General features: G+C 75.2%; 97 protein-coding genes and 1 pseudogene. 62 read left to right on the top strand and 36 right to left on the bottom strand.

Annotated elements, in window-relative coordinates:
- The 9 genes from KDL28_RS13305 to KDL28_RS13345 form a co-directional block, all read left to right on the top strand.
- The coding region (locus tag KDL28_RS13305) for a glycosyltransferase family 2 protein (protein ID WP_252438310.1) at positions 1 to 922 on the top strand (922 nt) is incomplete at its 5' end.
- 19 nt (positions 923 to 941) lie between these two features.
- Complete coding sequence (locus tag KDL28_RS13310; protein WP_252438311.1) at positions 942 to 1319, top strand: hypothetical protein; 378 nt, start codon at positions 942 to 944, stop codon at positions 1317 to 1319.
- Between the two features lie 169 nt (positions 1320 to 1488).
- The gene (locus KDL28_RS13315; RefSeq protein ID WP_252438312.1) at positions 1489 to 2625 is read left to right on the top strand and encodes a glycosyltransferase family 2 protein; all 1137 of its coding nucleotides are present in this window, start codon (positions 1489 to 1491) and stop codon (positions 2623 to 2625) included.
- Positions 2622 to 4790: a hypothetical protein gene (locus tag KDL28_RS13320; protein ID WP_252438313.1), complete on the top strand. Its 2169-nt coding sequence runs from the start codon at positions 2622 to 2624 to the stop codon at positions 4788 to 4790. Before KDL28_RS13315 ends, KDL28_RS13320 begins: the two co-directional genes overlap by 4 nt.
- Before the next feature lie 2 nt (positions 4791 to 4792).
- Positions 4793 to 5167 (top strand): hypothetical protein, encoded by a 375-nt coding sequence (locus KDL28_RS13325; protein WP_252438315.1) that lies wholly within the window; start codon positions 4793 to 4795, stop codon positions 5165 to 5167.
- Between the two features lie 120 nt (positions 5168 to 5287).
- Complete coding sequence (locus KDL28_RS13330; RefSeq protein ID WP_252438317.1) at positions 5288 to 6985, top strand: choline dehydrogenase; 1698 nt, start codon at positions 5288 to 5290, stop codon at positions 6983 to 6985.
- 67 nt (positions 6986 to 7052) lie between these two features.
- Complete coding sequence (locus tag KDL28_RS13335; RefSeq protein WP_252438319.1) at positions 7053 to 8312, top strand: glycosyltransferase family 2 protein; 1260 nt, start codon at positions 7053 to 7055, stop codon at positions 8310 to 8312.
- A 76-nt stretch (positions 8313 to 8388) separates the two neighbouring features.
- Positions 8389 to 9342, top strand: coding sequence for a glycoside hydrolase family 16 protein (locus KDL28_RS13340; RefSeq protein ID WP_252438321.1), 954 nt, complete (start codon positions 8389 to 8391; stop codon positions 9340 to 9342).
- A gap of 210 nt (positions 9343 to 9552) precedes the next feature.
- Positions 9553 to 10374, top strand: coding sequence for a glycoside hydrolase family 16 protein (locus KDL28_RS13345; RefSeq protein WP_252438323.1), 822 nt, complete (start codon positions 9553 to 9555; stop codon positions 10372 to 10374).
- An 86-nt stretch (positions 10375 to 10460) separates the two neighbouring features.
- Here the strand turns inward: KDL28_RS13345 and KDL28_RS13350 are convergent, their stop codons facing one another.
- Positions 10461 to 11903 carry a glycosyltransferase gene (locus tag KDL28_RS13350; protein WP_252438324.1) on the bottom strand — a complete coding sequence of 481 codons (1443 nt, stop codon included), beginning with the start codon at positions 11901 to 11903 and terminating at the stop codon, positions 10461 to 10463.
- A complete protein-coding gene (locus tag KDL28_RS13355) occupies positions 11900 to 13333 on the bottom strand; it encodes a lipopolysaccharide biosynthesis protein (protein WP_252438326.1) in 1434 nt (477 codons plus the stop codon). The genes KDL28_RS13350 and KDL28_RS13355 overlap by 4 nt, the downstream gene beginning before the upstream one ends.
- 442 nt (positions 13334 to 13775) lie before the next feature.
- On the opposite strand from KDL28_RS13355, the gene KDL28_RS13360 reads away from it, so the two are divergent.
- From KDL28_RS13360 to KDL28_RS13400, 9 genes are all read left to right on the top strand, one after another.
- The gene (locus tag KDL28_RS13360; RefSeq protein ID WP_252438328.1) at positions 13776 to 14855 is read left to right on the top strand and encodes a Gfo/Idh/MocA family protein; all 1080 of its coding nucleotides are present in this window, start codon (positions 13776 to 13778) and stop codon (positions 14853 to 14855) included.
- Positions 14852 to 16036 carry a DegT/DnrJ/EryC1/StrS family aminotransferase gene (locus tag KDL28_RS13365; protein WP_252438330.1) on the top strand — a complete coding sequence of 395 codons (1185 nt, stop codon included), beginning with the start codon at positions 14852 to 14854 and terminating at the stop codon, positions 16034 to 16036. The genes KDL28_RS13360 and KDL28_RS13365 overlap by 4 nt, the downstream gene beginning before the upstream one ends.
- A gap of 4 nt (positions 16037 to 16040) precedes the next feature.
- Positions 16041 to 17147 carry a DegT/DnrJ/EryC1/StrS family aminotransferase gene (locus KDL28_RS13370; RefSeq protein WP_252438332.1) on the top strand — a complete coding sequence of 369 codons (1107 nt, stop codon included), beginning with the start codon at positions 16041 to 16043 and terminating at the stop codon, positions 17145 to 17147.
- Positions 17144 to 17770 carry an acyltransferase gene (locus tag KDL28_RS13375; protein WP_252438334.1) on the top strand — a complete coding sequence of 209 codons (627 nt, stop codon included), beginning with the start codon at positions 17144 to 17146 and terminating at the stop codon, positions 17768 to 17770. Before KDL28_RS13370 ends, KDL28_RS13375 begins: the two co-directional genes overlap by 4 nt.
- Positions 17767 to 18762 (top strand): GDP-mannose 4,6-dehydratase, encoded by a 996-nt coding sequence (locus KDL28_RS13380; protein WP_252438337.1) that lies wholly within the window; start codon positions 17767 to 17769, stop codon positions 18760 to 18762. Before KDL28_RS13375 ends, KDL28_RS13380 begins: the two co-directional genes overlap by 4 nt.
- A gap of 310 nt (positions 18763 to 19072) precedes the next feature.
- Positions 19073 to 20554, top strand: coding sequence for a lipopolysaccharide biosynthesis protein (locus KDL28_RS13385; protein ID WP_252438339.1), 1482 nt, complete (start codon positions 19073 to 19075; stop codon positions 20552 to 20554).
- A gap of 60 nt (positions 20555 to 20614) precedes the next feature.
- The gene (locus tag KDL28_RS13390; protein WP_308215996.1) at positions 20615 to 21778 is read left to right on the top strand and encodes an acyl-CoA dehydrogenase family protein; all 1164 of its coding nucleotides are present in this window, start codon (positions 20615 to 20617) and stop codon (positions 21776 to 21778) included.
- Complete coding sequence (locus KDL28_RS13395; RefSeq protein ID WP_252438341.1) at positions 21775 to 22815, top strand: acyl-CoA dehydrogenase family protein; 1041 nt, start codon at positions 21775 to 21777, stop codon at positions 22813 to 22815. The genes KDL28_RS13390 and KDL28_RS13395 overlap by 4 nt, the downstream gene beginning before the upstream one ends.
- 44 nt (positions 22816 to 22859) lie before the next feature.
- Positions 22860 to 24419 carry a serine/threonine-protein kinase gene (locus tag KDL28_RS13400; RefSeq protein ID WP_252438343.1) on the top strand — a complete coding sequence of 520 codons (1560 nt, stop codon included), beginning with the start codon at positions 22860 to 22862 and terminating at the stop codon, positions 24417 to 24419.
- An 18-nt stretch (positions 24420 to 24437) separates the two neighbouring features.
- Here the strand turns inward: KDL28_RS13400 and KDL28_RS13405 are convergent, their stop codons facing one another.
- Both KDL28_RS13405 and KDL28_RS13410 read right to left on the bottom strand, forming a co-directional pair.
- Positions 24438 to 24917, bottom strand: a complete 480-nt coding sequence (locus tag KDL28_RS13405; protein WP_252438345.1) for a pyridoxamine 5'-phosphate oxidase family protein — start codon at positions 24915 to 24917, stop codon at positions 24438 to 24440.
- Positions 24918 to 24927: 10 nt separating this feature from the next.
- Complete coding sequence (locus KDL28_RS13410; protein WP_252438347.1) at positions 24928 to 26091, bottom strand: FAD-dependent monooxygenase; 1164 nt, start codon at positions 26089 to 26091, stop codon at positions 24928 to 24930.
- Between the two features lie 61 nt (positions 26092 to 26152).
- On the opposite strand from KDL28_RS13410, the gene KDL28_RS13415 reads away from it, so the two are divergent.
- Positions 26153 to 26728 carry a TetR/AcrR family transcriptional regulator gene (locus KDL28_RS13415; RefSeq protein ID WP_252438349.1) on the top strand — a complete coding sequence of 192 codons (576 nt, stop codon included), beginning with the start codon at positions 26153 to 26155 and terminating at the stop codon, positions 26726 to 26728.
- Positions 26729 to 26732: 4 nt separating this feature from the next.
- Here the strand turns inward: KDL28_RS13415 and KDL28_RS13420 are convergent, their stop codons facing one another.
- From KDL28_RS13420 to KDL28_RS13435, 4 genes are read right to left on the bottom strand one after another with little or no spacing between them, the layout of a single operon-like run.
- Positions 26733 to 27203, bottom strand: coding sequence for an SRPBCC family protein (locus KDL28_RS13420; protein WP_252438351.1), 471 nt, complete (start codon positions 27201 to 27203; stop codon positions 26733 to 26735).
- Positions 27200 to 27550, bottom strand: a complete 351-nt coding sequence (locus KDL28_RS13425; RefSeq protein ID WP_252438353.1) for an ArsR/SmtB family transcription factor — start codon at positions 27548 to 27550, stop codon at positions 27200 to 27202. Before KDL28_RS13425 ends, KDL28_RS13420 begins: the two co-directional genes overlap by 4 nt.
- A 57-nt stretch (positions 27551 to 27607) precedes the next feature.
- Complete coding sequence (locus KDL28_RS13430) at positions 27608 to 29203, bottom strand: bifunctional 3'-5' exonuclease/DNA polymerase (protein ID WP_252438355.1); 1596 nt, start codon at positions 29201 to 29203, stop codon at positions 27608 to 27610.
- A gap of 7 nt (positions 29204 to 29210) precedes the next feature.
- Positions 29211 to 30758, bottom strand: a complete 1548-nt coding sequence (locus KDL28_RS13435) for an FAD-dependent oxidoreductase (RefSeq protein WP_252438357.1) — start codon at positions 30756 to 30758, stop codon at positions 29211 to 29213.
- Positions 30759 to 30875: 117 nt separating this feature from the next.
- Here KDL28_RS13435 and KDL28_RS13440 point away from each other — a divergent pair, with 117 nt between their 5' ends.
- Positions 30876 to 31715 (top strand): LLM class F420-dependent oxidoreductase, encoded by an 840-nt coding sequence (locus KDL28_RS13440; RefSeq protein ID WP_252438359.1) that lies wholly within the window; start codon positions 30876 to 30878, stop codon positions 31713 to 31715.
- A 10-nt stretch (positions 31716 to 31725) separates the two neighbouring features.
- Here the strand turns inward: KDL28_RS13440 and KDL28_RS13445 are convergent, their stop codons facing one another.
- Entirely contained in the window at positions 31726 to 33222 is a 1497-nt protein-coding gene (locus tag KDL28_RS13445) for an MFS transporter (RefSeq protein ID WP_252438488.1), read from the bottom strand.
- Positions 33223 to 33400: 178 nt separating this feature from the next.
- Between KDL28_RS13445 and KDL28_RS13450 the strand changes: the two genes are divergently transcribed.
- From KDL28_RS13450 to KDL28_RS13460, 3 genes are all read left to right on the top strand, one after another.
- On the top strand, positions 33401 to 34126 hold the full coding sequence (locus tag KDL28_RS13450) for an enoyl-CoA hydratase (RefSeq protein WP_252438361.1): 726 nt from the start codon (positions 33401 to 33403) through the stop codon (positions 34124 to 34126).
- Between the two features lie 132 nt (positions 34127 to 34258).
- The gene (locus KDL28_RS13455) at positions 34259 to 34645 is read left to right on the top strand and encodes a BlaI/MecI/CopY family transcriptional regulator (RefSeq protein WP_252438363.1); all 387 of its coding nucleotides are present in this window, start codon (positions 34259 to 34261) and stop codon (positions 34643 to 34645) included.
- A gap of 35 nt (positions 34646 to 34680) precedes the next feature.
- Positions 34681 to 35550: a M56 family metallopeptidase gene (locus KDL28_RS13460; RefSeq protein ID WP_252438365.1), complete on the top strand. Its 870-nt coding sequence runs from the start codon at positions 34681 to 34683 to the stop codon at positions 35548 to 35550.
- Positions 35551 to 35573: 23 nt separating this feature from the next.
- Here the strand turns inward: KDL28_RS13460 and KDL28_RS13465 are convergent, their stop codons facing one another.
- From KDL28_RS13465 to KDL28_RS13480, 4 genes are all read right to left on the bottom strand, one after another.
- Complete coding sequence (locus KDL28_RS13465) at positions 35574 to 36911, bottom strand: MFS transporter (protein WP_252438367.1); 1338 nt, start codon at positions 36909 to 36911, stop codon at positions 35574 to 35576.
- 105 nt (positions 36912 to 37016) lie between these two features.
- Positions 37017 to 37655 (bottom strand): DUF3455 domain-containing protein, encoded by a 639-nt coding sequence (locus KDL28_RS13470; protein WP_252438369.1) that lies wholly within the window; start codon positions 37653 to 37655, stop codon positions 37017 to 37019.
- Positions 37656 to 37852: 197 nt separating this feature from the next.
- Positions 37853 to 38587, bottom strand: a complete 735-nt coding sequence (locus KDL28_RS13475) for an AAA family ATPase (RefSeq protein WP_252438371.1) — start codon at positions 38585 to 38587, stop codon at positions 37853 to 37855.
- 21 nt (positions 38588 to 38608) lie between these two features.
- The gene (locus KDL28_RS13480) at positions 38609 to 39592 is read right to left on the bottom strand and encodes a zinc-binding dehydrogenase (RefSeq protein ID WP_252438373.1); all 984 of its coding nucleotides are present in this window, start codon (positions 39590 to 39592) and stop codon (positions 38609 to 38611) included.
- 180 nt (positions 39593 to 39772) lie between these two features.
- On the opposite strand from KDL28_RS13480, the gene KDL28_RS13485 reads away from it, so the two are divergent.
- Complete coding sequence (locus tag KDL28_RS13485; RefSeq protein ID WP_252438375.1) at positions 39773 to 41146, top strand: ATP-binding protein; 1374 nt, start codon at positions 39773 to 39775, stop codon at positions 41144 to 41146.
- A gap of 31 nt (positions 41147 to 41177) precedes the next feature.
- On the opposite strand, the pseudogene KDL28_RS13490 reads toward KDL28_RS13485, so the two are convergent.
- A pseudogene (locus KDL28_RS13490) lies at positions 41178 to 42083 on the bottom strand (DMT family transporter); the annotation flags it as partial.
- On the opposite strand from KDL28_RS13490, the gene KDL28_RS13495 reads away from it, so the two are divergent.
- The 3 genes from KDL28_RS13495 (at position 42065) to KDL28_RS13505 (ending at position 46063) form a co-directional block, all read left to right on the top strand.
- Complete coding sequence (locus tag KDL28_RS13495) at positions 42065 to 42676, top strand: TetR/AcrR family transcriptional regulator (protein WP_252438377.1); 612 nt, start codon at positions 42065 to 42067, stop codon at positions 42674 to 42676. The pseudogene KDL28_RS13490 and the gene KDL28_RS13495 sit on opposite strands and share 19 nt — an antisense overlap.
- Positions 42677 to 42858: 182 nt before the next feature.
- Entirely contained in the window at positions 42859 to 44058 is a 1200-nt protein-coding gene (locus KDL28_RS13500; protein WP_252438379.1) for an RCC1 domain-containing protein, read from the top strand.
- Positions 44059 to 44107: 49 nt separating this feature from the next.
- Complete coding sequence (locus tag KDL28_RS13505; protein ID WP_372496965.1) at positions 44108 to 46063, top strand: hypothetical protein; 1956 nt, start codon at positions 44108 to 44110, stop codon at positions 46061 to 46063.
- A gap of 12 nt (positions 46064 to 46075) precedes the next feature.
- On the opposite strand, the gene KDL28_RS13510 is transcribed toward KDL28_RS13505, so the two are convergent.
- Positions 46076 to 46528, bottom strand: a complete 453-nt coding sequence (locus KDL28_RS13510; protein ID WP_252438383.1) for a MarR family winged helix-turn-helix transcriptional regulator — start codon at positions 46526 to 46528, stop codon at positions 46076 to 46078.
- 68 nt (positions 46529 to 46596) lie between these two features.
- Between KDL28_RS13510 and KDL28_RS13515 the strand changes: the two genes are divergently transcribed.
- The 3 genes from KDL28_RS13515 to KDL28_RS13525 all read left to right on the top strand — a co-directional run bounded on the left by KDL28_RS13515 (position 46597) and on the right by KDL28_RS13525 (position 48740).
- Positions 46597 to 46935, top strand: coding sequence for a hypothetical protein (locus KDL28_RS13515; protein WP_252438385.1), 339 nt, complete (start codon positions 46597 to 46599; stop codon positions 46933 to 46935).
- A 102-nt stretch (positions 46936 to 47037) separates the two neighbouring features.
- On the top strand, positions 47038 to 48348 hold the full coding sequence (mshC, locus tag KDL28_RS13520) for a cysteine--1-D-myo-inosityl 2-amino-2-deoxy-alpha-D-glucopyranoside ligase (protein WP_252438387.1): 1311 nt from the start codon (positions 47038 to 47040) through the stop codon (positions 48346 to 48348).
- Positions 48345 to 48740 (top strand): hypothetical protein, encoded by a 396-nt coding sequence (locus KDL28_RS13525; protein WP_252438389.1) that lies wholly within the window; start codon positions 48345 to 48347, stop codon positions 48738 to 48740. The genes mshC and KDL28_RS13525 overlap by 4 nt, the downstream gene beginning before the upstream one ends.
- Positions 48741 to 48753: 13 nt before the next feature.
- Here KDL28_RS13525 and KDL28_RS13530 read toward each other — a convergent pair whose 3' ends face one another.
- On the bottom strand, positions 48754 to 49824 hold the full coding sequence (locus tag KDL28_RS13530; RefSeq protein ID WP_252438391.1) for an MFS transporter: 1071 nt from the start codon (positions 49822 to 49824) through the stop codon (positions 48754 to 48756).
- 89 nt (positions 49825 to 49913) lie between these two features.
- Positions 49914 to 50798, bottom strand: a complete 885-nt coding sequence (locus KDL28_RS13535) for a PAC2 family protein (RefSeq protein ID WP_252438393.1) — start codon at positions 50796 to 50798, stop codon at positions 49914 to 49916.
- A gap of 159 nt (positions 50799 to 50957) precedes the next feature.
- Here KDL28_RS13535 and metH point away from each other — a divergent pair, with 159 nt between their 5' ends.
- The 4 genes from metH (at position 50958) to hisG (ending at position 56723) form a co-directional block, all read left to right on the top strand.
- Positions 50958 to 54575, top strand: a complete 3618-nt coding sequence (metH, locus tag KDL28_RS13540; RefSeq protein ID WP_308215997.1) for a methionine synthase — start codon at positions 50958 to 50960, stop codon at positions 54573 to 54575.
- The gene (locus tag KDL28_RS13545) at positions 54565 to 55263 is read left to right on the top strand and encodes an HAD family hydrolase (protein ID WP_252438395.1); all 699 of its coding nucleotides are present in this window, start codon (positions 54565 to 54567) and stop codon (positions 55261 to 55263) included. Before metH ends, KDL28_RS13545 begins: the two co-directional genes overlap by 11 nt.
- A 191-nt stretch (positions 55264 to 55454) precedes the next feature.
- Positions 55455 to 55718 carry a phosphoribosyl-ATP diphosphatase gene (locus tag KDL28_RS13550; protein ID WP_252438397.1) on the top strand — a complete coding sequence of 88 codons (264 nt, stop codon included), beginning with the start codon at positions 55455 to 55457 and terminating at the stop codon, positions 55716 to 55718.
- 102 nt (positions 55719 to 55820) lie between these two features.
- On the top strand, positions 55821 to 56723 hold the full coding sequence (gene hisG, locus KDL28_RS13555) for an ATP phosphoribosyltransferase (RefSeq protein WP_252438399.1): 903 nt from the start codon (positions 55821 to 55823) through the stop codon (positions 56721 to 56723).
- Between the two features lie 39 nt (positions 56724 to 56762).
- Here the strand turns inward: hisG and KDL28_RS13560 are convergent, their stop codons facing one another.
- On the bottom strand, positions 56763 to 57614 hold the full coding sequence (locus tag KDL28_RS13560; RefSeq protein WP_252438401.1) for a helix-turn-helix transcriptional regulator: 852 nt from the start codon (positions 57612 to 57614) through the stop codon (positions 56763 to 56765).
- A gap of 183 nt (positions 57615 to 57797) precedes the next feature.
- On the opposite strand from KDL28_RS13560, the gene KDL28_RS13565 reads away from it, so the two are divergent.
- Positions 57798 to 58802, top strand: coding sequence for an aldo/keto reductase (locus KDL28_RS13565; RefSeq protein WP_252438403.1), 1005 nt, complete (start codon positions 57798 to 57800; stop codon positions 58800 to 58802).
- A gap of 13 nt (positions 58803 to 58815) precedes the next feature.
- Here the strand turns inward: KDL28_RS13565 and KDL28_RS13570 are convergent, their stop codons facing one another.
- A complete protein-coding gene (locus tag KDL28_RS13570; RefSeq protein WP_372496966.1) occupies positions 58816 to 59634 on the bottom strand; it encodes a thioesterase family protein in 819 nt (272 codons plus the stop codon).
- A gap of 1 nt (position 59635) precedes the next feature.
- A complete protein-coding gene (locus tag KDL28_RS13575; RefSeq protein WP_252438407.1) occupies positions 59636 to 60592 on the bottom strand; it encodes a RecB family exonuclease in 957 nt (318 codons plus the stop codon).
- A gap of 81 nt (positions 60593 to 60673) precedes the next feature.
- Between KDL28_RS13575 and KDL28_RS13580 the strand changes: the two genes are divergently transcribed.
- The 4 genes from KDL28_RS13580 to KDL28_RS13595 all read left to right on the top strand — a co-directional run bounded on the left by KDL28_RS13580 (position 60674) and on the right by KDL28_RS13595 (position 64894).
- Positions 60674 to 61099: a hypothetical protein gene (locus KDL28_RS13580; protein ID WP_252438409.1), complete on the top strand. Its 426-nt coding sequence runs from the start codon at positions 60674 to 60676 to the stop codon at positions 61097 to 61099.
- Between the two features lie 249 nt (positions 61100 to 61348).
- Complete coding sequence (locus KDL28_RS13585; protein WP_252438492.1) at positions 61349 to 62227, top strand: tRNA (adenine-N1)-methyltransferase; 879 nt, start codon at positions 61349 to 61351, stop codon at positions 62225 to 62227.
- A 410-nt stretch (positions 62228 to 62637) separates the two neighbouring features.
- Positions 62638 to 64401, top strand: coding sequence for a proteasome ATPase (arc, locus tag KDL28_RS13590; RefSeq protein ID WP_252438411.1), 1764 nt, complete (start codon positions 62638 to 62640; stop codon positions 64399 to 64401).
- Positions 64402 to 64492: 91 nt separating this feature from the next.
- Positions 64493 to 64894 carry a VOC family protein gene (locus tag KDL28_RS13595; protein WP_252438413.1) on the top strand — a complete coding sequence of 134 codons (402 nt, stop codon included), beginning with the start codon at positions 64493 to 64495 and terminating at the stop codon, positions 64892 to 64894.
- 11 nt (positions 64895 to 64905) lie between these two features.
- On the opposite strand, the gene KDL28_RS13600 is transcribed toward KDL28_RS13595, so the two are convergent.
- A complete protein-coding gene (locus KDL28_RS13600; RefSeq protein WP_252438415.1) occupies positions 64906 to 65649 on the bottom strand; it encodes an SGNH/GDSL hydrolase family protein in 744 nt (247 codons plus the stop codon).
- A 123-nt stretch (positions 65650 to 65772) separates the two neighbouring features.
- On the opposite strand from KDL28_RS13600, the gene KDL28_RS13605 reads away from it, so the two are divergent.
- From KDL28_RS13605 to KDL28_RS13615, 3 genes are read left to right on the top strand one after another with little or no spacing between them, the layout of a single operon-like run.
- Positions 65773 to 66447 (top strand): response regulator, encoded by a 675-nt coding sequence (locus tag KDL28_RS13605; protein ID WP_252438417.1) that lies wholly within the window; start codon positions 65773 to 65775, stop codon positions 66445 to 66447.
- On the top strand, positions 66444 to 67865 hold the full coding sequence (locus KDL28_RS13610; protein WP_252438419.1) for an ATP-binding protein: 1422 nt from the start codon (positions 66444 to 66446) through the stop codon (positions 67863 to 67865). The genes KDL28_RS13605 and KDL28_RS13610 overlap by 4 nt, the downstream gene beginning before the upstream one ends.
- The gene (locus KDL28_RS13615) at positions 67862 to 68341 is read left to right on the top strand and encodes a hypothetical protein (protein WP_252438421.1); all 480 of its coding nucleotides are present in this window, start codon (positions 67862 to 67864) and stop codon (positions 68339 to 68341) included. Before KDL28_RS13610 ends, KDL28_RS13615 begins: the two co-directional genes overlap by 4 nt.
- Here KDL28_RS13615 and KDL28_RS13620 read toward each other — a convergent pair whose 3' ends face one another.
- Positions 68342 to 69568, bottom strand: coding sequence for an acyltransferase family protein (locus KDL28_RS13620; RefSeq protein ID WP_252438423.1), 1227 nt, complete (start codon positions 69566 to 69568; stop codon positions 68342 to 68344).
- 72 nt (positions 69569 to 69640) lie between these two features.
- The gene (locus tag KDL28_RS13625; protein ID WP_252438425.1) at positions 69641 to 70030 is read right to left on the bottom strand and encodes a winged helix-turn-helix transcriptional regulator; all 390 of its coding nucleotides are present in this window, start codon (positions 70028 to 70030) and stop codon (positions 69641 to 69643) included.
- A gap of 148 nt (positions 70031 to 70178) precedes the next feature.
- On the opposite strand from KDL28_RS13625, the gene KDL28_RS13630 reads away from it, so the two are divergent.
- On the top strand, positions 70179 to 71015 hold the full coding sequence (locus KDL28_RS13630; RefSeq protein ID WP_252438427.1) for an SDR family oxidoreductase: 837 nt from the start codon (positions 70179 to 70181) through the stop codon (positions 71013 to 71015).
- A gap of 27 nt (positions 71016 to 71042) precedes the next feature.
- Here the strand turns inward: KDL28_RS13630 and KDL28_RS13635 are convergent, their stop codons facing one another.
- Together KDL28_RS13635 and KDL28_RS13640 are read right to left on the bottom strand one after the other, a co-directional pair.
- Positions 71043 to 71789 (bottom strand): helix-turn-helix domain-containing protein, encoded by a 747-nt coding sequence (locus KDL28_RS13635; RefSeq protein WP_252438429.1) that lies wholly within the window; start codon positions 71787 to 71789, stop codon positions 71043 to 71045.
- Positions 71790 to 71895: 106 nt separating this feature from the next.
- Complete coding sequence (locus KDL28_RS13640; RefSeq protein ID WP_252438431.1) at positions 71896 to 72459, bottom strand: YceI family protein; 564 nt, start codon at positions 72457 to 72459, stop codon at positions 71896 to 71898.
- Between the two features lie 90 nt (positions 72460 to 72549).
- On the opposite strand from KDL28_RS13640, the gene KDL28_RS13645 reads away from it, so the two are divergent.
- Both KDL28_RS13645 and lpdA read left to right on the top strand, forming a co-directional pair.
- A complete protein-coding gene (locus KDL28_RS13645; RefSeq protein WP_252438433.1) occupies positions 72550 to 73074 on the top strand; it encodes a MarR family winged helix-turn-helix transcriptional regulator in 525 nt (174 codons plus the stop codon).
- 34 nt (positions 73075 to 73108) lie between these two features.
- Positions 73109 to 74515, top strand: a complete 1407-nt coding sequence (gene lpdA / locus KDL28_RS13650) for a dihydrolipoyl dehydrogenase (RefSeq protein WP_252438435.1) — start codon at positions 73109 to 73111, stop codon at positions 74513 to 74515.
- Here lpdA and KDL28_RS13655 read toward each other — a convergent pair.
- Together KDL28_RS13655 and KDL28_RS13660 are read right to left on the bottom strand one after the other, a co-directional pair.
- Complete coding sequence (locus tag KDL28_RS13655; RefSeq protein ID WP_252438437.1) at positions 74505 to 74903, bottom strand: VOC family protein; 399 nt, start codon at positions 74901 to 74903, stop codon at positions 74505 to 74507. The two genes, lpdA and KDL28_RS13655, sit on opposite strands and share 11 nt — an antisense overlap.
- A 58-nt stretch (positions 74904 to 74961) precedes the next feature.
- Entirely contained in the window at positions 74962 to 75516 is a 555-nt protein-coding gene (locus KDL28_RS13660) for an NUDIX hydrolase (RefSeq protein ID WP_252438439.1), read from the bottom strand.
- 97 nt (positions 75517 to 75613) lie between these two features.
- Between KDL28_RS13660 and dop the strand changes: the two genes are divergently transcribed.
- The 4 genes from dop (at position 75614) to prcA (ending at position 79355) form a co-directional block, all read left to right on the top strand.
- On the top strand, positions 75614 to 77113 hold the full coding sequence (gene dop / locus KDL28_RS13665) for a depupylase/deamidase Dop (RefSeq protein WP_252438494.1): 1500 nt from the start codon (positions 75614 to 75616) through the stop codon (positions 77111 to 77113).
- A 163-nt stretch (positions 77114 to 77276) separates the two neighbouring features.
- Positions 77277 to 77474, top strand: coding sequence for a ubiquitin-like protein Pup (locus tag KDL28_RS13670; protein WP_252438441.1), 198 nt, complete (start codon positions 77277 to 77279; stop codon positions 77472 to 77474).
- A 131-nt stretch (positions 77475 to 77605) separates the two neighbouring features.
- A complete protein-coding gene (prcB, locus tag KDL28_RS13675) occupies positions 77606 to 78490 on the top strand; it encodes a proteasome subunit beta (RefSeq protein ID WP_252438443.1) in 885 nt (294 codons plus the stop codon).
- 61 nt (positions 78491 to 78551) lie between these two features.
- Entirely contained in the window at positions 78552 to 79355 is an 804-nt protein-coding gene (prcA, locus tag KDL28_RS13680) for a proteasome subunit alpha (RefSeq protein WP_252438445.1), read from the top strand.
- Positions 79356 to 79389: 34 nt separating this feature from the next.
- On the opposite strand, the gene KDL28_RS13685 is transcribed toward prcA, so the two are convergent.
- Positions 79390 to 80937, bottom strand: coding sequence for a bifunctional phosphatase PAP2/diacylglycerol kinase family protein (locus tag KDL28_RS13685; protein ID WP_252438447.1), 1548 nt, complete (start codon positions 80935 to 80937; stop codon positions 79390 to 79392).
- Positions 80938 to 81317: 380 nt separating this feature from the next.
- Here KDL28_RS13685 and pafA point away from each other — a divergent pair, with 380 nt between their 5' ends.
- Complete coding sequence (gene pafA, locus KDL28_RS13690; protein ID WP_252438449.1) at positions 81318 to 82679, top strand: Pup--protein ligase; 1362 nt, start codon at positions 81318 to 81320, stop codon at positions 82677 to 82679.
- 13 nt (positions 82680 to 82692) lie between these two features.
- On the opposite strand, the gene KDL28_RS13695 is transcribed toward pafA, so the two are convergent.
- Positions 82693 to 82932, bottom strand: coding sequence for a hypothetical protein (locus tag KDL28_RS13695; protein WP_252438451.1), 240 nt, complete (start codon positions 82930 to 82932; stop codon positions 82693 to 82695).
- Positions 82933 to 83068: 136 nt separating this feature from the next.
- Between KDL28_RS13695 and KDL28_RS13700 the strand changes: the two genes are divergently transcribed.
- From KDL28_RS13700 to KDL28_RS13745, 10 genes are all read left to right on the top strand, one after another.
- Entirely contained in the window at positions 83069 to 84133 is a 1065-nt protein-coding gene (locus KDL28_RS13700) for a helix-turn-helix transcriptional regulator (RefSeq protein ID WP_252438452.1), read from the top strand.
- On the top strand, positions 84130 to 85161 hold the full coding sequence (locus KDL28_RS13705) for a helix-turn-helix transcriptional regulator (protein ID WP_252438454.1): 1032 nt from the start codon (positions 84130 to 84132) through the stop codon (positions 85159 to 85161). Before KDL28_RS13700 ends, KDL28_RS13705 begins: the two co-directional genes overlap by 4 nt.
- Positions 85154 to 85360, top strand: a complete 207-nt coding sequence (locus tag KDL28_RS13710) for a hypothetical protein (RefSeq protein WP_252438456.1) — start codon at positions 85154 to 85156, stop codon at positions 85358 to 85360. Before KDL28_RS13705 ends, KDL28_RS13710 begins: the two co-directional genes overlap by 8 nt.
- Before the next feature lie 68 nt (positions 85361 to 85428).
- Complete coding sequence (gene tatA / locus KDL28_RS13715; protein WP_252438458.1) at positions 85429 to 85755, top strand: Sec-independent protein translocase subunit TatA; 327 nt, start codon at positions 85429 to 85431, stop codon at positions 85753 to 85755.
- Positions 85756 to 85818: 63 nt separating this feature from the next.
- Complete coding sequence (gene tatC, locus KDL28_RS13720) at positions 85819 to 86718, top strand: twin-arginine translocase subunit TatC (protein WP_256501516.1); 900 nt, start codon at positions 85819 to 85821, stop codon at positions 86716 to 86718.
- A 195-nt stretch (positions 86719 to 86913) separates the two neighbouring features.
- Positions 86914 to 89703 carry a DEAD/DEAH box helicase gene (locus tag KDL28_RS13725; RefSeq protein ID WP_252438462.1) on the top strand — a complete coding sequence of 930 codons (2790 nt, stop codon included), beginning with the start codon at positions 86914 to 86916 and terminating at the stop codon, positions 89701 to 89703.
- Between the two features lie 160 nt (positions 89704 to 89863).
- Positions 89864 to 90856, top strand: a complete 993-nt coding sequence (locus KDL28_RS13730) for a DUF4333 domain-containing protein (protein WP_252438464.1) — start codon at positions 89864 to 89866, stop codon at positions 90854 to 90856.
- Positions 90857 to 90928: 72 nt separating this feature from the next.
- Positions 90929 to 92167, top strand: a complete 1239-nt coding sequence (locus KDL28_RS13735) for a GNAT family N-acetyltransferase (protein ID WP_252438466.1) — start codon at positions 90929 to 90931, stop codon at positions 92165 to 92167.
- 223 nt (positions 92168 to 92390) lie between these two features.
- Positions 92391 to 93749 (top strand): amidase family protein, encoded by a 1359-nt coding sequence (locus KDL28_RS13740; RefSeq protein ID WP_252438468.1) that lies wholly within the window; start codon positions 92391 to 92393, stop codon positions 93747 to 93749.
- A 36-nt stretch (positions 93750 to 93785) separates the two neighbouring features.
- Positions 93786 to 94130, top strand: coding sequence for an MmcQ/YjbR family DNA-binding protein (locus KDL28_RS13745; RefSeq protein ID WP_252438470.1), 345 nt, complete (start codon positions 93786 to 93788; stop codon positions 94128 to 94130).
- Positions 94131 to 94160: 30 nt separating this feature from the next.
- On the opposite strand, the gene yczR is transcribed toward KDL28_RS13745, so the two are convergent.
- On the bottom strand, positions 94161 to 95648 hold the full coding sequence (gene yczR / locus KDL28_RS13750; RefSeq protein WP_252438472.1) for a MocR-like transcription factor YczR: 1488 nt from the start codon (positions 95646 to 95648) through the stop codon (positions 94161 to 94163).
- A 60-nt stretch (positions 95649 to 95708) separates the two neighbouring features.
- Between yczR and KDL28_RS13755 the strand changes: the two genes are divergently transcribed.
- The gene (locus tag KDL28_RS13755; protein WP_252438474.1) at positions 95709 to 95936 is read left to right on the top strand and encodes a hypothetical protein; all 228 of its coding nucleotides are present in this window, start codon (positions 95709 to 95711) and stop codon (positions 95934 to 95936) included.
- 2 nt (positions 95937 to 95938) lie between these two features.
- Here the strand turns inward: KDL28_RS13755 and KDL28_RS13760 are convergent, their stop codons facing one another.
- The 3 genes from KDL28_RS13760 to KDL28_RS13770 form a co-directional block, all read right to left on the bottom strand.
- A complete protein-coding gene (locus KDL28_RS13760; protein ID WP_252438476.1) occupies positions 95939 to 97165 on the bottom strand; it encodes a cytochrome P450 in 1227 nt (408 codons plus the stop codon).
- A gap of 26 nt (positions 97166 to 97191) precedes the next feature.
- A complete protein-coding gene (locus KDL28_RS13765; protein ID WP_252438496.1) occupies positions 97192 to 98124 on the bottom strand; it encodes a PDR/VanB family oxidoreductase in 933 nt (310 codons plus the stop codon).
- Between the two features lie 81 nt (positions 98125 to 98205).
- The gene (locus KDL28_RS13770) at positions 98206 to 98964 is read right to left on the bottom strand and encodes an IclR family transcriptional regulator (RefSeq protein WP_252438498.1); all 759 of its coding nucleotides are present in this window, start codon (positions 98962 to 98964) and stop codon (positions 98206 to 98208) included.
- 267 nt (positions 98965 to 99231) lie between these two features.
- On the opposite strand from KDL28_RS13770, the gene KDL28_RS13775 reads away from it, so the two are divergent.
- The gene (locus KDL28_RS13775) at positions 99232 to 101280 is read left to right on the top strand and encodes a serine/threonine-protein kinase (protein ID WP_252438478.1); all 2049 of its coding nucleotides are present in this window, start codon (positions 99232 to 99234) and stop codon (positions 101278 to 101280) included.
- A gap of 23 nt (positions 101281 to 101303) precedes the next feature.
- Here the strand turns inward: KDL28_RS13775 and KDL28_RS13780 are convergent, their stop codons facing one another.
- Genes KDL28_RS13780 through KDL28_RS13790 form a run of 3 tightly spaced genes read right to left on the bottom strand, consistent with a single transcriptional unit; the run spans position 101304 to position 103422 of the window.
- A complete protein-coding gene (locus KDL28_RS13780) occupies positions 101304 to 102143 on the bottom strand; it encodes a MetQ/NlpA family ABC transporter substrate-binding protein (protein WP_252438480.1) in 840 nt (279 codons plus the stop codon).
- Between the two features lie 44 nt (positions 102144 to 102187).
- A complete protein-coding gene (locus KDL28_RS13785; protein ID WP_252438482.1) occupies positions 102188 to 102904 on the bottom strand; it encodes a methionine ABC transporter permease in 717 nt (238 codons plus the stop codon).
- Positions 102901 to 103422 carry an NIL domain-containing protein gene (locus tag KDL28_RS13790; RefSeq protein ID WP_252438484.1) on the bottom strand — a complete coding sequence of 174 codons (522 nt, stop codon included), beginning with the start codon at positions 103420 to 103422 and terminating at the stop codon, positions 102901 to 102903. Before KDL28_RS13790 ends, KDL28_RS13785 begins: the two co-directional genes overlap by 4 nt.
- Positions 103423 to 103510: the final 88 nt, after the last annotated feature.

Consider the following 103510-nt stretch of genomic DNA (forward strand, 5'->3'; position numbering starts at 1 on the left):
CGGCAACCCGCGGGTGTCCGTAGTGGTGCCCACCCGCAACGAGGCGCGGAACCTTGAGGTCGTGCTCCCGGCGATCGCTGCGGTGCGTCCTGCTGTGCACGAGGTGATCGTGGTCGACGGGAACTCCGTGGACGGCACGATCGATGTCGCTCGGCGTGTGTTGCCGTGGGTGCGGGTGATCACGCAGACCCGCAAGGGCAAGGGCAACGCGATGGCGTGCGGGTTCGCGGCGGTGACCGGGGACATCGTGGTGATGTTCGATGCGGACGGGTCGGCGGATCCGGCGGAGATCCCGGCGTTCGTGCGGGCGTTGATCGCGGGTGCGGACTTCGCGAAGGGTTCGCGGTTCGTGCGCGGTGGTGGTTCGGACGACATCACGTTGCTGCGCAAGTCGGGCAACGCGGGGCTCAACGGTGTGGCGAACGCGCTGTTCGGGACGTCGTACACGGACCTGTGCTACGGCTACAACGCGTTCTGGATCGACATCCTGCCGACGTTGGACCTGCCCGACATCCACCTGCCGGCTCCGGCCGAGGGGATGTTGTGGGGTGACGGGTTCGAGATCGAGACGGTGTTGAACTGCCGGGTGGCGGCGTCGGGGTTGAAGATCACCGAGGTGCCGTCGATGGAGCGGGAGCGGATCTTCGGGCAGTCGAACCTGCGGACGTTCGCGGATGGCACGCGGGTGTTGCGGACGTTGGCGGCCGAGCGGCGTCGTGCGCAGCACCACCGTTCGGAGCGGGTGAAGTTGGAGGAGTCCTCGCGGGCTCTGACCCCGCCCGGTGGTTTCCCGGTGATCACCCCCGACATGCTCGCCGTGAACGGCTCGTCCGCACCGGACGGCGCCGGCCAGCGCCACCCGCTGGGCCCGGCCGACGGTTCGCGCCGCGGGCTGGCGTTCATGGAGGAGGAAGCGTCCTGAACCGGAAGGGAGCGCAACGGTGACCGTCAACTCGACGGCCGTCGACACCCGGGCGCGGGTCGCCCGGCGGCTGGTGGCCGTGCTGCTGGTGCTGGCCGGCATCGTCGCCTGCGTGCTGAGCCTGCTCGGCGCGCGCGCCGAGGCGCTCGGCGACTTCCGCTTCCTGGTGACCATGACGTTCCTCATCCTCGGTCCCGGCTGGGCGGCGGCGGGCTTCCTGCGCCGCGCCCCCGCCGCGCACGTCTGGCTGCTGGCCGCGGGGGTCGGCATCGCCGTCTCCCTGCTGGTCGCCCAGATCATGGTCAGCTTCGGCCTCTGGAACCCGGCCGGCGCGCTCTACATCGTCACCCTGCTCAGCGTGCCGTTCCTGCTGCGGCACGCCGTGGTCGCCCAGTAGTCGCGGCAGGTGGACCCCGCACCATGACCATCCGCTCCGGGCGCGTCCGCGCCGTCAAGACCCGTGCCGCGGCCCCCCGCGCCGGGGGAGCCCGGCCAGTGAAGGTGGCAGTGAACAAGGCGAACAGCGTGCACGGCGCAGGGCGGGAGACGGCCCTGTGATCCGGCGGATGCAGCGCAGCGGCAACCCGCGGGTGTCCGTAGTGGTGCCCACCCGCAACGAGGCGCGGAACCTTGAGGTCGTGCTCCCGGCGATCGCTGCGGTGCGTCCTGCTGTGCACGAGGTGATCGTGGTCGACGGGAACTCCGTGGACGGCACGATCGATGTCGCTCGGCGTGTGTTGCCGTGGGTGCGGGTGATCACGCAGACCCGCAAGGGCAAGGGCAACGCGATGGCGTGCGGGTTCGCGGCGGTGACCGGGGACATCGTGGTGATGTTCGATGCGGACGGGTCGGCGGATCCGGCGGAGATCCCGGCGTTCGTGCGGGCGTTGATCGCGGGTGCGGACTTCGCGAAGGGTTCGCGGTTCGTGCGCGGTGGTGGTTCGGACGACATCACGTTGCTGCGCAAGTCGGGCAACGCGGGGCTCAACGGTGTGGCGAACGCGCTGTTCGGGACGTCGTACACGGACCTGTGCTACGGCTACAACGCGTTCTGGATCGACATCCTGCCGACGTTGGACCTGCCCGACATCCACCTGCCGGCTCCGGCCGAGGGGATGTTGTGGGGTGACGGGTTCGAGATCGAGACGGTGTTGAACTGCCGGGTGGCGGCGTCGGGGTTGAAGATCACCGAGGTGCCGTCGATGGAGCGGGAGCGGATCTTCGGGCAGTCGAACCTGCGGACGTTCGCGGATGGCACGCGGGTGTTGCGGACGTTGGCGGCCGAGCGGCGTCGTGCGCAGCACCACCGTTCGGAGCGGGTGAAGTTGGAGGAGTCCTCGCGGGCTCTGACCCCGCCCGGTGGTTTCCCGGTGATCACCCCCGACATGCTCGCCGCCGACGGCACCGACGTCGCCACCGTGCTGCGCCCCGGCCTGCGCACCGCGTCCGCCCAGTTCGGCGCCGGCGCGAACGGCTCGGCGTCCAACGGCTCGGCCGCCAACGGGTCGGGCAACGGCCACCTCGGCACCGGCTCCGCCGCGGGCGCCCTCGCCGGGGGCCCGGCGGGCTCGGCGGGCACGGCCACCGACAGCTCCCCGAACGGCACCCAGCACGGGACCGGTCACGGCACCAACGGCGCCGCCGCCATCGACCAGCACGACGTGCCGCGCATCCCGGTCCGCCGCCCCGGAGGCGAGGTGTGAAGGAGCCCCGAGTTGAGCAGCAGCCCGCGCTCGCACCCGGGCCCGGGGCCGCGCGGGCCCGGCCCCCGGCGGCCGGGCAGCCCGCCTCCCGCCACGGCGGGGGTGCCGGCAGGCGCTCGGCCGACGGCGCCCGCGACGTGAGCCGCCCCGGCGGCGAGCAGGTCCCCCCGGGCCAGGCCACCACGGCCATGCAGGGCCGCGGCGCGGACGCGGTGTCGGCCACCACGATGCTGCCGGCCCAGAAGCTGCCCGCCGAGCCGACCGACGACCGCCCGGCCGGGATCACCCGGTTCCTCTCGCCGGTCTTCGCGCTGGTCGCGGTGGCGCTGCTGCCGGTGGCCGCGGCCACCACCGACCTGTACGCCCTGGACGGCTGGGGCCTGGCCCGGGTACTGGGCCCGGCCGCGTGGGGCGCCATCCTGTGCGCCGTCGCGGCGTGCGTGTCCGAGCTGTGGGCGCGCCGGCCGCGGATCCCGATGCTGGCCACGGCGACCGGCGTGCTCATCCTGTGCACCAACGGCCTGCCCTCGGTCATCGAGCCCGCCGCCCGGTTCGGCACGGCGTGGACCACCGTGGGCTTCGTCGACGCCATCGCCCAGGAGAACGGCGTGTCCCCGGTCGGGCTCGACGCGCGGTTCTACTGGCCGGCGTTCTTCGCCCAGTGGGCCTGGTTCCGCGAGGCAGGCGGCGCCGACCAGCTCGACACGGTGCTGCGCTGGTTCCCGCCGGTGGTCGTGACGATCACCGCGATCGGCATCTACGCGATGGGCCGCTCGATGCTCGGCGGCACCCGCGCCCCGTGGGTCGCGGCCTGGCTGTTCGTCGGGCTGAACTGGATCGAGCAGGACTACTTCTCCCCGCAGGCGCAGGCGGTCGTGCTGCTGCTGACCGTGCTGACGTTCGCGCTCGGTCCGCTGGCCACCCGCCGCATCGACGCCGCGGGGGTGCCCGGTTGGCCCGCCCCGCACCCCGGGGCGCCACGGCTGCCGCTGATGCGCCGATGGCTGGTGGCCGCGATGACGCCGCCGAACCGGCCCGCGCTGCCGCCGCGGCAGCTGCTGTTCATCTACTTCAGCATGATCCTCTGCGTGGTCGCGGTGGTGGTCGAGCACCAGCTCACCCCGATCGCGCTGATCGGGCAGCTGACGCTGCTGGCGGTGGTCGGCCGGTTCCGCGGCCGCGCGGTGCTGGTCGTCGGGATCATGGCGGTGGCGCTGTGGATCTTCGTCAACAACCGCGACTTCTGGACCGCGCAGCTGGGCATCCTGATCGGCAGCGGGGACACCGGCGCGGCGCTGCAGGCCGGGGTGGCCGACCGGCTCGCCGGCGACGCCGGGCAGGTCTTCGTCAAGCAGCTGCGGATCATCCTGGCCGGGTTCACCTACCTGCTCGGTGCCGTCGGCATGCTCGTGTACTGGCGCCGCCGCCGCGACCTGGTGCCCTTCGGGCTGGCCGTGGTGCCGATGGCGCTGGCCGCGCAGGGCTACGGCAGCGAGGGCTTCCTGCGGATCGTGCTCTACGGGCTGCCCATCCTGGTCATCCTCGGCACCGACGCGCTGCGCTGGCTGGCTCGCAGGTGGCGGCCCAGCGAGTACCTGCTGGCCGCGGCGATGCTGGTCATGTTCGGCACGCTCGTGCTGGTCCGCGGGGGCAACGAGGCCTACCAGGCCACGTTCCCCGAGGAGGTGGCGATGTACCGGCAGGTGGTCGCCGAGACCCCACCGGAGCTGGAGATCGTGGCGTTCAACCAGGCCGGCCCCACCGGCCTGGAGGGCATCACGGTCTTCGGCCGCGGCGACAACATCGAGGGCTGCGGGCAGCTGGCCGACGACCCGCTCGTCTGCGCCGACAAGCAGGCCGCCGACGTGATCGTGAACTACACGTCGGGCGAGAAGTACGGCGTGTACCTGGAGAACCGCCCGCCGGGGTGGTCGCTCGACATCGTCCAGCAGCTGGTGTCGTCGGGCCGCTACGTGCTGACCTACCAGGACGGCTTCAACATCGTGCTGAAGAAGGCGATCCCCGCCGACGACCAGGACGGCCAGCAGGGCGGCGGCCAGCAGGACGGCCAGCAGGGCGGCGGTGACCAGCAGGGCGCCGACCAGCCGCAGGGCGCCGACCAGCCCGCCGGTGCCGCTCCCGCCGGCCAGCAGGCGGGGGGCTGAGCATGCGCATCGACCCGTCGCTGGACAAGTGGGTGTGGATCAGCGCCGCGCTCTTCCTGGCGCTGCTGGGCATCCGCGCCTACCTCGTGGAGACCGGCCGCCGCCAGCTCGGCGGCACCCCGACCAAGGTCAAGGCGGTCACCATCGCCTCGGGCGTGGTGCTCTCCGCGCTCGTCGTGCTGTTCATGATGCAGGCCGGGACGCTGCTGGTGCAGTCGCTGATCACCGGCAGCGACCCGATCGCGCTGCTGGGCGGCACCGACAACCAGCCCGGGCCCAACGGCCAGGGCCAGCCGGTGACGCCCGACCAGGCACCCGCCGGCGGGCAGCCCGCCGCCCCCGAGGGAGCCGCTCCGCCAGCTCCGGGTGGAGGCTGATACCCACCACCTGAGCCCGCCGGCCGGCCGACAGCGGTGTCGGGTCGCAGGCCGCACGACGTCACAACCCGCTCCCCGACGTGCGCCCCCGCGGTGCGCGTGCTTTAGGAGGTACCTCCCGTGTCGAACTCGACGTACGACTTCGTCATCGTCGGCGGCGGTGCTGCGGGGTGCGCGCTGGCCAACCGGCTCAGCGCGGACCCCGGCAACAACGTGCTGCTGCTCGAGGCCGGAATGCCCGACTACCCGTGGGACGTGCTGACGCACATGCCCGCCGCGATGGGCATCGCGATCTCCACGGACTCGCACAACTGGAAGTACGTCTCCGAGCCCGAGCCCTACATGAAGAACCGGCAGATGCCGCACCCGCGCGGCAAGCTGCTCGGCGGCTCCGGCTCGATCAACGCGATGAACTTCATGCGCGGCCACCCCTCCAACTTCGAGAAGTGGGCCGAGCACACCGGCACCAAGGACTGGGACAACGCCCACGTCCTGCCCTACTTCAAGCGGGTGGAGACCTCGCTGTCCTTCGGCGACAGCGAGTTCCGCGGCAACCACGGCCCGCACGTGCTCACCCGCGCGGCGCTGGACAACCCGCTGTTCGACATCTTCTTCAGCGCGGCCCAGCAGGGCGGCTACAAGCTGACCACCGACTTCAACGGTGCCCGCCAGGAGGGCTTCTCGGCCTTCGAGCGGTTCATCGTCAACGGCAAGCGCCGCTCGTCCTCGCAGGCCTACCTGCGCCCGGTGCAGGGCCGCAAGAACCTCACCGTGCGCACCCACGCCTACGCGACGAAGATCGTGTTCGCCGGCAAGCGCGCGACCGGCGTCGTCTACCGGGGCCGCAACGGCACCGAGTACCACGTCTCCGGCGGCGAGATCGTGCTGTGCGGCGGCTCGTTCAACAGCCCGCAGCTGCTGCAGCTGTCCGGCGTGGGCAACGCCGCCGAGCTCGAGCAGGTGGGCATCGCCCCGGTGCACGACCTGCCCGGCGTGGGGGAGAACCTCGAGGACCACCTCGCGGTGCAGGTGCAGCACGCCAGCACCCAGCCGATCTCGATGATCGCCATGAAGAACAAGCTGAACTGGCCCGGCATGGGCCTGAAGTGGCTGGCCGGCAAGGGCGAGGCCACCAGCAACATGTTCGAGGCGGCCGGGTTCGTGCGCAGCAGCGAGGACCGCGAGTGGCCCGACGTCATCCTGGTGTTCGCGGCGATGGCGATGGCCTTCGACCCGGACAAGCAGGTCGAGGGGCACGGCTACCAGCTGCACGTCGGCACCATGTCCGCCACGTCCCGTGGCTCGGTCAAGATCGCCTCGGCCGACCCGATGGTGCACCCGCGCATCCAGATGAACTACCTCTCGACCGAGCGCGACCGCGAGGACTGGATCAAGGCGCTGCGGCTGGGCCGCGAGCTGCTCGAGCAGCCCGCGTTCAAGGAGATCGACGGCGGCGAGGTGGTCCCCGGACCGCACGTGCAGACCGACGAGGAGCTGCTGGACTGGGTGGCGAGCAAGGCCCAGACCGGCCTGCACCCGAGCGGCACCTGCCGCATGGGCCACGGCGAGGCGGAGGTCGTCGACCCCGGCACCATGCGCGTGCACGGCCTGGACGGGCTGCGCGTAGTGGACGCCTCGGTGTTCCCGACGACCACCAACGCCCAGATCTACGCGCCGGTGATGATGGTGGCCGAGAAGGGCGCCGACATCATCCTGGGCAACACGCCCCTCGCGCCCGAGTACCCGGAGTACGACACCACCACGGCGGTGCGCAGGCCCCGCCCGCGGCCGACGGCCCGCAGCGCCAACCCGGCGTAGCACTCCGCCGTGCCGACCCGGGGGAAGGCGGCGCGGCGGGGGCGCAGCAGAACGAGAGGGGGCAGTAATGGCGATCGCACGGAACGGACCGACCTGGGTCGGCCAGGTCGAGCGGCGCGACGAGTTCGCGGATGTGGTCGTGGACGACCACTTCGTGGCGGCGCGGCTGCTGGTCACCGCGGGCGGTACCCCGGTCGGGCTGGCCACGGTCGAGCTCGCCGACGGCAAGGCCACCGCCGACGAGGTGCGGGCGGCCGTCGAGGCGCAGGTGGGTCGCGACCGGGAGGTCCTGGTCCCGCCGACGTCCGACGAGCCGATCACGGTGGTCATCGCCACCCGCAACCGGGCCGAGAGCGTGCGCCGCTGCGTGCGCGCCGTGCTCGCCGGCGACCACCCCGACATCACCGTCATCGTGGTCGACAACGACCCCGACGACGACAGCACCGAGCGCGTCGTCGCCGAGTTCGGCGAGGGCGGCATCGGCGAGTTCAACCGCGAGTACGGGCGGGCCGAGGTCCGTTACGTCCGCGAGAACCGCCGTGGCGCCTCGGTGGGCCGCAACCGGGGCCTGCAGGAGGCCCGCACCCGGATCGTCGCCTTCACCGACGACGACACCGAGGCCGACCGGCACTGGGCGAGCCGGATCGCCGGCGCCTTCGCCACGGACTCCGACCTGGCCTGCCTGTCCGGCCCGGTGGTGGCCGCCCGGCTCGACACCGAGCAGGAGCGGGCATCGGAGTTCGGCCTGGTCTGGAACAAGGGCTTCCAGGGCAGGCGGTTCCGGCTGTCCGAGCCCCCACCGGGGTCGGCGATCTTCCCGTTCTCCCCGGGCCTGTACGGCATCGGCGCCAACTTCGCGGTGCGGGCCGAAGCAGCGCGCCGCGTCGGCGGCATGGACGAGGCACTCGGCCCGGGCTCGCCCGCGCTGGGCGGCGAGGACGGCGAGTTCATGGTCCGCCTGGTGCTGGCCCGCTACGCCGTGGCGTACGTGCCCGGCGTGCTGGTCTGGCACCACCACCGGTCCTCGCCCGACGAGCTGCGCAAGCAGGTCCGCGGCTACGCGATGGGCCTGGGCGCGTTCCTCACCAAGATCGCGCTGGACCGCCGCGCCGGCCTGATGGCGCTGCAGCGCCTGCCCGCCGCGGTCAACCAGCTGCGCCACATCAACGAGCGCGAGGCCGAGGCCGGCGTCGGTGCGTCGGTCGGGGCCGCGAGCACCGGCGCGGAGCGGTTGCGCTGGATGCTCAACGGCGGCTCGGCCTACGTCCGGGGCCGCCGGGCGGCCCGCCGGGCGGGCGGGCGCGTGCCGCCGCTGGTGCGACGGTGAGCGACCCGATGGCACGTCGACCGATGACGCACAGCCCGCGCGCAGCCGCGCCGGCCGACCCCTGCGAGGCCCCACGATGAACGGCGATCCCACCGTCCCGATCCGCAGCGAGCCGTCCCGGAACGAGCAGACCGGCACCCTGCCGGCCTACGTCCAGGAGACCGGCACCCTGCCCGCCTACACCGAGAGCGGCGGCGAGCACGGCGACTCGACGGTGCCGATCCCGGCCAACGACCCGGTCAACCGCCGCCGCACCGTCGTACTGGTCGCGATCGTGCTGGTGGTCGCCCTCGTGGCGGCGCTGGTCTACGTGCTCGTGCGCCCGGGCGGCCCGCTGGGCGGCCCGGCTCCGCTGGAGGGCGAGGACACCAGCGCCGGCGAGCTGCTGAACTGGGGCGAGCCCGCCCACGTCGAGCTGTTCGACGGCCCGCTGGGCGACCAGTGGCAGCTCTACGACGGGGAGGGCCACGTCGGCAACGGCATCCGCACCCCCGACGCCATCACCACCGAGGACGGGATCCTGCGGATCACCGGCGACTCCGAGGGCACGACCGGCGGCATGGCCTGGGACGTCGGCCAGATGTACGGCCGCTGGGAGGGCCGGGTGCGGGCACCGGTCAGCGACGAGACCTACAACGCGCTGCTGCTGCTGTGGCCCGACGCCGAGAACTGGCCCGAGGGCGGCGAGTACGACTTCATGGAGATGACCGACCCGTCGCGGCAGCGCACGAAGATCTTCCTGCACTACACCGAGGACGATCTGAAGAAGGAGGGCGAGGTCGCGATCGACGGCACCGAGTGGCACAACTGGGCGTTCGAGTGGACCCCCGACAGCCTCATCGCCTACGTGGACGGCAAGGAGTGGTTCCGCAGCGAGGACCCCGAGGTGCAGGCCCCGGGCCCGATGCACCTGGCCATCCAGCTCGACTGGTTCCCCGACCAGGAGGACCCGTTCGACACCGAGGACGGCGTCCAGGAGTCGTCCATGGAGGTCGACTGGGTCAAGCAGTACTCCTACGACGGTCCGTGACCTCGGCCGCCGCGTCGGAGACCGGCCCGTCGCAGCACGCGGTGTGACTGCGGCGGGCCGGTTTCACTCCGGAGCGTGACTGCACTAGGGTCGATCCGGTTGTCGCCTTGATCCTTATTGAGAAGGAGAGCCCTTTTGTCTGATTTGAGGCATCTCCCCCCCACGGCACCACCACCTCCCCCTACGGGCGGCCGCACCCCGAACCGGGCCGTGATCCTGATCGCCGGCCTGGTGGCGCTGGCGCTGGTGGCGACGCTGGTCTTCGTTCTGGTCCGCCCGACCGGTGGCGACGGCGGCGGCAGCAGCGACGCCGGCGGCGGCGCCGCGCCCGCGAGCCCCGCGCCGGCTGAGCCCGAGGTCCTCGAGGGCGACGACACCAGCGCGGCGAAGCTGCTGGGCTGGGGCGAACCCGTCTACACCGAGACCTTCGACGGCGAGCTGGGCGACGAGTGGCAGCTCTACGACGGCGTCGGCCACGGCGACAACGGCCGCCGCTCGCCGGAGGCCATCTCGGTCGACGACGGCCTGTTGACCATCACCGGCGACACCGAGGGCACCACCGGTGGCATGGCGCTGGACATCGGCCAGATGTACGGGCGCTGGGAGGGTCGGGTCCAGGCACCGCCCACCGACGAGACCTACAACGCGCTGCTGCTGCTGTGGCCCGACGCCGAGGACTGGCCCGAGGGCGGCGAGGTCGACTTCATGGAGATGACCGACCCGACCCGCCAGAAGACCAAGTTCTTCCTGCACTACAGCGAGGACGACCTGAAGATCGAGGGCGAGGTCGTGGCGGACGCCACCCAGTGGCGCAACTGGGCCGTCGAGTGGACCCCGGAGCACATCGTGGCCTACCTCGACGGCAAGGAGTGGTTCCGCACCGAGCAGACCGACGCGCTGCCGCCCCGGCCGATGCACCTGACGATCCAGCTCGACTGGTTCCCCGAGCAGGGCGACGAGGACCCCACCAACGACGTGGAGAACTCCCAGATGCACGTCGACTGGATCCGGCAGTACGAGTACACCCCGTAGCGGATCCCGGCACGGAGAGGGCCCCCGGACCATCGGTCCGGGGGCCCTCTCCGCTGTGCGGAACCGTTCGGGTCGCGCGGGGCCGCTCAGGCCGTCGTGCTGGCGCCGGTCGGCGTGCCGTGCGGGACGGCGGGGTTGCTGGGCGTCACGACGCGGTGCGCGCCGGTGGCCCCGGTGCGCGCCGTGGACAGCTCACCCAGGTCGGGGTCGAACCAGTGCGGGACCGGGGCGCGCATGCCCGGCTCGGTGCGCTCCGGGCTGTTGAAGTAGTCGACCTTCTCCCGGCCCGTCGGGCGCTTGATGGCCCGGCCGCCGAACCAGGCGCTGATCGCGGCCATCGTCTTGGCGGCCTCCAGCCTGGTCGGGGTGACGGTGCGCTCCAGCGTCTTGCGGTACCAGCTGATCTGCTGGTCGACGGCCGAGTCCAGGCTGTAGTGGCGCCGGACCAGGCCGAGGGCGAAGTCACCGTTGCGCTTGCGCATCGGGGAGTCGTCGAGCAGCTGGCCCAGCTGGGCCACCAGGCGCTCCTCGCCGCTGCCCCCGCCGCCGATGCCGAAGAAGCCGTGCCAGCGGAACTCGCGGGCCGAGTCCATGTCCAGGATCTTGAAGAAGCCGCGCTCACCCTGCACGATGCAGGGCTTGCCGAAGGCCATGGAGCGCAGCAGCGAACCGCCCATGCCCACGATGACGTCGGCCGCCGCGTAGGCGGGCCGCGGGTCGAGGATCTCACCGGTCAGCAGCACGGCCTCACGGCCGATGGCGGCGTTGGTGCGGGTGGCCAGGGCCCGCAGGTCGGGCATCGCGGGCCCGTCGCCGACCAGGACCAGGCGCATCCGGTGGTGCGGGGCGAGCCGGCCGGTGGCGCGGATGGCCGTTTCGAGGCCCTCCTGCTTCAGGGCCCGGGCGAACCGGCTGACGATGACGACGGCCAGCTCGTCGGGAGCGATGCCCAGCCGGGCGCGGAACTCCGCGGCCCCGGGGAAGCCGGGGTACTGGTTGACCGTGTCGGTGGGGATCTCCAGCACGCCGACCGGGCCCTGCCGGCTGGGGAGGCGCTCGCGCACCTCGGAGGCGATCAGCGGGCTGCACACCTGCAGCGGCACCGACGCCGGCATGAAGTCCGGCACGGACATGCTGTTGATCGTCATCGTCATCGGCACGCAGTCGCGCAGGTGGGCCCCGGCGTAGGTGAGGATCGACGGGGTCAGCTCGTAGCTGTGCACCAGCTCGGGGCGCAGCTCGCGGGTCAGGTCGAGCAGCCGCTTGTAGCCCGGCAGCGCCTGGCCGACGGCCTGGCCCGGCCGGTCGTTCTCCAGCGGCACGAACGGCACGCCGTCGTCGACCAGCAGATCGGCCAGCGGGCCGGGTGGACCGGCCACCGTGACGTCGTGGCCGCGCTTGTGCACACCGATCGCCAGGTCCACCGCGCAGCGCTGGCTCCCGCCCACGCTCAGGTGGTGGATCACGACGAGCACCCGCAGTCGACGGCCGTTGTCGATCCTGCTGACCTGCCCCCGGTTTGAGGTCACGTCCTGGCCCTTCCTGCTCGAGACGGTTGTGCGGTGATGCGGACGGTAGCCTCCGGGTCGATCTCGGAGCCCTCCTCCGCACCGGCCCGCACCGGGGCGACCGGTTTCGGGGCGCGCAGCAACGTGACGCCGTTGGCCCGCATGAAGCGCCACAGGGGGATCACGACGGCCAGCGCGACGACCGCCTCGGCGATCAGGTAGCCCCAACCCGCGCCGACGATCCCCATGGTGGGGAGCAGGGCCGCGGTCAGGCCGATGATCAGCACGGCGAGCAGCAGCTGCAGCGCCACGACCCGGCCCATCCGGTTGCGCACGCGCGAGGTGTTGATGTACATCGTGGAGACGATGCTGAACGGGATGGCCAGCAGCAGCAGCCGCATCACGTCGGTGCCCTCGGCGACGTAGCTCTCGCCCAGGAACGACAGCAGCCACGGCGCCATCAGGTAGAGCACCGGGACGCCCAGCCCGCCGACCAGGAAGCTGAGCCGCCACGTGCGGCTCATCAGCGGCCCGATCTGTCGGGAGTCGTGCGAGGCCTCCACCATGTAGGAGGAGCTGATGTTCCAGATCAGCACGCCCAGCCCGGACTCGGCGATCAGCAGCGGCAGCGCGTAGTAGGCGTTGGCCTCCGGCCCGAGCTGGGTCAGGATCAGCAGCGGGACGACCAGCGGGATGACGAAGGTCACCGCGCCGGTGGCGTACTCGCCGACGAAGATCTTGCCCATCTCGCGCCGGTCGGGCATCGGCGCGGCACCCTCTGGCGCCGGTCCGCGCCGGGGCAGCACCCGGGCCAGCAGCAGCGGGTTGATGATCAGGACGGTGGCCACGCAGGGCAGCGTCCAGGCCAGCACGATGGCGTCGTCGATCATGGCGAATGCGAACCACGCCAGCAGGCCGAGCTTGGCCACGGCGAACAGCAGCTGCTCGACCGGGATCCAGGTGGTGGCCCGGATGCCGGTGAGCACCCAGTCCTGCAGGGCGAACAGGCAGAACGTGATCACCAGCAGCGGGAACAGCACGCGCTCCGCGGCCGAGTCGAACAGCTCCTCGGTCGGGAACAGCAGCAGGAACCCCCCGGTCAGCACCAGGGAGATCGCGATGGCGACGCCGTAGCCGGCCAGCACGACCGCGCGCGAGCGCTCGCCCGCGCCCGGCAGCACCCGGCTGAACAGCAGCCCGATGTTGGAGCCGGACAGCTGGCTGATCATGGTGGCGGTGGTGATGACCGCCGAGGCCCGGCCGACGTCGGCGACGGGCAGCGCGTTGCCGGCGATGGCCCAGAAACCGAGCCCCACGACGGCGGTGATGGCGGTCGACGCCATCAGCGCGATGGCGTTGATCTCCAGTCCGGGGCCCAGCCGCCTGCGCTTCTGCTGGGGCGGTTGCTCCGGCTCGGCGGGCGTGTCGCCTGCGGGGTCCCGCTCGTCCATCAACAAAGTGTCTGCTCGCTCCCGTTTCGCGAACTATGTCCGGGTTCGCGCCGTTGCCCGAATCGCCCGTCAGCCGTTGGGCCTCGGTCGCGGATGCTACTGAGCAGGGCGTCGAACCTTTCATGCCGCCCGCCCGGACGCGCGGTCCGGGGGGCACACGTCTGCGCATCAGCAGGGGAGACGCGCGTGCCCGGTGTCGCGTTGCGCCGTGTTGCGAACTCGTGACGGAGGTTACCGAGAGGAACGCCGGAATCGCTCAGGAATGAGCGAATCACCCGAACCGGGCTGTGCGTGTGACGGGCCGGTGAAGGGTCAGGTGACCCGCCGGTTATGGTCGGTCGGCCGGTGGGATGTTTCCGTCTCGTGAGCAACGGCGCTCATTGAGCGACGCCCCTGAGTGACGCTGAGGAGTGACGCTGTAGTGAGTCCAGAACGTCCGCGCGTGGGGCTGGCGGTGGTCGGTGCCGGCTACTGGGGCCCGAACCTCGCCCGCAACGCGCAGAAGACGCCGGCGATGCGGCTCGAGTACCTCTGCGACCTCGACGTCGACCGCGCCCGCTCGGTGATGGGCGACTACTCGACCGTCCGGGTCGTCGGGTCGTTCGAGGACGTCCTCGCCGACCCCGCCGTCGACGCCGTCGCGATCGCGACCCCCGCCGCCACCCACTACAAGGTGGCGATGGCGGCCCTGGAGGCCGGCAAGCACGTGCTGGTGGAGAAGCCGCTCGCGCCCTCCTTCGCCGAGGGCCGCGAGCTGGTCGAGGCGGCCGACCGCTACGGCCGGGTCCTGATGCTCGACCACACCTACTGCTACACCCAGGCGGTCGGCTACCTGCGCAACCTGATCCGCGACGGCGAGCTGGGCGACCTGCAGTACCTCGACTCGGTGCGGATCAACCTGGGCCTGGTGCAGCGCGACGTCGACGTGCTGTGGGACCTCGCCCCGCACGACCTGTCGATCTTCCAGTCGATCCTGCCCGACGGCGTGCACCCGGTCTCGGTGGCCGCGCACGGCTCCGACCCGGTCCGCGCGGGGCGCGCCTGCATCGTCTACCTGACGGTGCGGCTGTCCAACGGCGTGATCGCGCACGTGCACGTCAACTGGCTGTCCCCGACCAAGATCCGCAAGATGGTCATCGGCGGGTCCGCGCGCACGGTCGTCTGGGACGACCTGGAGCCGCTGCAGCGCCTGTCGATCTACGACCGGGGCGTGGAGTGCCGCGACCCCGAGGAGCTCGGCGTCGACGGCCGCGCCGCGACGATGGTGTCCTACCGCACCGGCGACATGGTCGCCCCGGCCATCCAGGACAAGGAGGCCCTCGGCGCGGTGATGGCCGAGTTCGCCGACTCCATCCTGCAGCGCCGCCAGCCGCTCACCGACGGCCGCTCCGGCCTGCAGGTGCTGGCGATGCTGGAGGCGGCCTCGGCCAGCCTGGCCGGCGGCGGCGAGTTCGTCCCGGTGCGCGAGGTCCCCGCCCCCACCTCGGACGCGGTGCTGCCGCGGATCGAGGTCCCTGCGTGACGGCGGCCCCGCCGGTCCCGCCGACCCGCCCGGGCCGCACGAGCATCCCGGTCATGGTGCCGATGCTCGGTCCGGAGGAGGCCGACGCCGTCGCCGAGACCGTGCGCTCCGGCTGGGTCGCCGACGGCCCCCGCGTCGTCGCCTTCGAGAAGGCGTTCGCCGAGGAGGTCGGGGCGGCGCACGCGGTGGCGGTGTCGAACTGCACCACCGCCCTGCACCTGAGCCTGTACCTGCTGGGCGTCGGGCCCGGCGCCGAGGTCGTGGTGCCGTCGCTGTCGTTCATCGCCAGCGCCAACGCGATCCGGCACACCGGAGCCACCCCCGTCTTCGCCGACGTCGACCCGGTGACCGGCAACATGGACCCGGCCAGGGTCGCCGAGGCGATCACGCCCCGGACGAAGGCGATCCTGCTGGTCCACCAGGGCGGCCAGCCCGCCGACGTCGAGGCGATGCGCGCCGTGGCCGGCGACGTCCCGGTCGTGGAGGACGCCGCCTGCGCGGCCGGCTCGCGGCTGCGCGGGCGCCCGGTCGGGGCGGGCGCGCTGCTGGCCGCCTGGTCGTTCCACCCGCGCAAGGTGCTCACCACCGGCGAGGGCGGCATGATCACCACCGACGACGCCGAGTGGGCCGCCCGGCTGCGCCGCCTGCGCAGCCACGGGATGAGCGTCTCGGCCGCCGACCGGCACGCCGCCGAGCAGGGCGCCTCGAAGATCGTCCTGGAGGGCTACGAGGAGACCGGCTTCAACTACCGGATGACCGACGTGCAGGCCGCGATGGGCCTGGTCCAGGTCAGCCGGCTGGCCGGGATCGTGCGGGGGCGCCGCGAGATGGCCGCCCGCTACCACGAGCTGCTCGCCCCGCTCGGGCTGCGGGCGGTGCGCGACCCCTCCTACGGCGAGTCGAACTTCCAGTCGTTCTGGGTCGAGCTGCCCGACTCCGCACCGTCGCTGATCGACGTGCTGACCGACCTGGCCGGGGCCGGGGTCTCCGCGCGGCGCGGCATCATGGCCTCGCACCTGGAGGGCGCCTACGCCGGGCACCCCCACCCCCCGCTTCCCCACACCGAGCGGCTGACCAGCCGCTCGATCATCCTGCCGCTGCACCACGAGCTCACCGACGACGACCAGCGCACGGTCGTCGACGCGCTCGCCAAGGCACTGCGGCTCGACCCCGGGATCTGAACACGTGACTTCCATCCCCCTGGTCGACCTCGGCTGGCAGCACGCCCAGGTCGCCGACGACGTCGCCACCGGCTGGGCCGAGGTGCTGGCCAGGACCGCGTTCGTCGGCGGGCCCGCGGTGTCCCGCTTCGAGGCCGAGTACGCCGCCTACCTCGGCGTCGAGCACTGCGTCGGCGTCGCCAACGGCACCGACGCCATCGAGCTCGCGCTGCGGGCCGTCGGGGTCGGTCCCGGCGACGAGTGCGTCGTGCCGGCCAACACCTTCATCGCCACCGCCGAGGCGGTGGCCCGCACCGGCGCCACCACGGTGCTGGTCGACTGCCGCCCCGACGACGCGCTGATCGACGTCGACGCCGCCGCGGCGGCGCTCACCCCCCGCACGAAGGCGGTCCTGCCGGTCCACCTCTACGGCCAGATGGTCGACGTGGCCGGGCTGGCCGCGCGCCTGCCAGAGGGCGTCGCGATCGTCGAGGACGCCGCCCAGTCCCAGGGCGCCCGCCGCGACGGCATCACCGCCGGTGCCGCCGGCACCATCGCGGCGACCAGCTTCTACCCGGGCAAGAACCTGGGCGCCTACGGCGACGCCGGTGCGGTCATGACCGACGACGCCGAGCTCGCCGCGGCGGTGCGGCTGCTGGGCGCGCACGGCTCCGAGCGCAAGTACGTGCACGACACCCTCGGCTTCAACAGCCGCCTCGACGCGCTGCAGGCCGTCGTGCTGTCGGTGAAGCTGCGCCGCCTCGACGCCTGGAACGAGGAGCGCCGGGCCGCGGCCAAGCGCTACGAGGCGCTGCTCTCGGGCGTCGAGCAGGTCACCCTGCCGGTCGTGGCCGACGGCAGCGAGCCGGTCTGGCACCTCTACGTCGTGCAGGTCGACCGGCGCGACGAGGTGCTCGCCGAGCTCAACGCCGGTGGCATCGGCGCGGGCATCCACTACCCGACCCCGGTCCACCTCACCGGCGCCTTCGCCGGGCTGGGGCAGGGCAAGGGCGCGTTCCCGGTCTCCGAGGCGATGGGCGAGCGCATCCTGTCGCTGCCGCTCTACCCGGGCATCACCGCCGAGCAGCAGGAGCGGGTGGCCGAGGCGCTGACCGCGGCCGTCACCCGATGACCGGGCAGGCCGCCGCGCCGCCCGGGGTGCGGGTGCACCCGAAGGGGCTGTGCGAGAGCGACACCGTCGGCGAGGGCACCCGGGTGTGGGCCTTCGCGCACGTCATGCCCGGGGCACGGGTCGGGCGCGACTGCAATATCTGCGACTGCGCCTACGTCGAGGACGGCGCCGTGCTCGGCGACCGGGTCACGGTGAAGAACGCCACGCTCGTGTTCAGCGGCGTGACCTGCGAGGACGAGGTGTTCCTCGGCCCCAACGTGCTGTTCACCAACGACCTGCGCCCGCGCGCGGCGATCCGCCGCCCGGCCGAGGAGCTGCTGGCCACGACCGTGCGCCGGGGGGCGACGCTCGGCGCGGGCGCGGTCGTGGTGTGCGGCACCGAGATCGGCGAGAGCGCGTTCGTCGCCGCGGGCGCGGTCGTCACCCGCGACGTCCCGGCGCACGCCCTCATGGTCGGCAACCCCGCGCGGCAGAAGGGCTGGGTCTGCGCCTGCGGGGAGCGCCTGGCCGACACCGGGGACGGCGCCTTCCGCTGCCCCGACTGCGACAGCCGCTACACCCTGGCCGAGACCGGCCTCACCGCGAGCCCCGCCCCCGTCGGCACCGAGAGGACCACCTCATGAGCACGACCGGAACCCCCCTCGTCGTCGGCGGCGCGGGCTTCATCGGCTCGGCGCTCGTGCGCCACCTCGCCGCCCAGGGCCCCGTGCGGGTGCTCGACGACCTGTCGACCGGCCGCGCCGAGAACATCGACGGCGTGGACGGCGTCGAGTTCGTGCGCGGCTCGCTGCTCGACGACGACGTCGCCCGTGCCGCCATGCGCGGCGCCTCGACCGTGTTCCACCTGGCCACGCTCGGCGTGCGGCACTCGATCCACGACCCGGTGGCCAACCACGAGGTCAACGCGACCGGCACGCTGCGGCTGCTGGAGATCGCCCGTGAGCTGGGCACCGAGCGGTTCGTCTACGTCAGCACGAGCGAGGTCTACGGCACCGCCGAGACCGTCCCGATGGACGAGGACCACCCGACCCGCCCGCACACCGTCTACGGCGGGGCGAAGCTCGCCGGCGAGGCCTACACCCGGGCCTACCACACCACCTACGGCCTGCCGACCGTGGTGATCCGCCCGTTCAACGCCTACGGCCCGCGCTCGCACCACGAGGGCGACAGCGGCGAGGTCATCCCCAAGTTCATCGTGCGGGCCAGGAACGGCCTCGCCCCGCTGATCTTCGGGGACGGCAGGCAGACCCGCGACTTCACCTACGTCGACGACAGTGCGCGGGGCATCGCCGCGGCCGGCTCGGCGCCGGAGGCCGTGGGACGCACGATCAACGTGGGCAGCGGGCGCGAGATCACGGTGCGGGAGCTGGCCGAGCTGGTGACCGCGGCGGCCGGGCGCCCCGACCTGGCGCCGGAGTACCACCCCGACCGCCCCGGCGACGTGCGCAGGCTGTTCAGCGACTCCGCCCTCGCCGCCGACGTGCTCGGCTGGAAGCCGGAGGTGTCGCTGCGCGAGGGCATCGCCCGGCTGCTGGAGTGGCACGACTCACAGGGCACCGACTGGGCGGCCGCGCTGTCCGAGGACGTCTCCTACAACTGGAAGCCGCGCGGCTGAGGCCATCGCTCCCGCGGCCCGCCGGGTCGCTCCCGCGGGCCGATCGCGGTGGCCCGGACCGGGTTCACCGGTCCGGGACACCGCTCGTCACGATCGGATGACCGCTCGGTGGCGATCACCCCAACTCCGCTACGGGCGGTCGAGGGGCGCTGTCAGCCGTCGATAGACTGCGCCGCGTGTTGACCCGAGCCTGGCCTTCCGACCCGGGCGCCCCGACGACCCGCACCCCCGGCACGCGGGAGCGGGTGCTCGGCCGGTGAGTCGCCCCGGTTCGCCGGGTCACTCCCCGGCCACACCGGTTCCGCAGCGGATGGGCGATGGCCTCGACGACGAGAGCCAGTTCCTGACCCAGCGCCTGCCCAGGGTGCTCGCCACGGAACCGACCATGCCCCCGAAACCCACCCGGCCCGCGACGCCGGCCGGGTCCACGGAGCCGTCCGCGCCGCCGGAGCCCGATCGCCCCGCGGCGCCCGACGCGTCCGGCAAGGCCGCGCTCTCCGACGGCCTGGCCCTGTCGGTCAGCGGGGCCGTCGGCTCGGTGGCCGGCCTGGTCAGCTGGCTGATCGCGGCGCGGATGATGCCCCAGGAGTCGGTGGGCTACGCCACGGCGTTCGTCTCGGCGTTCCTGCTCGTGGCCGGCACGGCCCAGCTCAACCTCGACGCCGGCAACATGATCTGGCTGCCGAAGTCGGGGCGGCGGGCGACGACGCTGTTCTGGCGCAGCCACGCGGTGATCGTGCCCGCGTGCGTGGTGGTCGGCCTGATCTACGTGTGGTTCGTGCCGTCGCTGGCCGAGACCGGGTCCGGCCCCGACTGGCCGGTGTGGGTCGGCGTCGCGCTGTTCGTGCTGGCCGCGGCGGGGTGGGGGCTGTGGGGCCTGCACGACTACACCCTCGTCGTGGTGGGCAAGCCGTGGTGGGCGCCGGGGCGCAGCATCGCCTTCGCGGTGGTGCGCATCGGGTTGCTGCTGGCGCTGGGCGTCAGCCTGGGCCCGCTGGGCGTGGTGCTGTCGTGGGTGATCCCGATCGTGATCTGGGCCGTGGGCAGCGCGGTGGTGGCCGGCTACCTCACCCGCCGGTTCTCCCGGATCACCGACGAGGGCTGGCTGCCCACGCGCCCGGAGGTCATCGGGTTCCTGGCGCCGACCACGATCGCGCACTGGGGAACGGTCCTGCTGTTCAACCAGGTCACCGTGATCGTGATCCAGCGGTTCGGGCCGGCCGCCGGGGCGGCGTTCTTCATGGCGTGGCAGGCGGTCATGGTGATCGACATCGCCGCGCAGCGGTTCATGCAGTCGCTGTCCGCGCAACTCGCGCGCGACCCGGACAACGCCCGCGAGCACATCGCGGCGTCCCGCAAGCGGCTGTTCGTGATCTTCCTGCCGATGGTCGTGGTGGGCATCCTGCTCGCCGACCTCGGGCTGCAGATCTTCGGCCCGGGCTACGCCGAGGCCGGCGACGTGCTGCGCCTGCTGCTGATCGGGATGATCCCGCGGCTGCTGATCGCCCACGAGCTGGGCGTGCTGCAGGCCCTGAACGAGGGCATGGCGTTCGCCCGGCTGCAGTTGGCCAGCACGCTGCTGGTCATCGCGGTCGTGGTGTTCGTGCCGATCACCGCGGCCGACCCGGCCGCGGGCTTCCAGGTCACCGAGCTGTGGCCGCTGGCCATCGGCTACACCGCCGCCCAGCTGGCCTGCGCGGCGGTGGTGCTGGTCGTGGCGCGGCGCAGGCGCCGCCACGACGGGGCGCGGACCGCGCCCGGGGCGGCGGCGCAGCGCTCGGCCGTCGGATGAGACCGGCCGCACACCGCGGCGCAGGGCGCGTCGCGAGGTCGGCTGCCGCATGATGTCGGGGTGCCGCCAACGCTGGAGCTGATGCCACCGCCGGTCGACCTGCCGCCGCGGGCCGCGGAGCTGCGCGCCCAGGTGCGCGCGTTCCTCGCCGAGGAGCGCGCCGCGGGCTCGTGGGTACCGCGTTCGGACGTCTGGCTCTCGGGCTGGGACGAGCGGTTCACCCGGGAGCTGGGCCAGCGCGGCTGGCTGGGCATGACCCTGCCGCCCGAGTACGGCGGCGCCGGGGCCTCCCCGCTGGACCGCTACGTCGTCACCGAGGAGCTGCTGGCCGCCGGGGCGCCGGTCGCCGCGCACTGGGTCGCCGACCGCCAGATCGGGCCGACGCTGCTGCGCTTCGGCACCGAGGCCCAGCGCCGCAAGTTCCTGCCCGGGATCGCGGCGGGCGAGGTCTACTTCGGGATCGGGATGAGCGAGCCCGACGCCGGCTCCGACCTGGCGGCCGTGCGGACCAGGGCGGAGCGGGTCGACGGCGGCTGGGAGCTGACCGGCACCAAGGTCTGGACCTCCGGGGCGCACCGCGCCCACGCGTTCTTCGCGCTGGCCCGCTCCGCGCCCCGCGACGAGTCCGACCGCCACGCCGGGCTGTCCCAGTTCATCGTCGAGCTCGACTCGCCCGGCGTGCAGATCCGCCCCATCCCGCTGCTCACCGGCGCCCACCACTTCAACGAGGTCGTGTTCGACCGGGTCTTCGTGCCCGACGAGATGGTGCTCGGCGAGGTCGGCGCGGGCTGGCGGCAGGTCACCAGCGAGCTGGCGTTCGAGCGCAGCGGCCCGGAGCGGTTCCTGTCGACCTTCCCGTTGCTGGCCGCCCTGGTCGGCGAGCTGGTCGCGGCCGGCGCCACCGGCACCGAGCGCGAGATCGGTTCGCTGGTCTCGCGGCTGTGGACGCTGCGCCGGATGTCGTTGGCCATCGCCGGCTCGCTGGCCTCGGGCAACGCCCCCGAGCTGGCCGCCGCGATCGTCAAGGACCTCGGCACCCGCTTCGAGAACGAGATCATCGACGCGGCCCGGCTGCTGGTGTCGATCCCGCCCGACCCGGGCGCGGAGGGCGGCTACCCGCGGCTGCTGGCCGACGCCGTGCTGCACGCCCCGGGGTTCACCCTGCGCGGCGGGACCAACGAGGTGCTGCGCGGCATCGTCGCGCGGGGACTGGGGTTGCGATGACCGACACCACCGACACCACCGCCACGGGCGAGCTCGCCGAGCTGGCCGAGTCGATCTTCGCTGAGGCGTCGGGCACCGGCACGGCGTTCGACGCCGCGCTGTGGAAGACCCTGGAGGGCAGCGGCCTGGCCCGGCTGACCCTGCCCGAGGCGGCGGGCGGCAGCGAGGGCTCCTTCACCGACGCCGCCGCCGTGCTGACCGCGGCCGGCGCGCACGCCGCGCGCGTGCCGCTCGCCGAGACCGACCTGCTGGCCGGCTGGCTGCTGCACGAGGCGGGCATCGCGCTGCCCGCCGGCCCGCTGACCGCGGCGACCGGCGACCTCGACGTCGCCGACACCGCGGGCGGCAGCACCGTGCGCGGCGAGCTGCGCCGCGTGGCCTGGTCGCGGGCGGCGGCCGGCATCGCCGTGCTGACCCCGACGCGGGTCGTGCTGCTCCGGCCCGAGCACGTGACGATCACCGACGGCGCCAACCTGGCCGAGGAGCCGCGCGACACCGTGCGCGTGGACGGCCCGGCGACCACCGCCGAGATCCCGCCGGGCGCCGCCGAGCAGCTCCGGCTGCGCGCCGCGCTCGGCCGCGCCCTGCTGCTGGCCGGGGCGGCCCGCGGAGCGCTCACCGCCTCGGTCACCTACGCCGGGCAGCGGATCCAGTTCGGCCGCCCGATCGGCAAGCTGCAGGCCGTGCAGCAGCAGCTGGCGCTGGCCGCGGCCGAGGTCGCCGCGGCATCGGCGGCCGCGTGGGCGGCCGCCGGGGCGGCGAGCGCCGACGGCATGACCGCCCCCTCGACCCGGTTCGCCGTCGCCGCGGCCAAGGCGCGCGCGGGGGAGGCGGCGGGCGCGGTGGCCCGCATCGCCCACCAGGTGCACGGGGCCATCGGCTTCACCCGCGAGCACGACCTTCGCCTGTCCACCACGCGGCTGTGGGCCTGGCGCGAGGAGGACGGTTCGGACGCCGAGTGGAACGCCGAGGTCGGGGCCGCGGCGCTGGCCGCCGGCGCGGACGGGCTCTGGCCGCTGGTCACCGGGCGGCCGTAGGAGCGGTCGTCGGGTCGGCGCCGCGGCGGTAGTGTCCGGCGTCGATGCCCCCCGAAAGCGATCACCCCCAGGTCGACCCCGCGCACGACCCGATGCGGACCGCGTCCCCGGTGCCGGTCGGCGTCGGGCGCTACCGGGTGCAGTCCCGGCTGAGCGACGGGGCGATGGGCCAGGTGCTGGTCGGGATCGACGAGACCGGGCGCCGGGCCGCGCTGCGGCTGGTCGCCGCCGAGCCCGCCGCCGAGCCCGGCTTCCGCGACCGGTTCCGCCAGGAGCTGCGCGCGGCGGCGCTGGCGCCCCCGTGGTTCTGCGCGGCCGTGCTCGACGCCGACCCCGAGGGCGACCCGCCCTGGCTGGCCACCGCGTTCGTCGACGGCCCCACGGTCGGCTCGTTCGTCTCGGTGAACGGCCCGCTGGGCGTGCAGGGCACCACCGCGCTGGCGATGCGGCTGGCCGACGGGCTGGTCGCGCTGCACGCTTCCGGACTGGTGCACCGCGACATCACCCCGTCCACCGTTGTGCTGGCCGAGGACGGGCCGCGGCTGCTCGACATGGGCGTCGCCCGGGCCACCGACCCGACCTCGATCGCCCGGTACGGCCACCCCACCGGCCACCCGGGCTTCATGGCGCCCGAACTGCTCGCCGGGCGCACCGACACCGGCCCGGCGGGCGACGTGTTCGCCTTCGCCGCCGTCGTCGGCTACGCCGCCACCGCTCACCCGCCCTTCCCCTCCGCCACCGGCCCGGGGCTCCCCGGCCCGGCTCCCGACGTGCCCCCGGCGGCGGCGACCGGGCCGATCCGGCGCCCGCCGGTGGGGGAGCCCGAACTGGGGCCGATCCCGGGCCGGTTGCGCGACGTCCTGGCGGCCTGCCTGGCCCCCGACCCGGCCGCGCGGCCGACGATGGCGCAGGTGCGCGAGCAGTTGGCCGCGGTGGGCAGCGCCGCCGCGCCGACCGTCGACGTCGCCACCCGGCCCGCCCCGGCCGTGCCCCCGGGTCCGGCCGCCCCGCCGGTGGTCGGCCCGCCGCCCGGATCCGTCCCGCCGCTGGTCGGGCCCCGCACCCGGCGCTGGGTGGCGGTGGCCGCCGCGGCCGCGATCGGCGCCGCGGTGACCGTGGCCGCCGTGTTCATCCTCGGCGGTGGCGACGGGTCGGACCCGCGGGCGAACGGCCCGACCGGCGCCCCGACCGCCTCGCCCGCGCCCGTCCCCGCCGACATCGCCACCGTCATCGACGCCGCCGCGGACGACCGCTTCGGCGCCGACTCCGCCCGGTTCGCCACCCCGAGCGGCAACATCGCGTGCGCCATGTCGGACGACGAGGTCCGCTGCGACGTCGCCGAGCGCAGCTGGGACCTGCCGCCCGAGCCCGACGGCTGCACCGAGGAGTACGGCGCAGGCGCGGTGGTCTCCGGCGACCGGCCGGGCGAGCTGTCGTGCGCGGCCGGGACCGTGGCCGAGCGGGGCCTGGAGGTCCTCGAGTACGGCACGGCCGTGCGGCGCGACGGCGTGCTGTGCGCGAGCCGGGAGACCGGCGTGCGCTGCGAGAACGAGGTGACCCGGCACGGGTTCCAGGTCGCCAGGGCCGCGTACGAGCTGTTCTGAGCCCCGTACGGGCCAGGGCTAGGAGGCGGGCTGCCGGCGGGCCGCGCCCGACTTGCGGAAGTCCCAGCTGGTCACCTTCTCCGGCACCAGCTTCAGCCACGCGTGCCGCCCGTCGTGCACCATCGTGCCGCCGCCCATGTAGCGCTCGGCCATAGCCCGCTCGGGGCCCTCCAGCTCGGGCACCGGCTCCCCGGTCCGCGGCACCTCCCCGACCACCTCGACATTCCCGCGCAGCTCCACGCCGCGCAGCTCGGCGTAGTCCTCCCCGGCGTCGACCACCACCGCGACGCGCGGATCGCCCTGCAGGTCGGTCCAGCGCTGGCTGCGCGAGAGTGAGGTGAGCCAGAGGGCGCCGCCGTGCCATACGTACCAGAGCGGGGTGTTGTGCGGGCCGTTCATGCCGACCGTGGCGACCCGGCAGGTGCGCTGCTCGGCGAGGAAGGCGTCGACCTCGTCGGGGGTCATGGCGATGGCGCGGGCGCGTCGTTGCTGCTTCACGCCCCGCACGCTAACGCAACCGGTCAGCGGTGACCGGGTGTTCGCCCCTACGGCCCCCCGGCTCCGGGTCGAACGCCAGCTGCGCGGCGAGCGCCCGGGTGGCCAGGCCGGCCGGCAGCAGGCGCATCGCGGTGTCGCGCAGGCGCGCGCCCGGACCCCGCAGGGTCAGCACCCGGTGCGCGCGGCGGGCCTGGCGCTGCATCGCGGCGGCGCGCGGCCCGCGCCGGGCGTCGTAGCGGCGCAGGGCGGCGGCCGCGGTGTCGGGGGAGGCGTCGCGCAGCTCGTCGGCCAGCACCACTGCGTCCTCGAAGGCCTGGCAGGCGCCCTGGCCCAGGTCCGGGGTCATCGCGTGGGCGGCGTCGCCCAGCAGCGCGACCCGGCCCTCGACCAGCCCCGGCAGGGGCCGGACGAGCTGGGCGGTCTCCACGACGTGCACGGACCCGGCCGGGGTGGCCCCGATGAGGGCCGCGACCGCGGGGTGCCAGTCGGCCCTGCGCTCGAGCAGCCAGCGCTTGCGCTCCTCGGGGTCGGTCGGCGCGGTGGCGCGCCAGGTGCAGTACCAGTAGACCGGCCCGCCGAGCATGGGCATGCAGCCGAAGCGGTCGCCCGTGCGGTGGTCGAGCAGCTCCCCGGCCGGGGCGCTCAGCCCCGCGGGCAGGCCGGGCGCGATGGCGCGCGCGGCGGTCTCCCCGGACCCGGCCGGGCCGGGGTGGGTCGGGAAGAGCTCGGCGCGCAGGCGGCTGCGCGCCCCGTCGGCCACGACGACGACGTCGGCCCCGTCGCGGACCTCGGCCAGCGCGTCCACCCGGCTCCCGGTGCGCACGACCCCGGCGGGCAGCGCGTCGGCCAGCAGCCCGTGCAGCCACCGGCGCGGCACCACGACCGCGGGCGCTCCGGTGCGCCGGTGCAGGGCGGCCTGGTCGGTGGCCAGCAGGGGCCGCCCGTGCCGGTCGCGCATGCCACCCTCGGTCCAGCCGGGGTCGCGCTCGCGCACGGCGGCGCCCAGCCCCAGCGCGTCGAGCGCCAGCACGCCGTTGGGCATGATGCCGATGCCGGCGCCGTTCTCCCGCAGCTCGTCGGCCCGCTCGTGCACGACGACCTCGTGCCCGTCGCGGTGCAGCCCCACCGCCACCGCCAGCCCGCCCAGCCCGGCCCCGACCACGACCACCCGCATGACGACCCCTCCTCTACAGTTGTAGAGACACTACCGCGCACGGCTCTACAGGAGTAGAGGATTGACCGATCGTCGCAGCGAGATCCTCGACGGCGCCCTGCGGGTGCTCGCCGAGCAGGGCATGCGCGGCCTCACCCACCGGGCCGTCGACGGTGCCGCCGGGCTGTCACAGGGCAGCACCTCCTACTACTTCCGCAGCCGCGCGGCCCTGGTCGCCGGGTGCGTCGACCGGCTGCTGGAGCTCGACCTGCAGATCGAGGTCGCCGCGACCCCACCACCCGCGAACCCGGCGGAGCTGGTCGAGCAGCTGGTCGCGGCGGGGATCTCGATGGCGACGGGCCAGCGCTTCCGCACCATGGCCCGCTACGAGCTGAGCCTGGCCGCGGCGCGCGAGCCGGAGCTGCGCGCGGCGCTGGTCCGCGGCGGCGACGCCATCCGGGCGGTGGTGGCGCAGGCGGTGCGGGCCGCGGGCGTCACCGCTCCCGACGAGCGGGCCGTCGCCGACGAGCTGGCCGCGACCCTGGACGGGATGGTGTTCGCCGCGCTGGTGCGCGGCCCGCACGAGGCGGCCGGGCTGGCCGCCTGGCTGCGCCCGGCCCTGACCCACGTGCTGAGCGCGCACCTCGGCGCGCGGTGACGGGTCAGCGACGCGCGGAGCCGAAGTGGTCGGCCAGCAGCGAGATCCACAGCTCCCAGCCCTCGCGCAGGGTGGCGTAGTCCGACGGCCCGACGGCGGGCCCGGTCCACCGGTTGGTCACGGCGACCTCGGTGCGGTCCGGCTCGACCTCGCGGAAGGTCACCGTGACCGTCTCGTCGCTGATCCGGTCGGCCGGGGTCTGCGAGTGGTGGGTGAAGGTGAACGCCACCTCCTCGTCGGGGCGCAGGGTCAGGTACTCGCCGGTGAAGCCGTTGACGCTGCCGTCGTCCTCGTGGATCTCGATGCGGTAGCGCCCGCCGACGCGGACGTCGGCGTCGACGACGGTGGCGAACCACCGGCGCATCCGGTCGGGCTCGGTCCAGGCCGCGTAGAGCGCGGAGGGGGAGGCGGCGATGGTGCGGGTGACGGTGATGCTGTGCGGCACCACCTCGGTCGTCGTGGACTGCTCGGTCACGGGTCCTCCTCGGGGTCGGTGCGGGTCGGGGTGTCGGGCGGGGCCACGTACGCCTGCAGGGCGTCGAGCCGGGTGTTCCAGAACCGCTCGTAGAACCGCAGGTGCTCGGTGGCCGCCGCCAGCGGTGCCGGTTCCAGCCGGCACACGTGCCGGCGGCCCTGCACCGTGCGCCGCACGAGCCCGGCCTCCTCCAGCACGCGGATGTGCTTGGACGCCGCGGCCAGCGAGATCGGGTGCGGAGCGGCCAGCTCGCCGACGGTGTGCTCGCGCCCGGCCAGCGAGCGCAGCATCCCTCGGCGCGTCGGGTCGGCCATGGCGCGGAACACCGCGTCGAGTTGTTCAACCACGAGGTTGAATGTAGGGGCGCGCGGCGCAACCGTCAACCATATGGTTGTACTTTCGGGTCAGCGCTGGTCGTAGCCCTCGACGATGCGCACCTGCATCGGGAACCGCACCGGGCTCGAGCCGAACAACCGCAGGCCCGCCGTCTCCGCCGCCGCCCGCACCGCGGCGGCGGCGTCCTGGGCCGCCTCCGCCGGGGCGTGCAGCACCACCTCGTCGTGCTGGAAGAACACCGGCACGGCGGGGGAGGCGGCGGCGCGCAGCCTGCCGCGCAGCTCGGCCAGCAGCACCAGCGCCCACTCGGCGGCCGTGGCCTGCACGACGAAGTTGCGGGTGAACCGACCCCGGGCGCGGGCCCGGTCGGGGCGCTCGTGACCCGGGCGGGCCGGTGGGCACGTGCGCCCCAGGTGCGAGCGCACGAGCCTGCCCTCCTCGCCGTCGCGCGCGGCGCCGTCGACGAAGGCCATCGCGGCGGGGAAGCGGCGGCGCAGCACCCCGAGCAGCTGCCCCGCCTCGCCGCCGCTGCCGCCGTACATCGCCGAGAGCAGCGCCAGCTTGGCCTTGCCCCGGTCGTCGCCGAACTCGGTGGCCGCCAGCGCCGTGTAGAGGTCGTCCTCGCCGGGGGCGAGCGCGTGGTCGCCGGACAGCGCGGCCAGCACGCGCGGCTCCAGCTGGGCGGCGTCGGCCACCACCAGCCGCCACCCCGGGTCGGCGCGCACCGCGCCGCGCAACGACCGCGGGATCTGCAGCGCACCCCCGCCGCGGGTGGCCCACCGCCCGGACACCACCCCGCCGACCACGTACTCCGGGCGGAACCGGCCGTCGCGCACCCAGGTGCGCAGCCAGCTCCAGCCGTGCGCGGAGTGCAGGCGGGCCAGCTCCTTGTAGGCCAGCAGCGGCTCGACCGCCGGGTGCTCGACGCGGCGCAGCTCCCAGGACCGGGTGGTCTCCAGCTCGTGCCCGGCGCGGGCGAAGGCGCGCAGCACGTCGGCGGGGGAGTCGGGGTTGACCGGGCGCCCGCCGAAGGCCGCGCGGACCTCGTCGGCGAGCGCGGCGAGGCGGGGCGGGCGGCCGCCGAGCGCGGGCCGGCGCCCCAGCAGCCCGGTGAGCAGCTCGTCGTGCACGTCGGCCCGCCAGGGCAGGCCGGCCGCGGTCATCTCCTCGGCGACCAGCGCCGCCGCCGACTCCGCCGCGGCCAGCAGCCGCATCCCCGCCGGCCCCGCGGCGAGCGCGCTCTGCTGGGCGGCGTGCACGGCGACCAGGTCGGCCAGCTCGTCGGGTGGCGGGGTCGGGTCGAACAGGGCGAGCCGGTCGTCCGGGTCCGCGGCGCGGGGATCGGGCTCGGGCTCGCGGCCGTGCAGGCGGGCCGCGGCCGCGGCCAGCCCGTGCGGGTGGCCGAACCGGCCCGCCGCGGCCACCAGCAGGCCCTCCACCAGCTCGACGTCGTGGGCGCGGGCCACGTCGACCCCCGCGCGCACCAGCTCGCGGTAGCTGCGCTGGCGCGCGAAGACCCAGCGCGGCGCGTGCTCGCGCTCCAGCGCGACGACGTCGAGCGGGCCGGCCAGCTCGGCGGGCGGCGCGAGCGGGGCGCCCCGCTCGTCGAGGCGCTGCACGCGGACCGGCCCGCCCTCCGGGCCCGGGTCCAGCGCGATCCGCACCCCGGGCTCAGCCGCGGCGGCGCAGCAGCCCGGCCAGCAGGCCGCGCTGGGGCACGCCGCGGATCTCCTCGGGCCCGGCGCCGACCTCGCCGAGCACGTCGTTGGCGGCCAGCACCCCGGTCACCGCGGCCCGCTCCATCAGCCCCGACAGCACCGGCGTGTCCACGAAGTCGCCCGCGACGCGGATGCCCCTGGCCTGCCCGGTGACGGTGGGCGCGGTGCCCGCGCCCCCCGGCGGGAAGGCGGGCGCGGTGGCCTCCATGCGCTGCTGCAGGTGCACGACGCGCGCGTCGGTCGTCTCCGGCCACAGTGCGGCCAGCTCGGCGCGCATGCGGTCGGTCGCGGTGGTGACGTCGGGCGCGGTGCAGGAGTAGGAGTGCAGTTCGACGACCGATCCGCCGGTGCGGGCGGCCCACTCCGCCGAGGGGCGCTCCAGCCGGGAGTAGACCGTGACCGAGTCGAGCGTGGGCTCGCGGCTGACCGCGCAGAACGTCGGGCGCTCCGCGGCGACGTCGCGGTCGAGCCAGAGCCGGGTGACCGCGAACGGCGGGGCCACCTGCAGCGACCGCGCGGCGGCGGCCAGTCGGGGCGCGACGGCGGCGGCCCGCGGGGAGGCCTCCAGCAGCCCCCGCAGGGCGCCCGGGTCGAGGGCGAGCACGAGGTGCGCGGTGTCCAGCGCGGTGCCGTCGGCGACCTCGACCCGCCAGCGGTGCCCCTCGGCCGGGGAGATCCCGACGACCCGCGCCTGCGTGCGCACCTGGGCGGAGTGCTTGCCCAGGTAGGCCGCCAGCGGCTGCCAGATGCAGGTGAGGTGGTCGGTGCTGGGGGCGTCGAACCCGATGCCCGCCGGGTTGCCCAGGAAGTAGTAGTGGAACATCGCGATCAGCTCGGCGGCCGACATCCCGGCCGGGTTGCAGAAGAACGACCGGGCGAACGCCTCGAACAGCATCGCGTTGGCCCGGTCGGACATGCCCAGCCCGGACAGGAACTCCGCCGCGGGCATCGCGTCGAACCCGGCCGTCGTGGCCTCGCGGTCGTAGGCCAGCAGCTCGGCGGCCAGCGCCCGGTCGGAGCCGGTCAGGTCGCGCAGCCCGAGGCTGGGCGAGCGGGCGAACAGGGCCAGCAGGTTGAGCGGGGGAGCGGCGGGCAGGCCGGTGAGGTCCTCCGGCGGCCACTGCCGCGAGATGACCGGGTAGCCGCCGACCGGGCGCAGGAAGCCGAGCTCGGGGTCGGCGCGGCGCAGGACGGCGCGCCAGGTCTCGTAGTGGCGGAAGAAGGCGTGGAAGCCGTGCTCGACGACCTGCTCGGTGCCGTCGGGCAGGGTGTGCGGCCAGGCGCCGAGCCGCCCGCCGAGGGTGGGCGCGGCCTCCAGCAGGGTGACCGAGACGCCGCGCTCGGCGAGCACCACGGCGGCGCTCGTGCCGGCGATGCCACCGCCCACGACGACGGCCTCGGTGCCCTCGGGGGCGGTGCGGGGGAGTCTGGGGTCGGCGGGCACCAGCACGCGCGGACGCATCCGCAGCGGCGCGGCCCGGGAGGTCCACTCGCGGCTCACCGGGCGACCCTACGGGGCACCCCCGACAGCCGCGCGGCGCCGAGCGCCGCGCCGGGCTGAACCGGTACCGACGCCCGCGCGGGAATGGTGCCACCGCGCGGCGGGTTACCTCGGTGCGTGACCATGGAACTGGGCAGGTACGGAATCTGGCGGGGTTGGCCCGGGCTCGACGCGGAGATCGCGGCCGAGGTCGAGGCACTCGGCTACGGCGCCATCTGGATCGGCGGCTCCCCCCGCGGCGACCTGAAGATCGCCGAGTCGTTGCTGGCGGCCACCGAGCGGATCGTGGTGGCCACCGGCATCGTCAACATGTGGACGACGCCCGCCGCCGAGATCGGCCCGTCCTACCACCGGCTGGCCGACCGGTACCCCGACCGGTTCCTGCTCGGCGTGGGCATCGGCCACCCCGAGGCCGTCAAGGAGTACCGCAAGCCCTACGCGACGATGGTCGAGTACCTCGACGCGCTCGACGCGGAGAAGGTGCCCCGGGCGGGGCGGGTGCTGGCCGCGCTGGGCCCGCGGGCGCTGCAGCTCTCGGCCGACCGCACCTGGGGCGCGCACCCCTACCTGACCACGCCCGAGCACACCCGCCAGGCCCGTGAGCTGCTCGGATCCGGCCCGCTCATCGCGCCGGAGCAGAAGGTCGTGGTCGACACCGATCCGGAGCGTGCGCGCTCGATCGGACGACCGGTCGTCGCGACGCCCTACCTCAAGCTGCGCAACTACACGTCCAACCTGCTGCGGCTGGGCTGGACCGAGCAGGACGTCGCCGACGGCGGCAGCGACGCGCTGATCGACGCGCTGGTCGCGCACGGCGACGCCGCGAGCGTGGCCGCCCGCCTCGGCGAGCACCTCGACGCGGGCGCCGACCACGTGGCCGTGCAGGCGCTGACCGCGGACAACGCCTCCCCGCTGCCGGCGCTGCGCGAGCTGTCCGAGGCACTCGGGCTGCGCTGACCCGGACCGGTCAGCGGGGGTGGACCTGCGGCCCGGTGACGTCGCAGTGCAGGCAGCGCTCCAGCGGCACCCGCACCGGCGCCACCGGGGCCGCGGCCGGCTCGTCGGCCGCGGCCCGCTCGGGCGCCGTCGGGACAGCGGCCCGCAGCGGGCGGATGATCGCGAAGGCCAGGACCGCCGCGGCGACCAGCAGCCCGACGCCGATCAGCGTGGCGATCCGGAACCCGGCGTCGAAGGCCGCGGGGTCGGTGTAGTCCGCGCCGGAGATCCCGGCCAGCCCGGGCACCACCGCCACGGCCAGCAGCCCGGCCGCGCGCGCCACCGCGTTGTTCACCCCGGAGGCGGAGCCGGCGTAGCGGTCGGGCGCGGCGTCGAGCACGCTGGCGGTGAGCGGGGCGACGGTGAGCGCGAGCCCGGCGCCGAACACCAGCACCGCGGGCAGCACGTCCAGCGCCCACGAGGTGTCGGCGTCGACGCGCAGCATCAGCAGCAGCCCGCCCGCGGCCACCAGCGGCCCGACGGTCAGCGGCAGCCGCGGCCCGATCCGCCCGGCCAGCGCCCCGGCCCGGGCGGAGAACAGCAGCATCACCAGGGTCACCGGCAGCAGGGCGGTGCCCGCGGCCAGCGGGCTGAACGCGGCCACCACCTGCAGTTGCAGCACCAGCAGCAGGAAGACCGTGCCCAGCGCCGAGTAGATCAGCAGGGTGACGACGTTGGCCGCGGTGAACGTCCGGTCGGCGAACAGCGTCGGGGGCACCAGCGGGTGCGGCGAGCGCCGCTCCACGACCACGAACGCCGCGAGGGCCGCCACCCCGACGACCAGCGCGCCGACCGCGACCGCGCCGACGGGGCCCTCGCCGAGCCCGGTGAGCCCGTAGGTCAGCCCGCCCAGGCCGAGCACGGCCAGCACCGTGCCGGTGATGTCGAGGCCGGGGGCCGAGGCGGCGTCGCGGCTCTCCGGGACGTGCCGCAGCGCGACCACCACGATCAGCGCGGCCAGCGGCAGGTTGATCAGGAACACCAGCCGCCAGCTGATCTCGACCAGCCAGCCGCCCAGGAACGGCCCGATCGCGCCGGCGATCCCGCCCAGCCCCGACCAGGCGCCGATCGCGGCGGCCCGGTCGCGGCCCTGGAAGGACGCCGAGATCAGCGCGAGGCTGCCCGGGGTCAGCAGGGCCCCGCCGACCCCCTGCAGGGCCCGCGCGGCGATCAGCACCTCGACGTTGGGCGCGATCCCGCACAGCAGCGAGGCCACCGCGAACCACACCACGCCGATCAGGAACACCCGCCGCCGCCCCAGGTGGTCGCCCAGCGACCCGCCCAGCAGGATCAGCGAGGCCAGCGCGAGCGTGTAGGCGTTGACCGTCCACTGCAGGTCGGCGAAACCCGCGTCCAGCTCGGTCCCGATGCGCTCCAGGGCCACGTTCACGACGGTGCCGTCGATCATCGCCAGCCCGGAGCCGAGCACCGTGGTGGCGAGCACCCAGCGCCCCGCCGCCGTCCCCATCCGCAGTTCGGCAGTGCCGCCCACCGCGCCCCCAGCCCGTCTCGCCGGCCGGCCGGCCCCGGCCCGGCCGGGCGAGCATAGGTCAACTCCGGTGGCGGGCGGCCGCACCGGCCCGCGCATGATGGCGGTGACGATGCGGCGCGGGCGGGTCGGCCCGTCCGGGATGGGGAGCACACCGATGATCAACTCGTCGCTGACCGGGCGCGTCGGCGTGATCGAGCTCGATCGCCCCGAGCGGCGCAACGCCCTGGACGTCGAGCACTGCGCGGGCCTGGGCGCGGCCGTGGCCGGCGTGCTCGACGAGGGGGCGCGGGCGATCGTGGTGACCGGCGCGGGCACGGCGTTCTGCGCGGGCGCCGACCTCGACCAGGTGCACGACGACGGCTTCCGCGACGCCCTGCACGCCGCGCTGCGCGCGATCGCCGAGGCGCCGGTGCCCGTCGTCGCGGCGGTGAACGGCCCGGCGATCGGGGCGGGCACCCAGCTGGCGGTGGCCTGCGACCTGCGGGTGGCCGACCCGCGGGCGGTGTTCGCGGTCCCCACGGCGCGGTTGGGCCTGGCCGTCGACCCGTGGACGGTGCGCAGGCTGGCCCAGCTCGCGGGCGGCGGGACCGCGCGCTCGCTGCTGCTGGCCTGCGACCGCGTCGACGCGGTCCTCGCGCACGCCCGCGGGCTGGTCGACCGGATCGGCCCGACCGCCGACGCGCTGGCCCTCGCCGAGGAGCTGGCCGGGCTCGCGCCGCTGACGCTGCGCTACAACAAGCTCACGCTCGACGGCATCGACGGTCCGGCCGACGACCCCGCGGTGGTCGCCGCCTACCGGGCCTGCTGGTCGAGCGCCGACGGGCTGGAGGGCCCGCGCGCCGCGGCCGAGCGCCGTCCGGCGGCCTTCACCGGCCGCTGACCGGGCTGCGCAGGGCGACCGGGGGCGCACCGCATCGCCCGGCCCGGCCTGCTACACCGCCGGACCGGCCGTTGACCGAGCGTCGCGACGAAAGGTTCTACCCCATGTAGAAGTGGGGTGTATCCTGGAAGCGTGCCTACCCTGGGTGAACTGGAACGCGCGGTCATGGAGATCCTCTGGTCGGCGGGCTCGCCCGTCACGGCCCGGGACGTGCAGGACGCGCTGGGCACCCGCGACCTCGCGACGACTACGGTGCTCACCGTGCTGGGTCGCCTGGAACGCAAGGGCCTGGTCACCCGGGCTCGGGTGGGCCGGGCCCACCACTACCGCGCCGTGTCCAGCCGCGAGGACCACGTGGCCGAGCTGATGATGGACGCCCTGGACGCCGCCCCCGACCGCGGCGCCGCGCTGGCCCGCTTCTTCGGCTCGATGCCCGCCGCCGAGCGCGCCGCCCTGCGCGACCTGCTCGGCCACCCCGACGCGGCCGGCGCGAGAGCCGACGACCAGGCCGACACGTAGTGCAGCCCGCAGCGCTCGCTCTGCTCCTGTTCGGCGTGGCACTCGCCGAACCGGTCAGTCGGGCGCTGGCCGCGGCGCACTGGCCCAGCCGCGACCCGGTCGGCGGACTGCTCGTCTGGCAGGCGGTCGGGCTGGCCGGCGGGCTCGCCCTGCTCGGCGCCGGTGTCGTCTACGGGCTGGCGCCGTTCGGCCCGTCGCTGCCCGCGGCGCTGGACGCGGTCGCCGACGCCGCGTCCGGCGGCGCCCCGCTGCCCCCGATCGGCATCGACCACGGTGTGGCGCTGGTCGCGGCGGGCGTGCTGGCCGTCCGGTTGGTCGGCGTGCTGGCCGCGGTGACGGTGCGCACGCTGCTGGCCCGCCGCCGCCACCGCGACCTGCTCGACCTGCTCGGCACGCCGTGGCCCGCGGTCCCCGGGGCGCGCGTGCTCGACCACCCGCTGCCGGTGGCCTACTGCCTGCCCGGGCTGCGCTCGCGGCTGGTGCTCTCCGCGGGCGTGCTCGACACGCTCGACCCCCAGCGCGTGCGGGCCGTGCTCGCCCACGAGCAGGCCCACCTGCGCGAGCGCCATGACCTGGTGGTGCTGCCGTTCGTGGCCTGGGGCGCGACCGCGCCCTTCGTGCGCGGCATGGTCTGCGCCCAGCTCGCGGTGGCCGCGCTGATCGAGATGCGCGCCGACGACGTGGCCGCCGCCCGCACCTGCGCCGCGGAGCTGACCGGGGCGCTGCGCAGCATGGGCGGCGCCGCCCCGGCGGCGGCGCTGAGCTCGTTCACCACCGCGCTGGACCATCGGCTGGTCCGGATCAGCGCGCCGCCCGCGCCGCTGCCCGTCGCGGTCCGGGTGGGGGTGCGGCTGCTCGCGCTGACGATCGTCGGCCTGCCGACGGCCCTGCTCCTGCTGCCCTGACCGCCGGCCGGCCTGCGCCGGGCTCAGGCCGGCTCGGGCGCGGTCGTCGCGGGGGGCGCCACCCGGTCGGGTCCGCCCCGCAGCAGCGCCGCGAACCCGGCCACGGGCAGCAGCACCAGCAGGCAGAACGCCAGCGGGATCCCGATGACGGCGGCGAGCCCGCCGACCAGCGCGGCGCCGACGCTGGCCCCGGTGAGGAACACCAGCGTGGCGATGCCCAGGGCCACGCCGCGCTCCCCGGCGGGCACCGCGGAGCCGACCGCGGACAGCATCGCCGGCTGGCCGATGCCGAACGCGACGCCGACCAGCAGGACCGAGGCGCCCAGCAGCAGCGGCGACTCCAGCGCCGCGCCCAGCGCGGCCACCAGCAGGGCGGCCGCGGCGGTCGGGCAGGCGATGGCGATCGACCACCGCGCGCCCACCCGGGCCAGCGAACGCCGGGCGAGGGCGGGGGAGACGAACCCGATCACCGCGGCCGGCACCATCAGCAGCCCGGTCTGCAGCGGGGTCCAGCCCCAGGACGCCGCGGCGAGCGGCACGCCGAGCAGCAGGGCGAACCAGCAGGTCGGCACGGCCGCCGCGGCGAAGGCGCTGCGCAGCACGGTCGAGTTGGTCACGATGGCGCGCGGCAGGAAGCCCTGCGGGTGCCTGCGCACCCGGGCGGCCAGCAGCGGCGCCCCGGCCAGCAGCAGCGCCGCGCCGATGCCGGCGACCACCGCCCCCGTCGACGGCGACTGCAGCAGCAGCACCAGCCCGGCCGCGGCCACCGTCACCAGCGCGGCCCCGACCCAGTCCATCCGCTCGTGGCTGCCCGTCGTCGGCGCCGCCTTGAGCAGCACGGGCAGCGCGAGCAGGCCCAGCGCCGGCAGGGCCACCGCCAGCCGCCAGCCGCCCACCGCCTCGACCGCCCCGCCGACGGTCGGACCGAGCGAGCCGAGGGTGGCGGCGAACCCGGCGATGCGCCCGAGGGCGGCGCTGCGCTGCGCGCCCTCCAGGCGCGCCGTGACCAGGGCGGTGGCCAGCACCGGGACGGCCGCCGCGCCGAGGCCCTGCACCACCCTGGCCACCATCAGCAGCCCGAAACTGGGGGCGAGCGCGGCGCCCACGGCGCCCAGCGCCATCGCCACCACCCCGAGGCACAGCGGGGCGCGGATGCCGATCATGTCGGCCAGCCGGCCGTGCACGGGGGTGGCCACCGCCAGCGCCACGGTCATCCCGCTGACCATCCACACCGCGCCGGCCGCGCTGACGTCGAGGTCGGCGGCGACCTCGGGCAGCGTCACCGTGACCGCGGAGCTGGCCATGCCGGTGAAGCCGAACAGCAGGCCGAGCAGCACAGCGAGGCGTCCGGGAGTCAGCACGCACCGGACCAACGCCGGGCCGGGTCGGTCTTGTTCCCCCGCACGGGTGCGGCCGGCACCCCGATGGGTGCCGGCCGCGTGCTCCCGGGCGCCGCCAGCGCGCGGTCAGCGCTTCTTCGTCCAGAGGACGTAGTCGGCCCCGTAGGGCACGGCCTGCGTCTCCCCGGCCGTGCACGGCCGCGTGGGCGCCACCCCGCCGCTCGTGCGGATGCGGCTGATGTGGGTGACCGCGCTCAGCTCGCCGGCGGGCCCCTCGTGCGCCTTCACCTCGAGCAGCAGCCACGGGATCGTGCCCGGCTTCGGCACGGACTGCGCGGGCGGCGTCAGCCCGACGATCGTCGAGCCGTCCCGCTCGGAGGTCCAGCGCGGACCGCCGTAGTGGTGGATGCGGTCGCGGGACAGGTAGCGGCGCAGCTGCGCCTCCGGCGTGGAGCCGGCCGCCCACGTCCCGCTGCCGTCGGTCGCGCACGCGTAGGTCTGCGTGCCCGAGGTGACCTTGTAGACGGACGTGATGCGGAACCCCGGGCCGGGGTTCGGGACGGCGCCGGGGCCGCCCACCCCCGCGGCCTGCAGCTCCGCGGCCCCCGCCGCGTCCGGTGGGACGGGCGCGGCCTGCGCGGCGGTCGTGGTGACCGCCGCGACCCCCATGGCGAGCGCGGCGGCGACGCCCGCGCCGGCCGGCCGCAGCCCTCGGCGCCGGCGCGCCCGGCGGACCATCGTGTCGTTCGCTGTCTCGTCCGGCACTGTCGAAGAACCCCCTGCTCGGTGGGACCGCCGCCGACCCGTGTCGACGAGCGGCGGTGGGGCGGCCCCTCCACCGCCCCACCGCAGCAATGGACGGCCGGTCCCGGCGTGGGTTCGCCGTACGGGGACCAGGTGGCGACTTTCCGTCAGATCCGGGTGACGGCACGTGACGGTGTCGCGGGACGCGTGCGGTCCGCTCAGTCGGCCAGGAGCTCGCGCAGCAGCCGGTCGGGCTCGGCCAGGAAACCGCGGGTCAGCCGGACCGGCTCGGCCTCGTCGTAGCCGGTGGGGGTGAGCGCGCCGTCCTCGTCGATCTGCAGGATCAGCGCCCCGGGCAGCGCCAGCAGGATCGGCGAGTGGGTCGCGACGACGAACTGGCAGCGCCGGGCCCGCAGGTCGGCGACGCGGCGCAGCAGGGCGAGGCAGCCGCGCACCGACAGCGCCGCCTCCGGCTCGTCGAGCAGGTAGAGCCCGTCGGGTCCGAACCGGTGCAGCGCCACGTCCAGGAACGACTCGCCGTGCGAGCGCTCGTGCAGGCTGCGCCCGCCGTAGGGGCCCAGGCCCCCGCCGGGCAGCTCCTCGACGTAGGTGGCCGCGTTGTAGAAGCTCTCCGCGCGCAGGAAGAAGTCGGTGCGCGGGCGCCGCTTCCAGCACGCGACCAGGTGGTCGGCCAGCGCGGAGCGCTCGGGACGGGTGCTGAAGCGGAAGTTGCGCGAGCCGCCCTCCAGGTTCATCCCGAACACCACGGCCAGCGCCTCGAGCAGCGTCGACTTGCCCGAGCCGTTGTCGCCGACCAGGAACGTCACGCCCGGGTCGAGCCCGATGCCGCCGCGGGCGAACACCTCGCGCACCACGGGCAGGGTGAACGGGTGCTCGTCGGGCGGGGGCGGTTCCGTGCGCACCCACGTCACGAAGCCGCCACCGCTCGCCATGCGCCGACCGTAGTCGGGGGCTCAGGGGGCCAGCACGACCTTGCCCGCGGTCGCCCGCGCCTCCAGCGCCGCGTGCGCACCCGCCGCGTCGCCCAGCGCGAACGGCGGGTGCACCAGCGCCACCAACTCGCCGCGCCCGGCCGCGGCCAGCGCCTCGGTCTCCAGCCCGCGCAGCCCGCCGGGCGCGGCCAGCATCCGCGGTCCGGTGACCCAGGTGACCTGCAGGCTCTTCGCCGCCACGTCCTGGCTGGTGAACGGCGTGATCGAGCCGGACGACCAGCCGAACATGACCATCCGCGACCCGACCCCGAGCAGGTCGAGCGCCGCCCGGCCGACCTCCCCGCCCACGCCGTCGAGCAGCAGGGTCGGCGCGGCGCCGTCGAGCGCGGCGCGCACCCGCTCGGGCCAGCCCGGGTCCCGGTAGTCCTCGGCGACGTCGGCCCCGAGCCCGCGCACCGTGGCGGTCTTCGCCGGCCCGCCGGCCAGTCCGACGACCTTCGCCCCGGCGTTGCGCGCCGCCTGCACGAACAGCGCGCCCATTCCGCCGGCGGCCGCCGGCACCAGCACCACGTCGTCGGGCCCGATCGCCGCGACCCGCAGGATCCCGACGGCGGTGCGCCCGGAGCCGATCATCGCCACCGCCTCGGCGGGGGACAGGCCGTCCGGGACGGCGTGCAGCGCCGTGACGTCGGCCACGGCCAGCTGGGCGTACCCGCCGTGGGCCTGGCCGAGGTGCGCGACGACCGCGCGGCCCCGCCAGGCGTCGTCCACGCCGGGTCCGAGTGCCTCGACGGTGCCGGCGACCTCCCGCCCGGGGGTCATCGGCAGGGCGGGCAGCGGGAACGGCCCGCCCGCGCGCCCGGCCCGGATGAACGTGTCGAGCAGGTGCACCCCGGCCGCGGCCACCGCGATCCGCACCCGGCCGGGGCCGGGGACGGGGTCGGGGACCTCCTCGTACCGCAGGGTGTCCGGGCCGCCGAACTCGTGCTGCCGGATCGCCTTCATCTGTTCCTCCGCGCTCGGGACCGCTGTCGCCCGCGACGCTAGGAGTTGAAGCCGGGTCGAGGTCAACGGCGGCGTCGCGGCGCCCGTCGGGCGCCCGAGCCCGCGCGGACCGGTGCCATCGCGGCGTAGCGTGGTCGGGTGCCCAGTGATCTTCCCCGTGGTGATCTTCCCCGTGCGGACGTGCCCCGCACCCTCGGCGAGCTTCGCGCCAGCGGCCACCAGCTGCGCGGGGTCAAGGACGAGATCCGCCAGAACCTCATCGACGCCCTGCGCTCGGGCGCCGACCCGTGGCCGGGCATCGTGGGCTTCGAGTCCACGGTGCTGCCCCAGCTCGAGCGCGCGCTGATCGCCGGCCACGACGTCGTGCTGCTCGGCGAGCGCGGTCAGGGCAAGACCCGGCTGCTGCGCTCCATCGCCAACCTGCTCGACGAGTGGACCCCCGTCATCGAGGGCTCCGAGATCGGCGAGCACCCCTACGAGCCCATCACCCCCGCCTCGCGCAGGCGCGCGGCCGAGCTCGGCGACGCGCTGCCGGTCGCCTGGCGCCACCGCGACGAGCGCTACACCGAGAAGCTGGCCACCCCGGACACGGCCGTGGCCGACCTCATCGGCGATGTCGACCCGGTCCGGGTGGCCGAGGGCCGCTCGCTGGGCGACCCGGAGACCATCCACTACGGCCTGGTGCCGCGGGCGCACCGCGGGATCGTCACCATCAACGAGCTGCCCGACCTGGCCGAACGGATCCAGGTCTCGCTGCTGAACGTGATGGAGGAGCGCGACATCCAGGTCCGCGGCTACACGCTGCGCCTCCCGCTGGACATCCTGCTGGTGGCCAGCGCCAACCCGGAGGACTACACCAACCGCGGGCGGATCATCACCCCGCTCAAGGACCGCTTCGGCGCCGAGGTCCGCACGCACTACCCGCTGGAGCTGGCCGACGAGATCGCCCTGGTCGAGCAGGAGGCCGAGCTGGTCGCCGAGGTGCCCCGCCACCTCATCGAGGTCGTCGCCCGGTTCACCCGCTCGCTGCGCGACTCCAGCGCGGTCGACCAGGCCTCCGGGGTGTCGGCGCGGTTCGCCGTGGCCGCCGCGGAGACCGTGGCCGCCGCCGCGCTGCGCCGGGCCGCGATCACCGGGGAGGGCCGGGCCTACGCCCGGCCGGTCGACCTGGACTCGGTGCCCGCGGTGCTGCGCGGCAAGCTGGAGTTCGCCTCCGGCGAGGAGGGCCGCGAGACCGAGCACCTGGTGCACCTGCTGCGCCGGGCCACCGCCGACACCGCGCGCTTCCGGCTGCGCGGCATCGACCTGAACGCGCTCGCCGAGGCCGTGTCCGGCAACCCGGTCCGGACCGGGGAGCGGATCCCGGCCCGGGAGGTGGTGGCCGCGCTGCCGGCCACCGCCGTGCTCACCGAGGTGGCGTCGCGGCTGGACGCCGGGGGCACCGAGGACCCGGGGCCGATGGCCAGCGCGGCCGAGCTGGCCCTGGAGCTGCTGTACCTGACCCGGCGGTTGACCAAGGACGAGACCGACGACGACTCGGTGAGCTACCGGTAGGCGCCTGCCCGGCCCGCAGCGCCAGCCCGACCCCGACCGCGCACAGCGCGATCCCGGGCGCGGCCAGCGGGCCGGGCACGTCACCGAACATGGCGAAGGTCCAGGCCATCGTGGTGGGCGGGGTCAGGTAGAGCAGCGTGCTGACCCGCAGCGGACCGCTGCGCCGCAGTACCAGCAGGTAGGTGCCGTACCCGCCGAAGGACGACAGCACCACCGTCCAGGCGACCGCCACCCAGAAGACCGGTTCGGCCGGCGGGGCGAGCCGTCCGCCGATGGCCGCGGAGGCGATGAAGACCACCGCGGCGGTGCTCGCCTGCAGCGCCATCGAGGCCAGCGGGGTCTCCGGGGGCCGCAGCCGGCGCTCGGCCAGCGTGCCGGCCGACAGCGCGAGCATCCCGCCGACGGGCAGCAGGAACGCCCACCACGGCGCCGTGCCGGGCCCGAGGTCGCCCCCCACCACCAGCGCCACCCCGGCCAGCCCGGCCAGCAGCCCCCAGCGCTGCCGCGCGGTGGTGCCCTCGCCGAGCACCGGCCCCGACCCGATCGCGACCACGAGCGGCTGCAGGGCGGCGATCAGCGCGGTCGTGCCGGCGGGCACGCCGAGCGCCACCCCGCCGACGACGCCGCCCAGGTAGAGCACCTGGGTGAGCAGCCCGAGCGGCACCTGCCGCCCGAGCGCGCCGCGGGGCAGCGGCTCCCGCCGGACGGCAACGGCCAGCCGCAGCAGCCCGGCCGCCGCGGCGTAGCGCCAGGCCAACAGCGTGTCCGGGGCGGCGTGCGCGGTGCCCAGCTCGGCGCCGACGAAGCCCGAGCTCCACAGCACCACGAAGGCCACGGCCAGGATCGAGTTCGAACGCATGCCCTCGACGTAACCACACCGGTCGGTATACTCGCAGTGGAGCCGCCGGAGGAGGATCGATGACCAGCACCGCCCCATCCGACGCCGTACTCGGTCCCGCGCCCGATCCCGCGCCCGAGGAGGCGCTCACGCCGGCCGGTGAGCGCCTGCTGGAGGCCGCGAGCGCGCTGTTCTACCGGCGCGGCATCCGCGCGGTCGGCGTGGACCTGATCGCCGAGACCGCGGGCACCACCAAGAAGACCCTCTACGACCGGTTCGGCTCCAAGGACGAGTTGGTCGCGCGCTACCTGCGCAGGCGCGCCCGGGTCTGGCGGGCGTTCCTGCGCGCCGGGATGTCGGACGCACCGCTCGGGCCGGGGCGCCCGGCCGCCGTCTTCGACGTCCTCGAGGCCTGGCTGCGCGAGCAGGACCGCGGCTGCGCCTTCGTCAACGCCTACGCCGAGGTCGGCGGCACCGACCACCCCGCGGTCGCCGAGATCCGCGCGGAGAAGCAGTGGATGCTGCGCTACCTGGTCGCCCTCGTCGCCGAGGCGGGCGTCCCCGACGCCGACCGCGTGGGCACCGAACTGCACCTGCTGTACGAGGGGGCCACCGTCCTGGCCACGGCGGCGGGCGTGGTCGACGCGCCGGCCCGGGCCCGCGCCGCGGCCCTGCGCGTACTGGCCGTTTGACCGGAAGGGCTCCCGCGGGAGATGTACACCACGCGCCTGATGGGCCCCCTGGAGGTGCGTGTTGTGCATCTCGAGCGCGCGGATCGGGCGATCGGGCCTGCGGCGGCGTCCGCCGAACCGTCACCGAACCCTCCGCGGAACTGCGGATCCGCCGCGCGCCGGCGCCGGAGAGACTGCCCGGTATGCCCCGTTCCCCCGGACGCCGCCGACTCCTCGCCCTCGCCGCCGGCATCGCGTCGCTGGCCGGGCTGCCCGGATGCGCCCCCGCCGACCGCGCCGTGCTCGCCGCCCCGGGCTGCCCGGAGGGCACGGCCTCCCCCCGGCCGGTCGCCGTCGGCCCCGGCACCGTCCACACCTGGCTGCCGCCGTTCGAGAGCGCGGGCGCCCCGCCGCGCCCGCCGGCCACCGGCACGCCCACGGCCGTCCCGGGGTGGGACGACGTCGTGTCGGTCGCCAGCACCGGGCACACCACGGCCGCGGTGCACGCCGACGGCACCGTCTCCGCCTACGGCACGGGCCACCGGGGCTCGCTGGGCGACGGCGACCCGCGGCGCCACCACGCCCCGACCCCGCGCCCGGTGCCCGGTATCACCGACGCGCGCTCGGTGCACGCCGTGGGGCAGGCCTTCTTCGTGGTGCGGACCGATGGCACCGTCCTGGCCTGGGGCGACGGGTTCCTGGCCCGCGGCGGCGTGCGCGAGGGCGAGCGGGCCGAGCCGAGCCCGATCCCCGTCGACGGTCTGCGCGACGTCGTCGCGGTCTCCGAGGGCGACCTGGCGGCCATCGCGCTGCTCGGCGACGGCACCGTGGCGGGGTGGGGCGTGAACCTCACCGCCGTGCTGGGCGACCGGGACCGCACCGACGTCACGGTCGTCGACGACGTCCGGGGCGTCACCTCGGTCGCGGCCGCCGGGGGAGCGGTGGTGGCGGCCACCTCCTCCGGGCGGGTCTGCGCGTGGGGCAACAACGTGCACGGCCTGCTGGGCGTCGAACCCACCGGGGGCCAGACCGGGCGCCCCGTCGGGCTCGCCGCCCCGACCGGCGTGGTGCAGGTCGCGGGCGGGCGCGACGTCGCGTTCGCCCTCGACGGGGCCGGAGCGGTCTGGGCCTGGGGCCGCGGCGTGCAGGGGGTGCTCGGGGACGGCGAGGTCGCCGACCACGTCTCGGCCGTGCCCCGGGTGGTGCCCGGCCTGCCCCCCGCGCGCCTGATCGGCGCCTACGGGCTCACCGGCTACGCCGTGGACGGCGACGGCGGGCTGTGGGCATGGGGATCGGGGCTGGCGCTGGGCGGGCTGTCCGAGGGTGCGGCGGTGCGCCCGGTGCGGATCCCGCTGCCGGGCCCGGTGCTGGCCGTGTCCGGCGCGCACGCACTGGTCGGCTGACCGGGTCCGGCGCGGATGTCGGCTCGCGCCCCGCCCGTCGCGGCGTAGCGTGGATCTCGTGCCCAGGCGTGATCGACGTTTCCGTTACGGCCCCTACGTCGAAGGCCCCGACCCGCTCGCCCCTCCGTTCGACCTGCGGTCGGCGATGGACGAGATCGGCCGCGACGTCATGGAGGGCGCCTCCCCGCGCAGCGCCCTGCAGGAGCTGCTCCGCCGCGGCGCAGGCGAGCGCCGCGGCCTCGACGAGCTGACCCGCGAGGTCTGGCAGCGGCGCAGCCGGCTGCAGCGCGACAACCGCCTCGACGGCACCCTGCAGCAGGTCCGCGAGCTGCTGCAGCGCGCCATGGACGCCGAACGCGACTCGCTGGGTCGCGACGACTCCGAGGACGCGCGGTTCCGCGAGATGCAGCTCGACGCCCTGCCCTCGGACACCGGCGGCGCCGTGCGCGAGCTGGACTCCTACGACTGGCGTTCCGCCGACGCCCGTGAGGCCTACCAGGAGATCCGCGACCTGCTCGGCCGGGAGATGCTCGACCAGCGCTTCGCCGGCATGAAGCAGGCGATGGAGAACGCCACCCCGCAGGACGTCGAGCGCATCCGGGAGATGCTCACCGACCTCAACCGGCTGCTGGCCGCGCACGCGCAGGGCCAGGACACCGCGCAGCAGTTCGCCGAGTTCATGCGCCGCCACGGCGACTTCTTCCCGGAGGGCCCGCAGAGCACCGACGAGCTCGTCGACCTGCTCGCGCAGCGCTCGGCGGCCGCCCAGCGGATGCTCAACTCGATGACCGCCGAGCAGCGCGCCGAGCTGATGGAGCTGTCCCAGCAGGCGTTCGGCGACCCGCGGCTGGCCGAGCAGCTGGCCCAGCTCGACGCCCAGCTGCAGGGGCTGCGCCCCGGCGAGGACTGGGACGGCGACGGCCGCTTCCGCGGTGACAACCCGCTGGGAATGGGCGAGGCCACCCGGGCCATGGAGGAGCTCGGCCAGCTCGACGCGCTGGCCGAGCAGCTCTCGCAGAGCTACCCGGGCGCCCGCATGGAGGACATCGACCTGGAGGCGCTGGGCCGCCACCTCGGCGACCGGGCCCGCGTCGACGCGCAGGCCCTGGCCGACCTGCAGCGCGAGCTGGAGCGCGACGGGCTGTTCACCCGCGCCGCGGACGGCTCGCTGCAGCTCTCGCCCAAGGCGCTGCGCAGGCTCGGCGAGTCGGCCCTGCGCGACGTGGTCGACAGGATGGGCGCGCGGCGCGGCGAGCGCGAGACCCGCCGCTCCGGGGCCGCGGGCGAGGTCACCGGGGCCACCCGGCCGTGGGCCTTCGGCGACACCGAACCCTGGAGCGTGTCGCGCACGATGCTCAACGCGCAGCTGCGCCGCGCCGGCGGCGACCCGCGGGCCCTCGACGTCACCGACGTGGAGATCGTGGAGACCGAGCAGCGCAGCCGGGCCGCGGTGGCGCTGCTGGTCGACACCTCGTGGTCGATGGTGATGGACGGGCGCTGGGTGCCGATGAAGCGCACCGCGCTCGCCCTGCACCAGCTGATCTCGACCCGCTTCCGCGGCGACGACCTCAAGCTGATCACCTTCGGCCCCTACGCGCGGGAGGTCGAGCTCGGCGAGCTGATCGGGCTGGAGGGCACCTGGGAGAAGGGCACCAACCTGCACCACGCCCTGATCCTGGCCGGCCAGCACCTGCGCAGGCAGCCCGACGCGCAGCCGGTGGTGCTCGTGGTCACCGACGGCGAGCCCACCTCGCACCTCGAACCCGACGGCAGCATGTACTTCGACTGGCCGCCCAGCCGGGAGACCATCACCGCCACGGTGGCCGAGCTCGACCGCCTCATGGCCGTCAAGCCGGCCGTGACGTTCTTCAAGCTCGGCGAGGACCCGCGGCTGGCCGCGTTCATCGACGACGTGGCCCGCCGCTGCGGGGGCCGGGTCGTGGCCCCGACGCTGGACGGGCTGGGCGCCGAGGTGGTGTCGGACTACCTGCGCAACCGGCGCTGAGAGGGCACCGGCTCACCGTTCCCGCGCGTGGTCGCGCAGGGTGGCGGTGAGCCGGCGGAGCACGGCGCGCGCCCCGTCGAGGTCGTCGCGGGTCAGGTCGGCCTCGCGCAGCACGGCGGAGCGGTCCGCGTCCGAGCGCCGGACCAGCGCGCGCAGCGTCGACCGGCCCTCGGCGGTCAGCTCGACCAGCGGGGCCCGGGCGTGGTCGGGGTTGGTCCGCAGCCGGGCCAGGTCGGCCCGCACGAGGTCGGTGACCACGCGCTGCACGCTCTGGCGGGCCAGCCCGAGGCGGCGCGCGGCGCCGGCCACGGTGCGCGGCCCGTCGGACAGGACGCTGAGCACGTGCCAGCGGGCCGCGGTCTGGCCGACCTCACCCGCCAGCGCCTCGCTGGTCCGGCGGGACTCCCCGGCGAGCTCGTAGACGTCGGCGATCAGCAGCCGGTAGAGGTCGGCTTCCTCGGTCATAGTGACAGGGTACTGTCAACATGACAGTGTGCTGCGGAGCAGTGCCGCGATTCGACGGGGAGGACGCCGTGATACTCCGACTCTGGCGCGGGGAGACCGCACCGGACCGCACCGAGCCCTACCGCCGGCTGCTGACCGAGGAGATCGCCCCGGCGATCCTGGACCGCGGCGTCCCCGGCCTGCGCGAGCTGGGCGTGTGGGGCCGCGACCCGCGGGAGCTGGACCCGGCCGCGGCGGGGGAGACCCTGACCGTGATGACCTTCGACGACTGGGCCGCGGTCGCCGCGTTCACCGGCGGCGACCCGTCGGCCTCGGTGGTCCCCCCGGCTGCCCGCAGGCTGCTGTCGCGCTTCGACCAGCACTCCCGGCACTACCAGCGGTTGGCGACGTTCCCGCCGCCGCGGTAGCGCGGTGGCCGGTCCGGCCGCCCGGCGCGGTCGGCGCCGACCGGTCCGCGATCACGGCGCCGGACCCGCCGCGGCGGCGGGCGGGCACGTAGGTTTGTGCTCATGCAGACCTGGGCTTCCGTCGACGTTCCGCGGCTGGCCGGTGGTGGGCCGCCGCTGCGCCTGCACGACACCGCCACCGGCCGGGTGCGGCCCACCGCGCCCGGGGCCACGGCCCTGATGTACGTCTGCGGCATCACCCCCTACGACGCCACCCACCTGGGCCACGCCGCGACGTATCTGGCCTTCGACCTGGTCAACCGGGTGTGGCGCGACCTGGGCCACGACGTGCACTACGTGCAGAACGTCACCGACATCGACGACCCGCTGCTCGAGCGCGCCGCCCGCGACCAGGACGACTGGGTCGTGCTCGGGATGCGCGAGACGGCGCTGTTCCGCGAGGACATGGAGGCGCTGCGGGTGATCGCCCCGCGGCACTACATCGGCGCGGTCGAGGCCATGGACGAGATCACCGAGCTGGTGGCCAAGCTGCTCGCCGCCGGGGCCGCCTACCGGGTCGAGGACCCCGAGTTCCCCGACGTCTACTTCGACTCCTCGGTCACCGGCCGCTTCGGCTACGAGTCGAACTACGACGAGGCCACCATGCGCAGGCTCTCGGCCGAGCGCGGCGGCGACCCCGACCGCCCGGGCAAGCGGCACCCCGTCGACCCGCTGCTGTGGCGGATGGCCCGCGAGGGCGAGCCCTCCTGGAACGGCAGCGCCGACATCGGCGACACCGGGGTCGCTACCGCGGCAGGTGCGGGCGACCTCGGCGCCGGGCGCCCCGGCTGGCACGTCGAGTGCGCGGCCATCGCGCTCAACCGGCTCGGCCCGCAGATCGACCTGAACGGCGGCGGCTCCGACCTGATCTTCCCCCACCACGAGTCCGGCGCCGCGCACGCCGAGGCCTTCACCGGCGTGCACCCGTTCGCCCGGCATTACACGCACGCCGGGATGATCGGGCTGGACGGCGAGAAGATGTCGAAGTCCCGCGGCAACCTGGTGTTCGTCTCCAAGCTGCGGGCCTCCGGCGTCGACCCGAGCGCCGTGCGGCTGGCCCTGCTGGCCGGGCACTACCGCACCGACCGCCCCTGGACCGACGCCCTGCTCACCGAGGCGCAGGGGCGCCTGGCGCGGTGGCGGGAGGCGACGGCGCTGCAGACCGCCCCGGACGCCGCCGACCTGGTCGCCCGGCTGCGCACGCACCTCGCCGACGACCTGGACACCCCGGCCGCGCTGGCCGCCGTCGACGCGTGGGCGGGCGAGGCGCTGGAACGCCGCGGCCGCGACGCGCAGGCGCCCGCGCTGGCCCGTGACGCGGTGGACGCGCTGCTCGGCGTGGCGCTGCGGCCGGGCCCGGTGCCCGGCACGTGATCGGCGTCGAGCTGGCCGAGCGGCTGCGCGCCGCCGGCCTGGCCTGGACCCCGGCGCCGGGCGACCGGTTCGTCATCGCCGACCGGGGCATGGACGACGAGGTGTTCGTGGTCAGCGAGCTGACCATCGACGTGCACGAGGCCCCGACCGGGCGGCTGTTCCGGTTCAACGGCACCACCGAGTGGGCCCTGGACTCCGTCGAGCAGGAGGCCGTGGTCTGGCTGCCGCACGAGAGCCAGCTGCGGGAGGCCCTCGGCGCCCGGTTCCGCGGCCTGGAGCCGGTCGGCGACGGCTTCGCCGTGACGATCGCGGTCGGCACGGGGGAGGAGCGCCACGTCGACGTCGACGCCGAGCGCGCCTACTCCCGGGCCCTGCTGGCGGTGCTCGGCTGAGTCGCGCTCGCGTCTACGCCTCCGGCACCCGCCCGGCGGGCCGCCCCGGCGCCCCGCCGCGGGGCACGGCCAGCGGCACCAGCACCGCCAGCGCCGCTGCGGGGGCGAGGAATGCCGCCAGCGGATCGGCGTGGTAGATCGGGGTGAACACCACCGGCGCGACCGACGAGCCGCCGAACCGCACCGCCTGCACCACCGAGGTGGCGCCGCCGGCGTTGGCCCGCCCGGCGCCGAGCACCATCGTGTTCGTGCCCACCAGGACCATCTGGGTGGCCGGGCCGCCCAGGGCCCAGATCGCCGCCACCGCCCAGACGGTGGGGGCCAGGCCCACGCCCACCAGCACGAGGGTGCCCAGCGCCGCGCCGAGCAGGATGGTGCGCCGGGCGCCGATGCGGTCCACGCCGCGCCCGACGAGCGGGGCGAACACCAGCCCGGCCACGCCGATCCCGGTCAGCACCAGCCCGCGGGCCCCGGCGTCCAGACCGAAGGCGTCCTCCAGGCGCAGCGCGAGCAGGAACGCCAGGCCGGCCATCCAGCCCCAGCCGATCGCGACCGCGATGCCGATCCGCAGCACCTCGGGTCGCAGCGCGGCGCGCAGGGTGGGGCGCCCGGGCTCCGCTGTGCGCCCGTCGGGGATGCCGAGCACCGCCAGCGCCACCGCGACCACGGCGACCCCGCCGAACGCCAGCCGCCAGTCCAGCTCCGCGGCCAGCCCGCCGATCAGCGGCGCGGAGGTCTGGCCGGCGGACTGCAGGGAGCCGAACCAGCCCAGCGCCCGGCCCAGCCGGTCCGGGTCGGTGGCCGCGGCCAGCGCGGCCATCACCAGCGGCGTGGTGAACGCGTTGGCCGCGCCCTGCAGCGCCCGCCCGGCCAGGAACAGCTCCCAGGACGGCGCCAGCAGGCACGCCACCGAGGCCACGGCGTAGACGAGGTAGGCCACGACCACCGTGCGCCGCCGCCCCCACCGCGCCCCCCAGGTGCCCGACCCCAGCATCAGGGCCGCGAACGGCAGCGTGTACGCGGTCACCGACACCGCCGCGTCCCCGGAGCCGACCGCGTAGCTGGTCCCGAGCTCGGGCAGCATGGCGACGGTGACCCCACCGCCGAAGGGGCCGAGGTAGGCGCCGGCGTACAGACCGGCCCTGGCCAGCCCTCCGCCCGGTCCGGTGCGCTTCAGCTGCCGGAACCGCCGGAGCCGCGCCGGCGCAGGTAGCGCTCGAAGTCGGCGGCGATGGCGTCCCCGTCGGCCTCCGGGAGCTCGTCGCCGTCGGCCTCGGCCTGCTCCTCGAGCTGGCGGACGTACTCGCGGACCTCGTCGTCGGCCTCGGCCATCTCCGAGACCGTGCGCTCCCACTCCTCGGCCTGCTCGGGCAGCCCGCCGAGGGGGACCTCGACGTCGAGGGTCTCCTCGACGCGGTGCAGCAGCGCCACCGCCGCCTTGGGCACCCGGGCCTGCGAGACGTAGTGCGGCACCGCCGCCCAGAACGACAGCGCCGGCACCCCGGCCTCGACGCAGGCGTTCTGGAACACCCCGACGATGCCGGTGGGCCCCTGGTAGGTCGACGGCTCGACCTGCATGCGCTTGGCCGAGGCCTTGTCGTAGGAGATGCCGCTGACCGGCGTCGGCCGCGTGTGCGGGGTGTCGGTCAGCAGCGCGCCCAGTGTGATGACCTTCGTCACGCCGAGCTTCTCGACGTAGCCGAGCAGCTCCTTGCAGAAGGCGCGCCAGCGCAGGTTCGGCTCGATGCCGTTGACCAGCACGACGTGGCGCTCGGTGCCGGGGAGCGTGGCCACCGACAGGCGGGTGGTCTGCCAGTCGATGCGCCGGGTCACGCCGTCGGCCGACCGCACGTGCGGTCGGGTCACCTGGAAGTCGTAGTACTCCTCGGGGTCGATCGAGGCGAGCGGGGTGGCGTCCCAGCTCAGCTCCAGGTGCTCCAACGCCGTGCTGGCGGCCTCACCGGCGTCGTTCCACCCCTCGAACGCGGCGATCATCACCGGCTCCACGAGGTGCGGGAGCTCGTTCTCCGCTCCGGTGTCCGGCTGGCGATCGGTCATCGGTCCAGCCTAAGGCCGCTGGGCCCATCCGCGTCGGCTGCGTCCCCGGGGTGTCACGCCCGACCGCCTCGCCGGGTGTCCCCCCGGCGGCCGCACGGGGGGCCGCTCCGGGGCCGCACGGCGGCGTTGCCCACCGGGAGCACGACTATCGTGTCCGGCGTGGTAACGGATTCCAGCGCCCCCCGCGTCGACAGCGCCTTCCTGGACACCCTCGCCGAGAGGGTGGTGGTCGCCGACGGGGCGATGGGGACGATGCTGCAGGACGCCGGCGAGCGCGGCGACCTCGTGATGGACGACTTCCGGGGTCTGGAGGGCTGCAACGAGATCCTCAACGACACCCGCCCCGACGTCGTCCGCTCCATCCACCGCGCCTACTACGAGGCGGGCGCGGACGCGGTGGAGACCAACACCTTCGGGGCGAACCTGCCCAACCTCGCCGACTACGACATCGCCGACCGCATCTTCGAGCTCGCCGAGAAGGGCGCCCGGCTGGCCCGCGAGGTCGCCGACGAGATGTCCACCCCCGACCGCCCGCGCTTCGTGCTCGGCTCGGTCGGGCCCGGCACCAAGCTGCCCACCCTGGGCCACGCCGGCTTCGCCGCGCTGCGCGACGCCTACACCGAGTGCGGGCGCGGCCTGGTCGCCGGTGGGTCCGACGCGATCGTCATCGAGACCTGCCAGGACCTGCTGCAGGTCAAGGCGGCCGTGCTGGGCGTGCAGCGGGCGATGCGGGTGGAGGGCAGGCGCATCCCGATCGTGGCCCAGGTCGCGGTGGAGACCACCGGCACGATGCTGCTCGGCTCGGAGATCGGCGCCGCGCTGAACGCGATCGAGCCGCTGGGCGTCGACCTGATCGGGCTCAACTGCTCGACCGGCCCGGAGGAGATGAGCGAGCACCTGCGCACGCTGTCCAAGCACGCGCGCATCCCGCTGTCGGTGATGCCCAACGCCGGCCTGCCGGTGCTGGGCCCCAACGGCGCGGAGTACCCGCTCGACCCCGACGGGCTGGCCACGGCGCTGGCCGCCTTCGTGCGCGAGTACGGCACCCGGCTGGTCGGCGGCTGTTGCGGGTCCACGCCCGCGCACGTGCGCGGGATCGTCGACGCGGTGGCCGCGGTCGAGCCCGCCCGGCGCCAGCCGCGCCCCGAGCCCGGGGTCAGCTCGCTGTACGCGCCGGTGCCGTTCCGCCAGGACACCTCGGTGCTCATGGTCGGCGAGCGGACCAACGCCAACGGCTCGAAGAAGTTCCGCGAGGCGATGCTCGCCGAGAACTGGGAGGACTGCGTCGCGATCGCCCGCGAGCAGACCCGCGAGGGCGCGCACATGATCGACCTGTGCATCGACTACGTCGGCCGCGACGGCGTGGCCGACATGGCCGAGCTGGCCGGTCGGCTGGCCACCGCCTCGACGCTGCCGGTCATGCTCGACTCGACCGAGCCGGAGGTGCTGCGCGCCGGGCTGGAGCGCCTGGGCGGGCGCTCGATCATCAACTCGGTCAACTACGAGGACGGCGACGGCCCCGGCTCGCGGTTCCAGCGGGCCATGGAGCTGGTCCGCGAGCACGGCTGCGCGGTCGTCGCGCTGTGCATCGACGAGGAGGGCCAGGCCCGCACCGCGGAGTGGAAGGTCCGGGTGGCCGACCGGCTCATCCGCGACCTGACCGCCAACCACGGCATGCACGTCGAGGACATCGTCGTCGACACCCTGACCTTCCCGATCACCACCGGGCAGGAGGAGGTCCGCCGCGACGCCCTGGAGACCATCGAGGCGATCCGCGAGCTCAAGCGCCGCTTCCCGTCGGTGCAGACCACCCTGGGCGTGTCCAACGTCTCCTTCGGCCTGAACCCGGCCGCCCGCCAGGTGCTGAACTCGGTGTTCCTGCACGAGTGCGTGAACGCCGGGTTGGACACCGCGATCGTGTCCGCGGCCAAGATCCTGCCGATGGCCAAGATCGACGACGAGCAGCGCTCGGTCGCGCTCGACCTGGTCTACGACCGCCGTCGCGAGGGCTACGACCCGCTCAACCGGTTCATGGAGCTGTTCGAGGGCGTCACGGCGTCCTCGGCGAAGGCGGGCCGGGCCGAGGAGCTGGCCGCGCTGCCGCTGTTCGAGCGGCTGGAGCGGCGGATCGTCGACGGCGAGCGCAACGGCCTGGAGGCCGACCTGGACCAGGCGCTGGAGTCCCGGCCGGCCCTGGAGATCATCAACGACACCCTGCTGGCAGGCATGAAGACCGTCGGCGAGCTGTTCGGCTCCGGGCAGATGCAGCTGCCGTTCGTGCTGGCCAGCGCGGAGGTCATGAAGACGGCGGTGGCGTACCTCGAGCCGCACATGGAGAAGACCGACTCCGACGGCAAGGGCACGATCGTGCTGGCCACGGTCAAGGGCGACGTGCACGACATCGGCAAGAACCTGGTCGACATCATCCTGTCCAACAACGGCTACACCGTGGTCAACCTGGGCATCAAGCAGCCCATCTCGACGATCCTGTCGGCCGCGGAGGAGCACCGCGCGCACGCCGTGGGCATGTCCGGGCTGCTGGTCAAGTCCACGGTGATCATGAAGGAGAACCTGCAGGAGATGAACTCCCGCGGGGTCGCGGGCAAGCTCCCGGTGCTGCTCGGCGGGGCCGCGCTCACCCGCTCCTACGTGGAGAACGACCTCTCCGAGGTCTACCAGGGCCGCGTCTCCTACGCCCGCGACGCCTTCGAGGGCCTGCGGCTGATGGACGCCACCATGGCCCGTCGCCGCGGCGAGCTGCCCGAGGTCGACCCGGCGGAGGAGGCGGCCCGCGCCGAGCGCAGGGCCCGCCACGAGCGCTCGCTGCGCGTCGCGGCCAAGCGCCGGGCCGCCGAGGCCGAGCAGGCCGGGCCGATGCCCGAGCGCTCCGACGTCGCGGTGGACAACCCGCTGCCGGTGCCGCCGTTCTGGGGCACCCGGGTCGTGAAGGGCATCGGGCTGGCCGAGTACGCCGGGATGGTCGACGAGCGGGCCCTGTTCCTGGGGCAGTGGGGCCTGCGCGGCGCCAAGGGCGGGTCGGGGCCCACCTACGAGGAGCTGGTGGAGACCGAGGGCCGCCCGCGGCTGCGGTACTGGCTCGACCGGCTGTCCACCGAGGGCGTCCTCGCGCACGCCGCGGTGGTCTACGGCTACTTCCCGGCGGTGTCCGAGGGCGACGCGCTGGTCGTGCTCGACGCGGGGGACGGCACAGCCGGCGGGCCCACGGCCGACTCGCCCGAGCGGTACCGGCTGGAGTTCCCGCGCCAGCGCCGCGACCGCCACCTGTGCCTGGCCGACTTCTGGCGGCCCCGGGCGCTGGCCCGCGAGCGCGGCGAGGTCGACGTGCTGCCGCTGCACCTGGTGACCATGGGCAACCCCATCGCCGACTACGCCAACGAGCTGTTCGCCAAGGACGCCTACCGCGACTACCTGGAGGTCCACGGCCTGGGCGTGCAGCTGACCGAGGCGCTCGCCGAGTACTGGCACCGGCGCGTCCGCGAGGAGCTGGTGTTCCCGACGGCCGAGGGCGTCACCGCCCTCGCCGCCGAGGACCCCGCCGACGTCGAGGAGTTCTTCAAGCTGGGCTACCGCGGCGCGCGCTACTCCCTGGGCTACGGCGCCTGCCCGAACCTGGAGGACCGCACCAAGATCGTGGAGCTGCTGCAGCCCGGCCGGATCGGCGTCGAGCTGTCCGAGGAGCTGCAGCTGCACCCGGAGCAGTCGACCGACGCGATGGTGGCCCACCACCCGGAGGCGAAGTACTTCAATGCCGGCTGACCGGGCCGACGGGCCCGACGCGGTCCTCTGGGACATGGACGGCACGCTCGTCGACTCCGAGAAGCTGTGGACCGTCTCCATCGCCGAGACGGCCCGCTGGCTCGGCGGCGAGCTGTCGGCCGCGGCCCGGGCCGCCATGGTCGGCGGGGACATGCCCTCGACGCTGGACATCCTGTTCGACGACCTCGGCCTGCCCCGCGACCCCGACCGGAAGGCGCGGGCCCAGCGCTGGATGACCGAGCGCACCGGCGAGCTGTTCGCCGGCGGGCTGGAGTGGCGGCCCGGGGCGCTCGAGGCGCTGCGCACCGTCTCCGCGGCGGGCTGGCCGATGGCCCTGGTCACCAACACCCAGCGGGTGCTCACCGAGCCCGCGCTGGACGGGATCGGGCGCGAGTTCTTCCAGGTCAGCGTGTGCGGCGACGAGGTCTCGCGGGGCAAGCCCGCGCCCGACCCGTACCTGCGGGCGGCCGAGCTGCTCGGCGTCGACCCGGGGCGCTGCCTGGCCGTCGAGGACTCGCCGACCGGCGCGCAGGCCGCCGAACGGGCCGGGGCCGCGGTCCTCGTCGTGCCCTGCGAGGTCCCGGTGCCCGCCGGGAGCCGCAGGCTGCAGCGCGAGTCGCTGGCCGGGCTGAGCGCCGACGACGTCGTGGCGGTCTACCGGGCGGCCGGATCGCGGCCCGCGGCGTGACCCGCCGGTCCGGGACGGACCACTCGTCCCCGGGAGGGACCCGCTGGGCGGGCGGTGCCGGACCGGCGGGCGATCCCGCCGCCGCCCCCGCCGTCCACCGCGTGGGAGGCGCCGGGTACAGCTTGTCGGCGGGTCGGTTGTGCGGTCCTCCACCACAAAGTCGACACTTGACGCAAGAGGGGAGTCTCGCCGTGAAGACCTTCGACGGATTGTTCGCCGAGCTGACCGAGAAGGCAGCCACCCGCCCGGATGGTTCGGGCACCGTGGCCGCGCTCGACGCCGGCGTCCACGCGCAGGGCAAGAAGCTGCTCGAGGAGGCAGGCGAGGTGTGGCTGGCCGCCGAGCACGAGTCGGACGACGCGCTGGCCGAAGAGATCTCCCAGCTGCTCTACCGGATCCAGGTCGTGATGATCGGCCGCAAGATCTCGCTGGAAGACGTGTACAAGTACCTGTAAGCCCCCCGGGGCGAGGCCGCGTCGCGCCCACGGCGCGGACTCCGCGACCGCACTACTGTCGGACCGAGCAGTGCTACGTCCGGCACGACCGAGGAGAGCTCAATGCTCCGCATCGCCCTCCCCAACAAGGGGACACTGGCCGAGCCGGCCGCCACGATGATGCGCGAGGCGGGGTACCGGCAGCGGTCCGACAACCGCGACCTGAGCATGCTGGACGAGGAGAACGAGATCGAGTTCTTCTACCTGCGGCCCAAGGACATCGCGACCTACGTCGGGTCGGGCGACCTGCACCTCGGGATCACCGGCGCCGACCTGATGGACGAGTCCGGCAGCCAGGTCAAGGGCGTCATCCAGCTCGGCTTCGGCGCGTCGAAGTTCCGCTTCGCCGCCCCGGGCACCAGCGACGAGACCGAGTGGAAGCTGGAGGACCTGGAGGGCAAGAAGATCGCCACCTCCTACCCCCGGCTGGTCCGCGCGCACCTGGCCCGCAACCGGGTCCGCGCCGACATCATCAAGCTCGACGGCGCCGTGGAGATCTCGGTCCAGCTCGGCCTGGCCGACGCCATCGCCGACGTGGTGTCCTCCGGGCGCACCCTGCGCCAGCACGGCCTGCGCGCCTTCGGCGACCCGATCGCGGAGTCCCAGGCCACCCTGATCGAGCGCGAGCCCCGCCCCGACCGCGAGGAGACCGTCGAGACCAAGACGGCCAAGCAGGTCTTCACCGAGCGGCTGCGCGGCGTGGTCTACGCCCGGCAGTACCTCATGATCGACTACGACTGCCCGAAGAACGTGCTGGACAAGGCCAGGGCGATCGCGCCCGGCCTGCAGGCGCCCACGGTGTCCCCGCTGGCCGACGAGGACTGGGTCGCCGTGCGCACCATGGTCCGCTACCAGAAGGCCAACAAGGTGATGGACGACCTCGCCGCCCTCGGCGCGCGGGCCATCCTCACCTCCGCGATCCGCTCCTGCCGGGCCGTCGAAGGGCCCATCGAACCCACCCTCTGAGCCGGCGCACCCCTGCCTGACCGCGGGTCCGGCCGCGGCTCACCGCGGCGGGACCGCGGCCGGGAACTCCTCGGTCCCGAGCACGCGCAGCAGGTCCATCCGCTCGCGGGCGTCGGCGTCGGCCGGGGTCAGCACGAGCAGCTGCTGGCGCTGGTCGGGGCTGACGAGGGTCTCGCAGTCCATCAGCAGGCGGCCGACCCGCGGGTGCACGAAGGTCTTGCGGTCGGCGCGCCGCACCGCCACCTCGTGCTCGACCCAGAGCCGGTCGAAGTCCGCGCTCGCCGCCCGCAACCGCGCGACCAGCCCGGCGACCGCGGGGTCGCCGGTGCGCCGGCCCGCGGTCGCGCGCAGGTCGGCCACGAGCCGCCGGGCGTGCTCCGCGCGCTCCTCGGGCACGGGCCCGGTGTGCGGAGCCGGCTCGGTGAACCAGCGGTGCACGGCGTAGCGCCGGTCTCCGGTGAAGCCGGTCTGGTCGCCGGTCAGCAGGACCGCCGCCCGGTTCTGCGCCAGCACCTCGCCGAGGTCGGACACCACCAGCGCCGGGGTGTCGCCGAGCAGGTCCAGCACGCGCAGCAGGCCGGCGCGGGCCGGCCGGGCGGCGCCGTCGGCCGGCGGCGGCTGGTGACCGGCCAGGCGGAACAGGTGGTCGCGCTCGTCGTCGGACAGGCGCAGGGCCCGGGCCAGCGCGCCCAGCAGCTGCATCGAGGGCCGGCTGCTGCGGCCCTGCTCCAGGCGCACGACGTAGTCGACCGACATGCCCGCGAGCATGGCCACCTCCTCCCGGCGCAGACCGCTGGTCCGGCGGCGGGGACCGTCGGCGATGCCGACCTCGGCCGGGCGGATCGCCGTGCGGCGCCGGCGCAGGAAGTCGGCGAGCTGGTCGCGTTCCACGGGCCCATGCTCCCCGCGGCCGGCGCGCCGAGCCAGGGAGCGGCCCTCCCACGATCGACGCTCCGCTCCCGCGCACCGCGGCCCGGGCGCAGGGTGGGCGCGACGACCACCGAGGAGGACGCAGTGCAGACACCGACGAAGCAGACACCGACGAAGCAGACACCGACGATTCCGACACCGACGATGCCGACACGCACCCTGGGCCGCACCGGACCGACCGTCTCCGCACTGGGGCTCGGCGCGATGGGCATGTCGGGCGCCTACGGCGCGACCGACCGCGGGGAGGGCATCGCCACGGTCCGCGCCGCACTGGACGCGGGGGTGACGCTGATCGACACCGGCGACTTCTACGCCATGGGCCACAACGAGCTGCTGCTCGCCGAGGCGCTGCGCGGCCGGGATCGCGACAGCTACCTGCTGAGCGTGAAGTTCGGGATGCTGCGCGGGCCGGGCTCGGAGTTCGGCGGCCCCGACGGCCGCCCCGAGGCGGTGAAGAACTTCCTGGCCTACTCGCTGACCCGGCTGGGCACCGACCACATCGACCTCTACCGCCCCGCCCGGCTCGACCCGGCCGTCCCGATCGAGGACACCGTGGGTGCGATCAAGGAGATGGTCGACGCCGGCCACGTGCGGTACGTCGGCCTCTCCGAGGTCGACGCCGCGACCGTGCGGCGGGCGCACGCCGTGCACCCGATCGCCGACCTGCAGATCGAGTACTCGCTGATCCGGCGGACCGCGGAGGCGGGGGTCCTGCCCGTGCTGCGCGAGCTCGGCGTCGGCCTGACCGCCTACGGGGTGCTCAGCCGCGGCCTCATCTCCGGGCACTGGTCCGCCGGGCGCCGCACCGGCCCGGGCGACAGCCGCGCCGCCATCCCGCGGTTCTCCAGCGGGAACGTGGAGCACAACCTCGCGCTGGTGGAGGCGCTGCGCGCGGTCGCGGAGGCGAAGGGCTGCACGGTCGCCCAGCTGGCCATCGCCTGGGTGGCGGCGCAGGGCCGCGACACGAGCGACGTCGTGCCGCTGGTCGGTGCCCGCACCCGCGAACGGTTGGCCGAGGCGCTTCCCGCCGCGGAGCTGGCCCTCAGCGCCGACGACCTCGCCGCGATCGAGGCGGCGGTGCCGGCAGGCGCGGCCCGCGGGGACTACTACCCGTCGGCGGCGACGGCGGGGCGCGGTACGCGGAGCTGAGCGCCGCCGGCGGTCAGCGGGGCCGCACGACCAGGCTCTGCGCCGAGCGGCCCACCTGGCCGTGCTCGTCGAACAGCAGTGCCGCGACCGTGCCCGCGCCGGTGGGGCCGACCGAGGTGGCCGCGTCCACGGCCATCCACTCGCCCCGCGGCGGGCGGCTCAGGTGCAGCGTCAGGTCGGTGTTGACGAACAGCCAGTCGCGCACGTCCAGCGGCGCCGCCACCCCGTTCGCCGAGTCGGCCACCACCGCCAGCCGCTGCAGCGGGCTGGGCCGCTCGCCCGCCACGAGGTCGACGCGCTGGCGGATCCAGGCGGTGCCCGGACCCGGGTCGGTGAACCAGCCGCGCAGGAACCGCCACTCCACCGAGTCGACGAACCCGGGCAGCCAGCCGGTCATGGTCGGCGAGCCCGCCGCCACGGTGTCGGGCGGGGCGGGCGGCTCGGCCGCACCGACCTGCACCGCGGCGGTGTCGCCGGTGGCGATCCGCCAGGCGCGGGCGCGCAGCACCGCCCGACCGCCCGCGCGCATCTCCGCGGCCACCAGCTCGATGGCCCGCCCCGGGCGCTCGACCACGGCGCTGACCTGGATCTCCCCGGCCGGCACCGGCCCCAGCACCTCGACGGTGAACCGGGCGAGCTGGGTCTGCGGGCGCGGGTCGCACCGCTCGACCGCCCTGGCCAGCAGCGCCGAGGGCGGCCCCACGTGCTGGGCGTCGGCGAACCACGGCCCGGTCGTGGAGAACGTGGCGTGGAACCGCTCGCCGTCGGGGCCGTCGAGGGGCAGGTAGTAGGGCTCCAGCTCGGGGGCGCTCTCGGACACGCGCCCGATCATGTCAGCCGGTGTGCGCGCCCCCGGCGACCCCGGACGCCGCCGTGTCGTCCCGGCTCTCGTCGGCGGTGCCGCCGTCGACGGCGTCGCCCGGCCAGCCCGGGTAGGGGGGCGGGGTGCCGTCCCAGGCGGGGCAGAGCGCCTTGTGGCTGCACCACTCGCACACCCGGCCCGGGTTGGGGCGGAAGTCGCCGTCGCGCCCGGCCCGCAGCACGGCATCCCAGATCGCGTTGAGCGTGCCCTCGAAGCGGCGCAGCTCCTCCTCCTCGGGGCGGTAGGTCAGCGACTCGGTGTCGGCGAGGTAGAGCAGCCGCAGCTGGGCGGGCACCGCGCCGCGCAGGTGCAGCAGGGCCAGCGCGTAGAACTTCATCTGGAACAGGGCGCGCGTCTCGCCCGTCGGGCGCGGGGCGGCCCCGGTCTTGTAGTCGATGACGCGCATCTCGCCGTCGGGCGCCACGTCGAGGCGGTCGATGTAGCCGCGCAGCAGCAGCCCGGACTCCAGCTCGGTCTCCACCAGCAGCTCGCGGGCCTGCGGGTCGAGCAGCCGCGGGTCCTCCAGGCGGAAGTAGGCCTCCAGCAGGGGACCCGCCGACCCCAGCCAGGGGCCGAGTTCGGGGTCGTCGGGCCCGGTGAACAGCAGCTCGAGCAGCTCGGGCCAGGACGCGCACAGCTCGGCCCACACCGGCTCGACCATCGCCGCAGCCGTGGCCGGCAGCCGCTCGGCGGCGGGCAGCTCGAAGAGCCGCTCCAGCACGGCGTGCACCAGCGTGCCGCGCACCTGCGGGCGGGTGGGCAGCTCGGGGAGCCGGTCGATCGCGCGGAACCGGTAGAGCAGGGGGCACTGCTTGAAATCGCCCGCCCGCGACGGTGACAACGCCGGGCGCCGCCGCGGCGCCGGGGCGTCCGCGCCGCCCCCGGCGAGCGCGCCGGGAGGCGCCGTGTCGTCCAGTGTCTCCGTCATGGACCGAGCGTAGGCGAGCGCACCGACAGCGCCGGGGCACCCCGAACCGGGCCGGCGGGGCCCGACCCGTACGTTGTGCGGGTGAAGACGCTGCGGGCCGTGCTCGTCGCGGCGGTGCTCACCGCCGGCGTCGCCGCGTGCGGTGCCGACGCCGCCACCGAGATCGACGAGGCCTTCAAGGGCTACCACACCGCCGTGCTGGCCCGGGACTTCCCGGCCGCCTGCGCCTACAACGCCCCCGAGGCGACCGCCAAGCTGCTCTCCAGCCTGGCCACCCAGGGCGTCAACGCCGCCACCTGCGAAGAGGCGTTCGCCGTCGTGTTCGACCAGGGCGGCGCGGCGGAGACCGCCGACACCATCTCGCGGACCGCCAAGATCGACGACATCCAGGTCGACGGCGACGAGGCCACCGTGCGCTGGACGGCCGTCGTCGACGGCAACGCGTCGCCCACGACGTGGGGGATGCGCCGCATCGACGGCGCCTGGAAGCTCGTCCTGACCAACTGAGTTTCCTGACCGACCGAGCGCGCGCCGACGCACGAGGCTCCGATGCACGAACTGGGATCGATGACCGACCTGTCCGACCACCTGCCCACCCCGCCGCCCGCCCCGGACGGCGCAGCGCCGGACGCCACGGTGCCCGATGCCACGGTGCCCGATGCCACGGTGCCCGATGCCACGGTGCCCGATGCCACGGTGCCCGATGCCACGGTGCCCGATGCCACGGTGCCCGATGCCACGGTGCCCGATGCCACGGTGCCCGACGCGGGGCCGGGGGACACGGCGCCCGCGCCCGGCCCGGCCCGCGGCGGGGCCTTCCGCGCGGGCGACCGGGTCCAGCTCACCGACCCCAAGGGCCGCCACTACACGATCACGCTGGAGACCGGCGGGCGCTACCACACCCACCGCGGCGGCCTCGACCACGACGACCTGATCGGCCGCCCGGAGGGCAGCCTGGTCGTCTCCGCCGTCGGCACCCCCTACCTCGCCCTGCGCCCCCGGCTGGCCGACTTCGTGCTGTCGATGCCGCGCGGCGCCCAGGTGATCTACCCGAAGGACGCCGCCCAGATCCTGATGTGGGGCGACGTGTTCGCGGGGGCCAGGGTGCTCGAGGCCGGGGCGGGTTCGGGCGCGCTGACCTGCTCGCTGCTGCAGGCCGTCGGTCCCACCGGCAGCGTGCTGTCCTACGAGATCCGCCCCGACCACGCCGAGTACGCCGAGCGCAACGTCGTCGCCTTCCACGGCGAGCGCCCGGCCAACTGGACCCTGCGCGTCGACGACCTGGCCGCGCACGACGGCGCCGCCGAACCGGTCGACCGGATCGTGCTGGACATGCTGGCCCCCTGGGAGCACCTGGGCACGGTCGCGGCGACGCTGGTCCCCGGCGGGGTCCTGGTCGGCTACGTGGCCACCACGACGCAGCTGTCGCGGCTGGTCGAGGACCTGCGCGAGCAGCGCTGCTGGACCGAGCCGCAGGCCTGGGAGTGCCTGGTGCGGCCCTGGCACGTGGTGGGGCTCGCGGTCCGCCCCGACCACCGCATGCAGGGCCACACCGCGTTCCTGGTGACCGCGCGCCGGCTGGCCGACGGCGTCGTCCCGCCGCGCCCCCAGCGCCGCCCGACGACCACCCGCTGAGCCCCCCGAACGGTCGGGGCGATCGTCCCGATCGTGGGACCGCCGCGTTCCGCGCGCGGCGCGCCCCGCCGGCCGCCGCGCGCCTAGGATGGAGGGGTGGTCGGGGGACGCGTCGGAACGGGGGAGTCGCGTTCGACCGCCGGTCGCGGGCCCCGTTCACACCGCGTCCGCAACTCCGGCGCGCGAGTCGCTGAACCGGCCGCGCCGGGCCACGGTCACAGGTCGTCACCGTCACTGGGGCGGTTGGTACCTGCGCGTCAAGCTCCCGTCCGGCTGAGTGATGGATCACCGGTTCGCCGCAGGGTCGCACGCGGGGTGGCCAGGTACCGTATGGAAACGGAACACGGAGGGAGGATGCCGTGAACCCCTACGACGGTCCCGGCAGGCGCGATAACGGTGACCCGGGGGACTTGAGTCCCGCCGAGGCCGCCGCGCAGATCCGCTTCCTCGAGGAGGAAGTGGCGCTGCTGCGCCGCAAGCTCACCGAATCGCCACGCCACGCCCGTGTTCTCGAGCAGCGTCTCGCCGAGTCCGCCAGCCGGCTCGCCCAGCTGTCGGCGCGCAACGAGAAGCTCACCGAGACCCTCAAGGAAGCCCGCAGCCAGCTGATCGCGCTCCGCGAGGAGGTCGACCGGCTGGCCCAACCACCCAGTGGGTACGGGGTCTTCCTGGCCCGGTTCCCCGACGAGACGGTCGACGTGTTCACCTCGGGACGGCGCATGCGCGTCGCGGTCTCCCCGGCGGTCGACACCGAGACCCTGGCCAGCGGGCAGACCGTGCGCCTCAATGAGGCGCTCACCGTCGTCGAAGCAGGCGACTTCGAGCGCATCGGCGAGGTCTGCGGGCTGCGCGAGGTGCTCTCCGAGCCCACCGCCGACGGCCTGGCCGGCCGGGCGCTGGTCGTCGGGCACGCCGACGAGGAGCGGGTGGTCTGGCTGGCCGCTCCGCTGATCGCCGGCCCGGACAACCCCGACGCCGTGCCGCTCAAGCCGGGCGACTCGCTGCTGGTCGACACCAAGGCCGGCTACGCCTACGAGCGGGTGCCCAAGGCCGAGGTCGAGGACCTGGTGCTGGAGGAGGTGCCCGACGTCGACTACAGCGACATCGGTGGCCTGTTCCGCCAGATCGAGCAGATCCGCGACGCGGTCGAGCTGCCGTTCCTGCACGCGGAGCTGTTCCGCGAGTACGAGCTGCGCCCGCCCAAGGGCGTGCTGCTCTACGGTCCGCCCGGCTGCGGCAAGACGCTGATCGCCAAGGCGGTGGCCAACTCGCTGGCCAAGAAGGTGGCCGCCGTCCGCGGCGACGACCCCAACGAGGGCCGGGCGTTCTTCCTCAACATCAAGGGCCCCGAGCTGCTCAACAAGTTCGTCGGCGAGACCGAGCGGCACATCCGGCTGATCTTCCAGCGGGCCAGGGAGAAGGCATCGGCCGGCACCCCGGTGATCGTGTTCTTCGACGAGATGGACTCGATCTTCCGCACCCGCGGGTCTGGCGTGTCCTCGGACGTGGAGACCACGATCGTCCCCCAGCTCCTCGCCGAGATCGACGGCGTCGAGGGCCTGGAGAACGTCATCGTGATCGGCGCGTCCAACCGCGAGGACATGATCGACCCGGCGATCCTGCGCCCCGGCCGGCTCGACGTGAAGATCAAGATCGAGCGCCCGGACGCCGAGGCGGCCCAGGACATCTTCTCCAAGTACCTGACCGACACCCTGCCCATCCACGCCGACGACATCGCCGAGTTCGCCGGCAACCGCAAGGCCTGCATCGACGCGATGATCCAGCGCGTGGTCGAGCGGATGTACGACGAGACCGAGGAGAACCGCTTCCTGGAGGTCACCTACGCCAACGGTGACAAGGAGACCCTGTACTTCAAGGACTTCAACTCCGGCGCGATGATCCAGAACATCGTCGACCGGTCGAAGAAGACGGCGATCAAGTCCGTCCTCGAGACCGGGCAGCAGGGGCTGCGCGTGCAGCACCTGCTCGACGCCATCGTCGACGAGTTCGCCGAGAACGAGGACCTGCCCAACACCACCAACCCGGACGACTGGGCGCGGATCTCGGGCAAGAAGGGCGAGCGGATCGTCTACATCCGCACGCTGGTCACCGGCAAGAACAACGAGGCCAGCCGGGCGATCGACACCGCGTCGAACACCGGCCAGTACCTGTAGCGCGCCGGTCGGGCACCGGACCCCGGGCAACCGGGGTCCGGTGTCCGATCCGTTCACGACGCCGGCCGTGCCCCCTCCTAGCGTTGCGGCCATGAGCACGCACGCGCAGTTCTCCGCCGTCGGCATCGTCGCCTCCGACATGGCCGCGACCCTGGCCTTCTACCGCCGCCTCGGCCTGGACGTCGCGGCCGACGCCGACTCCGCCCCGCACGCCGAGGTCACGCTGCCCGGCGGCGTGCGGCTGCTCTTCGACACCGAGGAGACCATCCGGTCCTTCCACCCGGATTGGGAGCCGGTGGCCGGGGCCGGGCGCCTCGGCCTGGCGTTCGCCCTGTCCGACGCCGCGGCCGTCGACGCCCTGTACGCCGAGCTGGTCGGCGCCGGGTACGAGGGTGAGCTGGAGCCCTTCGACGCCTTCTGGGGCCAGCGCTACGCCACCGTGCAGGACCCCGACGGCAACGGCGTGGACCTGTTCGCCCCGCTGCCGGGCTAGTGGCCCACCGGTCAGCAGCCGGCGAAGTGGTCGTCGGCGGCCCACCCCGCGTCGGCCCAGTCCGTCGCAGGGGCGGGGGTGAACCCGGGGAACCGGGCGGCCAGCTCGCCGAGCAGCCAGCTGGTGAAGCGGGCGGCGCCCTGCGGGCAGGTGTGCACGCCGTCGGGGTTGCGGTCGGCCCGGCCGTCCCGCTCGCGCTGGTAGGTCCTGCCCCACACGGCCCCGGCGTCGAGCACGCCGGCCCGCTCCGGTGACGCGGCCGCGACGGCGCGGGCCACCTCCGGCGCGCGGGCGAGGTCGGCCGTGTGCGGGGCGTAGAACTCGTCGGGCTCGATCGGGGGCGCGGTGACGAAGAGCAGGTCGGCGCCGGTCGCGGTCACCGCACCCAGCAGGCGGTCGTAGGCCGCGCGCTGCTCGGGTCCGGTGCCCCAGTCGAACGTCGACAGCTGGTAGAGCACCACCGAGGGCCGGGCGTCGGCGATCCGCTCGGGCAGGTCCGCCCACTGCTCCTCGGCGAACGGCCCGACCACGTTCCCGCCGCCCTCGGCGGCCAGCGACCGGAAGCCGACCCCGCTGGCCTCGAACGCGGCGGCCAGCGGCAGCGCCTCGCCGACGGCGATCGAGTCGCCGAGCAGGAGCACCGTCGACAGCCCGGGGGGTGCCGGGGACGGGGCGGTGGCGGTGGCGGCCGGTGGGGTGGTGCAGGCGGCGCCCAGCAGGAGCAGGCCGACCAGGGCGAGTCGTGTCGTCTTCACGGCCCCGACGCTGCCGCCGCCGCGTCCCGGCCCCTGCGCCGTGGTGTCGCGATCGTGTCGCAGTGGGCCTTCGCGGGCCCGTCCGCGCCCACCCGGCCGGGCGGGGCCGTCCATGCTGGGCGGATGGCGGCGATCCTGCTGGTCGAGGACGATCCCCTGGTGCGGCGGGGCCTGCATCTCGCGCTGTCGCGCCACGGCCACGACGTGCGAACGGCCGACACCGGCGAGGCCGGGATGGCCGCGTTCGCCGCGGCGGTGCCCGACCTGGTGGTGCTCGACCTGATGCTGCCCGGCCTCGACGGGCTCGAGGTGTGCCGGCGCATCCGGGCCGCCGGTGAGGTGCCGGTGATCGTGCTGACCGCCCGTTCCGACGACTTCGACGTCGTCGAGGGCCTGGCGGCGGGTGCGGACGACTACGTGGTGAAGCCGGCCCGGCCCACCGTGCTGGACGCCCGGATCCGGGCGGTGCTGCGGCGCAGCACCGGCGTGGCCGACGGCGTGCGCGAGCACGGCGACCTGCGCATCGACACCGCGGCCCCGGCGGTCTCGCTGCGCGGCGCGCCGGTGGCGCTGACCCCGACCGAGCTGCGGCTGCTGCTGACGCTGTCGCGGGCGCCCGGGCGCGTGCTCAGCCGCCAGCAGCTGCTGGAGGAGGTGTGGCAGCACGACTACCTCGGCGACTCCCGGCTGGTGGACAACTGCGTGCAGCGGCTGCGGGCGAAGGTGGAGGCCGATCCGGCTGCCCCGCGCTACGTGCAGACCGTGCGCGGCTTCGGCTACCGGTTCGGTCCCGTATGAGGCGGTGGTGGCCGGGCGGGCTGCGGGCCCGGCTGCTGGTGGCGTTCGTGCTGGTGACCGTGCTCGGGGCGGCCGCGGCGGCGTGGTCGAGCGCCGGGTCCGCGGGCCGCGCCCTGGTCGCGGCCGCCGAGCGCGGCGTCGCCGAGGCCGTCACCGGCCGGATCGGCGCCGTCGCCGCCGAGCTGACCCACCCGCCCGACCAGGACGCGCTCGACCGGCTGCGCGCCGCGGTCGGCCCGGGCGCGCTGGCGACCTACGGGGACCTGCGCTCCGCCGCCGGGACGGGCACCGACCTGGTCACCGACGCCCTGCGGAGCGCGGTGCGCACCGGCGACCGGCTCGTCACCCAGCGGGTGGCGGCCCGGGACGGGGTCTGGTTGCTGGTGGGCACGCCGATCGCGGTCACCGCCCCGGACGGCGCTCGCACGCCGTCCGGGATCGAGGTGTACGTGGCGCGCGACCTCGCCGACGTCGAGCGGCAGGTCGACGGGCTCACCGCGGGCGCGGCCGGGACCGCCGCGCTGGCGCTGCCGCCCGCGGTGCTGCTGGCGCTCGCGGCCGCCCGGGGCGTGCTGCGCCCCGTGCGCGAGCTGCGCGACACCGCGCGCCGGCTCGCCGCGGGCGACCTGGGGGCGCGCACGCCGCCCCGCGGCGCCGACGAGCTGACCGAGCTCACGGCCACCGTCAACGAGATGGCCGGGTCGTTGCAGGCGTCGATGGCCGCGCTGCAGCGGATGCGGGCCGACGCGCGGCGCTTCGCCGCGGACGTCTCGCACGAGCTGCGCACACCGCTGAGCACGTTGACGGCGGTGGTGGAGGTGCTCGCGGCGGCGACCGCGGACGTGGCCGACGCCGACGCCCGGGAGTCCGCGCAGCTGGCGATCGCGGAGACCCAGCGGCTGGTCGAGCTCGTGGAGGACCTGATGGAGGTCTCGCGGCTGGACGCCGGCACGGCCTCGCTGCACCTGGAGGACGTCGACGCCGCTGCGGCGGTGCGGGACTGCCTGCGCGCGCGGGGCTGGCTGGACCGGGTCGAGCTGCTGGCGCCCGACGGGGTCGGGCTGCGGGTGGACCGGCGCCGGCTGGACGTCGTGGTGGCGAACCTGGTCGGCAACGCGCTGCAGCACGGCGGTCCGCCGGTGCGCGTGCTCGTCGGGGCGCTCGACGACCGGGTGCGGATCGAGGTGGTCGACGGCGGGCCGGGCGTGCCCCAGCACGTCCGGGCGCACGTGTTCGACCGGTTCGCCAAGGGCGACCCCGCGCGGACCCGCACCCCGGGCAGCGGGCTCGGGCTGGCCATCGCCCGGGAGAACGCCCGCCTGCACGGCGGCGACATCGCCGTGGCGGACCCGACGGCGGCCGGCGGGGAGGGCGCGAGGTTCGTGCTGCTCCTGCCGCGGGAGCAGGAGGACCGGTGAGGCGGGCGGCGTGGGTCTGCGCGGTGGCCGTGCTGCTCGCCGGGTGCGGCGTCGGGCCCTCCGGGGTGCTCGACGGCGGCCCGGCCCCGACCGGCGTGGCGCCCGGGGTGACGCTGTACTTCCTCGACGCCGACCAGCGGCTGCAGCCGCAGCAGCGCGCGACCGACCGGCTGGGGACGGTGTCCTCGGGGGTGTCGCTGCTGCTGACCGGACCGGGTCCGGGCTCCGGCCTGCACACGCAGATCGCCCCGGTGGCGACGACGCGGGTCGAGGTGACCACGGCGCCGGGCCTGCTGCGACTGGTGGTCCCGCTGGCGGCCAGCGACGTGGGCCCGTCGGGCGTCGACCAGATCGTGTGCACCGCGCTCGGCGTCCACGTGCAGGGCGGCGGGGACCGGGGCACGCGGGTGCAGATCCGCTTCACCCTGCCCGCGCCCGGCTCGGACGAGCCGCGGACGTGCCCGCTGACCGGGTGATCAGCGCAACCCGGTGGTGTCGACGGTGGGCGCGGCCGGCGCGGGCAGCGCCCACCACAGCGCCCACCACAGCACGGCGAGCCCGGCGGTGACCGCGCCCGCCGCGAGCGCGCCGCTGCGTCCGCGGGCCCACCGGGCGCGGAACCGGATCGGGTCCTCGACCAGGTGCGTCGACAGCGCGGCCAGGCCGACCGCGAGGCCGCAGGCCAGGATCGTCGCCAGCGGGCCGCGGCCCGGGCCGGTCAGCACCAGAAGCGGCCAGTGCCACAGGTAGAGGCTGTAGGAGATCCGGCCGGTCCAGCGCAGCGGTCGCCACCCCAGCGCGGCGGCGACCGGCCCGCCCGGCGCCTGCGCGCACAGCCCGACCAGCAGCGCGGCGGCCAGCGAGTGCGCGCCGAGCCCGCCGCCGAACAGCCACGCCGAGCGCTCCCCGTCGGCGAGCGCCCAGAGCGCGGCGGTGCCGGCGGCCAGCACCGCGGACAGCGCCGCCGCCCACCGACCGGCGGCCAGGGCCAGCGCGCCGCGCACCGGGCCGGTGGCGGCCAGGGCTCCGAGCAGCAGCGCGCACGCGCGGGTGTCGGTGCCCATGTGCACCCGCGTCGGATCGGGTGCGCCGGCGAGCGCGACCGCCGCGGCCAGGGACGCGAGCGCGGCCAGCGCCGCGATCGTCGCCACCGCGGGGTCGAGGCGCCGCCCCCGCCGCCGCGCCACGGCGGCCACGGCCACCAGGACCACGGGCCAGGCCAGGTAGAACTGCTCCTCGACGGCGATGCTCCACAGGTGCTCGAACACCCGGCCGGGCCCGAACCGGTCCCAGTAGCCGGCGGAGTCGGCGACCAGGTGCCAGTTGAGCAGGCCGAGCTGCGCCCACGGGCCGTCGGCGAGCGCGGTGCGCAGCAGCTCCGCGCGCCCCAGCGCCCACACCAGCATGGTGGTGCCGGAGAGCACCGCGGCGAGTGCGGGCAGCAGCCGGCGGGTCCGCCGGCCCCAGAACGCGGTGAGCGACACGGTGCCGGTCGCCTCGACCTCGCGCAGCAGCAGGCCGGTGATGAGGAACCCGGACAGGACGAGGAACAGGTCGACGCCGAGGAAGCCCCCGGGCAGCGGGCCGGCGTGGTGCAGCAGCACCCCCAGCACGGCGACGCCGCGCAGGCCGTCGAGGGCGGGCAGGTGCGGCGCGCGGCCGGTGGGGGAGCGCGCGGCCACCGGCGGCTGGAGTCGCGTCATGCCGCCCGACCGTGCCGGGCGCACGTGCGGGGAACGTCCCCGCCGTGTCGCGGTCCTGTCGCGGTCCGGGGGCTAGGGGCGGGTGGGGTCGGCGTCGTAGGCCTCGCGGGCCCGCTGCACCGCGTCGAGGTGCGCCGCACCCCATTCGGCCAGCTCGGCGAACAGCGGTGCCAGGCTGCGGCCCAGCTCGGTGATCTCGTACTCCACCCGGGGCGGCACCTCCGGGTGGTAGGTCCGCGTGATCATCCCGTCGCGCTCGAGCTGGCGCAGCCGCTGGGTCAGCACCTTCGGGGTGATGGTGCTGATCCGCCGGGCCAGCTCGACGAAGCGCTGGCGGCCGTACTCGTGCAGCGCCCACAGGATCGGGGTGGTCCACCGGCTGAACACGATGTCCACGACCGGCGCGATGGGGCAGGCCGGCTCCGGGTCGGCCACCGCGGGCCGCCAGGTGGTGTCGACCACGGGTTCCTCCTGGATAGCCGCTTTCCCCTAGGTACCTGCTATCCCCAGGCTACTAGCGTCGCCGTGTCGCGGTCGGGGTGCCCGCCCCCGCGACGCCGTCGCCACCACCCGGCGGCGCGGCCACGCGGGCGGTGGGCGGGAGCAGTCGATGATCGTGGTGACCGGGGCGACCGGCAACGTCGGACGGCCGCTGGTGCGGGCACTGGCGGCGGCCGGGCAGCGGGTGACGGCGGTGTCCCGATCGGCGGCGGGGGAGGTGCCCGACGGGGTGCGCCACCGGCGCGCCGACCTGGCCGACGCGCCGTCCCTGCGCCCGCTGCTGGACGGGGCCGACGCGCTGTACCTGCTGGTGTCCGGGGCCGGCGCGCACGTCGACGCAGGCGCCGTGCTGGACGCGGCGAAGACCGGCGGGGTGCGCCGGGTGGTGCTGCAGTCGTCGCAGGCGGTCGGCACGCGCCCGGGGGCGCCGTCGCACGAGCCCCTGCGGGTGATCGAGGAGGCGGTGCGCGGTTCGGGCCTGGACTGGACCGTGCTGCGCCCGGGCGGCTTCGCCTCCAACACCTTCGCGTGGGCGGCGTCGGTGCGCGCCGACCGGACGGTCGTCGCGCCCTTCGGGGACGTGGCGCTGCCGGTGGTCGACCCGCTGGACATCGCCGAGGTCGCCGCCGCGGCGCTGGTGGCCGACGGTCACGCGGGACGCGTGTACGAGCTGACCGGACCGGCCCCGATCAGCCCCCGCCTGCGGGTCGAGGCGATCGCGGGGGCGATCGGCGAGCCGGTCCGGTTCGTCGAGCAGTCGGTTGCGCAGGCACGGGCGGCGATGCTGGCGTTCATGCCGGAACCGGTGGTGGAGGGCACCCTGGCGATCCTCAGCGCTCCGACGCCGGCGGAGCGCCGCCCGAGCGGCGACGTCGAGCTGGTCCTGGGCCGGCCCGCCCGCACCTTCGCCGACTGGCTCGACCGCCATGGCGCCGCCTTCCGCTGACGCGCGGCCCGGCGGCCGACCCCGCCGCTACGCGGCGGCGGTGGCGGTGGTAGCGGTGGCGAAGCGCCGGGGTGACGTCCCGCCGAGCGCGCGCAGCTCCCGGGACAGGTGCGGCTGGTCGGCGTAGCCGGCACGCGCGGCGACCTCGGCCGGGGCCACCCCGGCGGCGAGCAGGTCGGTGGCCCGGCGGAACCGCAGGACCCGGCGCAGCACCGCGGGGCCGTAGCCGAAGGCGGCCAGGCAGTGCCGGTGCAGCGTGCGGGGGGTCCAGCCGACGGTGTCGGCGAGGGCGGCGACCGAGGTGCCCGCGACCTCGGCGGAGCCCAGGAGGGCGGCCAGCGCGGGGACGGCGGGGTCGAGGGGGGTGGCCGGGAGGGCGCGGACCACGTCGGCGAGGACGCCGAGCGTGGTCCGGGCGTCGGGGTCGGCGTCGGCCAGTCGTCCGGCGGTGGCCCGGGCGATCGCGGGGTGCAGCTCGGCCAGCGGGACCCGCCGGTCGCGCAGTCCGGCCGCGGGGACCCCGAGCAGCGCGGGCAGCCGGCCCGGGGCGAAGCGCAGGCCGCAGGCCGGTCGGCCGGGCACGCGGCGGTGGGGGTGCGGTGCGGTGTCCGGCCCGGCGACGCACAGCTCGGCGCCGGTCCAGACGATGTCCATGCAGCCGTCGGGCAGGATCGGCTGGACCGCCCCCGGGTCGTCGGCGGGCGTGCTCCCGGTCCAGGCCGCCTCCACCAGCCCGGCCCAGCGCCCCCGCACGGGGAACTCCTGGTAACTCACGCCGGCACGGTAGACCAGGCCCCCGACAGGCCCGGGAACGCCGCGAGCGGCGCCCCCGCGCCGGGGCGCGGGAACGCCGCTCCGCGGAGTCGGGCGCGTCCGGTGGTCAGGACTGGCGCAGCACGGCCTCGATCTCCAGGGTGATCTGGACCTTCTCGCCGACCACGACGCCGCCGCCGTCCATCGGCATCTTGATGTCCACGCCGAAGTCGTTGCGGTCGATGGTGGTCTTGGCGGTGAAGCCGGCGCGGGTGCCGCCGTAGGCGTCCGGGCCGAAGCCGTTGACCTCGAGCGCCAGCTCGACCGGGCGGGTGACGCCCTTGATGGTCAGGTCGCCGGCCAGCACGAAGTCGTCGCCGTCGGGGCGGATCGCGGTGGAGGTGAACGTCCAGGTCGGGTGGGCCTCGACCGCGAAGAAGTCGGCCGAGCGGATGTGGTTGTCGCGCTGCTCGGTGCCGGTGTCGATCGTGGTGGCGTCGATGGTGGCGCTGACCTGCGAGTCCGTCAGGTCCGCACCGGTCACGATCTCGCCGCTGAAGGTGCCGAAGTGACCGCGTACCTTGCTGACCATCATGTGACGCACGGTGAAGGAGATGTCGGAGTGCACCGGGTCGATGTCCCAGGTGCCGGCCACGTAGCCGGGGATGCGGGTGCTGGCGGGGCTGCTCATGTGTGACTCCACAGATGTTTGAACGCTCAGGTTTCACCGGACACTAGCCCCAACGGCTTGAGTGTTCAACTAATTCCCGGGGGAGGGGACGTGTCCGTGCCCGAAGAGGAGCCGCGCTGGCTGACCGAGCCGGAGCAGCGCACCTGGCGCAGCTTCCTGACCGCGAACCGGCTGGTGTTCGACCAGGTCGAGCGCCAGCTGCAACAGGAGGCGGGGCTGCCGCACGCCTACTTCGAGATCCTGGTGCGGCTGTCCGAGGCGCCGGGGCGGGCCATGCGGATGAGCGAGCTCGCCAGCACCTCGCTGTCCTCGCGCAGCCGGCTCAGCCACGCCGTGGCGCGCATGGAGGAGGCGGGGTGGGTGCGGCGCAAGCCCTGCGAGTCCGACCGGCGCGGGCAGATCGCCGAGCTGACCCCCGAGGGCCTGGCCCAGCTGGAGGGGGCCGTGCCCTCGCACGTCGAGGAGGTGCGCTCGCTGCTGTTCGACGCCCTGACCGAGGCCCAGCGCGAGGCCCTGCTGGAGATCAGCGACGCGATCATCGACCACATCACCGACGGCGACCCGCCGTGGCCGGTCGTGCCCGACGGCGCCGACCGGCCGGGCCAACCTGCGTAGGACGCCGCCGCGGGTGCGGGCCTAGATTGGGGACATGGCATCTCACGTCGACGTCCTGGTCCTCGGAGCGGGGCCGGGCGGGTACGTCGCGGCGATCCGGGCCGCTCAGCTCGGACGCAGCGTCGCGGTGGTCGAGGACAAGTACTGGGGCGGGGTCTGCCTCAACGTCGGCTGCATCCCGTCGAAGGCCCTGCTGCGCAACGCGGAGCTCAACCACCTGGTCACGAAGGAGGCGAAGACGTTCGGCATCTCCGGCGAGGTGTCGTTCGACTTCGGCGTCGCGCACGACCGCAGCCGCAAGGTCGCCGAGGGGCGCGTCAAGGGCGTGCACTACCTGATGAAGAAGAACAAGATCACCGAGGTGGACGGGCGCGGCCGGTTCACCGACGCGCACACCGTCGAGGTCGCGCTGAAGGACGGCGGCACCGAGACCATCACCTTCGACGACGTGATCATCGCCACCGGGGCCTCGACCCGGCTGCTGCCCGGCACCAGTCTGTCCGAGCGGGTCGTCACCTACGAGGAGCAGATCCTCGACCGCGACCTGCCGGGCAGCATCATCATCGCCGGGGCCGGGGCGATCGGCATCGAGTTCGCCTACATACTGAGCAACTACGGCGTCAAGGTCACCGTGGTCGAGTTCCTGGACCGGATCCTGCCGCTGGAGGACGCCGAGGTCTCCAAGGAGCTGGCCAAGCGGTTCCGCAAGTACGGCGTCGACGTGCTGACCTCGACCAGGGTCGAGTCCATCGACGACTCCGGCGACCAGGTCACGGTCACCGTCAGCAAGGACGGCGAGGAGTCCACGCTCACCGCGGACAAGGTCATGCAGGCGATCGGCTTCGCGCCCAACACCGAGGGACTGGGCCTGGAGGAGATCGGCGTCGAGCTGACCGAGCGCGGCGCCATCGCCATCGACGACCGCATGCGCACGAACGTCCCGCACGTCTACGCGATCGGCGACGTCACCGCCAAGCTGATGCTCGCGCACGTGGCCGAGGCCCAGGGCGTGGTGGCCGCGGAGACGATCGCCGACGCCGAGACCCAGGAGCTGGACTACGTGATGATGCCGCGGGCGACCTTCTGCTCGCCGCAGGTCGCCAGCTTCGGCTACACCGAGGCGCAGGCCAGGGAGCTGGCCGACGAGAAGGGCTGGAAGGTCGTCACCTCGACCTTCCCCTTCACCGCCAACGGCAAGGCGCAGGGGCTGGGCGAGCCGGGCGGGTTCGTCAAGCTGGTCGCCGACGCCACCTACGGCGAGCTGCTGGGCGGGCACATGATCGGCGCCGAGGTCACCGAGCTGCTGCCCGAGCTGACCCTGGCCCAGAAGTGGGACCTGACCGCGACCGAGCTGGCCCGCAACGTGCACGCGCACCCGACGCTGAGCGAGGCGCTGCAGGAGACCTTCCACGGCCTCACCGGCCACATGATCAACCTGTAGCGGGGTCGCGCACCAGGCAGAACTCGTTGCCCTCCGGGTCCGCCAGCACCACGAGGTCCTCGTGCTCGGCCACCTGCGCCGCCCCCAGACCGGCCAGGCGGTCGAGCTCGGCGGCGAAGTCGTCGGCGTCGAGGTCCAGGTGGACCCGGTTCTTGACCGACTTGGGCTCGGGCACCGCGGTGAAGAAGATGCGCGGGCGCCCGCCGGCGCGCGGCTCCAGCAGGACCGACGGGTCGTCCTCCGGGTCGTCGACCCCGATCGCGCGCAGGCGCGCCAGCTCGGCCTCGTCGTAGGGGGCCACCCGGTAGTCCTCCAGCACCGCGGCCCAGAAGCGGGCGAGCGGGGCCGGGTGCCGGCAGTCGATCACGAGGTCGCGGATCCGGGCCATCGGGCCATCCTGGCGTGCCCCGTCCGGGCGCGGCACCGGCGGCGACCGGGTACCGGGGTCAGCCGGCGAGCGGCTCGCCGCGCAGGGCGAACCACCGCTGGATGCCGACCCGGCCGTCGGGGACGAACGGCCAGGCCATCGGGTCGGCCAGCATGGCGCGCAGCCCGTCGAGGGTGACCCAGGCGCCCCAGACGACCTCCTCGGGCTGGTGGTGCAGCGGGCCGTCCCAGCGCACCTCGTAGGTGAAGGTGTGGCAGCGGATGCCCGCGTCCTCGGCGAACCCGTCCCAGGCGAAGCGCTCGATCGGCTGCAGCGGCACCCCGCGCACGCCCAGCTCCTCGGCCAGCTCGCGGGCGGCGGCGTCCTCCGGCGACTCGCCCGGCCCGATCACCCCGCCTGCCCAGCAGTCGTGGGCCCCCGGGAAGACCAGCTTGTCGGCCGAGCGCCGGTGCACGTAGACGCGCTCGCCGTCGCCGCTGCGGACCAGCACGCCGGTCGCGCCGTGCCAGAGGCCGTCGCGGTAGACGACCCCGCGCGGGGCGACGCCGACCACCCGGCCCGCGGCGTCGAACAGCGCGACCGGCTCCGCGGCCGCATCCTGCCCAACCTGCACCTTCATCATCTCCCGACCGGAGCTAGGCTCGCCGTATGGCTCCGCACGCACGGTACGTCGCCGTCCCCGGGACCCACCGGTGACCGCCCGCCGGATCATGGGCACCGAGATCGAGTACGGCATCTCGGTCCCCGGTGACCCCTCGGCCAACCCGGTCATCACCTCGACCCAGGTCGTCCTGGCCTACGCCGCGGCCGCGGACATCCCCCGGTCGCGGCGCGCCCGCTGGGACTACGAGGTCGAGTCGCCGCTGCGCGACGCCCGCGGATTCGACCTGTCCGCGCCCACCCTGCACTCCGCGAGCGACACCGAGGTCGACGACCTCGGTGCGGCCAACGTGATCCTCACCAACGGCGCGCGCCTCTACGTCGACCACGCCCACCCGGAGTTCTCCACGCCCGAGGTCACCACCCCGCGCGACGTGGTCATCTGGGACAAGGCGGGCGAGCGGGTGATGGAGGAGGCCGCTGAGCGCGCCGCCACCGTGCCCGGCGCGCCGCGCATGCAGCTCTACAAGAACAACGTCGACGGCAAGGGCGCCAGCTACGGCGCCCACGAGAACTACCTCATGGCCCGCTCGACGACGTTCCCCTCGATCGTCGCCGGGCTGACGCCGTTCTTCGTCACCCGCCAGGTCGTCTGCGGGGCGGGCCGGGTCGGCCTGGGCGCCTCCGGCGACGAGGCCGGCTACCAGCTCGCCCAGCGCTCGGACTACATCGAGGTCGAGGTCGGGCTGGAGACCACCCTCAAGCGCGGCATCATCAACACCCGCGACGAGCCGCACGCCGACGCCGACAAGTACCGCAGGCTGCACGTCATCATCGGCGACGCCAACATGAGCGAGTACTCCACGCTGCTCAAGGTCGGCACCGCCGCGCTGGTCCTGGACATGATCGAGAACGGGGTCCGGTTCGACGAGCTGCGGCTGGCCGAGCCGGTCCGCTCGGTGCACCGGATCAGCCACGACCCGACGCTCAAGACCACCGTCGAGCTCACCGACGGCCGCAAGATGACCGCGCTGGACGTGCAGACCGCCTACTTCGAGAAGGCGAAGAAGCACGTCGAGAACACCCTCGGCGCCGACGTCGACGACGACACCGCCGAGGTGCTGCGGATCTGGGGCGAGGTGCTCGACGCGCTGGCCCGCGACCCCATGGAGTGCGCCGACCGGCTCGACTGGGTGGCCAAGCTGCGGCTGCTGGAGGGCTACCGCGAGCGCGACGGGCTGGCCTGGAACTCCGGGCGGCTGGCCCTGGTCGACCTGCAGTACTCCGACGTGCGGATGGGCAAGGGCCTCTACAACCGGCTGGCCACCCGCGGCTCGATGAAGCGGCTGGTGAGCGAGGAGCAGGTCACCGCGGCCATGCGCAACCCGCCGGAGGACACCCGCGCCTACTTCCGCGGGCGCTGCCTCGAGCGCTACCCGACCGAGGTCGCCGCCGCCTCGTGGGACTCGGTGATCTTCGACCTGGGCCGGGAGTCGCTGGTGCGCATCCCCACCCTGGAGCCGCTGCGCGGCACCCGCCGCCACGTCGGCGAGCTGATCGACAACTCGGCCACCGCCGAGGAGCTCGTGGAGGCGCTCACCCGCGGCTGACCGGCCCCGCGGGCCCGGATCGGAGGTCGGCGCCCCGATCGGCGCCCCCGGATTCGCGGGCGTGTCGGCGGTCGGCTGGGTAGTGTTCAGCTACGCCGACCCGGATCGGCCCGCGCGGAGGCGCGGGTGGTCCGGGCACCGGCGCGCGATGAGGGAGGCAGACATGTCCCAGGAGCAGACCAAGCGCCAGGGCGGCGGGGGCGGCGACGACGAGGACGGCGCGGACGGGGCGGCGGCGGGCCAGGAGCGCCGCGAGAAGCTCGGCGAGGACGTCGACACGATCCTCGACGAGATCGACGACGTGCTCGAGGAGAACGCCGAGGACTTCGTCCGGGCCTACGTCCAGAAGGGCGGCCAGTAGCCGCACACCGGGGCCCACTGGCCCCGCGCACCACCCGCACGGCAAGATCTGCCCGGCACGATCGGCCGCGTCAGCGCCGCCCGGCCGAGCCCGGGGGAAAGCACCGCACGAGGGAAGGCACGCACCAGACCATGGAGTTCGGGTCGCCGGTCACCCCGGCGGGCCTCGGCGCGTACCTCGCGCCCGGCCCGTCTTCGTTCACCGACTTCGTCACCGCCCACGCCCCGCACCTGCTGCCCGGCCGGCTGAGCGACGGCAGCGCGCCCGGGGGTGCCCACGGCGGCCCGGCGGGCGGCAGGGGCGGCGGGCACGGGCTCGACGTCCCGCACGGCACCACGATCGTCGCGCTCACGTTCTCCGGTGGGGTCGTCATGGCCGGCGACCGGCGGGCGACGTCGGGCAACGTCATCGCCCAGCGCGACATCGAGAAGGTCTTCATCACCGACTCGCACTCCGCGGTCGGCATCGCGGGCTCGGCCGGCATCGCCATCCAGATGGTCAGGCTGTTCTCCGTCGAGCTGGAGCACTACGAGAAGCTCGAGGGCGTGCCGCTGTCGCTGGACGGCAAGTCCAACAAGCTCGCCTCGATGGTCCAGCAGAACCTCGGCGCGGCCATGCAGGGCTTCGTCGTCGTGCCGCTGTTCGTCGGCTACGACACCGAGGCCGAGCCGTCGAAGGCCGGCCGGATCGTCACCTACGACCCCACCGGTGGGCGCTACGACGAGTGGCTGGGCTACCACTCGGTCGGCTCCGGGTCGGTGTTCGCCAAGTCGTCGATGAAGAAGCTGCACGACCCCGCCGCCGACCTGACCACCACCGTCCGCACCGCGGTGGAGGCCATCTACGACGCCGCCGACGACGACACGGCCACCGGTGGCCCCGACCTCACCCGCCGCATCTTCCCGGTGGTCGTCAGCATCACCGGCGACGAGGGCGCCGTCCGCCACCCCGACGAGGAGATCGAGGCGGTCGTGCGCGAGGTCGTCGCCGACCGCACCGGCAAGCCCGGCGGCTGACCCCGCCCGCACCCACTCCCGCCCGCACGCCGAACGCCAGAAGGATCCAGGAGCCCTCCCCGTGACGATGCCGTTCTACTCCTCGGTCGACCAGCTGCTGCGCGACCGCTCGGAGCTGGCCCGCAAGGGGATCTCGCGCGGTCGCAGCGTCGTGGTGCTGACCTACGCGGGCGGCGTGCTGTTCGTCGCCGAGAACCGCGGTCGCGCGCTGCGCAAGGTCTCGGAGATCTACGACCGGATCGGCTTCGCGGCGGTCGGGCGCTACAACGAGTTCGAGACCCTGCGCAACGCCGGCATCCGGATGGCCGACGTCCGCGGCTACTCCTACGACCGCCGCGACGTCACCGGCCGCATGCTGGCCAACTTCTACGCCCAGGTGCTCGGCAGCGCCTTCGTCGACCAGCCCAAGCCCTACGAGGTCGAGCTGTGCCTGGCCGCGGTGGGCGAGGACTCCGAGTCCGACCAGCTCTACCGGGTCACCTACGACGGCTCCATCACCGACGAGCCGCAGTTCGTGGTCATGGGCGGCACCACCGACCCGATCAGCGCCAAGCTCAAGGAGATCTACCGCGCCGGGCTCGACCTGCCCGCGGCCCTGGCCATCGCCGTGGAGGGCCTGCAGTCCGGCATCGCCAACGGCGCCCCCGGCGCCGACCGGTTGCTCGGGGTGTCCGCGCTGGAGGTGGCGGTCCTCGACCGGACCCGCCCGCGGCGCACGTTCCGCCGCCTGGAGGGCGCCGCGTTGCGCGACCTGCTCCCGGAGGCCAACCGCGGGGTCGACGCGCCCGCCCAGCCCTCGGGCGTCGCCGGTGGCGACGACGTCGCCGCCGGCAGCGCCGCGGTCGAGGACGACCTGAAGTCGTAGTCGCGGTCCAGGCGCCGCCGCCGCGGGGCGGCGCTCAGCCCTGGAAGGGGCGCTCGCGCCCGGTCCACTGGTCCTCGTGGCGGCGGTACACCGGGATCGGCTCGTCGGCCACCCGGAAGGTGTAGCGCCCCGACTCCTCGACCACCTCGCCATCGGTGGCCAGCATCCCCGGCACGGCCAGCTCCACGTCGATCCGCGGGACCTGGCGCTCGGCGTAGACCCGGCTGTGCCCGACGGCCCCGCCGAGCAGCGCGGCCACCGCGCGCAGCCGGGAGAACCGCAGGTCGGCGCGCAGCCAGCGGACGTCGAGCAGTCCGGAGTCCAGCGTCGGCCGGTACGCCGGGACGGCGCCGCGCGGGTGGTAGGGGCCGTTGCCGACGAACAGGAACCACACCCACGTCCACCGGTCGCCGATCTTGATCTTCACCGGCTCGGCCCGGCGCAGGGTGGTGACCAGCGCGGCGGCGAAGGCCGGCCACTTGCCCCAGCGCGGCTGCCACTTCTCGCGCAGGCGCACCAGGTCGGGGTAGGAGCCCAGGCTGGCGGTGTTGATGAAGCAGCGGGTGCGCACGACCTGCTCGCTGTGCGGGTCGGCGCCCCGGCCCGGGTGCATCTCGACCAGCGCGAGGTCGACCGCGACGGCCTGCCCGGCCCCGGTGGAGTCGACGGCCTCCTGCAGGTCGTAGACGCCGACGTCGCGGGCGAAGTGGTTGAGGGTGCCGGTGGGCACCACCACCATGGGCAGCCCGCGCCGCCCGGCCACCGCGGCGGCGGCGGCGACCGAGCCGTCGCCGCCGGCGACCCCGACCGCCCTGGCCTCCTCGCCCTGCTTCTCGACGGCCTCGTCGAGCTGCTCGTCGAGGTCGCGGTGGGGCTCGGCGCGGACCACGACGGCGGCCGGGAACGCGGCCTCCAGCTCGTCGGCCGGGTCGTGCTCGGGGTCGCCGGAGCGCTGGTTGGAGATGATCACCAGGCCGCGACCCCCGGGCAGCTCGGGCACGGTGTCCAGCGGCCGCGCCCTGGCCTCGTCGGTGACCCGCACCGGCCACCAGCGCTGCGTGGCCAGCGCCACACCCGCCCCGACCCCGGCCCCGACGAGCACGTCGGAGGCCCAGTGCACGCCGATGTGGACCCGCGAGTAGGCCACGCCCGCGGCCAGCGGGGCGACCGCGATGCCCAGCCGGGGGCTCTCCATGGCCAGCGCGGTGGCGAACGCGGCCGCCGACGCGGCGTGCCCGGAGGGGAACGACGAGGAGGTCGGCGGGTTGTCGATGGTCTGGTAGGCGGGCAGCTCGGCCGCGGCCGGGCGGCGGCGGGGCAGCAGCGGCTTCATGACGGCGTTGGAGCTGGCGCTGGCGCCGGCGATGGCGAGCACGCCGCGGAAGGCGGCCTTGCGGGTGGCGCCGCGGCGCCCGGCGAGCAGGGCGGCGATCGCGAACCAGAGCAGGCTGTGGTCGGCCGCCGCGGACAGCGCCTTCATCGTCGGGTCGAGCGCGCTGGGCGGCAGCGCGGAGACGGCGCGGGAGATGGCGCGGTCGGTGTCGTTCACGTGGCCCGTGTAGCGCCGCAGCCGGGAGATCACCCACCGACCCTAGGGGGCCGCCGGGTCCGGGGCAGCGCGGGAGGCCGCCCCGGACCGGCGCCGCGCCCGCCGCCGGGCGCGACGGCGGGCGCGGCTCCCCGGCGGGTCCTGCCGGACACCCCCCACGGGCCCGGCGCCATCCCCCCGGACCTGCCGGGGAGTGGAGGCGACCGGTTCGCCCGTCCGCCCCCTGCGGGGAACGCTATCGGCGGCCGCGCCCCGCGCGCCTCGGTAGAACTACCGGCCGTGCCGGGAGGGGTTGCGCGGGCGGCCCCGGGGACACCCCGGGTCACCCGACCGCGTCGATCGGCCCCGTGATGCGTCGATCCGGTCGGCGCGGAACGTGACACGATCAGCCGGTCTGCGCCTACGCTTGCGGGATGCAGCGGCGGATCTACGGTGTGGAGACCGAGTTCGGGGTCACCTGCACCTTCCACGGACAGCGACGCCTCTCGCCGGACGAGGTGGCGCGCTACCTGTTCCGGCGGGTGGTCTCGTGGGGGCGTTCGTCCAACGTGTTCCTGCGCAACGGCGCCCGGCTCTACCTCGACGTCGGCAGCCACCCCGAGTACGCGACGGCGGAGTGCGACTCGCTGGCCCAGCTCGTGGCCCACGACAAGGCGGGCGAGCGCATCCTGGAGGACCTCCTGGTCGACGCCGAGCGCAGGCTGGTCGACGAGGGCATCGGCGGCGACATCTACCTGTTCAAGAACAACACCGACTCGGCGGGCAACTCCTACGGCTGCCACGAGAACTACCTGGTCGCGCGGGCGGGGGAGTTCTCCCGCATCGCCGACGTGCTGCTGCCGTTCCTGGTCACCCGCCAGCTGATCTGCGGCGCGGGCAAGGTCCTGCAGACCCCGCGCGGCGCGGTGTACTGCCTGAGCCAGCGCGCCGAGCACATCTGGGAGGGCGTCTCCTCGGCGACCACCCGCTCCCGGCCCATCATCAACACCCGCGACGAGCCGCACGCCGACGCCGAGCGCTACCGCCGCCTGCACGTCATCGTGGGCGACTCGAACATGTCCGAGGTCACCACACTGCTCAAGATCGGCTCCGCGCACCTGGTGCTGGAGATGATCGAGGCCGGCGTGCAGTTCCGCGACTTCACCCTGGACAACCCCATCCGGGCCATCCGCGAGATCAGCCACGACCTGACCGGGCGGCGCACGGTCCGGCTGGCAGGCGGCCGGGAGGCCAGCGCGCTCGACATCCAGCGCGAGTACTACTCCCGCGCCGTCGAGCACGTCGCCGCGCGCGGCAGCGAGGACCCGACCATCCAGCGCGTGCTCGAGCTGTGGGGCCGCACCCTCGACGCCGTCGAGTCCGGCAACCTCTCGCTGATCGACCGCGAGATCGACTGGGCCATCAAGCACCGGCTCATCGAGCGCTACCGGCGCCGCGACGGCATGGACCTGGCCAACCCCCGCATCGCCCAGCTCGACCTGGCCTACCACGACATCCGCCGCGGCCGGGGCCTGTTCGACCTGCTGCAGCGCAAGTCCCTGGTCGACCGGGTCACCGACGACGGCGAGATCGAGGCGGCCAAGGACACCCCGCCGCAGACCACCCGGGCCAAGCTGCGCGGCGACTTCATCGCCGCCGCGCAGGCCGCGGGGCGCGACTTCACCGTCGACTGGGTGCACCTCAAGCTCAACGACCAGGCCCAGCGCACCGTGCTGTGCAAGGACCCGTTCCGCTCGGTCGACGAGCGCGTCGACCGCCTCATCGCCTCGCTCTGACCGGGCCTGCCCGTCAGACGTCGGGGAACATGCGGGCGCGCAGGTCGGCCAGCGTGTCCTGGACGGCGGGCGAGGTGACGCTCTCGTCGTTGCGCCCCGGCTCGATCCCGAACGCCCGCAGCAGCGCCGCCGCGGGCTCGGCCGGGTCGCCGTGCCCGCCCAGCACCGGGTGCAGCCCCTGCTCGGCGAGGTGGTGGAACACCAGGTTGACCACGGTCCACGGGTTGAACGTCTCGGGCTGCTGCGGATCCACCCGCCGAGCGTGGGCGCGGCCACACGCCGGGTCAAGAGCGCCGGGTGTCGCATCCTGAGACGCCGCCCGGCGCGCGGGGGCGGCGAGTCGCGGCGGCCGGCCACGGCGCCATCGGCGCTGGTCGTAGGATCCCCTCGTGTCCTCCGCCCGGGCCGAGAGGCTGGTGAACCTGGTCCTCTGCCTGCTGTCCACCCGCCAGTTCCTCAGTGCGGAGCGGATCCGCTCCATCGTGCCCGGCTACGCCGACGCCCCCACCGACGACGCCTTCTTCCGCATGTTCGAGCGGGACAAGAACGAGCTGCGCGAGCTGGGCGTGCCGCTGGAGGTCGGGCGCACCTCCAGCTTCGACTCCGTCGACGGCTACCGCGTCGCCCGCCAGGACTACGAGCTCGGGGAGATCGACCTCGAGCCCGACGAGGCCGCCGCCGTGGCGCTGGCCTCGCGGCTGTGGGAGTCGCCCGAGCTGGCCGGACCGGCGCACGGGGCCCTGCTGAAGCTGCGCGCCGCCGGCGTGGAGGTCGAGGAGGACCGGGGGCGGGTGGAGCCGCGGGTGGTCACCGCCGACCCGGCGTTCGGACCGCTGCTGGCCGCGGTCCAGGCGGGCCGGGTGGTCACCTTCCACCACCACCGCAGCGGCGAGTCCGGGGTCCAGCAGCGCACCGTCGAGCCGTGGGGTGTGGTGTCGTGGCGGGGCCGCTGGTACCTCGTGGGCCACGACCGCGACCGCGACGCCCCGCGCTCGTTCCGGGTCTCGCGCATCAGCGAGCCGGTCCGCGCCGTCGGGCCGGCCGGGGCGGTGAGCGTGCCCGGAGACGTCGACCTGATGGCGATGGTCCGGCACAACGTGGCACCGCCGCCGGTGACGGGCAGCGCGCGGGTGTGGGTGGCCGCGGGGCGGGCGCACGGCCTGCGCCGGATCGCCCGCGCGATCGGCCCGCGCACCCATCGCGGGCGCCCCGGCGACGAGATCGAGCTGGAGCTGCGCAGCGTCGAGACCGTCGCCCGGTGGCTGGCGGGGCAGGGCCCGGACGTCGCGGTGCTGGGCCCGGAGTCGCTGCGCGCGGCCGTGCGGGCGAGCTGGGCCGCCGCCGCGGCCGCCCACGACCTGCCCGCCGGGCCCGCGGCCGACGCCCCGCCCGGCGCCGCCCCCGGGCAGCAGGGCCCCGCCGTGCCGCTGCCGGAGACGGCGGTCCGGCCGTGAGCGCGAGCGGGGTCACCGAGCGGCTGCCCCGGCTGCTGTCGCTGGTGCCCTACCTGCAGGCGCGCCCGGGCATCCCGGTGGCCGAGGCCGCCGCCGACTTCGGGATCACCGAGCGCCAGCTGCGCCGCGACCTGGAGCTGCTGTGGATGTGCGGGTTGCCCGGCTACGGCCCGGGCGACCTGATCGACCTGTCGTTCTCCGGCGACACGGTCAGCGTGATCTCCGACGCCGGCATGGGGAGGCCGCTGCGGCTGACCACCGCGGAGGCGACCGCGCTGCTGGTCGCGCTGCGCACGCTGGCCGAGATGCCCGGCGTGGTGGACACCGCGGCGGTGCGCCGGGCGACGGCCAAGATCGAGCGCGCGGTCGGCGACGCCGGTCCGGGGCAGGTCGCCGTGGAGGTCACCCGCGAGGAGGAGGCGGCCACCGCCGCCGTCCGCGACGCGCTGACCTCCGGGCGGGCCATGCACATCGTGTACTACACGGCCGGGCGCGACTCGGTCTCCCAGCGCACGATCGACCCGATGCGCCTGCTCATCGTCGACGGTCGCGGCTACCTGGAGGCGTGGTGCCGGCGGGCCGAGGGGGTGCGGCTGTTCCGGCTGGACCGCGTCGAGGACGTCGTCGTGCTCGACGAGCCGGCCTCGCCGCCGCCCGACGCCGAGCCGACCGACGTCTCCGGCGGGCTGTTCCGGCCCACCGCCGAGCACCGCTCCGCGGTGCTGCTGCTGGAGCCGCGGGCCCGCTGGGTCGCCGAGTACTACCCGGTCGACGAGGTCGTGGAGGCCGAGGGCGAGCGGCTGCGCGTGCGGCTGCGCTACGCCGACCCGACCTGGCTGGTGCGGCTGGTGCTGGGGCTGGGCGGGGGCGCGCGGCTGCTCGAGCCGCGCGATCTCGCCGCGCGGGTGGGTGCGCGGGCGCGGGAGGCGCTGGCCGCCGCCGACCCGTCCGCGGACGACCCCGCCGCCCCGGATGCCGGCGGGAACGCGACCGGACGGATCGACGGGGGAGTGGCGGACGGTGGCTGAGCTGGTGCCGGTACTGGTCGCGCTGGTGGTGGGCGCGCTGCTGCTCGCGGCGCTGGTGATCGTGGTGCTGCGCCCCGTGCGGCGGTTCACCCGGGCCCGTGCGGAGCTGCGCGACGAGGTGCGCACAGGAGTCGCACAGCTGCGCGCGCTAGCGTACGAGCGAGGGAACCGCCACACCCACGGCGTAGACTCGCCGTGACTCGACTTTGATCCGCGCGGTCCGACCGGCCGATCGGTCCGGGCGCCGCGCGACGGAAGGACGGAAGCATGCCGAACCTCGGCGGCTGGGAGTTCGTGATCCTGATCGGGGTCCTGGTGCTGCTGTTCGGGGCCAAGCGGCTGCCGGACATGGCGCGCTCCATCGGGCAGTCCGCTCGCGTGTTCAAGGGCGAGATGAAGGGCATGAAGAGCGACGAGGGCAAGCCGGCCGAACCGCCGGCCGCGGCGCCCGCGCCCGCCGCGCCGCCCGCGGAGCTGCCCCCGCCCGCGGCCGGGCCCGCCGCGCCCGCCCCCGCCACTCCGGCCCCGAGCACCCAGAACGGGACCCCGGAGGCCAGCCGGGCGGCGGGTCAGGGCTCCACCGGCGCCAAGTAACCCCCGCCGGTGGTCAAGCTCTCCCTGCGGCGACGCCGTCGGGTCGAGAACCCCGACGGCACGATGTCGCTCGTCGATCACCTCTACGAGCTGCGCAGCCGGCTGACGATCGCGCTGATCGCGATCACCGTGACGACCGTCGTCGGCTTCATCTGGTACGAGTTCGGCCCGTTCGGCACGCCGAGCCTGGGTGAGCTGCTCAAGGAGCCCTACTGCTCCATCCCGGCGACCTCGCGCGGCCAGTTCACCGTCGACAACACCTGCACGCTGCTCGCGACCGGCCCGTTCGACCAGTTCAACCTGCGGCTCAAGGTCGCGATGACCGCAGGCATCGTGCTGGCCTGCCCGGTCTGGCTCTACCAGCTCTGGGGCTTCATCACCCCGGGGCTCTACGCCAAGGAGCGCCGCTACGCGCTGAGCTTCGTCTCGGTGGCCGCGCTGCTGTTCGTCATCGGCGCGGTGCTGGCCTACTTCGTGGTCAGCGAGGGCCTGGCGTTCCTGCTCACGATCGGCGACGAGGTGCAGACCACGGCGCTGACCGGCGAGTACTACTTCGGCTTCCTGATCGCGCTGCTGCTGATCTTCGGGGTGAGCTTCGAGATCCCGCTGCTGGTGGTCATGCTCAACGTGGCCGGCGTCATCACCTACGCCAAGCTGGCCGCGTGGCGGCGCGGGCTGATCTTCGGGCTGTTCGTGTTCGCCGCGATCGCCACGCCCGGCCAGGACCCGATCTCGATGCTGGCCTTGGCGGTGGCGCTGGTGCTGCTGTTCGAGCTGGCCATCCAGATCGCCCGGGTCAACGACCGGCGCAAGGCGCGGGTGCGCGCCGCCGAGGGCTGGGACTCCTGGGACCCCGACGCCCCCTCGCCGATCGACACCGCCCCGAGCGCCATCGACGCGACGCCCTCGCCGATCGACACCTCGCCGAGCGCGGTCCCGCACCGGGTCGACGACGCGACCTGACCCCACCGTCGTCGAGAACGAACCTGTCGTCCGACGAGTTCGTTCTCGACACGGTCCCACCCTATCGTCAACGAATGATTGACGCCTACAAACGGTCAGCGAAGCGCTGACCGCACCCGACGGCCGGGGCCGGGGGAGCACCCGTGCGGCCGAACCCGTCAGCGCACAAGGTCGTCGGTGTGCAAACCTGGAGGCGTGGCCCGCACCTCGCAGGCTCCCGCGGAGGCCTACGCCGCCGCCCGGAGCCGCGCCGCACGTCCCCGGCTGGCCGAGTTCGCCGGGAGCCTGGCGTTCGACCTCGACGGCTTCCAGCGCACCGCCTGCTCGGCCCTGGAGGACGGGCACGGCGTGCTCGTGTGCGCCCCCACGGGTGCCGGGAAGACGGTGGTCGGCGAGTTCGCCGTGCACCTGGCGCTGGCCGAGGGCCGCAAGTGCTTCTACACGACGCCGATCAAGGCGCTGTCCAACCAGAAGTACGCCGACCTCGTCGCCCGCCACGGCGAGTCCGCCGTCGGGCTGCTGACCGGCGACACCGCGGTCAACCCGAACGCCCAGGTGGTCGTGATGACCACCGAGGTGCTGCGGAACATGATCTACGCCGAGAGCGGGCCGGGCGGTCCGGCAGGCGCCCGCGCCGCGCGCCAGCTCGACCACCTCGGCTACGTCGTCATGGACGAGGTGCACTACCTGGCCGACCGGTTCCGCGGCGCGGTGTGGGAGGAGGTCATCCTCCAGCTGCCCGAGCACGTCAAGCTGGTCAGCCTGTCGGCCACGGTGAGCAACGCCGAGGAGTTCGGCGACTGGCTGGTCACCGTGCGCGGCGACACCGCCGTCGTGGTCGACGAGCACCGGCCCGTGCCGCTGTGGCAGCACATGATGGTCGGCAACCGGCTGCTCGACCTGTTCGCGGGCGAGTCCGCCGACGGCGAGCTGCGCGTCGACCCCGACCTGGTCCGCCACACCCGCGACCTGGAGCGGCAGAGCTCGATGGCCGGCTGGGACCGCGGGCGCGGTCGCGGCCCGCGCGGCGGCGGCCGCTCCGGCGAGCGGTACCGGCCCGCGTCGCGCACCACGGTGATCGACCGGCTCGACCGGGCCGGGCTGCTGCCGGTGATCACGTTCGTTTTCAGCCGGGCGGGCTGCGACGCCGCGGTCGGCCAGTGCGTGCGCTCCGGGCTGCGGCTGACCACCGAGGAGGAGGCCGTCGAGATCCGGCGCACCGTCGAGCGCCGCACCGCCGACCTCCCGCACGCCGACCTGGAGGTCCTGGGCTACTGGGAGTGGCGCGAGGCGCTCGAGCGCGGGATCGCCGCGCACCACGCCGGGATGCTGCCGGCGTTCAAGGAGACCGTCGAGGAGCTGTTCGTCCGCGGCCTGGTGCGCGCGGTGTTCGCCACCGAGACGCTGGCCCTGGGCATCAACATGCCCGCGCGCACCGTCGTGCTGGAGAGGCTGGTCAAGTACAACGGGGAGTCGCACGCCGACCTCACCCCCGGCGAGTACACCCAGCTGACCGGGCGGGCCGGGCGCCGCGGCATCGACGTCGAGGGCCACGCCGTGGTCGTCTGGCAGCCCGGGGTCGACCCGCAGCAGGTCGCCGGCCTGGCCTCCACCCGCACCTACCCGCTGCGCAGCTCGTTCCGCCCCGGCTACAACATGGCCGTCAACCTGGTGGGCAGGCTGGGCGTCGACGCGGCCCGCGACCTGCTGGAGCAGTCGCTGGGCCAGTTCCAGGCCGACCGGTCGGTGGTCGGGCAGGCCCGGCGCATCGAGCGCAACACCGAGGCGCTGGCCGGCTACCGCACGTCCATGCAGTGCCACCTGGGCGACTTCGCCGAGTACGCCGAGCTGCGCAGGCGCGTCGGCGAGCGGGAGAAGGCGATGTCGCGCCAGGGCAGCGCGGCCCGCCGCGACGCCGCCGCCGAGTCGCTGCGCTCGCTGCGCCCCGGCGACGTGATCGCGGTGCCCGCCGGGCGCCGCGCCGGCATCGCCGTCGTGCTCGACCCGGGCCTCGACCCCGGTGGCGACCCGCGCCCGCTGGTGCTCAGCGAGGACCGGTGGGCCGGGCGGCTCTCGACCGCCGACTTCCCCGAGCCCGTGCAGCCGCTGGGCCGGATGCGCCTGCCGCGCCGCGTCGACCACCGCACCCCCCGGGTGCGCCGCGACCTGGCGTCCACGCTGCGCAGCACCGGCATCGTCGCGCCCAGCGCCCCCCGGCGCCGCTCCCGCGGCGGCCAGGACGACGACCCCGAGCTGGCCGCGCTGCGCCGGGCGCTGCGCGCGCACCCCTGCCACGGCTGCGACGACCGCGAGGCGCACGCCCGGTGGGCCGAGCGGGCCACCCGCCTGGAGCGCGAGACCGAGCAGCTGCGCCAGAAGGTCAGCTCCACCACCCACTCGCTGGCCCGCCAGCTCGACCGGATCCGGTCGCTGCTGGGCGAGCGCGGCTACCTGGAGGGCGAGCGGGTCACCGAGCACGGCGAGCGCCTGGCCCGGCTGTGGGGCGAGTCCGACCTGCTGACCGCGGAGTGCCTGCGCCAGGGCGTGTGGGAGGGCCTGGCCCCCGAGGACCTGGCCGCGGTGGTGTCGGCGCTGGTCTACGAGTCGCGCCGGGACAACGGCCCGGTGCCGAGGGTGCCCCCCGGGCCGGTGTCCGAGGCGCTCGCGGCCACCGTCGCGCTGTGGTCGGAGCTCGACGCCGACGAGCGTCGCCACCGGGTCGACCGCACCCGGGAGCCCGACCTGGGCTTCGCCTGGCCGATGCACCGCTGGGCTCGCGGGCAGTCGCTGTCGGCGGTGCTCACGGCGGCCGAGCAGAACGGCGCGGAGCTCTCGGCAGGCGACTTCGTGCGCTGGTGCCGCCAGGTCCTCGACCTGCTCGACCAGATCGTCGGGGTGGCCGGGCGCGACAGCGGGGTGGGCCGGGCCGCGGCAGGCGCGGTGGCGGCGGTCCGCCGCGGGGTGGTGGCCATCGGCACCGTCTGACGCCCGGCGGGCGGCCCGTCGAGCACGGGCCGCGACCGCCCGTCCTGCGCGGTCACGACCAGGTGGGGGTGAGGGACTGCACGACGGCCCGCCCCTGTGCTTGGATCGCGGGGACCGCGGGGATCTGCGGATGATGTGCAGCTGGCGAGGAAGGTGCGCGATGTCGACTCCGCAGGGGCCCGGACAGTCGCCCGAACACCCGTCCGACCAGCCCGAGTGGGGCAAGGGACCGGCCGGGGGCTGGGGCGGGGCCGGTCGCCAGGGTGAGCAGCCCGACCTCGACAACGACCGCACGCGCCCGGTCACCAAGGAGGACGTCGCCGCCGCGGCCGAGCGCCACGGCCGCGCCGAGCAGCCCCCGGGCGGCCAGCCGCCCGGGGGGGCGACGCAGGGTGAGCCCCGCCACGGCGGCGGTCAGCCGGGCTGGGGCGGTCAGCCCTACGGCGGCGGCCAGCAGCAGTACGGCGCCCAGCCGGGCTACGGCGACCAGCAGCAGTGGGGCGGCTACGGGCAGCCGGGCCAGCCGGGCGGCCAGCAGCCCTACGGCGGCCAGCCGGGCTACGGCGCCCAGCCGGGTCAGCAGGGCTGGGGCGAGCAGCAGTACGGCCAGCAGCAATACGGCCAGCCGCAGGGCTACGGCGGCCAGTACGGCCAGCCGGGCCAGCAGGGTTACGGCGGCCAGCAGCAGGGCGGCTGGGGCGGGCAGGACCAGCAGCCGGGCCAGCAGGCCTGGGGCGGGCAGGGCCAGGCCACCCAGCACTGGCCGGGCGACCCCAACCAGCAGCAGTGGGGCGGCGGCTACCCGCCCCTGCCCGACGCCCCGGCCCAGGGCGGCGGCCGCTCGAAGATGCCGCTCATCCTGGGGATCGTGGCGGCGGTGCTCATCGCCGCCGCGGTCGGCGTGCTCGGGTTCTGGACGCCCGGCTTCTTCGTCACCAAGGTCTTCGACACCGGCGCGGTGCAGGCCGGCGTGCAGAAGGTCCTCACCGACGAGTACGGGCTCGCCGTCGAGTCGGTGACCTGCGGCCAGGACATCCGGGTCGACAACGGGGCCACCTTCGAGTGCGACGCCACCATCGACGGGCAGCCGCGGAAGGTCCCGGTGAAGGTCACCAGCGCCGAGGGCGACTACGAGGTCGGCCGCCCGGCCTGAGTGCGGCCGGCCGCCGTCGGGCGGCCGGATTGCGCTGTCGCCCGGTCCACGGATCGGGCAGCATCACGGCACGTGACGACCCTGCACCCGACCACCCACGACGTCCGGCTGGTGCGCGACGAGGAGTTGCGCGCGGCCTACGACCTGTTCGGCGCCGCGCTGCTGCACGGCCCGGTGAACGACGAGCGCTGGGAGCGGGCCGCGGGCCTGTACGCCCCGCAGCGCACCATCGGCGTGTTCGACGGGTCCGGGCTGTTCGGCACCGCGATGTCCTTCCCGGTCGAGGTGGTCGTGCCCGGCGGTGCGGCGCTGCCGACCGCGGCGGTCACCCGGGTCGGGGTGCGCGCCGACCGCACCCGCCGCGGCGTGCTGACCGCACTCATGCGCCGCCAGCTGGACGAGGCGGCCGCCGCGGGCGACGTGCTGGCCTCGCTGCGGGCCACCGAGGCCCGCATCTACGGCCGCTTCGGCTACGGCGTGGCGACCCGCGGCCGCACCGTCCGCATCAAGCGGAACGGCGGCTCCGGCTGGCGGTCCGGGGCGCCGGCGGGCGGCGACGTGCGGATGCTCACCGCCGACGAGATGGTGCCCGCACTGGGCGCCGTGCACGAGCGCGTCGGCCTGGCCCGCCCGGGTGGGATGACCCGGACCCGGCCGTGGTGGGACCTCGGGCTCGGCGGCCTCCTGCAGGAACGCACCCTGGTCCTCGCGGCCGTGCACACCGGAGCCGACGGCGAGGACGGCTACCTGGTGGCCACCGTCGACGACTCCGGCGGCTGGCACGACCGCGTGCTCGTGCTGCGCGACCTGCACGCCACCACGGTCGAGGCCGCGACCGCGCTGTGGCGCTTCGCCCTCGACGTCGACCTCGTCGCGGCGGTGGAGGCCCGCCTGCGCCCGCTGGACGAGCCGCTGGAGCTGCTGCTGGCCGACCCGCGCGACTGCGCGACCACGGCGGTCGAGGACGAGACGTGGCTGCGGATCGTGGACGTGCCCGCCGCGCTGGCCGCGCGCCGGTTCGCCGCGGCCGAGCCGGTGCTGATCGCCGTGCACGACGCGGTGCGGGCGGCCAACGGCGGGGTCTACCGGATCGCCGACGGCGGCGCGGAGCGCGTGGGCGAGCTCGGCGGCGCGCAGACCCCCGACCTGGAGTGCGACGTGGCCGGGTTGGCCATGGCGTACCTGGGCGACCGGGCGCCCTCGGAGCTGGCGGCGACCGGCTGGTGGCGGGCGTGGTCGCCGGCCGCCACGGCCCGCGCCGACGCGGCCTTCGGAACGGACCGGCTGCCGTGGTGCGGCACGAACTTCTGAGCCCGCTCCCGGGCCCCCGCGGGTCCGGGCCCTCGCCCCCGCCGAGCTCGACGCCGCGCACGACCTGTTCGCGGCCTCGCTGCTGCGCGGTCCGATCGGTGCCGGGCACCGCCACCGCCCGGGCGCACGGGTCGCCGGGGCGCACGGCCCGGCGCACCCGCCCGGCGGTCGGGGCCGCATAGAGTCCGACCCGGCGCTCGCAGCACCGGCGAAAGGCGACGGCATGCCCACCCCAGACCCCTGCGACCTCGACGGGTTCCGCCGCCGCGTCCTGGCCTCCTCGGCCGCGGACGTGGTCGCGCGCAGCGTCGCGGCGGCCCGCGAGCTCGCCGACCTCGGCGCCTTCATCACGATCGCCGACCGGGCGCGGCCCGGCGACGGTCCGCTGGCCGGCATCCCGGTGGCGGTCAAGGACAACCTCGACACCCACGACCTGCCGACCACCGGCGGGACCCCGGCGCTGGCGCGGTCGCGGCCCGGGCGCGACCACCACGCCGTCGCGCGGCTGCGCGCGGCCGGGGCGGCCGTCGTCGGCAAGACCAACCTGCACGAGCTGGCGTTCGGCATCACCAGCAACAACGCCGCGTACGGCCAGGTCCGCAACCCGCACGACCCGAGCCGCACGGCGGGCGGGTCGTCCGGGGGGTCAGCGGTCGCGGTGGCCACCGGCGTCGTCCCGCTGGCCCTGGGCAGCGACACCGGCGGGTCGGTGCGGGTGCCCGCGGCGCACTGCGGCCTCGTCGGCTGGCGACCGACGGTCGGGCGCTGGGGGAGCGAGCGCGCCGTCCCGATCTCGCGAACGCGCGACACCGCGGGCGTGCTCGCCACGACGGTCGCCGACGCCGCCCTGGTCGACGAGCTGGTCACCGGCGATCCCGTGGCGGCGGCGCCCGAGCGGCGCCTGCGGCTGGGCGTGCCCCGCCCGGGCTTCTACGACGACCTGCACCCCGAGGTCGCCGAGTGCGTCGAGCGGGCGCTCGACCGCCTGGCCGACGCCGGGGTCGAATTGGTGGAGACCGAGGTGCCGGGCGCGCACGAGCTCGACGCCGAATGCGGATTCGCGATCGTCTTCTTCGAGGTCGCCCGGGACCTCCCGGCCTACCTCGCCACCCTGCCCGGCCCCGAGCGGGAGCTGACGCTGGCCGACGTGCTCGCCGGCGCCGCCACGCCGGACGTCCGCGGCGCGCTGGAGGTCGCGGCGAGCGGCGAGTTCACCGAGGCGGTGTACCGGGAGGCGCTGGCCACGCGCGAGCGCCTGCGGGCGGCCTACGCCACGGCGCTGCACCCGTCCGGGGGAGAGCGGCTCGACGCGCTCGTCTACCCGACGGTGCCGCTCCCGGCCATCCCCGTCGGCGACGACGTGATCACCGAGCACAACGGTCGCCGGGAGCCGGTGTTCCAGACCACGATCCGCAACACCGGCCCCGGATCGGCGTCGGGGATGCCTGCGGTCTCGCTGCCCGCCGGCGCCACCCGCGCGGGCCTGCCGATCGGGCTGTCCCTGGAAGGGCTGCCGGGTGGCGACAGCGCCCTGCTGGCCGTCGCGCGCAGCGTCGAGGCGACTGTCGGCGGCGCGTTCTAGGCTGCCCGCCGTGCGAGGCCCACATGGTTGACGCCGATGGTTGACGCCGAGGACGTCCGGCGGCTGGCCCTGTCCCTGGACGGCGTCGAGGAGATCGACAGCGACGGCTTCGACTTCCGCGTCGCGGGCAAGGGGTTCGTCTGGTCCTACCCGGAGCGGGTGCCCGGCCGGGGTCGGGTCCTGCGCACCGACATCGCGGTGCTCTACGTGGGCGACGAGGCGGAGAAGCAGGCGCTGCTGCTGGGCGAGCCCGAGCTGTTCTTCTGCCCGCCGGCCTACGACGGGCTCCCGCTGGTGATGGTGCGCCTGGAGAGGGTGGCGCCGGAGCGCCTCGTCGAGCTGGTGACCGACGCCTGGCGCATGCGCGGCGAGGCGGGCTGACCCGCCCGCTCCGCCGCTCGCGGCACGCCATCAGGCCACGGCGACGGGTTCGGCCTCCACCGCGGGCGCGGCGTGGTCGAGGCCCTGCCAGGCCAGCGCCAGCCGCTCCAGCGCGAGGTCCATCCGGTCGCGGCGCAGGGTGTAGGGCAGGCGCAGGTGGCGCTCGAACGCGCCGTCCAGGCCGAACCGCGGTCCGGCGGCGAGCAGCACGCCGTGCCGGCGGGCCGCGACGCTCAGCCGGCTCGACCCGGGCTCGTCCAGCTCGATCCACAGGCTCAGCCCACCGGTGGGGCGGGAGGGTCGCCAGCGGGGGAAGGTGGCCGCGAGCCGACCCAGCAGGTGGTCGCGCGCGGCGGCCAGCTCGATCCGGCGCGCGCTCGTCACCTCCTCGACGTCGGCGAGCAGCCGGGCGACCAGGAGCTGTTCGAGCGCGGGTCCCCCGAGGTCGACCGCGGCCCGCTGGGCGGCGATCCGGCGCACCAGCGGGGCGGCCGTGCGGATCCAGCCCACGCGCAGCCCGCCCCAGAACGCCTTGCTGGCCGACCCGACGCTGATCAGCAGCGGGGAGTCGGGCGCGTGCGCGGCGACCGGGGTCGGGCGGTGGTCGGCGAAGCCGAGTTCGACGAGGGTCTCGTCGACCAGCAGCGGCGTGCCGGTGCGGCGGGCCATCTCGACCAGCCGCAGGCGGCAGGCCTCGTCGAGGACGGCGCCGGTCGGGTTCTGGTGCTCGGGGATCAGGTAGGCCAGCCGCGGGGCGGCGTCGCGCACGGTGGCCGCGACCAGCTTCAGGTCCCAGGAGCCGGTGCCGTCGGGGTGGGGGCCCATCGGTACCGGCACCGCCCGCGCGCCGCGGTGCGCGATGGCCTCGAGCGCGTTGGGGTAGGTGGGGTGCTCGACGAGGATGCGGTCGCCCGGGCCGGTCAGCGCGCCCACGACCAGCGAGATCGCCTGCTGGCCACCCCCGGTGACCAGCACCTGGTCCGGGGTGGTGGGCAGGCCGCGGGCGGTGTAGCGGTCGGCCACCGCCGCGCGCAGGGCGGGCAGCCCGAGCAGGTCGTAGCCGTGCCCGCCGAGCAGGGCGTCCAGGTCGTGCACGGCGGTGGCGGCGGCCCGGCGCAGCGCGGCGCCCGGGGCGGGCAGCGCGGCGTGGGCGAGGTCGAGCAGCGCGCGGTCGGCCTGCGGGGAGAACGGGGCCAGACCGACCGAGCGCTGCGCGTCGGTCCCGCCGGGGTCGGCGGGCAGCTGCGTCCAGCTGCCCGCGCCCCGCCTGCTGTGCAGCACCGCCGCCGCGCGCAGCGCGTCGTAGGCGGAGGCGACGGTGGTGCGGCTGACACCCAGGGCGATCGCCAGCTCCCGCTCCGGCGGCACCCGCGTCTGCAGCGGCAGCCGGCCGTCGAGCACGAGCAGCCGGACGCGGTCGGCGAGCGCGGTGGCCAGGCCGCGTCCGTCGGGCGGGCGCCATTCGCCGAGCAGGCGGGCGAAGCTGTGGGCGCCGATCCGGCGGTCCAGGTCGGCCATGCGGTCCACCTCTCGTGAATTGGCCCTGGGCGGGCAGGCCAATCTTGCCATGATGGAGGCATGAACCCGTGGATCCTGCTCGCCGTCCTCGTCCTGATCGCCCTCGCCGCGCCGCGCTACGGCGTCGACAGCCGCTGGCCGCCGCCGGGGGAGATGCGCCCGCCGCGGCGCGGGCCGACTCCGCGGAGCGACCTGGCCGCCCTCGCCCGGTCGGTCCGCCGCCGCTTCGGCCGGTCCGCCACGCCGACACCCTCGACGCCTCTGCGGGAGACCGGGGCGGTCGGCTGAGCTCAGCCCAGCCGCACCCGCATCGGCAGCGAGCCCCAGGCCCGGAGGGTGTTGTTGTGGTGGCGCCGGGTCGGTCCGGCGACCTCGATCGTCTCGACCCGGGCGGCCAGCGCCGTGAGCAGGCACTCGGCCTCCAGCCGCGCGACGTGCTGGCCGACGCACTGGTGGATGCCGAAGCCGAAGCCGAGGTGGCCTGACGGGTCCCGGGACAGGTCGAAGCGGTCCGGGTCGGTCCAGCGGCGCGGGTCGCGGTTGGCGGCGGCGAGGAACATCAGGATCTTCTCGCCGTCCGGGATGACGGTGTCGGCGACCCGGACGTCGGTGGTGGCGGTGCGGAAGAACGTCTGCACCGGCGACGCCCACCGCACGGCCTCGTCGAACGCGACGCGGGCCAGCTCGGGCCGCGCCCGCAGGCGCCGCCACTGCTCGGGGTGGGTGGCGAAGGCGTGCAGGGCGGCGGCCAGGGCGTGCACGGTGGTGTCCACCCCGGCCGACAGCAGCGATCGGACGATCAGCGGGGCCTGCTCGGGGGTGATGTCGCCGCGGTCGGCGGCGGCCCAGATGCGGGCGCCGAAGCCGTCCGGGGCGAGGGCTTCGCGCGCGCACTGCGCGTTCACCCAGGCCGCCAGCTCCGGCAGCCGCGGGGCACCGGCGGCGACCAGCTCGTTGTGCGGGCCGAAGGCGTTGAACAGGAACTCGCCGTAGGGCAGCAGGTTCTCCCGGCCCCCGGCGGGGATGCCGACGGCGTCGGGGAAGACGCGCAGTGGGAAGGCCTCGGCGAGGGCGGGGACGGCGTCGAACTCGACGACGTCACCGCGGCGGGCCAGCAGGCCGTCGACCAGGTCGACGGCGGCGGCCGTCCACCGCTCCCGCAGCCCGCGCAGCGCGCGCGGCACCAGGATCGTGGAGAGCACCCGGCGCGGGGCGTCGTGGTGGGGCGGATCGGCCTCCAGCAGCAGGCTGGGCGGGCGCCACGGCTGCTCGGTGCGGAAGTTCGACAGCCCGACCCCGGCGCCGGACTGGAAGCCCTGCCAGTCGCGCAGGGCGGCGTGCACCTGCTCGTAGCGGCCCATCGCGTACACGCCGTAGCGGCTCAGGTGGACCACCGGCCCGGCCTCGCGCAGCGCGGCGTGGAACGGCAGCGGGTCCTCGAGGATCTCCGGGCCGAACGGGTCGGCGTCGGAGACCGGCGTCCCCGTCGGTGGGGACGTCGGCGCGGTCGTGGTCATCGGGACTCCCGTCGGGGTCGAGCGCGTCAGAGGTCGAGCACGAGGCGGTCGGAGCGGGCGCGGGAGACGCAGACGAACATGCAGTCGTTCGCCTCGCGCTCGGCGTCGTCGAGGATGGAGTCGCGGTGGTCGGGCAGGCCCTCCAGTACGTCGGTGCCGCAGGTGCCGCAGGTGCCCTGCCGGCACGACGACAGCACCTCGACGCCCGCGCCGCGCACCGCCTCCAGCACCGTGCGGTCCGGGGCGACGGTCACCGTCGCGCCGCTGCGGGCGAGCCGGACCTCGAACGGGGTGCTGCGGGCGGGCGCGGCCTGCTCGCGGGCCACGAACCGCTCGGTGCGCAGCGAGTGCGGGGGCCAGGTGGCGCAGGCCACGCCGACCGCGTCCAGCAGCGGGCCCGGCCCGCAGCAGTACACGCGCGTCCCGGGGACCGGTGCGCCCAGCCAGCGGGGGAGGTCGAGCAGGCCCCGCTCGTCCTGCGGGACGACGTGCACGCGGTCGCCGTAGCCGGCGAGCTCGTCGAGGAACGCCATCGAGGCGCGGGTGCGCCCGCCGTAGACCAGCGTCCAGTCCGCCCCGAGCAGCTGGGCCTGGTGCACCATCGGCAGCAGCGGGGTGATCCCGATGCCGCCGGCCAGGAACAGGTAGCGCCGCGACGGGACGAGCGGGAAGTTGTTGCGCGGCCCGCCCACGCCGACCTCGTCGCCGACGCGCAGCGCGTCGTGCACGTGGGCCGAGCCGCCCCGGCCGCCGGGCTCGCGGAGCACCCCGACGCGGTAGGTGAACGGGTCGAACCGGTCGCCGCACAGCGAGTACTGCCGGGTCAGGCCGTCGAGCAGCACCAGGTCGACGTGCGCGCCCGGGGTCCAGTCCGGCAGCCGGGCTCCGTCGGGGTGCTCCAGGGTGAGCGCGACGACGTCCTGGGCCACCCGCTCCTTCGCCGTGACCCGCAACCGCACCGTCTGGCCCACGTGCCACCTCCCGTCGTCGGTTGCCGGAACGATGACCGGCGGCCGGGGCGGGTGGGCGCCGATTCTCATTCATCGAGACAGAATCCGGGAGATCCCCCGGGCCGCGGCGCGCAGCGCGGGGACCACGGCCCGCCCGGCACCGGGGTCGGCAGGGTCGTTCGGGACGATGACCGCCACCGCGGCCACGACCGCCCGGGTGCCGTCGGTCACCGGCACCGCGACGCCGAGCGCCTCGTCGTGGATGAAGCCCGGGCAGTGCGCGTAGCCGTCGCGGCGGATGTCGGCCAGGGTGCGGCGCAGCCGCGCCGGCGTGTCGATCGTGGCCGCGGTGTAGCGCACGAGCGGTCCGGCGAGCACCTGTTCCTGCAGCTCGTGGGACGCGTGCGCGAGCAGCACCAGGCCCGAGGAGGAGGCGTGCAGCGGGAGGCGCCCGGCGATCCGCGTGTAGTTGACGACGGCGCCGGGTGCGCTCAATCGCTCGACGAACAGCACGTCGGCGCCGTCGAGCACGCCGATCTGGGCGTGGTGGCCGACCACGGCGTGCAGGTCCTCCAGGAACGGCATCGCCGCCTCGCGCAGGGAGAGCGTGGGCGAGGCGCGCATGGCCAGCTCCCACAACCGCACCCCGACCCGCACCCGGCGGTCGTCCTCGCGGGTCAGCAGCCCGTGCGAGACCATCTCGGCGACCAGCCGCGACGCGGTCGCGACGTGCAGGCCCGTGCGCGCGGCGATGTCGGAGACCCGCAGCGCCCGCTCCTCCGGGCCGAACACCGCCAGGATCCGCACCGCGCGCGACAGCACCGACTCCCCGGTCGCCACCCGCGCCATCCCGGCAGTGTGCCCGGTCGCTCGGGCCCCGACCAGGTTCGCCAGGACCACCCCACCGACGATGAGCGCGAGGGCGAGCACCCTCCCGACCGTCAGCGTTCGCCGTGGGCCAGCAACGCCGATCGAGATGGCGCCGACCGCGCCGATGCCGACGCTGTACCGGCGCTACCCCCGACCGCGCCGCGGGTCGACCACGTCGCAGGTGAGGCCGCGGTGACCAGCGGTGATCGCGTTACGGTTGGGGCGACGGCGCGGGGGCGGGGGGCCATGGGCGAGCAGTTCGGGCACTACCGGCTCGACGCCCTGCTCGGCCGCGGCGGCATGGGCGAGGTCCACCGGGCGCACGACTCGATCCGCGGGCGGACGGTGGCGCTGAAGCGGCTGTCGGCCGAGCAGTCCGGGCGCCCGGAGTTCGAGGCCCGGTTCCGCCGCGAATCGCTGCTCGCCGCGCAGCTCTCGGCGCCCAACATCATCCCGATCCACGACTTCGGGGAGATCGACGGCCGGCTCTACCTCGACATGCGCCTGGTCGAGGGGCGCGACCTCGGCGCACTGCTCGCGGCCGGACCGCTCGACCCGCCGCGGGCCGTCTGGATCGTCACCCAGCTCGCCCGGGCGCTCGACGCCGCGCACGCCGCCGGGCTGGTGCACCGCGACGTGAAGCCGTCCAACGCGCTGGTCGCCGCGGACGACTTCGTCTACCTGGTCGACTTCGGCATCGCCCGCACCCTCGACGGCGTCGGCTCGACCCGGCTCACCAGCTCCACCGGGGTCGTGGGCACGCTCGCGTACATGCCGCCCGAGCGCATGGCCGGGGCCCCGGACGACCCGCGCGGCGACGTCTACGCCCTGGCCTGCCTGCTGCACGAGTGCCTGACCGGTGAGCCGCCGTTCGGCGCGGGCGACCCGCCGGCGCAGCTGGCCGGGCACCTGCACGCCCCACCGCCGCGCCCCGGCGCCACCCGGGCGGAGCTGGCGCCCTTCGACGAGGTCATCGCCCGCGGGATGGCCAAGGACCCCGAGCGCCGGACGCCGTCGGCGGGCGCGCTGGCCCGGGCGGCGGCGCTGGCGCTGCCGTCGTCGCCGGGCACACCCGCGCTCCCGGTCCCGCCCCCGACCGCCTCCTCGCCGACGGCCCAGCCGAGCGTTCCGGAGCCCGTCGGTCGGCCCGCGGCGGTACCCACCCGCACGTGGGCGCCGCCGCCTGGTCCGCCGCGGACCCCGACCCCGACGCGGACCGAGTCGCCCCGCCGCCGCGGCCTGGCGCTGCTGCTGGTGGCGATGCTGGTGCTGGCCGCGGCCACGGTGGCCGTGTTCGTCGTGCCGCGGGGCGACCCCGCGCCGGGCGCCGCTCCGATCCCCAGCACCCGGGTCCCGCCGGTGGTCCCCACGGTGGGCGACACGATCGTCGTCGGCGGCACGCCCAGCGCGCTCGTCCTCACCCCCGACGGCGCTGCGGGCTTCGTGCTCACCGCCCGGGTGCCGGGCCGGGACGAGGTGGTCCGCCTCGACCTGGCCGGCGGCGACCCGGTCGGCCCGGCGCTCGACGTCAGCGCGGCCGGGGGAGGGCTGGCCCTCGCGCCCGACGGTCGCGCGCTGCACGTCAGCCGGTGCGGGGGCACCTGCTCGCTGGACACCCTCGACGTCGCGGGCGGCGCCACCGTCGCCGGCGTGCCGCTCGCGGAGATCCCCACCTCGGTGGTGGTCGACGCCGCGGGCCGGCGCGCGTACGCGCTGCTGTGGCGCAGGGTGGCGGGCAGAGTCGAGACCGAGGTCGCGGTCGTCGACCTGGCGGGGCGCGGCACGGTCGGTGAGCCGGTGGTGGTCGCGTCCTCCGGCCTGGGCGGGCTCGCGCTGTCCCCGGACGGCGCGCGGCTCTACGTCGCCGACGGCCGCGCCGCGGTGTCGGTGCTCGACACCGCGGCGCGGGTGGTGCTCGGGCGCCCGGTCACCGTGGGCGACGGGGCGGGTGAGATCGCCGTGGCCCCCGACGGTGCCCGGGCCTACGTGGCCAACGCGGTCGCGGGCACGGTGACCGTGCTCGACCTGGACCCGCTCGCCGTGCGCGACCGCCCCATCCCGGTCGGCGCGGAGCCCGACGGGCTGGCGGTGTCCCCCGACGGCTCGCGCGTCTACGTGGCCAACCGCGGCGACGGCACGGTGTCGGTCATCGACACCGCGACCGCCGCCGTCGTCGGCGAGCCGGTGCCGGTCGGTCGGGAGCCGACGGCCGTGGCCGTCTCGCCCGACGGGTCGCGCGTGTACGTGGTCAACCGCGCGGACGGGACGATCTCGGTGCTGGAGGCGGGTGCCTGAGCGGGGGCACCCGCCCGCCGGGCTCACGCCGGGATGACCGCGCCCGCGAACGTCTGCTGGATGTAGTCCTCCACCTGCGGCGACTGCAGCAGCTCGGCCAGCGTCGCGATCCGCGGGTCGCCCCGCAGCTCGGTGCGCGTCACCAGGCCGTTGGCGTTCGGGTTGCCCTGCGCCGATTCCAGCACCAGTGCGTCCTGGGCGGGCTGCAGGCCGGCGTCGATGGCGTAGTTCCCGTTCACCACCGAGGCGTCGGTGTCCTCGAGGCTGCGCGGCAGCTGCGCCGCCTCCAGCTCGCTGAACCGCAGGTTCTTCGGGTTGGCCGCGATGTCGCGCGGCGTGGCGGTGGTCTCGGACCCCGGGGTCAGCGTGATCAGCCCGGTGGTCGCGAGCAGCCGCAGGCCGCGGGCCTCGTTCGTGGCGTCGTTGGCGATGCCGACGGTGGCTCCGTCGGGCAGCGCGGTGAGGTCGGTCACCGAGCGCGAGTACAGCCCGAGCGGCTCGACGTGCACGGGCGCGATCCAGGCCAGCTCGGCGCCGCTGGTGGCGGTGAACTCCTCCAGGTAGGGCACGGTCTGGAAGTAGTTGGCGTCCAGCGAGCCGTCGACCAGCGCGGTGTTGGGCTGGACGTAGTCGGTGAACTCGACGACCTCGATCCGCAGGCCGCGCACGGGGGCCAGCTCGTCCGCGACGTAGCGCAGGATGTCCCCGTGCGGCACGGGTGAGACGCCCACCCGCAGCGGGGCGGACGCGTCGGCGGGGGCGCCGCCCGCCGGGGCGGCGGGCTCGGCACCGCCGCAGCCGGCCAGGGCGACGACGGCCGTGAGAGCGGCCACAGTGGACAGGACGGTGGTGCGCAGGCGCACGGGAGTTCCTCTCGTGGGAGTGGTGAGCAGGGGAGGGGTGGGGATCAGGCGGCGGCGTGGCGGCGCCGGTCGAGCCGGCGGGCCGCCGTGGTGAAGCCGACCTGGACCACCGAGGTCAGCACGCCCAGCACGACGACCGTGCTCCACAGCACCCGCGTGTCGAAGCGCTGGTAGCCGATGCGCACGGCGACGTCGCCGAGCCCACCGCCGCCGACGACGCCGGCCATCGCCGAGTAGCCGACCAGGGCGATCGCGGTCACCCCGATCGCGCCGATCAGCGCGGGCACCGACTCGCGCAGCAGGACGCTGCGCACGATCCGCGCGGTGCTCGCGCCGGTGGTCACGGCGGCCTCGACCACCGACACGTGCACCTCGGCGAGCACGTTCTGCACCAGCCGCCCGACGAACGGCACGGCGCCGACCGCGAGCGGGACGATCGCCGCGGTCGGGCCGATCGTGGAGCCGACCAGGAACCGGGTGACCGACAGCAGCAGCACCAGCAGCACCAGGAACGGCATGGCCCGGCCCAGGTCGACGACCGCGCCGAGCACCCGGTGCAGGGCCGGGCGGGGGTGCAGGCCGCCCGGGGCCGTCAGGTGCAGCAGCACGCCGAGCGGGATGCCGAAGGCCGCGGCGAGCACCGTGGAGACCCCGACCATGTAGAGCGTCTCGCCGGTCGCGGGCACCAGCAGCTCCACGACCTCCGACCACGACGTCGGCTCGCGCGCGGACCGGGCAGGCACCAACGCGTCCGCGCTCATGCCGCCACCCCCGCCGCCCGCACCGGTTCGACCGGCACGCCCGCGTGCACGAGGGCGTCGAGCACCTCGCCGGCGCCGGCGCCGGCCAGGCCGATGCGCCAGCGCGCCACCGGCACGCCGGCCAGGTCGGCGAAGCCGCCCCCGAGCAGGGTGAGCTCGACCCCGAGGCGGGCCGCGCTGCGGCTGAGCAGCGCTCCCGACGCCGCCTCCCCGGTGAGCACGACGTCGGCCACCAGGCGGTCGTCGCGGGGGAGCGGCACCTGATCGACCCGGGGCAGCAGCGCCGCGGCGATCCGGCTGTCCGGGCGGGTCACCAGGTCGAGCACCGACCCGTGCTCGACGATCCGGCCGCGGTCCAGGACGGCCACGGCCGAGCAGATCCGCCGGACCACGGCCATGTCGTGAGTGACGACCAGGACGGTCACCCCGAGCTCGGCGCGGGCCCGGTCGAGCACGTCGAGCACCGATGCGGTGGTGTCCGGGTCGAGGGCCGAGGTGGGCTCGTCGGCCAGCAGCACCGGCGGGCGGGGGGGGGGGGGGCGGGCCCCCCCCCCCCCCCGGCGCGCCCCCCCCCCCCCCGGGGGGGGGGGGGGGGCGGGGCGCACG

The sequence above is a fragment of the Pseudonocardia humida genome (genome assembly GCF_023898865.1).
Lineage (GTDB): Bacteria > Actinomycetota > Actinomycetes > Mycobacteriales > Pseudonocardiaceae > Pseudonocardia > Pseudonocardia humida.

Excerpts from the sequence above, each read along its gene's own strand:
- KDL28_RS13355 (WP_252438326.1), bottom strand. The coding sequence starts at position 13,333 with ATGGACGAGCGGGACCCCGCAGGCGACACGCCCGCCGAGCCGGAGCAA.
- KDL28_RS13335 (WP_252438319.1), top strand. The coding sequence starts at position 7,053 with ATGGCGATCGCACGGAACGGACCGACCTGGGTCGGCCAGGTCGAGCGG.
- KDL28_RS13480 (WP_252438373.1), bottom strand. The coding sequence starts at position 39,592 with ATGAAGGCGATCCGGCAGCACGAGTTCGGCGGCCCGGACACCCTGCGG.
- KDL28_RS13500 (WP_252438379.1), top strand. The coding sequence starts at position 42,859 with ATGCCCCGTTCCCCCGGACGCCGCCGACTCCTCGCCCTCGCCGCCGGC.
- hisG (WP_252438399.1), top strand. The coding sequence starts at position 55,821 with ATGCTCCGCATCGCCCTCCCCAACAAGGGGACACTGGCCGAGCCGGCC.
- KDL28_RS13610 (WP_252438419.1), top strand. The coding sequence starts at position 66,444 with ATGAGGCGGTGGTGGCCGGGCGGGCTGCGGGCCCGGCTGCTGGTGGCG.
- KDL28_RS13630 (WP_252438427.1), top strand. The coding sequence starts at position 70,179 with ATGATCGTGGTGACCGGGGCGACCGGCAACGTCGGACGGCCGCTGGTG.
- KDL28_RS13450 (WP_252438361.1), top strand. The coding sequence starts at position 33,401 with ATGATCAACTCGTCGCTGACCGGGCGCGTCGGCGTGATCGAGCTCGAT.
- KDL28_RS13385 (WP_252438339.1), top strand. The coding sequence starts at position 19,073 with ATGGGCGATGGCCTCGACGACGAGAGCCAGTTCCTGACCCAGCGCCTG.
- KDL28_RS13740 (WP_252438468.1), top strand. The coding sequence starts at position 92,391 with ATGCCCACCCCAGACCCCTGCGACCTCGACGGGTTCCGCCGCCGCGTC.
- KDL28_RS13400 (WP_252438343.1), top strand. The coding sequence starts at position 22,860 with ATGCCCCCCGAAAGCGATCACCCCCAGGTCGACCCCGCGCACGACCCG.
- KDL28_RS13340 (WP_252438321.1), top strand. The coding sequence starts at position 8,389 with ATGAACGGCGATCCCACCGTCCCGATCCGCAGCGAGCCGTCCCGGAAC.
- KDL28_RS13410 (WP_252438347.1), bottom strand. The coding sequence starts at position 26,091 with ATGCGGGTGGTCGTGGTCGGGGCCGGGCTGGGCGGGCTGGCGGTGGCG.
- KDL28_RS13530 (WP_252438391.1), bottom strand. The coding sequence starts at position 49,824 with ATGCTGCCCGAGCTCGGGACCAGCTACGCGGTCGGCTCCGGGGACGCG.
- KDL28_RS13575 (WP_252438407.1), bottom strand. The coding sequence starts at position 60,592 with ATGACGGAGACACTGGACGACACGGCGCCTCCCGGCGCGCTCGCCGGG.
- mshC (WP_252438387.1), top strand. The coding sequence starts at position 47,038 with ATGCAGACCTGGGCTTCCGTCGACGTTCCGCGGCTGGCCGGTGGTGGG.
- KDL28_RS13535 (WP_252438393.1), bottom strand. The coding sequence starts at position 50,798 with ATGACCGATCGCCAGCCGGACACCGGAGCGGAGAACGAGCTCCCGCAC.
- KDL28_RS13510 (WP_252438383.1), bottom strand. The coding sequence starts at position 46,528 with ATGACCGAGGAAGCCGACCTCTACCGGCTGCTGATCGCCGACGTCTAC.
- KDL28_RS13570 (WP_372496966.1), bottom strand. The coding sequence starts at position 59,634 with ATGATCGGGCGCGTGTCCGAGAGCGCCCCCGAGCTGGAGCCCTACTAC.
- KDL28_RS13475 (WP_252438371.1), bottom strand. The coding sequence starts at position 38,587 with ATGGCGAGCGGTGGCGGCTTCGTGACGTGGGTGCGCACGGAACCGCCC.
- KDL28_RS13495 (WP_252438377.1), top strand. The coding sequence starts at position 42,065 with ATGACCAGCACCGCCCCATCCGACGCCGTACTCGGTCCCGCGCCCGAT.
- KDL28_RS13545 (WP_252438395.1), top strand. The coding sequence starts at position 54,565 with ATGCCGGCTGACCGGGCCGACGGGCCCGACGCGGTCCTCTGGGACATG.
- dop (WP_252438494.1), top strand. The coding sequence starts at position 75,614 with ATGGGCACCGAGATCGAGTACGGCATCTCGGTCCCCGGTGACCCCTCG.
- KDL28_RS13655 (WP_252438437.1), bottom strand. The coding sequence starts at position 74,903 with ATGGCCCGGATCCGCGACCTCGTGATCGACTGCCGGCACCCGGCCCCG.
- KDL28_RS13745 (WP_252438470.1), top strand. The coding sequence starts at position 93,786 with ATGGTTGACGCCGAGGACGTCCGGCGGCTGGCCCTGTCCCTGGACGGC.
- pafA (WP_252438449.1), top strand. The coding sequence starts at position 81,318 with ATGCAGCGGCGGATCTACGGTGTGGAGACCGAGTTCGGGGTCACCTGC.
- yczR (WP_252438472.1), bottom strand. The coding sequence starts at position 95,648 with ATGGCCGACCTGGACCGCCGGATCGGCGCCCACAGCTTCGCCCGCCTG.
- KDL28_RS13755 (WP_252438474.1), top strand. The coding sequence starts at position 95,709 with ATGAACCCGTGGATCCTGCTCGCCGTCCTCGTCCTGATCGCCCTCGCC.
- KDL28_RS13395 (WP_252438341.1), top strand. The coding sequence starts at position 21,775 with ATGACCGACACCACCGACACCACCGCCACGGGCGAGCTCGCCGAGCTG.
- lpdA (WP_252438435.1), top strand. The coding sequence starts at position 73,109 with ATGGCATCTCACGTCGACGTCCTGGTCCTCGGAGCGGGGCCGGGCGGG.
- KDL28_RS13375 (WP_252438334.1), top strand. The coding sequence starts at position 17,144 with ATGACCGGGCAGGCCGCCGCGCCGCCCGGGGTGCGGGTGCACCCGAAG.
- KDL28_RS13595 (WP_252438413.1), top strand. The coding sequence starts at position 64,493 with ATGAGCACGCACGCGCAGTTCTCCGCCGTCGGCATCGTCGCCTCCGAC.
- KDL28_RS13730 (WP_252438464.1), top strand. The coding sequence starts at position 89,864 with ATGTCGACTCCGCAGGGGCCCGGACAGTCGCCCGAACACCCGTCCGAC.
- KDL28_RS13565 (WP_252438403.1), top strand. The coding sequence starts at position 57,798 with ATGCCGACACGCACCCTGGGCCGCACCGGACCGACCGTCTCCGCACTG.
- prcB (WP_252438443.1), top strand. The coding sequence starts at position 77,606 with ATGGAGTTCGGGTCGCCGGTCACCCCGGCGGGCCTCGGCGCGTACCTC.
- KDL28_RS13770 (WP_252438498.1), bottom strand. The coding sequence starts at position 98,964 with ATGGCGCGGGTGGCGACCGGGGAGTCGGTGCTGTCGCGCGCGGTGCGG.
- KDL28_RS13620 (WP_252438423.1), bottom strand. The coding sequence starts at position 69,568 with ATGACGCGACTCCAGCCGCCGGTGGCCGCGCGCTCCCCCACCGGCCGC.
- tatC (WP_256501516.1), top strand. The coding sequence starts at position 85,819 with ATGTCGCTCGTCGATCACCTCTACGAGCTGCGCAGCCGGCTGACGATC.
- KDL28_RS13775 (WP_252438478.1), top strand. The coding sequence starts at position 99,232 with ATGGGCGAGCAGTTCGGGCACTACCGGCTCGACGCCCTGCTCGGCCGC.
- KDL28_RS13785 (WP_252438482.1), bottom strand. The coding sequence starts at position 102,904 with ATGAGCGCGGACGCGTTGGTGCCTGCCCGGTCCGCGCGCGAGCCGACG.
- KDL28_RS13315 (WP_252438312.1), top strand. The coding sequence starts at position 1,489 with ATGCAGCGCAGCGGCAACCCGCGGGTGTCCGTAGTGGTGCCCACCCGC.
- KDL28_RS13760 (WP_252438476.1), bottom strand. The coding sequence starts at position 97,165 with ATGACCACGACCGCGCCGACGTCCCCACCGACGGGGACGCCGGTCTCC.
- tatA (WP_252438458.1), top strand. The coding sequence starts at position 85,429 with ATGCCGAACCTCGGCGGCTGGGAGTTCGTGATCCTGATCGGGGTCCTG.
- KDL28_RS13325 (WP_252438315.1), top strand. The coding sequence starts at position 4,793 with ATGCGCATCGACCCGTCGCTGGACAAGTGGGTGTGGATCAGCGCCGCG.
- KDL28_RS13605 (WP_252438417.1), top strand. The coding sequence starts at position 65,773 with ATGGCGGCGATCCTGCTGGTCGAGGACGATCCCCTGGTGCGGCGGGGC.
- KDL28_RS13380 (WP_252438337.1), top strand. The coding sequence starts at position 17,767 with ATGAGCACGACCGGAACCCCCCTCGTCGTCGGCGGCGCGGGCTTCATC.
- KDL28_RS13445 (WP_252438488.1), bottom strand. The coding sequence starts at position 33,222 with ATGGGGACGGCGGCGGGGCGCTGGGTGCTCGCCACCACGGTGCTCGGC.
- KDL28_RS13670 (WP_252438441.1), top strand. The coding sequence starts at position 77,277 with ATGTCCCAGGAGCAGACCAAGCGCCAGGGCGGCGGGGGCGGCGACGAC.
- KDL28_RS13640 (WP_252438431.1), bottom strand. The coding sequence starts at position 72,459 with ATGAGCAGCCCCGCCAGCACCCGCATCCCCGGCTACGTGGCCGGCACC.